The 95,581-nt window shown below is 63.3% G+C and carries 84 protein-coding genes and 1 riboswitch (1 of these 85 running past the window's edge); of the genes, 50 read left to right on the top strand and 34 right to left on the bottom strand.

Annotated features, from left to right (window positions below; translation table 11 throughout):
- Nucleotides 1–928 precede the first annotated feature (928 nt).
- Entirely contained in the window at nucleotides 929–1,675 is a 747-nt protein-coding gene (locus ACF8FB_RS08710) for an SDR family oxidoreductase (protein WP_392511214.1), read from the top strand.
- 7 nt (nucleotides 1,676–1,682) lie between these two features.
- Here the strand turns inward: ACF8FB_RS08710 and ACF8FB_RS08705 are convergent, their stop codons facing one another.
- The 5 genes from ACF8FB_RS08705 to ACF8FB_RS08685 all read right to left on the bottom strand — a co-directional run bounded on the left by ACF8FB_RS08705 (nucleotide 1,683) and on the right by ACF8FB_RS08685 (nucleotide 8,754).
- On the bottom strand, nucleotides 1,683–3,749 hold the full coding sequence (locus ACF8FB_RS08705; RefSeq protein WP_010954402.1) for a PAS domain-containing protein: 2,067 nt from the start codon (nucleotides 3,747–3,749) through the stop codon (nucleotides 1,683–1,685).
- Nucleotides 3,750–3,811: 62 nt separating this feature from the next.
- A complete protein-coding gene (locus ACF8FB_RS08700) occupies nucleotides 3,812–5,473 on the bottom strand; it encodes a PAS domain-containing protein (protein ID WP_392509764.1) in 1,662 nt (553 codons plus the stop codon).
- 57 nt (nucleotides 5,474–5,530) lie between these two features.
- Nucleotides 5,531–6,940, bottom strand: a complete 1,410-nt coding sequence (gene mapR / locus ACF8FB_RS08695) for a GntR family transcriptional regulator MpaR (RefSeq protein ID WP_392511213.1) — start codon at nucleotides 6,938–6,940, stop codon at nucleotides 5,531–5,533.
- 49 nt (nucleotides 6,941–6,989) lie between these two features.
- On the bottom strand, nucleotides 6,990–8,393 hold the full coding sequence (ccoG, locus tag ACF8FB_RS08690) for a cytochrome c oxidase accessory protein CcoG (protein WP_012052113.1): 1,404 nt from the start codon (nucleotides 8,391–8,393) through the stop codon (nucleotides 6,990–6,992).
- A 121-nt stretch (nucleotides 8,394–8,514) separates the two neighbouring features.
- A complete protein-coding gene (locus ACF8FB_RS08685; protein ID WP_003247835.1) occupies nucleotides 8,515–8,754 on the bottom strand; it encodes a DUF3203 family protein in 240 nt (79 codons plus the stop codon).
- Between the two features lie 169 nt (nucleotides 8,755–8,923).
- On the opposite strand from ACF8FB_RS08685, the gene ACF8FB_RS08680 reads away from it, so the two are divergent.
- Complete coding sequence (locus ACF8FB_RS08680) at nucleotides 8,924–9,442, top strand: MgtC/SapB family protein (protein WP_161775381.1); 519 nt, start codon at nucleotides 8,924–8,926, stop codon at nucleotides 9,440–9,442.
- A 532-nt stretch (nucleotides 9,443–9,974) separates the two neighbouring features.
- On the opposite strand, the gene ACF8FB_RS08675 is transcribed toward ACF8FB_RS08680, so the two are convergent.
- The 3 genes from ACF8FB_RS08675 to ACF8FB_RS08665 form a co-directional block, all read right to left on the bottom strand.
- Entirely contained in the window at nucleotides 9,975–10,874 is a 900-nt protein-coding gene (locus ACF8FB_RS08675; protein ID WP_003247838.1) for a hydroxymethylglutaryl-CoA lyase, read from the bottom strand.
- A gap of 19 nt (nucleotides 10,875–10,893) precedes the next feature.
- On the bottom strand, nucleotides 10,894–11,292 hold the full coding sequence (locus ACF8FB_RS08670) for a MerR family DNA-binding transcriptional regulator (protein ID WP_003247847.1): 399 nt from the start codon (nucleotides 11,290–11,292) through the stop codon (nucleotides 10,894–10,896).
- Nucleotides 11,293–11,373: 81 nt separating this feature from the next.
- Entirely contained in the window at nucleotides 11,374–12,252 is an 879-nt protein-coding gene (locus tag ACF8FB_RS08665; protein WP_392509762.1) for a helix-turn-helix domain-containing protein, read from the bottom strand.
- Nucleotides 12,253–12,424: 172 nt separating this feature from the next.
- Here ACF8FB_RS08665 and pobA point away from each other — a divergent pair, with 172 nt between their 5' ends.
- The 4 genes from pobA (at nucleotide 12,425) to ACF8FB_RS08645 (ending at nucleotide 17,885) form a co-directional block, all read left to right on the top strand.
- On the top strand, nucleotides 12,425–13,612 hold the full coding sequence (gene pobA / locus ACF8FB_RS08660) for a 4-hydroxybenzoate 3-monooxygenase (RefSeq protein ID WP_392509761.1): 1,188 nt from the start codon (nucleotides 12,425–12,427) through the stop codon (nucleotides 13,610–13,612).
- A gap of 309 nt (nucleotides 13,613–13,921) precedes the next feature.
- The gene (locus ACF8FB_RS08655) at nucleotides 13,922–14,962 is read left to right on the top strand and encodes a hypothetical protein (RefSeq protein ID WP_126404352.1); all 1,041 of its coding nucleotides are present in this window, start codon (nucleotides 13,922–13,924) and stop codon (nucleotides 14,960–14,962) included.
- Nucleotides 14,963–15,168: 206 nt separating this feature from the next.
- Nucleotides 15,169–16,959: a gamma-glutamyltransferase gene (ggt, locus tag ACF8FB_RS08650; protein WP_010954392.1), complete on the top strand. Its 1,791-nt coding sequence runs from the start codon at nucleotides 15,169–15,171 to the stop codon at nucleotides 16,957–16,959.
- Nucleotides 16,960–17,003: 44 nt separating this feature from the next.
- Nucleotides 17,004–17,885, top strand: a complete 882-nt coding sequence (locus tag ACF8FB_RS08645) for a LysR substrate-binding domain-containing protein (protein WP_010954391.1) — start codon at nucleotides 17,004–17,006, stop codon at nucleotides 17,883–17,885.
- Nucleotides 17,886–17,956: 71 nt separating this feature from the next.
- On the opposite strand, the gene ACF8FB_RS08640 is transcribed toward ACF8FB_RS08645, so the two are convergent.
- Entirely contained in the window at nucleotides 17,957–19,009 is a 1,053-nt protein-coding gene (locus tag ACF8FB_RS08640; RefSeq protein ID WP_392509759.1) for an ornithine cyclodeaminase, read from the bottom strand.
- Nucleotides 19,010–19,196: 187 nt separating this feature from the next.
- Here ACF8FB_RS08640 and ACF8FB_RS08635 point away from each other — a divergent pair, with 187 nt between their 5' ends.
- Nucleotides 19,197–19,619, top strand: a complete 423-nt coding sequence (locus tag ACF8FB_RS08635) for an Lrp/AsnC family transcriptional regulator (RefSeq protein WP_010954389.1) — start codon at nucleotides 19,197–19,199, stop codon at nucleotides 19,617–19,619.
- A gap of 82 nt (nucleotides 19,620–19,701) precedes the next feature.
- Here ACF8FB_RS08635 and ACF8FB_RS08630 read toward each other — a convergent pair whose 3' ends face one another.
- From ACF8FB_RS08630 to ACF8FB_RS08615, 4 genes are all read right to left on the bottom strand, one after another.
- Complete coding sequence (locus ACF8FB_RS08630; RefSeq protein ID WP_010954388.1) at nucleotides 19,702–20,301, bottom strand: START domain-containing protein; 600 nt, start codon at nucleotides 20,299–20,301, stop codon at nucleotides 19,702–19,704.
- An 89-nt stretch (nucleotides 20,302–20,390) separates the two neighbouring features.
- On the bottom strand, nucleotides 20,391–21,227 hold the full coding sequence (locus tag ACF8FB_RS08625) for a bifunctional allantoicase/(S)-ureidoglycine aminohydrolase (RefSeq protein ID WP_003247865.1): 837 nt from the start codon (nucleotides 21,225–21,227) through the stop codon (nucleotides 20,391–20,393).
- A gap of 133 nt (nucleotides 21,228–21,360) precedes the next feature.
- Nucleotides 21,361–22,725 carry an LLM class flavin-dependent oxidoreductase gene (locus ACF8FB_RS08620; protein ID WP_392511212.1) on the bottom strand — a complete coding sequence of 455 codons (1,365 nt, stop codon included), beginning with the start codon at nucleotides 22,723–22,725 and terminating at the stop codon, nucleotides 21,361–21,363.
- A 16-nt stretch (nucleotides 22,726–22,741) separates the two neighbouring features.
- Nucleotides 22,742–23,722 carry an aliphatic sulfonate ABC transporter substrate-binding protein gene (locus ACF8FB_RS08615; protein ID WP_020191881.1) on the bottom strand — a complete coding sequence of 327 codons (981 nt, stop codon included), beginning with the start codon at nucleotides 23,720–23,722 and terminating at the stop codon, nucleotides 22,742–22,744.
- A 278-nt stretch (nucleotides 23,723–24,000) separates the two neighbouring features.
- Between ACF8FB_RS08615 and ACF8FB_RS08610 the strand changes: the two genes are divergently transcribed.
- Nucleotides 24,001–24,684 carry a TetR/AcrR family transcriptional regulator gene (locus tag ACF8FB_RS08610; protein ID WP_392511211.1) on the top strand — a complete coding sequence of 228 codons (684 nt, stop codon included), beginning with the start codon at nucleotides 24,001–24,003 and terminating at the stop codon, nucleotides 24,682–24,684.
- A 38-nt stretch (nucleotides 24,685–24,722) separates the two neighbouring features.
- On the opposite strand, the gene ACF8FB_RS08605 is transcribed toward ACF8FB_RS08610, so the two are convergent.
- Nucleotides 24,723–25,730, bottom strand: coding sequence for a GlxA family transcriptional regulator (locus tag ACF8FB_RS08605; RefSeq protein ID WP_010954384.1), 1,008 nt, complete (start codon nucleotides 25,728–25,730; stop codon nucleotides 24,723–24,725).
- A 161-nt stretch (nucleotides 25,731–25,891) separates the two neighbouring features.
- Here ACF8FB_RS08605 and ACF8FB_RS08600 point away from each other — a divergent pair, with 161 nt between their 5' ends.
- Entirely contained in the window at nucleotides 25,892–26,362 is a 471-nt protein-coding gene (locus tag ACF8FB_RS08600; RefSeq protein ID WP_019751835.1) for a hypothetical protein, read from the top strand.
- 103 nt (nucleotides 26,363–26,465) lie between these two features.
- Entirely contained in the window at nucleotides 26,466–26,678 is a 213-nt protein-coding gene (locus ACF8FB_RS08595; protein ID WP_003247877.1) for a PLDc N-terminal domain-containing protein, read from the top strand.
- Nucleotides 26,679–26,722: 44 nt separating this feature from the next.
- On the opposite strand, the gene ACF8FB_RS08590 is transcribed toward ACF8FB_RS08595, so the two are convergent.
- Nucleotides 26,723–27,049, bottom strand: a complete 327-nt coding sequence (locus ACF8FB_RS08590; protein WP_019751834.1) for a hypothetical protein — start codon at nucleotides 27,047–27,049, stop codon at nucleotides 26,723–26,725.
- 188 nt (nucleotides 27,050–27,237) lie between these two features.
- Between ACF8FB_RS08590 and ACF8FB_RS08585 the strand changes: the two genes are divergently transcribed.
- Nucleotides 27,238–27,660 (top strand): RidA family protein, encoded by a 423-nt coding sequence (locus ACF8FB_RS08585; RefSeq protein WP_010954380.1) that lies wholly within the window; start codon nucleotides 27,238–27,240, stop codon nucleotides 27,658–27,660.
- A 149-nt stretch (nucleotides 27,661–27,809) separates the two neighbouring features.
- Nucleotides 27,810–28,682 carry a DMT family transporter gene (locus ACF8FB_RS08580; RefSeq protein WP_392509757.1) on the top strand — a complete coding sequence of 291 codons (873 nt, stop codon included), beginning with the start codon at nucleotides 27,810–27,812 and terminating at the stop codon, nucleotides 28,680–28,682.
- Here the strand turns inward: ACF8FB_RS08580 and ACF8FB_RS08575 are convergent.
- Both ACF8FB_RS08575 and ACF8FB_RS08570 read right to left on the bottom strand, forming a co-directional pair.
- On the bottom strand, nucleotides 28,679–29,398 hold the full coding sequence (locus ACF8FB_RS08575) for a TorF family putative porin (RefSeq protein WP_010954378.1): 720 nt from the start codon (nucleotides 29,396–29,398) through the stop codon (nucleotides 28,679–28,681). The two genes, ACF8FB_RS08580 and ACF8FB_RS08575, sit on opposite strands and share 4 nt — an antisense overlap.
- A gap of 81 nt (nucleotides 29,399–29,479) precedes the next feature.
- On the bottom strand, nucleotides 29,480–29,731 hold the full coding sequence (locus ACF8FB_RS08570; protein WP_064493377.1) for a hypothetical protein: 252 nt from the start codon (nucleotides 29,729–29,731) through the stop codon (nucleotides 29,480–29,482).
- Nucleotides 29,732–29,976: 245 nt separating this feature from the next.
- Here ACF8FB_RS08570 and ACF8FB_RS08565 point away from each other — a divergent pair, with 245 nt between their 5' ends.
- Both ACF8FB_RS08565 and ACF8FB_RS08560 read left to right on the top strand, forming a co-directional pair.
- Nucleotides 29,977–31,443: a DUF3300 domain-containing protein gene (locus tag ACF8FB_RS08565; protein ID WP_392511210.1), complete on the top strand. Its 1,467-nt coding sequence runs from the start codon at nucleotides 29,977–29,979 to the stop codon at nucleotides 31,441–31,443.
- Nucleotides 31,440–32,333 (top strand): DUF2950 domain-containing protein, encoded by an 894-nt coding sequence (locus ACF8FB_RS08560; protein ID WP_010954375.1) that lies wholly within the window; start codon nucleotides 31,440–31,442, stop codon nucleotides 32,331–32,333. Before ACF8FB_RS08565 ends, ACF8FB_RS08560 begins: the two co-directional genes overlap by 4 nt.
- A 60-nt stretch (nucleotides 32,334–32,393) precedes the next feature.
- On the opposite strand, the gene ACF8FB_RS08555 is transcribed toward ACF8FB_RS08560, so the two are convergent.
- From ACF8FB_RS08555 to ACF8FB_RS08545, 3 genes are all read right to left on the bottom strand, one after another.
- Nucleotides 32,394–33,350 (bottom strand): helix-turn-helix domain-containing protein, encoded by a 957-nt coding sequence (locus tag ACF8FB_RS08555; protein WP_010954374.1) that lies wholly within the window; start codon nucleotides 33,348–33,350, stop codon nucleotides 32,394–32,396.
- Nucleotides 33,351–33,498: 148 nt separating this feature from the next.
- Nucleotides 33,499–35,583 carry a hydantoinase/oxoprolinase family protein gene (locus tag ACF8FB_RS08550; protein WP_392511209.1) on the bottom strand — a complete coding sequence of 695 codons (2,085 nt, stop codon included), beginning with the start codon at nucleotides 35,581–35,583 and terminating at the stop codon, nucleotides 33,499–33,501.
- 13 nt (nucleotides 35,584–35,596) lie between these two features.
- Nucleotides 35,597–37,342 carry a hydantoinase B/oxoprolinase family protein gene (locus ACF8FB_RS08545; RefSeq protein ID WP_350297983.1) on the bottom strand — a complete coding sequence of 582 codons (1,746 nt, stop codon included), beginning with the start codon at nucleotides 37,340–37,342 and terminating at the stop codon, nucleotides 35,597–35,599.
- A gap of 290 nt (nucleotides 37,343–37,632) precedes the next feature.
- Here ACF8FB_RS08545 and ACF8FB_RS08540 point away from each other — a divergent pair, with 290 nt between their 5' ends.
- Entirely contained in the window at nucleotides 37,633–38,697 is a 1,065-nt protein-coding gene (locus tag ACF8FB_RS08540; protein WP_392511208.1) for an RHS repeat-associated core domain-containing protein, read from the top strand.
- Between the two features lie 81 nt (nucleotides 38,698–38,778).
- Here the strand turns inward: ACF8FB_RS08540 and ACF8FB_RS08535 are convergent, their stop codons facing one another.
- Entirely contained in the window at nucleotides 38,779–39,633 is an 855-nt protein-coding gene (locus ACF8FB_RS08535) for a LysR family transcriptional regulator (RefSeq protein WP_392511207.1), read from the bottom strand.
- 92 nt (nucleotides 39,634–39,725) lie between these two features.
- Here ACF8FB_RS08535 and ACF8FB_RS08530 point away from each other — a divergent pair, with 92 nt between their 5' ends.
- Complete coding sequence (locus ACF8FB_RS08530; protein ID WP_392509756.1) at nucleotides 39,726–40,154, top strand: multidrug/biocide efflux PACE transporter; 429 nt, start codon at nucleotides 39,726–39,728, stop codon at nucleotides 40,152–40,154.
- 189 nt (nucleotides 40,155–40,343) lie between these two features.
- Here the strand turns inward: ACF8FB_RS08530 and ACF8FB_RS08525 are convergent, their stop codons facing one another.
- From ACF8FB_RS08525 to ACF8FB_RS08515, 3 genes are all read right to left on the bottom strand, one after another.
- Nucleotides 40,344–41,363 carry a branched-chain amino acid aminotransferase gene (locus tag ACF8FB_RS08525; protein WP_003247906.1) on the bottom strand — a complete coding sequence of 340 codons (1,020 nt, stop codon included), beginning with the start codon at nucleotides 41,361–41,363 and terminating at the stop codon, nucleotides 40,344–40,346.
- Nucleotides 41,364–41,508: 145 nt separating this feature from the next.
- Entirely contained in the window at nucleotides 41,509–41,868 is a 360-nt protein-coding gene (locus ACF8FB_RS08520; RefSeq protein WP_010954368.1) for a hypothetical protein, read from the bottom strand.
- The gene (locus ACF8FB_RS08515) at nucleotides 41,865–42,242 is read right to left on the bottom strand and encodes a glyoxalase superfamily protein (RefSeq protein WP_350297981.1); all 378 of its coding nucleotides are present in this window, start codon (nucleotides 42,240–42,242) and stop codon (nucleotides 41,865–41,867) included. Before ACF8FB_RS08515 ends, ACF8FB_RS08520 begins: the two co-directional genes overlap by 4 nt.
- Nucleotides 42,243–42,342: 100 nt before the next feature.
- Nucleotides 42,343–42,549, top strand: a riboswitch (cobalamin riboswitch).
- A gap of 99 nt (nucleotides 42,550–42,648) precedes the next feature.
- Between ACF8FB_RS08515 and cobW the strand changes: the two genes are divergently transcribed.
- From cobW to ACF8FB_RS08495, 4 genes are all read left to right on the top strand, one after another.
- A complete protein-coding gene (gene cobW, locus ACF8FB_RS08510; RefSeq protein ID WP_003247913.1) occupies nucleotides 42,649–43,716 on the top strand; it encodes a cobalamin biosynthesis protein CobW in 1,068 nt (355 codons plus the stop codon).
- 3 nt (nucleotides 43,717–43,719) lie between these two features.
- Complete coding sequence (gene cobN, locus ACF8FB_RS08505; RefSeq protein ID WP_392511206.1) at nucleotides 43,720–47,481, top strand: cobaltochelatase subunit CobN; 3,762 nt, start codon at nucleotides 43,720–43,722, stop codon at nucleotides 47,479–47,481.
- Nucleotide 47,482: 1 nt separating this feature from the next.
- The gene (locus ACF8FB_RS08500) at nucleotides 47,483–48,496 is read left to right on the top strand and encodes an ATP-binding protein (RefSeq protein WP_392511205.1); all 1,014 of its coding nucleotides are present in this window, start codon (nucleotides 47,483–47,485) and stop codon (nucleotides 48,494–48,496) included.
- Between the two features lie 77 nt (nucleotides 48,497–48,573).
- Nucleotides 48,574–49,164 (top strand): VWA domain-containing protein, encoded by a 591-nt coding sequence (locus ACF8FB_RS08495; RefSeq protein WP_010954364.1) that lies wholly within the window; start codon nucleotides 48,574–48,576, stop codon nucleotides 49,162–49,164.
- Between the two features lie 106 nt (nucleotides 49,165–49,270).
- Here the strand turns inward: ACF8FB_RS08495 and ACF8FB_RS08490 are convergent, their stop codons facing one another.
- Complete coding sequence (locus ACF8FB_RS08490; RefSeq protein ID WP_003247923.1) at nucleotides 49,271–49,537, bottom strand: hypothetical protein; 267 nt, start codon at nucleotides 49,535–49,537, stop codon at nucleotides 49,271–49,273.
- A 341-nt stretch (nucleotides 49,538–49,878) separates the two neighbouring features.
- On the opposite strand from ACF8FB_RS08490, the gene ACF8FB_RS08485 reads away from it, so the two are divergent.
- On the top strand, nucleotides 49,879–51,204 hold the full coding sequence (locus ACF8FB_RS08485; RefSeq protein WP_019437001.1) for a sigma-54 dependent transcriptional regulator: 1,326 nt from the start codon (nucleotides 49,879–49,881) through the stop codon (nucleotides 51,202–51,204).
- A gap of 193 nt (nucleotides 51,205–51,397) precedes the next feature.
- On the opposite strand, the gene ACF8FB_RS08480 is transcribed toward ACF8FB_RS08485, so the two are convergent.
- Both ACF8FB_RS08480 and ACF8FB_RS08475 read right to left on the bottom strand, forming a co-directional pair.
- Nucleotides 51,398–53,398 carry a U32 family peptidase gene (locus tag ACF8FB_RS08480; protein ID WP_004577525.1) on the bottom strand — a complete coding sequence of 667 codons (2,001 nt, stop codon included), beginning with the start codon at nucleotides 53,396–53,398 and terminating at the stop codon, nucleotides 51,398–51,400.
- 213 nt (nucleotides 53,399–53,611) lie between these two features.
- Nucleotides 53,612–53,992, bottom strand: coding sequence for a RidA family protein (locus ACF8FB_RS08475; RefSeq protein ID WP_004577524.1), 381 nt, complete (start codon nucleotides 53,990–53,992; stop codon nucleotides 53,612–53,614).
- A 136-nt stretch (nucleotides 53,993–54,128) separates the two neighbouring features.
- Between ACF8FB_RS08475 and ACF8FB_RS08470 the strand changes: the two genes are divergently transcribed.
- Entirely contained in the window at nucleotides 54,129–54,821 is a 693-nt protein-coding gene (locus tag ACF8FB_RS08470; protein ID WP_392511204.1) for a tRNA (adenine(22)-N(1))-methyltransferase, read from the top strand.
- 1 nt (nucleotide 54,822) lies between these two features.
- Here the strand turns inward: ACF8FB_RS08470 and ACF8FB_RS08465 are convergent, their stop codons facing one another.
- Nucleotides 54,823–55,083: a DUF2790 domain-containing protein gene (locus ACF8FB_RS08465; protein ID WP_010954357.1), complete on the bottom strand. Its 261-nt coding sequence runs from the start codon at nucleotides 55,081–55,083 to the stop codon at nucleotides 54,823–54,825.
- A 119-nt stretch (nucleotides 55,084–55,202) separates the two neighbouring features.
- On the opposite strand from ACF8FB_RS08465, the gene ACF8FB_RS08460 reads away from it, so the two are divergent.
- Nucleotides 55,203–56,135, top strand: a complete 933-nt coding sequence (locus ACF8FB_RS08460; protein WP_350297978.1) for a LysR family transcriptional regulator — start codon at nucleotides 55,203–55,205, stop codon at nucleotides 56,133–56,135.
- Nucleotides 56,136–56,251: 116 nt separating this feature from the next.
- On the opposite strand, the gene ACF8FB_RS08455 is transcribed toward ACF8FB_RS08460, so the two are convergent.
- Entirely contained in the window at nucleotides 56,252–57,403 is a 1,152-nt protein-coding gene (locus ACF8FB_RS08455) for an acyl-CoA dehydrogenase family protein (protein ID WP_010954355.1), read from the bottom strand.
- Between the two features lie 16 nt (nucleotides 57,404–57,419).
- Complete coding sequence (locus tag ACF8FB_RS08450; RefSeq protein WP_108190405.1) at nucleotides 57,420–58,493, bottom strand: enoyl-CoA hydratase/isomerase family protein; 1,074 nt, start codon at nucleotides 58,491–58,493, stop codon at nucleotides 57,420–57,422.
- 328 nt (nucleotides 58,494–58,821) lie between these two features.
- Between ACF8FB_RS08450 and mnxG the strand changes: the two genes are divergently transcribed.
- The 19 genes from mnxG to ACF8FB_RS08355 all read left to right on the top strand — a co-directional run bounded on the left by mnxG (nucleotide 58,822) and on the right by ACF8FB_RS08355 (nucleotide 80,228).
- Entirely contained in the window at nucleotides 58,822–64,665 is a 5,844-nt protein-coding gene (mnxG, locus tag ACF8FB_RS08445; protein WP_392511203.1) for a manganese-oxidizing multicopper oxidase MnxG, read from the top strand.
- An 18-nt stretch (nucleotides 64,666–64,683) separates the two neighbouring features.
- On the top strand, nucleotides 64,684–66,660 hold the full coding sequence (locus ACF8FB_RS08440) for a cytochrome D1 domain-containing protein (protein ID WP_350297975.1): 1,977 nt from the start codon (nucleotides 64,684–64,686) through the stop codon (nucleotides 66,658–66,660).
- A complete protein-coding gene (locus tag ACF8FB_RS08435; protein ID WP_392509750.1) occupies nucleotides 66,657–67,313 on the top strand; it encodes an SCO family protein in 657 nt (218 codons plus the stop codon). Before ACF8FB_RS08440 ends, ACF8FB_RS08435 begins: the two co-directional genes overlap by 4 nt.
- Nucleotides 67,310–67,975 carry an SCO family protein gene (locus tag ACF8FB_RS08430; RefSeq protein WP_392511202.1) on the top strand — a complete coding sequence of 222 codons (666 nt, stop codon included), beginning with the start codon at nucleotides 67,310–67,312 and terminating at the stop codon, nucleotides 67,973–67,975. Before ACF8FB_RS08435 ends, ACF8FB_RS08430 begins: the two co-directional genes overlap by 4 nt.
- Before the next feature lie 194 nt (nucleotides 67,976–68,169).
- A complete protein-coding gene (locus ACF8FB_RS08425) occupies nucleotides 68,170–69,660 on the top strand; it encodes an ABC transporter substrate-binding protein (protein WP_061405662.1) in 1,491 nt (496 codons plus the stop codon).
- Between the two features lie 12 nt (nucleotides 69,661–69,672).
- Nucleotides 69,673–70,314 (top strand): SurA N-terminal domain-containing protein, encoded by a 642-nt coding sequence (locus tag ACF8FB_RS08420; protein WP_010954348.1) that lies wholly within the window; start codon nucleotides 69,673–69,675, stop codon nucleotides 70,312–70,314.
- 249 nt (nucleotides 70,315–70,563) lie between these two features.
- Nucleotides 70,564–71,097: a response regulator gene (locus ACF8FB_RS08415; protein ID WP_019437656.1), complete on the top strand. Its 534-nt coding sequence runs from the start codon at nucleotides 70,564–70,566 to the stop codon at nucleotides 71,095–71,097.
- Between the two features lie 183 nt (nucleotides 71,098–71,280).
- Nucleotides 71,281–72,954 (top strand): GspE/PulE family protein, encoded by a 1,674-nt coding sequence (locus tag ACF8FB_RS08410; RefSeq protein WP_350297970.1) that lies wholly within the window; start codon nucleotides 71,281–71,283, stop codon nucleotides 72,952–72,954.
- Nucleotides 72,938–73,717 carry a hypothetical protein gene (locus ACF8FB_RS08405; RefSeq protein WP_392511201.1) on the top strand — a complete coding sequence of 260 codons (780 nt, stop codon included), beginning with the start codon at nucleotides 72,938–72,940 and terminating at the stop codon, nucleotides 73,715–73,717. Before ACF8FB_RS08410 ends, ACF8FB_RS08405 begins: the two co-directional genes overlap by 17 nt.
- 1 nt (nucleotide 73,718) lies before the next feature.
- Entirely contained in the window at nucleotides 73,719–74,261 is a 543-nt protein-coding gene (locus tag ACF8FB_RS08400) for a pilus assembly protein (protein WP_392511200.1), read from the top strand.
- Nucleotides 74,248–74,811 carry a type 4a pilus biogenesis protein PilO gene (gene pilO, locus ACF8FB_RS08395; protein ID WP_010954343.1) on the top strand — a complete coding sequence of 188 codons (564 nt, stop codon included), beginning with the start codon at nucleotides 74,248–74,250 and terminating at the stop codon, nucleotides 74,809–74,811. Before ACF8FB_RS08400 ends, pilO begins: the two co-directional genes overlap by 14 nt.
- Nucleotides 74,811–75,317 (top strand): hypothetical protein, encoded by a 507-nt coding sequence (locus ACF8FB_RS08390; protein WP_049587706.1) that lies wholly within the window; start codon nucleotides 74,811–74,813, stop codon nucleotides 75,315–75,317. Before pilO ends, ACF8FB_RS08390 begins: the two co-directional genes overlap by 1 nt.
- On the top strand, nucleotides 75,314–77,179 hold the full coding sequence (locus tag ACF8FB_RS08385) for a secretin N-terminal domain-containing protein (RefSeq protein ID WP_392511199.1): 1,866 nt from the start codon (nucleotides 75,314–75,316) through the stop codon (nucleotides 77,177–77,179). The genes ACF8FB_RS08390 and ACF8FB_RS08385 overlap by 4 nt, the downstream gene beginning before the upstream one ends.
- On the top strand, nucleotides 77,176–77,655 hold the full coding sequence (locus tag ACF8FB_RS08380) for a type II secretion system protein (RefSeq protein WP_010954340.1): 480 nt from the start codon (nucleotides 77,176–77,178) through the stop codon (nucleotides 77,653–77,655). The genes ACF8FB_RS08385 and ACF8FB_RS08380 overlap by 4 nt, the downstream gene beginning before the upstream one ends.
- Nucleotides 77,656–77,660: 5 nt before the next feature.
- Nucleotides 77,661–78,035: a type II secretion system protein gene (locus ACF8FB_RS08375; RefSeq protein ID WP_003247965.1), complete on the top strand. Its 375-nt coding sequence runs from the start codon at nucleotides 77,661–77,663 to the stop codon at nucleotides 78,033–78,035.
- Nucleotides 78,010–78,537, top strand: coding sequence for a type II secretion system protein (locus ACF8FB_RS08370; RefSeq protein ID WP_020191115.1), 528 nt, complete (start codon nucleotides 78,010–78,012; stop codon nucleotides 78,535–78,537). The genes ACF8FB_RS08375 and ACF8FB_RS08370 overlap by 26 nt, the downstream gene beginning before the upstream one ends.
- On the top strand, nucleotides 78,534–78,935 hold the full coding sequence (gene csgE, locus ACF8FB_RS08365; protein ID WP_010954337.1) for a curli production assembly/transport protein CsgE: 402 nt from the start codon (nucleotides 78,534–78,536) through the stop codon (nucleotides 78,933–78,935). Before ACF8FB_RS08370 ends, csgE begins: the two co-directional genes overlap by 4 nt.
- Nucleotides 78,932–79,345 carry a curli assembly protein CsgF gene (locus tag ACF8FB_RS08360; protein WP_003247970.1) on the top strand — a complete coding sequence of 138 codons (414 nt, stop codon included), beginning with the start codon at nucleotides 78,932–78,934 and terminating at the stop codon, nucleotides 79,343–79,345. Before csgE ends, ACF8FB_RS08360 begins: the two co-directional genes overlap by 4 nt.
- Nucleotides 79,346–79,379: 34 nt before the next feature.
- A complete protein-coding gene (locus ACF8FB_RS08355) occupies nucleotides 79,380–80,228 on the top strand; it encodes a CsgG/HfaB family protein (RefSeq protein WP_010954336.1) in 849 nt (282 codons plus the stop codon).
- Between the two features lie 181 nt (nucleotides 80,229–80,409).
- On the opposite strand, the gene ACF8FB_RS08350 is transcribed toward ACF8FB_RS08355, so the two are convergent.
- Entirely contained in the window at nucleotides 80,410–81,207 is a 798-nt protein-coding gene (locus ACF8FB_RS08350; protein ID WP_392511198.1) for an RHS repeat-associated core domain-containing protein, read from the bottom strand.
- Nucleotides 81,208–81,504: 297 nt separating this feature from the next.
- On the opposite strand from ACF8FB_RS08350, the gene ACF8FB_RS08345 reads away from it, so the two are divergent.
- From ACF8FB_RS08345 to ACF8FB_RS08325, 5 genes are all read left to right on the top strand, one after another.
- Nucleotides 81,505–81,735 carry a hypothetical protein gene (locus ACF8FB_RS08345; RefSeq protein WP_049587726.1) on the top strand — a complete coding sequence of 77 codons (231 nt, stop codon included), beginning with the start codon at nucleotides 81,505–81,507 and terminating at the stop codon, nucleotides 81,733–81,735.
- 277 nt (nucleotides 81,736–82,012) lie between these two features.
- Nucleotides 82,013–83,923 (top strand): sigma-54-dependent Fis family transcriptional regulator, encoded by a 1,911-nt coding sequence (locus ACF8FB_RS08340; protein ID WP_392511197.1) that lies wholly within the window; start codon nucleotides 82,013–82,015, stop codon nucleotides 83,921–83,923.
- Nucleotide 83,924: 1 nt separating this feature from the next.
- Nucleotides 83,925–85,658 carry an ABC transporter ATP-binding protein gene (locus ACF8FB_RS08335; protein WP_392511196.1) on the top strand — a complete coding sequence of 578 codons (1,734 nt, stop codon included), beginning with the start codon at nucleotides 83,925–83,927 and terminating at the stop codon, nucleotides 85,656–85,658.
- Nucleotides 85,648–86,325: a S8 family serine peptidase gene (locus ACF8FB_RS08330; protein WP_049587702.1), complete on the top strand. Its 678-nt coding sequence runs from the start codon at nucleotides 85,648–85,650 to the stop codon at nucleotides 86,323–86,325. Before ACF8FB_RS08335 ends, ACF8FB_RS08330 begins: the two co-directional genes overlap by 11 nt.
- Nucleotides 86,318–87,631 (top strand): NAD(P)/FAD-dependent oxidoreductase, encoded by a 1,314-nt coding sequence (locus tag ACF8FB_RS08325; protein WP_392509745.1) that lies wholly within the window; start codon nucleotides 86,318–86,320, stop codon nucleotides 87,629–87,631. The genes ACF8FB_RS08330 and ACF8FB_RS08325 overlap by 8 nt, the downstream gene beginning before the upstream one ends.
- A gap of 57 nt (nucleotides 87,632–87,688) precedes the next feature.
- Here ACF8FB_RS08325 and ACF8FB_RS08320 read toward each other — a convergent pair whose 3' ends face one another.
- The 3 genes from ACF8FB_RS08320 to ACF8FB_RS08310 all read right to left on the bottom strand — a co-directional run bounded on the left by ACF8FB_RS08320 (nucleotide 87,689) and on the right by ACF8FB_RS08310 (nucleotide 91,979).
- Complete coding sequence (locus ACF8FB_RS08320) at nucleotides 87,689–88,645, bottom strand: RHS repeat-associated core domain-containing protein (RefSeq protein WP_060544951.1); 957 nt, start codon at nucleotides 88,643–88,645, stop codon at nucleotides 87,689–87,691.
- A gap of 387 nt (nucleotides 88,646–89,032) precedes the next feature.
- Entirely contained in the window at nucleotides 89,033–90,346 is a 1,314-nt protein-coding gene (locus ACF8FB_RS08315) for a hypothetical protein (protein WP_392511195.1), read from the bottom strand.
- Nucleotides 90,347–90,485: 139 nt separating this feature from the next.
- Nucleotides 90,486–91,979 (bottom strand): aldehyde dehydrogenase family protein, encoded by a 1,494-nt coding sequence (locus ACF8FB_RS08310; RefSeq protein ID WP_392511194.1) that lies wholly within the window; start codon nucleotides 91,977–91,979, stop codon nucleotides 90,486–90,488.
- Between the two features lie 403 nt (nucleotides 91,980–92,382).
- Here ACF8FB_RS08310 and peaA point away from each other — a divergent pair, with 403 nt between their 5' ends.
- The 3 genes in view from peaA to qhpC are tightly spaced (at most 48 nt apart) and all read left to right on the top strand, a layout consistent with a single transcriptional unit that may run on beyond the window.
- Nucleotides 92,383–93,948: a quinohemoprotein amine dehydrogenase subunit alpha gene (gene peaA, locus ACF8FB_RS08305; RefSeq protein ID WP_392511193.1), complete on the top strand. Its 1,566-nt coding sequence runs from the start codon at nucleotides 92,383–92,385 to the stop codon at nucleotides 93,946–93,948.
- A 48-nt stretch (nucleotides 93,949–93,996) separates the two neighbouring features.
- Nucleotides 93,997–95,427, top strand: a complete 1,431-nt coding sequence (peaB, locus tag ACF8FB_RS08300) for a quinohemoprotein amine dehydrogenase maturation protein (protein ID WP_010954326.1) — start codon at nucleotides 93,997–93,999, stop codon at nucleotides 95,425–95,427.
- 1 nt (nucleotide 95,428) lies between these two features.
- Nucleotides 95,429–95,581: the beginning of a quinohemoprotein amine dehydrogenase subunit gamma gene (gene qhpC, locus ACF8FB_RS08295; protein WP_392511192.1), read on the top strand. Its footprint extends 171 nt past the window's final position; only the first 153 of its 324 coding nucleotides appear in the window; the start codon lies at nucleotides 95,429–95,431; its stop codon lies beyond the right edge, outside the window.

Below are 95,581 nucleotides of genomic sequence, written 5' to 3'. Positions count from 1 at the left end.
GCCAGATCAACAGCCACATCAACAGCAGAGTTGATCTAAACACAAGGCAAGATCTCGATGCCCTCGCCCTCGCCCTCGCCCTCGCCCTCGCCCTCGCCCTCGCCCTCGCCCTCGCCCTCGCCCTCGCCCTCGCTTCGGCTTTTGATTTTGCTTCTAAGCGCGCGATAGCCCAGGCGCCGCGGATTGCGACTTCAGGAGGCCGAGCGCAGGCCTTGCGGAGGGAGGTGACGGGCATGGATGCCCGTCAAGCGCTGAGGCCCCATGGATGGGGCCTTCGGCGCGGTCCTGCCGGGAGCAAGCCCGGAGCGAGGGAACCCCGGAGCGTAGCGCAGGGGCCGGATGATAGGAGCGCAGCGTTTTTTGGTTACTTTTTGTCGCGTTTGACAAAAAGTGACCCGCCGTAAGGGCGGAAGGGTGACTATGCGCCACCTGCGTGAATGAATACCTACTCGATGTGAATGCCCACATCCAAGAAGCAAGAAGCAAGAAGCAAGATGCGAACTCGTCTGTTTTGACTCAGCGAACAGTCCATTCGCGATGGCGACGCTGACTCACCTTTTCGCCCTTACGGCGAGTCACTTTTTGTCAAACGCGACAAAAAGTAACCAAAAAACGCTGCGCTCCCATCATCCGGCCCCTGCGCTGCGCTCCGGGGTTCCCTCACTCCGGCCTTGCTCCCGGCAGGACCGCGCCGAAGGCCCCATCCTGGGGCCTCAGCGCTTGACGGGCATCCATGCCCGTCACCTGCCTCCGCAAGGCCTGCGTTCGGCCTCCTGAAGTCGCGAAGATCAAGATCAAGATCAAGATCAAAAGCCAGATCAAAAGCCACATCAACAGCAGAGGGTTGGCTGTGCTGATGTTCGTCATTCCAACGCAGCGCGATTTCGCCTATTGTCGATGCTCCCTTCCCCAAACCATTGGCAAACCCATGGAGAACGTCATTGTCATCACCGGCGGCAGCCGCGGTATCGGCGCCGCCACTGCGCTGCTGGCCGCCCGCCAGGGCTACCGCATCTGCATCAACTATCACGCCGATGACCAGGCCGCCGAAACCATCCTCAGCCAGGTCCGCGCCCTGGGCGTCGAAGCCATCGCGGTGCGCGCCGACGTCAGCGTCGAAGATGAAATCATCCAGCTGTTCCTGCGCGTCGACGACGAGCTCGGCCCGGTCACCGCACTGGTCAACAACGCCGGCACCATCGGCCAGCAGAGCAGGGTCGAGGACATGTCCGAGTTCCGGCTGCTGAACGTCATGAAGACCAACGTCGTCGGCCCCATGCTCTGCGCCAAGCACGCCCTGCTGCGCATGGCGCGCCGGCATGGCGGGCAAGGCGGGGCCATCGTCAACGTATCATCGGTAGCCGCACGCCTGGGTTCGCCCAACGAATATGTCGACTATGCCGCCTCCAAGGGCGCGCTCGACACCTTCACCATCGGCCTGGCCAAAGAAGTGGCAGGCGAGGGCGTGCGCGTCAATGGCGTACGACCAGGCTATATCCATACCGGTTTCCATGCGCTTTCGGGTGACCCGGACCGCGTCAGCAAGCTCGAACCTGGCTTGCCCATGGGCCGAGGGGGGCGTCCCGAGGAAGTGGCCGAGGCCATCCTCTGGTTGCTTTCGGACAAAGCCTCCTATGCCACCGGCAGCTTCATCGACCTGGGCGGCGGGCGCTGAGCGCCCGTCAAGGTTCCAGCAGCTCGCGAACCCGCTCTGCCAGTGCTTCCAGTTCGAACGGCTTGGTCAACACCAACGTACCTTGCAGCGGTTGGCCGTCGCTGAACGCCGCACTCTCATCGTAGCCGGTGATCAACAGCACCTTGAGGTCCGGGTAGCGCTCACGGAAACGTTCAGCTACCTGGCGGCCATTCAGGCCGCCAGGCAGGCCGACATCGCTCAGCAGCAAGTCTGGCCGTTCGCCGCTTTGCAGGTGGGTGAGGGCAGACGGACCGTTCTCGAAGGCGTCCACCCGATAGCCCAGCTCTTCCAACACTTCGCCAATCACCAGGCGCAAGGCCGTCTGGTCTTCAACCAACAGAATGCGTTTTGCAGCCTCGCTGCTTCTTTGCAAGAGCGTGCGCGGAGGTTTGCTGATTGGCGCCTGGGCTTGCTCGTGGTGGCGGGGTAACAGCAGCTCGATGCGGGTACCCTCGCCAGGCACCGACAGCACCCGTAATTGCCCACCCGACTGCCGCACGAAGCCATAGGTCATGGACAGACCCAGGCCGGTACCCTGGCCCATCGGCTTGGTGGTGAAGAACGGCTCGACTGCGCGCTCGACAACTTCAGCCGACATGCCGCTACCGTTGTCGACGATGCTCAGCCGCACGAACTCGCTGGCCGGCAGTTCCAGTGCCACGGCCTGCTCGTCGTCAAGCAGCAGGTTGTCGCCGATGATCTCGATCACACCACCGGCAGGCATGGCATCGCGCGCGTTGATGCATAAGTTGAGCAAGGCGCTTTCCAGTTGGGGAGGGTCGATGAAGGTCGGCCACAGCTGGCTGGCAAAGCGGCTGCTCAGGGTAATCGCCGGGCCGATGGTGCGGCGCAGCAGGTCTTCCATGCCGGCCACCAAGGTGGCCACTTGCGTGGAGCAGGGTTGCAGGGTCTGCTGGCGGGAGAACGCCAGCAGCCGGTGCACCAGCGAAGAGGCCCGCTGCGCCGCGCTGCTGGACAGCTCCAGCAAGGGCGCCAGGGCGTCGAAGCGTGACTGGTCCAGGCGTTGCCGCATCAACTCCTGGGCGCCCAGGATGCCGCCCAGCAAATTGTTGAAGTCGTGGGCAATGCCGCCACTGAGCTGGCCTACGGCCTCCATCTTCTGTGCCTGGCGCAGCGCCGCTTCGGCCTTGGCCAAGCGTTCCTGCTCCTGCACACGCTCACTGATGTCATAGGCGAACAGAAACGCGCCCTGTACCTCGCCTTTGGGGTCGCGCAAGGCATTGAAGCGCAACTCATAATGACGCACCGCGGGGGGCTTGCCGAAGGTGCCGATCTCGATGAACTGCTCGCCTGCCAGGGCGCGCTGCCACATCGGCAGAATAGGCGTCTGGCCGGCGGTGCCATCCTCGAACAACCCGGGCAGGTAGTCGCCGATTTCGGGTGTCCTCCCGTATAGCAGGTGGAAGTCATGCCTGGCCTGGCGATTGACCGCCAGCCAGCGCAGGTCCTTGTCGACCACATGCACATTGACCACACTATGATCGACCAGCTCGGCAAACAAGCGGCGCTCCGCCAGTGCGGCATTCACCCGTTGCTCGAGCTCTTCGTTCAGGCGCTGCAGGGCCTGCTCTGCACGCCGGCGTTCGGTGACATCCTTGAACAGCACCGCTACCTGGCGTTTCTCGGCAGGTTCTATGCGAAAAGTGGTCACCGACAGCACGTGGCCCGTGGCAATCAGTTCCTGCTCGAAGTGCAGCGGTTCGCCGGTGCGAAGCACCGCGCCATAGCGGGCCACCCAGTCATCCGCCTCATCGGGTACCATCTCGCGCAGTTTTTGCCCGACCACGTTGGGGATGCCGGCGTGTTTGGCATAGGCTGCGTTGGCCAGCACGTGCACGTAGTCACTCAGGGGGCCATGGGGGCCATCGAAGAACTCGATGATGCAGAAGCCTTCGTCCATGGTGTCGAACAGTGAGCGATAGAAGTCCTGGTCGTGCGCCTGGAGGCTTGCAAGCCGTTGCTCCAGCAGTGTGTTCTGTCGCTGGAGGTCTTCGACTTGTTGGCGCAGTGAGTTCAGATCACGAGAAGGCATGCCTGCGTCCGGCCAATGAAAAGTCCTGACTTTAACGTGTTCACCTGCAGGCGAATAGCCACTCAGGGTGACTGGGCGGTGCTCCCCAGCAGCCGTTCAAGCGCCTGGGCAAGTGCTTGCAGATCGAAGGGCTTGGCCAGCAGTTCGGTGCGCCGGTGGGGCCGCGCATTTGCCGTACTGTGCGCAAGGTCATAGCCTGTGATCAGCAGCACCGCGGCATGTGGTGCAATACCTCGACAGGCGTCCGCGAGTTGGTAGCCATCGATACCCCCTGGCAGGCCGACATCGGTGATCAGCAAGTCCGGCGCAGGGGCTTCCTGCAAGGCCTTGTATGCCTGGCGGCCATCTTCGAATGCCTGAACTTCATGGCCCTGGTCTAGCAATACCTCCAGCATGACCAGGCGCAGGGCCGGCTCGTCTTCCACCAGCATCACCTTGCACACGCGCTGCTGAAGCGAGGCCGCAGGCGCAGGCCCCTCGACGTGGGGGCTGGGTGAAGCGGCGGCGATGCTTTCATCGCAGGGGAGATACAGGTTGATGGCCGTACCCTGGCCAAGCGTGCTATCGATGACCAGCTGGCCACCGGATTGCCGCACAAAGCCGTAGACCATGGACAGCCCAAGGCCAGTGCCCTGGCCGAGCGGCTTGGTGGTGAAGAAGGGCTCAAGGGCGCGCTGCATCACTGCTTTGGACATGCCCATGCCGGTGTCTTCAACGCGGATACGCAGAAACCGGCCAGCGGCCAGGCCCAGTTGCCTGGCTTCGGCGCCTTGCACTTCGACATTGGCGCAACCGATGCTCAAGGTGCCGCCAAGCGGCATGGCGTCACGGGCGTTGATGCACAGGTTGAGCAGCGCGTTTTCCAGTTGCTGTGCGTCTATTCGGATAGGCCAGAGTCCGGCATGCGTCTGGTCGTGGTAGTCGACATAGGGGCCGGTGGAGCTGCTGATCAGGTCGTTCATGCCGGCCACCAGTTGCTGCACATCGACCCGTTGCGGGACCAGCGTCTGCTGCCGTGAGAATGCCAGCAAGCGCTGCACCAAGGCTGCGGCGCGTTGGGCATTGTGCCGGCTGAGTTCAAGCAGCTGTGTGGTGTCCGCCAGGCGTTGCTGCACCAGATGTTGCCCGGCCAGTTCCAGCGCGCCAAGGATGCTGGCCAGCAGGTTGTTGAAATCATGGGCAATCCCGCCGGTCAACTGACCGACCGCCTCCATCTTCTGCGCCTGGCGCAGTGCTTCTTCGGCCTGCTGCAGGCGTTCCTGTTCGGTCACGCGCTGCGTGATGTCATAGGCGAACAGGTAGCCGCCCTGAATTCGCTGCTGAGCATCGAGCCACGGGTGGTAGCGAATTTCGTAGTGGCGTGGTGCGTCGTCCAGCCCGAAGGTGACGGTGTCGATGAACGCTTCCCCTGCCAGTATGCGCGGCCATATCGGGGCCAGGCGGCCCATGATGTCGGGTTGATCGGTCAGGAACTGGGGTACGTAGTCGCCAACCTGCGGCACGAAGCCTCGGTAACGTTCGAAGGTTTCGCGCGCCGTGCGGTTGATGGCCAACAGGCGCATGCTGCGGTCGGCCGCAAACACGTTGGCCACGCTGTTGTCGAGCAGTTCTCCAAGCAGCCTGTCATGCGCCTGAACGTTGTCTTCGCGCGCTGCCAGGCGTGCTTCCAGTTCTGCGACGCGCGCCTGCAATCGGGCAAAGGACGCAAGCGTATCTGGCTGCATGACGAGGGCCTGATGATCGAAACCAGCAACTATAGTCGCCGCTCGGGCCCCTCGCTATCAGAACGAGCGAATGATCCGCCCGAGGGTTTCCATGGCCTGTTCGGCGCCGTCATGCCAGGGGCTGCCGTAGTTCAGGCGGATGCAATTGCCAAAGCGTCGGGTGGGCGAAAAGATCGGCCCAGGGGCGATGCTGATGCCTTGGGCCAGGGCCATGTGGAACAGCTTGAGGGCGTCCATCTGCTCGGGCAGTTCCAGCCACAGGAAGTAGCCGCCGGAAGGCTGGCTGACCCGTGTCTGCGCCGGGAAGTGGCGGGCGATGGCTGCCAGCATGTTGGCCTGCTGGCCCTCCAGCGCGTAGCGCAGCTTGCGCAGGTGGCGGTCGTAGCCGCCGTGTTGCAGGTAGTCGGCGATGGCCGCCTGGGCCGGCATGGAGGCACACAGGGAGGTCATCAGTTTCAACCGCTCGATCTTCTGCGCAAAGCGCCCGGCGGCCACCCAGCCAATGCGATAGCCCGGTGCCAGGCTTTTGGCGAACGAGCCGCAGTGCATGACCAGGCCCTGGGTGTCGAAGGCCTTGGCGGGTTTGGGCGCCTGTTGCGAGTAGTACAGCTCGGCGTACACGTCGTCTTCGATCAACGGCACCTGATGGCGTGCCAGCAACTCCACCAGGGCCTGTTTCTTGGCCTCCGGCATGCTTGCACCTACCGGGTTCTGGAAGTTGGTCATGCACCACACGGCCCTTACCGGGTGCTTTTCCAGGGTCTGCGCCAGCACCCCCAGGTCCATGCCCTCGCGGGGGTGCACGGGGATTTCCACGGCCTTGAGCTTGAGCCGCTCCAGCACCTGCAGGCAGGCATAGAAGGCCGGGGCCTCGATGGCGACCAGGTCGCCCGGCTGGGTCACGGCCTGCAGGCACAGGTTCAGGGCCTCCAGTGCGCCGTTGGTGATCAGCAGCTCTTCCATCGGCAGCATCAGCCCACCGACCATGTAGCGCAGGGCGATCTGCCGGCGCAGCTGCGGGTTGCCGGGGGACAGATCGGTCACCACCATGCGCGGGTCCATGCTGCGGCTGGCACTGGCCAGTGAGCGCGACAGGCGCTGCAGCGGGAACAGCTCAGGGCTGGGAAAGGCTGAGCCGAAGGCAATGGTGTTGGGGTCCTTGATCGAGTCGAGGATCGAAAATACCAAGGCGCTGACGTCGACATCGGTAGACTCGCTCACCGGCTGCAGCGCCTGCGGCTCGCTGAACTGGCGCGGAACGTGGGCGTTGACGAAATACCCGGAGCGCGGCCGGGCGCGGATCAGCCCGCGCCGTTCCAGCAGGTAATAGGCCTGGAACACAGTAGACGGGCTGACCCCGTGGGTCTGGCTGGCGTAGCGCACGGACGGCACGCGCTGGCCGGGGCCCAGCACCCCGGAGCGGATCAGTTCGGCAATGTCATCGGCGAAGCGTTCGTAGCGTTTCATTCTGGCCTTCTGTCCAGCCTGGCAGGCAAGGTGGCGTGAGTGTAAGGGATCAGCGGTTCATGGGGGCGACGAAGCGACTGTGCGCCACGCTGCGGATAGCGGGGTCGTCACGCTCGCTGATTTCAAAGCTCAGCGTCTGCGAGCTGCTGGTCGGGCGCTCGGCGAGCATCGCCACCGACACCGGCAGTTCGCTCATTTCGCCAGCAGGGATGACCAGTGCGCTACTGCCCTGCAGGGTGAAACCGTCAGCGTCCAGCAGGCGCAATTGATAGTGCTGGGTACGTTCGGTCTTGTTGATGACCTTGAGCAGGTAAATGTTCTCGATCTGGCCTTGGGCGTTTTCACGGAACAGGCCGCGGTCCTTGATCACATCCAGCGATACCATCGGGCGCATCTGCAGGGCCACCACCAGTGCCCCGATCATGACCAGCAGTGCGGCAGCGTAGCCCAACAGGCGCGGGCGCAGCCAGTGCGTAGTACCGCCTTGCAGGCTGTGCTCGGACTTGTAGCCAATCAGGCCGCGGGCGTAACCCATCTTGTCCATTACCCCATCACAGGCGTCGATGCACGCGGCACAGCCGATGCAAGCCATCTGCAAGCCATCACGGATGTCGATGCCGGTGGGGCACACCTGCACGCACAGGGTGCAATCGATGCAGTCGCCCAGTCCCTGGGCACCGACATCACTGCCTTTCTTGCGCGGACCACGGGCTTCGCCACGACGCGGGTCGTAGGCGACCGCCAGGGTGTCCTTGTCGAACATCACGCTCTGGAAGCGCGCATACGGGCACATGTGCAGGCACACCGCTTCACGCAGCAGGCCGGCATTGATGTAGGTAGCGGCCGTGAAGAACAGCACCCAGAACAGTGCCACACCGCCCAGTTGCAAGGTGAGCAATTCTGCGGCCAGTGGCCGGATCGGGGTGAAGTAGCCGACGAAGGTCAGCCCCGTGAGCACGCCAATGGCCAACCACAGGCTATGTTTGAGCGTGCGACGGGCCAGTTTGTTCAGGCTCCAGGGCGCCGCGGCCAGCTTGATGCGCTGGTTGCGGTCCCCCTCGGTAACCTTTTCGCACCACATGAATAGCCAGGTCCAGGTGCTTTGTGGGCAACTGTAACCGCACCAGACGCGCCCGGCGTAGACGGTGATGGCGAACAGGCCAAAGGCACAGATGATCAGCAGCGCCGACAGCAGGATGAAGTCCTGTGGCCAGAAGGTGGCGCCGAAGATGTGGAACTTGCTGTTTCCCAGGTCCCACAGTACGGCCTGGCGGCCGTTCCAGTTCAGCCAGGCCGTGCCGAAGAACAGCACGAACAGGGCGCCGGCAAAGCCGATGCGCAGGTTACGGTAAAGCCCGGTAAAGCTGCGGGTCTGGATGCCGCTGTCGGTGCGTCGCGCTTGGATGCTGGCTGGGGCGGTGGCGATCTCTGTAAAAGGGATTCTATCGTTCATGGTTCGGTGCTCATCAGGCCTCGATCAGGCATGAGCACTATGGCGCTGAAGCTGTTATCAGCACAGGTTCAGATTTTACGATAAAAACCATATCAGATTTGCCGCATGGCCCCGCCAAGCCTCATATCACCGAGCCTGGCGCGCTGGCCTTCAGATGCCTGCGGCTATCCACCGCACCCGCCACGGTCAGTGCATCGGCCTCGGTTTCGGTAATGGGCACGCGTTGGCCGGCCAGTATGGCCACCGACATACGCAACTGTTCGTCGGTGATGATCTCGATATCCGGGCCTTCGCCCTCGATGCGCAGGCCTTCGCCGATCAGTGTGCAGCGGCGGGTGGTTTCGTCGATTTCAATGGGCATGGTGGGGTCCTCCCAGGGTGATTACAGGGTGGACCGCGGTCAGGGGCCAGTTGCTGCATCAGCAAGCTGAGCGGCACTTTGCAGTACGTGTGGCGGTCAACCATGCAGAGGGCAGGCCTGCTGACGTGGCGGGCGGATTCATGAAGCTCAAGCAGGGGAAACAACTGCGATGGATGTCATCTGGCAAGCAATCCAGGCGGAATTCGCCGATGTCACCGATGAGCGCGAGGTCACGCAAATCCTTGTGCGCTTGCTGATGGCTGCTGTGCTCGGCGCAGTACTGGGCTTCGAGCGCGAACACAAGGGCAAGTCTGCCGGGGTGCGTACCCACATGCTGGTGTCGCTGGGGGCCGCCCTGTTCGTACTGTCGCCCAGTATGGCGGGGGCTGATGAACAGGCACTCAGTCGGGTGATCCAGGGCATCGTTGCCGGTATCGGTTTTCTCGGTGCGGGTACCATTCTGAAGGGTAACGGCCAGGACACCAGCCATGTGAAGGGCCTGACGACCGCTGCCGGGCTATGGATGACGGCTGCCATTGGCACGGCCGCTGGCATGGGGCGCGAAGCCACGGCGCTGATCAGCACGGTACTGGCCCTGCTGGTACTGGGCACGATGCCGTTGCTGGTGGAGAAGGTCGAAGGGCAGGATGAGGAGAAGCAGAAGGAGGAAGAGGGCAGGAAGCACTGAGGGGAGCCGAAGCTCCCCTCAAAGCGTTGTTGCCTGCTCTTTTTTTATTATTGGGACCGGCCTTTTGTTGTTTTTGTCGGCTTGTCCTGGTGTTGCGGGCGACCCCCATGCGGGGTCAAGAGCAAACGTATTTTTTTGAGCGCTGACCTGCTTTCATCATTGCTGATCCGAACCTGGCTGCCGCTACCTTGAGGTAGTTTTATTGTTCTGTGCCAGACCGCGGGGCGAACCCCTGAAAAGCGTGTCGACTCCAAAAAAATCTGCTTGCTACGCCTCTGCCGTGTTGTTCTTGTTATGTCAGAGCCGTTACCTGTTGTTTTTATTGGGTATCGCGTTTTTTTTGTTCTTGTACCAAAGATATAGCAGGGTGCGTGCCAACTTTTAAAAACCCTTTAAAATCAATGACTTAAGAATTTTGGTTGACATCGCCCAGCCTGAAATTCTGCCGATTTGTTTCCCTGTTACCCGATTTTTTGCTGTGAAATGTGCGGGAGGTAACACTTCACCCACACCAATGTGACACCGGTGTGACCTATTGTGCGCTGCACGCCCGTGCTACCCGCGACCCGTTGTCGCGGCCCAGCACGCCGCTGATGCGCTGGCCGGCGGCTATCAGCCGGCCCAGGTCGATGCCGGTTTCAATGCCAAGCCCCTGCAGCAGGTACACAACGTCTTCACTGGCGATATTGCCGGTAGCACCCTTGGCGTAAGGGCAGCCGCCCAGCCCGGCTACCGAGCTGTCGAATACGCTGATGCCCTCGAGCAGGCTGGCATAGACGTTAGCCAAGGCCTGGCCGTAAGTGTCATGGAAGTGTCCGGCCAACTGCTCGCGCGGTACCTGGGCCGACACCACCTCGAACAGGCGTCGGGTGTCGCCTGCGGTGCCGGTGCCAATGGTGTCACCCAGCGAGACCTCGTAGCAGCCCATGTCGTGCAGGGCGCGGGCCACCGGGGCCACCTGCTCGGCGCTGACCTTGCCCTCGTAAGGGCAGCCAAGCACACATGACACATACCCGCGCACGCGTACGCCGTGGCTGCGCGCAGCGTCCATGATGGGTTCGAAGCGCTTGAGGCTTTCGCTGATCGAGCAATTGATGTTGCGTTGCGAGAACGCTTCGGAGGCGGCAGCGAACACCGCTACTTCCTTGACCCCGGCAGCGAGGGCGTCCTCGAAACCGCGCAGGTTCGGCGCCAGGGCGGCATACGTCACACCGGGGCGCTGCTGGATGCCGGCGAATACCTCGGCAGAGCCGGCCATCTGTGGCACCCACTTGGGAGACACGAAACTGCCCACTTCTATATAGGCCAGGCCCGCTTCGGTAAGGTCGTTGACCAGGCGTACCTTGTCGGCGACGCTGATGGGCTGGGCTTCGTTCTGCAGGCCGTCGCGGGGGCCGACTTCGACCAGACGGACGTGTTTGGGCAAGGACATGGCGGGTTTCCTGTGGCGTTCAGCGGTTGTCTTTGTTGTTCAGGGTGGCGGCCAGGGCTTGTTCGCAGCGCTCCTGGGCGGTGTCCAGTTCCAGTTGCATCTGGTGGATGTCCAGCATCTGCTGCTCCAGCTGGGCGCGGCGCTCGGCAATCTTCGCCAGCATGCTGTTGAGCTGTTTGAGGTTGCCGCTGGTGGGGTCGTACAGTTCGATCAGTTCGCGGCACTCGGCCAGGGAAAAGCCGATGCGTTTGCCACGCAGGATGAGCTTCAAGCTGACCTTGTCGCGCGGTGAATAGATGCGTTCCAGGCCACGACGCTCAGGGCTGAGCAGGCCCTGTTCTTCGTAGAAGCGGATAGCGCGGGTGGTGATGTCCAGTTCGCGGGACAGGTCGGAGATGCTGTAGGTCTGAGTGCTCATGCTCATGCTCGGGCTCGGCGTGGGGTATGCGGATATCCTGAGGGCAGGTTGACGTATACGTCAAGAAGAGGCCGCCAAGGATTATTCCGACAACCCTGATCTGCGATACGCATTGGGCGTTTGCCCACTCAAGCGCTTGAACCACCGGGCGAAGTAGGTCGGGTCGGTAAACCCCAGGCTGTCCGACAACTGCCCGATGCTCATCCGCGTGTAAATAAGGTTGCGTCGCGCCTCCAGCAACAACCGCTGGTGCACCACCTGCAACGCTGTCTGGCCACTCAGCGCCCGGCACAGCTGGTTCAGTTGCAAGCTCGGAACATTCAGCCGCGCGGCAAACGCTTCAACCGACAGATGCTCGCGGTAATGCGCTTCGACCAGGCGCAAGTATTGCCCCAACAACAGCCGGTCACGTTCATCACGGTTACGCGGTGCCTGCCCTTGCTGCTGACGGCGGCTGATCCACACCATCAGCGCGGTCACCAACGCTTCGAGCATCGCGGCGCGTGCCGGGGCACTGCCCTGGTACTCCTGCTGCAAGGTGTCGATCAGGCTGCGCAGGTGCACGCGGTCATGGCCCAACGGATAGCACGCAGGTTGTGCCAGCACCGTCAGTGGCGCGCCCAGGCGCTGTTCCAGGTTCGCTACAAGGGCAGTACCAAAGGTCAGGACATAGCCCTGGATATCGGCGCTGAAGCGAAAGCCATGCACGGTCATCGGTGGCACGACCTGGATCGCCGCTTCGCCGATGGCACTGCGCACCCCCTCGATCTCCACCTGGGCCTGGCCACGCTGTACATACAGCAGCTGGAACAGCTCGGCATGCTGGTGCGGCTTGATCTCCCAGTGATGCAGGCGGCTGCGTGCCGGGATCGACTCGCAGTGCAGCAGGTCGGTGCCGGGCCAGGCCTGATTTTCGCCATACAGCTTGAACAACGGGACGCCGGGGAGGGTGGATTTCATCTGGGTTGGCCTGTCCGTTAATCGAACGCTTTTCGTAAAAGTGCAGGTTTTTTATGGAATAGCACACTTAAACGGCGTTTTCTGCCAGTAAAAATGCAAGGGCAAACCCTAACAGCAGATGCCGCCCCGCTGCCAGTCCCGGGCCGGTATCGTCCGAACAGAGACAACAACAATGAAAACTCAGGTTGCAATTATTGGTGCAGGTCCGTCTGGCCTGCTGCTGGGCCAGCTGCTGCACAAGGCCGGTATCGATAACATCATCGTCGAACGCCAGACCGCCGAGTACGTACTAGGCCGCATCCGCGCCGGGGTGCTGGAGCAAGGCACGGTCGACCTGCTGCGCGAGGCCGGTGTGGCCGAGCGCATGGACCGTGAAGGCCTGGTGCACGAGGGGGTCGAACTGCTGGTTGGCGGGCGCCGCCAGCGTCTGGATCTCAAAGCCCTGACCGGCGGCAAGACGGTGATGGTCTACGGCCAGACCGAGGTCACCCGTGACCTGATGCAGGCCCGTGAAGCCAGTGGTGCGCCGATCATTTATTCAGCCGCCAACGTTCAGCCGCATGAATTGAAAGGCGAGAAGCCCTACCTGACGTTCGAAAAGGATGGCCGGGTGCAGCGGGTTGACTGCGACTATATCGCCGGCTGCGACGGCTTCCACGGCATCTCGCGGCAGAGCATCCCGGAGGGCGTGCTGAAGCAGTATGAACGGGTTTACCCGTTTGGCTGGCTGGGCCTGCTGTCGGACACACCGCCGGTCAATCACGAGCTGATCTACGCCCACCATGAGCGCGGTTTCGCGTTGTGTAGCCAACGCTCGCAAACACGCAGCCGCTACTACCTGCAGGTACCTTTGCAGGATCGGGTCGAGGAGTGGTCTGACGAGCGTTTCTGGGACGAACTGAAAGCCCGTTTGCCCGCCGAGGTAGCGGCGGACCTGGTCACAGGCCCCGCGTTGGAAAAAAGTATTGCGCCGCTGCGTAGCCTGGTGGTCGAACCCATGCAGTATGGTCACCTGTTCCTGGTGGGTGACGCTGCGCACATCGTCCCCCCTACGGGTGCCAAAGGCCTTAACCTGGCGGCCTCCGACGTCAACTACCTGTACCGCATTCTGGTCAAGGTGTACCACGAAGGGCGCGTCGACCTGCTTGCGCAATACTCGCCGCTGGCACTGCGCCGCGTGTGGAAGGGCGAGCGCTTCAGCTGGTTCATGACCCAACTGCTGCATGACTTCGGTAGCCACAAGGACGCCTGGGACCAGAAGATGCAGGAAGCTGACCGCGAGTACTTCCTGACCTCGCCGGCGGGCCTGGTGAACATTGCCGAGAACTATGTGGGGCTGCCGTTCGAGGAGGTTGCCTGAGGGCTGCGAGCTACGGGTCAGGCGTTTTTCACCAAACCTGGGTAGGACAGCCTTGTGTTGCGAAGAGGCCATCACTGGCGAAATGCTCTCCAGTTTGTCCGGACGCTTCGCAGTACAAGGCTGCTGTGCTCAGATTAAGCTTCGCGCTGAAAATGGAAGGCTGATTTTAAGCGTTGGCAACTGGCATATTTGTCAGTGGTGACGACGCCGCTATTTCGATACGGTGCAGAGGCCACCTCGGATAAATGCTTGCGGTAGAAGGTGGAGTGTCGATTGTCTTTTAACATGGAACGTAGAGAGGGCACCACGATGAGCGAACTCCCCACCACAAGTTTTTTGATCTTCCATGATCCACACGCGCCTTACCTGGTCGAGACACTTGATCCGAAGGAAGTGGCGCAGCTTGAAGCCGACCATGAGAAATCCAAAATAGACGACATTGAACAACTGAAAGCGCAATTTTTACAGATGGAACGGGAAAAAATGCTCCCCAAGGAGGATCAGGAGGCGCTTTACAACGCCAGACACGCCAAAGCAGATCTTACAGACCCTGTGAGTGAGTGGGGCCCGTGGGGCGAGTTGAGGAATGTATCTATTTCAAGTGTGCCTCATGACTTGGAGCCTGAGACACCAGAGTCTCCAGCTGAGGTGGAGGCGCTTCAAATCAAGATCGACGCTCTTGAGCGACAGGCCCGTCAATACGCGTTAGATCCAGCGATAGAATCTCGTTTGGACGAGGTCGTTCAAGCCGTCCAGGCCCTCAGCGCCGATGAAGATGATGCTCAGAAATACATTAGATATACTTTCCCCCGCGATGATGAAGCGTACTGGCGAAACTACGCTTTGTTGGTGCACAAAATTGTAAGTGCTAAATTTGAACTGCCGGATTTTCGGTATTCTCCCTCCTTAAGTCCCGACCGCTTCGTGTTAATCAGGCGCGACGGTACTTTGGGTATCAATATGGCCGATGAACTGAAAGCCCAGCCTTTACTAAAGTTCGAAGTGGTCGACGGTTGGTCCGCAGATGAAAGGTGGGGTGGTTATCTTCGCGTCTCAAGCTCAACTGAAAAGGGCAAGTACCTCTACACGAGAGACACATTGGATGAGGGCGCGTTTTTTAAGAATGACAGTCTAGATAACGATGACAGTGGGTGGGTAGAACTGACTAGCTCTGAAGGGGCCAAAATCACGTTTTGCAAAGTGGGAAACCATTACGAAATCTGGCAGAGCCTCAAGTCCGAAATCTTCGGGCCCACGACCCGGTGGTTGACCGTGGTTGACGGCCGGCTGAAATTTGTAATGGAGGGATCCTCAGCTAAGTGGAACATTGTGTCTACAGACGTAGACTAATCGTCGCCTATCGAACGCGGGGGCATGGGGTGCGGGTTGTGGCGCTTTTAGGATTGAGTGCCGTGTGGACGTTGCTCGATCTCAAGCACGCAGAACACCTGTTGATGTGCACTGCAGCCCCTTGGACGTTTTGCGCAAAGGCTTGAAGTCAGGTCCACTCCTGGCCCACAGTGCCCTGCTGAATAAAGAGAGGCAGGAAGCAAGCGATGAAGTTCTCTATCCCACTGATCAGAACGCTGTGCCTAATGGCCATCAGCGGCTCGGTCGGTGCCGACCAGGTATTGCCCACGCCACCGGAACTGGCCTCCGGCTACCGCAGCGGTTTGCAGCCGGTGCACGCCAGCCGGCACATGGTCGCCGCAGCCAACCCGCTGGCCAGTGAAGCGGGGCGGGCGATGTTGCGTGCCGGCGGCAGTGCGATTGACGCCGCCATCGCCATGCAGATGGTGCTGACACTGGTCGAGCCACAGTCCAGTGGGATCGGTGGCGGGGCGTTCATCCTGTACTGGGATGGCAAGCGCGTGCAGGCATTCGACGGGCGTGAGGCAGCACCTGCGGCGGTGACGGAAAAGCTGTTCCTGCAAGCCGATGGCACACCCATGCCGTTCCGGGTGGCGCAGATCGGTGGGCGGTCGGTGGGCGTGCCCGGGGTGCTGCGTGCCCTGAAGCAGGCCCACGAGCAGCACGGCAAGTTGCCCTGGCACGCCCTGTTCGCCCCGGCCATCGCCTTGGCACGCAACGGCTTCGCGGTTTCCGAGCGCCTGCACACACTACTGGCCGGGGACCCCTACATTGCCCGCTCACCCGCAATGGCCCGTTACTTCCTGGATGAACAGGGCAGGCCGCTGGCCGTGGGTACAATCCTGCGCAACCCTGAGTTGGCACAGACCTTGGAGCAGATCGCCGCACAGGGGCCCGAGGTGTTCTACAGCGGTGAAATTGCCGAAGCCATTGTCGCCAAGGTGCGTGGCCATGCCAATGCCGGGTATCTGTCGTTGCAGGACTTGCAGCAGTACCAGGCCAAGGAGCGCGAGCCGTTGTGCGGCCCCTACAAGGCCTGGCAGATCTGCGGCATGCCGCCACCCTCATCGGGTGGGGTGACCGTGCTACAGACCTTGGGCCTGCTCGACGCCGTGCAGCGCACCGCGCCGCAACGCGACCTGGCAGCGCTGCGACCGCTGGCCACCTCGTCCCCGGCCCGCCTGGAAGCCCCGCCGTTGGCCGTGCACCTGATCGCCGAGGCCGAGCGCCTGGCCTACGCCGATCGCGCTCAGTACCTGGCCGACAACGACTACGTGCCCGTCCCGGTCAAGGCCCTGACCGATTCTGCTTACCTGGCCAGCCGCGCGGCGCTGATCGGCGAGCACAGCATGAAGCGCGCCCGTCCGGGCCAGCCGCAAGGAGCGGACCTGGCGCTTGCGCCCGACCGCTCGCCACTGCGCATCTCCACCTCTCACCTCAGTGCGGTGGATGACAACGGCCAGGCCCTGGCCATGACCACCTCGGTGGAGGCCGCATTTGGCTCGCACCTGATGGTCAAGGGCTTCCTGCTCAACAATCAGCTGACCGACTTCTCGTTCATCCCCCACGAGCACGGCAAGCCGGTGGCCAATCGGGTGCAGCCGGGCAAACGGCCGCTGTCGGCCATGGCGCCGACGTTGGTGTTCTCGCGTGCCACGGGCGAGTTTGTCGCGAGCCTCGGTTCGCCGGGTGGTTCGCAGATCATCGGTTACGTGAACAAGGCGCTGGTCGGCCTGCTGGATTGGCGGCTCGACCCGCAGCAGGCCGCCGACCTGCCCAACTTCGGCAGCCGCAATGCCGGCACCGAAGTGGAAGCAGGGCTGAGCAGCCCGGCGCTGATCCGCCAGTTGGCAGCCTGGGGCCATGAGGTGACACCGATGACCATGACCAGCGGCATGCAGATCATCCAGCGCAGCGGCGAGGGTTGGTCAGGCGGTGCCGATCCCCGGCGGGAAGGAGTGGCCCTCGGTGACTAGCCGTGATAGAACGCAGACTTGCCATTCAGTAGTTGAATATCTAGATGTCTATCAGCGTGAAATCGAATAGGGCTCTGTTCGACCTCGACCTGCTGCGCGCCATTGTCGTGGTGGCAGACTGCGGCAGCTTCACCACCGCTGCCGCGCGGCTGCATTCGACCCAGTCGACGATCAGCCAGAAGGTGCGCCGCCTGGAAGACATGGTCGGCCACCGCTTGTTGGTGCGGGGCAACCGTGACGTACTGCCGACCGACGCCGGGCAGACCTTGCTCGGCTATGCCCGGCACATGCTGGCCCTGAACGATCAGATGCTTGAAGCCCTGGCCGGGGCGATGGTGGGCACCACGGTACGGCTTGGCGTGCCCGAGGACTTCGTGGGCGGGCGTACCACCAATGCACTGTCGGCATTCAGCCGGCTGCACCCACAGGTGAAGCTCGAAGTGACCAGTGGTTTGTGCCGTGACCTGAGCCAGGCCTATGACAATGGCGAACTTGACCTGGTGCTGCTCAAGCAGCGGCGCAACAGCCGTGAGGGCGTGGCCTGTTGGCCAGAGCGTCTGCAGTGGATCGACAGTGCGCGCACGCCCGCCTTCGAGCTGGACCCGATCCCGTTGGTCACCTTTCCGCCACGCGGCCTGTACCGCGAGGACATGATCAACGCCATCGAAGGCATGGGCCGGCGCTGGCGCATCAGCTTTACCAGCTCTAGCCTCAGTGGCATCCAGGCTGCGGTCGCCGATGGCATGGGTATCAGCCTGCTGCCGCCCAGGGCGGCCACCGGCGAGCACAGGGTGTTGGGGGCCGGGCAAGGGCTGCCGGAGGTCGACAGCTATGAGATCGTCATCGTGCACCGGCCGACGGCGGATGTGATGGTCAAGGCGCTGGCTGAGGTGATGACGCAGTTGCTGGCGGGCGGTGGGATCTGACGATCTGTGGTCGATGCGCTTGTACATGACCCAAAGCCCACACACACACTTTCGACCAACCCGATTCAATATCAGGCAACCCGTCGGATACGCCTTTTGCCAGCGCGGCCTCGGGTGTGGCTGAACAGGTCTTTCGGGTCGTCCTCCACCCACGGCACCAGGTCGATCTTGGTGCCCATCCCGCGCTTTTCGGCTTGCTGTAGTACGTACCGTAGTACGGTGTAGTCTTCGAGGGCGAAGCCCACCGAATCGAATACAGTGACCTGGCTGTCGTTTTGGCGGCCCTCGGTTTCTCCGCGCAGCACGCGCCACAGGTCGACCACCGGAAAGTCCGCCGGCAGCTGCTGGATCTCACCTTCGATACGGGTTTGTGGCTCGTACTCGACGAACACCCGCGCGTTGCGCAGCACATCGGCGTGCAGCTCGGTTTTGCCAGGGCAGTCACCACCCACGGCGTTCAGGTGCATACCGGGCTCCAGCATGTCGGGGGTAATGATGGTGGCGTAGGCCTTGTCGGCCGTTACCGTGGTGATGATGTCCACGCCTTTCACTGCCTCGGCTACCGAGCTGGCCCGGCGGATGGTCAAGCCGCTGTATTCCTTGAGGTTGGCGATAAGCTTGGCGGTGGCCAGCGGGTCGGTGTCGTAGGCGACGATTTCTTCGATGCCCAGGTGCTTGTGGAAGGCCAGGGCCTGGAATTCGCTTTGCGCGCCGTTGCCGATCAGCGCCATCTTGCGCGCGTTCGGGCGGGCCAGTGCCTGGGCTGCCATCAGCGAAGTCGCTGCGGTGCGCAGGGCGGTGGCGATGGTCAGTTCGGACAGCAGCACCGGGTAACCGGAGTCGACATCGGCCAGTACACCGAAGGCCATCACCGTATGCAGGTTGCGTGCAGTATTGGCCGGGTGGCCGTTGACGTATTTGAAGGCATAGCGGCTTTTGTCGGCGACCGGCATCAGTTCGATCACGCCCACTTCCGAGTGGCTGGCAACGCGCGCGGACTTGTCAAACGCCTGCCAGCGTTTGAAATCGTCCCGCAGGGCAGCGGCAAGCTCGCCAATAAACGGCGCTACGCCAATGTCATGCACCAAGTCCGACATGGTTGGAACATCAATGAAATACGTCATGCTCTTGCACCTTGTTATTGTGCGCTTGCCCAGCAGTGCGGGGTCAGCGCTTGAGATTATCGAAGTGAAGCCGCATGAACATTTTGATGACAGGTTGCGTCAATCGGAAGCAGGCAGGTTGTCAGTTTCGTCAGGCTTCTGGACAATCTGCCAACCCAACGTAGCAATCTGATTATTTGGCGGGCTTATGGACACGATCGATCGGGAACTGATTGCACTGTTGCGGGACAACGCACGTACCCCTGTGCTGACCCTGGCGAAGAAGCTGAAGGTGGCCAGGGCAACGGTGCACAACCGCATCACCCGGCTTGAAGAGCAGGGTGTGATCATCGGTTACACGGTACGTTTGCGCTCCGATGCGCTGGACCAGGGAGTGCGGGCAATCACCAGCATCGGCATCAGCGGCCACCATGCCGCAGAGGTCAAGCACGCGTTGCGCGGGCATCCCAATGTGGTGGCCATCCACACCACCAATGGCCGCTGGGACCTGATGGCAGAGTTGCGCGCCGACACCCTCGAAGCGTTCGACCGGGCGCTGAACGCCATCCGCTCGATCCCGCATATCGAGAACACCGAGACCAGCATCCTGCTTTCGACCTACAAGATGTGACCGCGGAGCCAGGCCTTTTGCCAGGTGTATTGCACAAAAAGCTGCCGGCCCTGCTGCAGTCGGTCTGCAGCCTGCCGGCACTTCAAGGTTGGCGCTCAGCCACCGCTCGCAACGTACGCAACGTCACCACCGGCGTATCCACCACAAACCGGTTGGCCAGCCACCCTGGCACATCCCCGGCAGGGGCGGCCTGCAACTGGTAGGTCACCTCGGTCACCCGGTCACCCAGTGGTTTCATCTGCCACACACCACTCAGGTGCTCTACCCGGATCAGGCCGTCAACCTTGGGGATCCTGTCGGGATCGGCGCTCAGGTGGCGTACCAGGGTACCGTCGATCAGGCGTTCGCTGGTCACTTTCAGCACGATGTCCCGCGGCCTCGCCGGCCATGGCAGCTGGGTGGTCAGGTACACCCAGGTGTTGTCACCCTCCACATCCAGCAGCCGCATCTGGTCACAGGCGTACAGCCACTTGCAGGCCACCCGCAGGTTATCCTGCAGGTCAGTGAGCGTGCGCACGCTGGCTTTCATGGTGCTGACACCACGAAACTGCTGGTAGGACGAGGCGCCTGCGCTGCTCACGTAAACGCGAATGCCTTCGCGGTCGTAGGCCAGGCGCCAGTCATCGGCGGCCAGGGCAGAGGTGCACAGCAGCAAGGCAGCGAGCAGCAGGCAGCGGTTCATGGCCGGTACCCTGCAAGGGTGGGTATTTCAGTATGCGCGGCAAACAGAAAGCCCGCCAGGTTGGCGGGCTTGCGGGCATCAGCCTGGGCTTAGCGCTTGGGGTTCAGCGTCAGGTGTACGTGACGGTTCACGTCCTTGTACAGCAGGTAGCTGAAGTTGCCTGGGCCGCCGGCGTAGCAGGCTTGCGGGCAGAAGGCGCGCAGCCACATGAAGTCGCCGGCTTCCACTTCGACCCAGTCCTGGTTCAGGCGGTACACTGCCTTGCCTTCCAGCACATACAGGCCGTGTTCCATCACGTGGGTTTCTGCGAACGGAATCACACCCCCCGGCTGGAAGGTGACGATGTTCACGTGCATGTCGTGGCGCATGTCGGCCATGTCGACAAAGCGGGTGGTTTTCCAGCGGCCTTCGGTGCCCGGCATTTCGATGACGGTGGCGTTGTCGCGGTGGGTGACGAAGGATTCCGGTACGTCCAGGCCTTCAACCTTCTGGTAGTGCTTGCGCAACCAATGGAAGGTGACGTTGGACTTGCTGTTGTTGCGCAGGCTCCACTCGGCGCCCGGGGCCAGGAAGGCGTAGCCGCCAGGTACCAGGGTGTGGTGTTTGCCTTCGACGGTGATGTCCAGTTCGCCTTCGACGATGAACACCACGGCTTCCGCATCGGCGTCCAGCTCAGGGCGCTCGCTGCCGCCTTCCGGGGCCAGTTCGACGATGTACTGGGAGAACGTTTCGGCAAAACCGGTCAGCGGGCGGGCGATGACCCACATGCGCATCTTGTCCCAAAAGGGCAGGTGGCTGGTGACGATGTCACGCATCACGCCTTTGGGGATGACGGCATAGGCTTCGGTGAACATGGCACGGTCAGTCAGCAGCTCGGTTTGAGCCGGGTGCCCACCGTGGGGGGCGAAGTACGAATGGTTCGACATGGACGATCTCGACTTGTTGTTCTCTCCCCATGCCTTGAACCGCACCGGCCGGTGCGGCGCAGGGGATGTGGCCACAGAATAGGGTCGAGTGCGTGCCATCCACAAATTAAATGTTGGAATACCCGGTATTTGATCACTGAATGCTGACCTGACGCCCAACGTGCCGTTCGGGCAGCTGGCCGCCGCGGCCGAACAGCTTGTGGCGCAAGGGGCCCTCGGTGTAGCTCAGCGGGTAGCGGCCGCGCCGTTGCAGCTCGGGCACCAGCAGGTCGACCACATTGGCCAGGTCGTCCGGTTGCACGGCGTAGGTCAGGTTGAAACCGTCGATGCCGGTATGGTCCAGCCAGGTTTCCAGCTGGTCGGCCACCTCGCTGGCAGCGCCGATCAGCACGGGGCCGCGACCGCCCAGGCCAACGAACTCGGCGGCTTCGCGTACGGTCCAGCGGCGAGTGGGGTCGGCGGCGGTAAAGGCTGCCAGGGCAGCACGGCCAGCATCGTTCTCGACGTACTCGATCGGTGCATCGGGGTCGAGGCCGGCGAAGTCGATACCGGTCCAGCCTGACAGCAGTGCCAGGGCAGCGTCCAGGTCGACATAGCGGCGATAGTCGTTAAAGCGGGCCTCGGCTTCTTTCCGCGTGGGGGCGACAATCAACAGCGCCTGGGCGTAGATCAGCACTTCGTCACGGCCACGCCCGGCCGCTTCGCAGGCCTGGCGGATGCCGTCGGCGTAGCGGCGCAGCACCGTCGGCGTCGGCCCGCTGATGAACACGCATTCGGCATGCCGTGCGGCAAACTGCTGGCCGCGTGCCGACGCACCGGCCTGGAACAACACCGGGGTGCGTTGCGGCGACGGCTGGCACAGGTGCATGCCGGGCACCTGGAAGTGCTCGCCCACATGGTTGATCGGGTGTACCCGCGAGGGTTCGATGTAGCGCCCGCTTTCACGCTCCAGCAGCACGGCGTCGTCGTCCCAGCTTTTCTCCCACAGCTTGTACAGCACCTGCAGGTATTCCTCGGCCAGGTCATAGCGTTGGTCGTGGCCCAGTTGACGCGCCAGGCCGAGGTTGCGCGCAGCGCTGTCCAGATACCCGGTGACGATGTTCCAGCCGACCCGGCCATTGCTCAGGTGGTCGAGCGTGGACATGCGCCGGGCGAAGGGGTAGGGGTGTTCGTAGGTCAGCGAAAAGGTGACACCGAAACCCAGGTGCTCGGTCACCCCGGCCATCGCCGGCACCAGCAGCAGCGGATCATTGACCGGCACCTGCACGCCACCGCGCAGGGCGGCTTGCGAGCTGCCTTGATAGACGTCGTAGATACCCAGCACATCGGCGATGAACAGGGCGTCGAACAGGCCGCGTTCGAGCAGGCGGGCCAGGTCGGTCCAGTAGCTCAGGCGGTTGAACGCCACACTGGTGTTGCGCGGATGGCGCCACAGCCCAGGGGACTGGTGGCTGGCAGCGTTCATGCTGAAGGCGTTGAAGCGGATCGGGCGAGGCATGGTCAGCGCGCTCCGTTCAAGGCAACACAGAGGCCGGGTAGACCGCTTCGGCCACCTGTAGCTTGCGTGGAATCAGGCCCAGGCCCTGGAAGGTGTCAGCCAGCTTCTGTTGTTCGGCAACGATCTGCGGGGTGATAGCGACGGCGTTGTAGTTGCGCCGTTCGCTGGCCACTTCCAGCACCTGGGTGCTGATCCCCAGCTGCGGTGCCAGCAGCGCGGCCACTTCGGCAGGCTTGGCGTTGGCCCACTGGCTGACCTTGCCCAGCTCGGCAAAGAAGGTTTTCAGCAGAGCACGGTGCTGGTCGGCAAAGCTGGCTGTGGACAGGTAGAAGGTGCGGTTGTTGGACAGGCCGCTGCCGTCGCGCAGGTTCTTCAGCCCTGGCTGGCTTTCTGCGGCGGCGAGGAACGGGTCCCAAAGGGTCACGGCCTGCACGCTGCCCGATTGCAGGGCGGCCACGGCATCGGCGGCATTGTTGACGTATGCGGGGGTAATGTCCTTGTAACTGAGCCCAGCCTGCTGCAGGGCTACGGCCAGCAGGTACTGGGCATTCCAGCCGCGGCCCGTGGCCACACGCTTGCCTTTCAGGTCCTGCACACTGGCCAGGTGGTCCTGCTCGCGCACGACCAGGCCGATGCCGCGTGGGTAGGGTTGTTCGGCAGCCAGGTAGACCACAGGCTTGCCTGCGGCCTGGGCGAACACCGAGGGGGCATCGGCTGCGTGGCCGAGGTCGATGGCGCCGGTGCTCAATGCCTCCAGTAGCTGGGGGCCGGCGGCGAACTCATGCCAGCTGACCTTCACACCTTGCGGTGCCAGGGCCTTCTCCAGGGCGCCGCTGCCTTTGAGGATGTTGATGCTGTTGAATTTCTGGTAGCCGATGCGCAGTGTCCTGGCGTCGTCGGCAATGGCTTCGGACCAAGGCAGCAGGGCGCTGGCGACGCTGGCCAGCAAGCCGCCGATCAGCAGGCGGCGTAGCGGGGAGAAAGCATGTTTGGGCATGGGCATTGCTCCTTGAATCGGGTGAGAGGCGATCTGCCCAGACTAAGGAGGTGGCGTTTGGCTTTCAATTTATATATTCCAGTTTGTTAGATTGTTTTGTTATTTTTATATCCTTTTGTTTGTATGGGCTTGGCGTCTATCGTTGCAGGAGCGGCCATGGGCCGCGAAAGGCTTGCCGATGGCCAAGGCATGATGGCTACCCGACCAACAGCGTGCTTCCCTGCATGGCCGCGCTAACGGATAATCCCGGCATTCCAATAAACAGCCTGTGAGTGGGTATGAGTGATTCCGTAGTCGGCCTCGGCCAGCCTGAAACCGAAGGGGTGCGCAAAACGCGCAAGAACAACCCTGAGAAAACACGCGAGGACATCCTCCAGGCCGCCATCAACGAGTTCGTTCAGCAAGGGCTGGCCGGCGCCCGCGTCGACGCCATCGCCGAACGCACCGCCACTTCCAAGCGCATGATCTACTACTACTTCGGCAGCAAGGAGCAGCTGTATTGCGAGTGCCTGGTGAAGTTGTACGGGGATATCCGCAAGACCGAACAGAGCCTGGACCTGGAGTCGTTACCGGCTGAGCAGGCGATCCGCCGGCTGGTGGAGTTCACCTTCGATCACCATGACCGCAACGTCGATTTCGTGCGCATCATCTGCACCGAAAACATCCACTATGGCGAGTACGTCAAGCAGTCGCCGGCCATTCGCGAAATGAGCAGCCTGGTGCTGGAGGCCTTGGGCAACACCCTGCGCCGTGGCGTTCAGGAAGGCGTGTTCCGCGCTGGCATCGAGGTCATCGACCTGCACATGCTGATGAGCTCGTTCTGCTTCTACCGAGTGTCGAACCGCCATACCTTTGGCGAGATCTTCCAGATCGAGCTGTCTGATGAGCAAATAAAGCTGCGCCACAAAGCCATGATCTGTGATGCGGTGTTGCGGTACATCCAGCTCGAGCCTCGTACCTGAGATTGCTCGAGCGCCTGGGCTGGCTCAAAGGGCCTCGGTCACTCGCCCAGCCGTTGCTCGCGCGACGGCGGGTAGCCGAAATACGCCGCATAGCACTTGCTGAAGTGCGACACCGAGACAAACCCGCAGGCCACCGCCACTTCCATCACCGACAGGTCGGAATACTGCAGCAGCCGGCGGCTCTTGGTGATGCGCAGCTCCATGTAATAGCGCCGGGGCGACGTGCCCAGCTGGGCCTGGAACAGGCGGTCGATCTGCCGCCGCGAGCGCCCGCTGTAGGCGGCCAACTGGTCGAGGCTGAGGGTTTCCTCGAGGTTGTTCTCCATCAGCTCGACAATGGTGCGCAGGTGCAGGCTCATGGACTTCTTCGCCCCAGGACCAACCTGGCGGTAGCGCGCACCGGAGAATGAAAGGATTTCCTCGACGCCTTCGGCCAGGCCATCACCATACAGCCGGCGTACCAGGCCCAGCATCAGCTCCATGGCGCCATTGGGGCTGGCGGCGCTGAGGCGGTCACGGTCGAGGGTAAAGCTGGCCGGGGTGATGCGGGTTTGCGGGCTGCGCTCCGACAGGCTGGCACGTTGCTCGGGGTGGATGCTGCAACCGTAGTCGTCCAGCACCCCGGCACGGCCAAGGAACCAGGCGCCGTTCCACAAGCCGCCCAAGGCCATGCCGTGGGCGGCGCAATCGTTTAGCAGGCGATCGAGTTCCGGGTACTTGAGTGGTGTGCGCAAGCCGCCGCAGACCACCAACAGGTCCAGTTCCTTCAGCGCCGCAGCGGACAGCTCGGTGGCCACCAGTTCCAGCCCCAGGTCGCTGAGCACCCGGTCGCCGTCCAGCGACAGCGGGGTGAACTGGAAGCTGTCGGCACGTAGCAGGTTGGCCGTGACCAGTACGTCCATGGCCACCGTGAAACTGGCCATCGAGAAGTGTTCGAGCAGGATGAAGTCGACCCGATAGGGCGCCTGGGCATTGGCGCCGCTTGTTTTGAGCCGTAGCATGTTGCTGGTGCTGGTCTTTTGGCTGAACTGGCGTGGCGTGGGCACTCTGAACTCCGCTTCCTGGCTGGCCCGCAGAGTGTGGACGGTGCCCGGAGGAAAGACAATCTCCCCGGTGGCTGTGTCGTATTACAGGTCGTGTTCAGGCAAACCAGCCTGTCCTGGTGCTTTACCGCTATGCTGACCTCCCGTCATTGAGGATGCGCCTGATGAGATATGCCGCTGTAGTGTTGCTCAGCCTGTTGCCGTTGCTGGCCAACGCCTTGGAGCAGGGCGACAAGCTCGCCCCGTTCACACTGCTCGACCAGTACGACCAGGCCTACAGCCTTGGTGCCGACACGCAGATTTTACTGGTGGCGCGCGATATGGACGGTGCCAAGCTGGTCAAGGCGGCACTGGCCGAGCAGCCCAAGGGCTACCTGGAAGCACGCGCCGCTGTATTCGTGGCCGACATTCAGCGCATGCCTGCGCTGATCAGCAAACTGTTCGCGGTCCCGGCCATGCGCGATTACAGCTACCGGGTGCTGCTCGACCGTGATGGGCGAGTGGCCAGCCGGTACCCCGGGCAGGAGGGCCAGGTGCAGTGGTTGCAACTGCAGCAGGGCGTGCTGGTCAGCCAGCGGGCGTTCACCGATGCAGCGGCGTTGAAGGCTGCACTGGAGAATGCACCACGGCAATGAGGCCCTATCGCCGCGCCTGCAAAGAGGCGCGGTGAGTCAAATCAATCTGAACCCTCAGCGCTTGCAGCAACCCAACCCAATACATGCCATTGGGAGAGCGCTCATGGAAATCGGTACGATCTGGATCATCATCGCGGCCTTGGTCATTCTGCTGGAGATCTGGGCCATCTGGCACATCATCGGCAGTGAACGGCGCGCCGAGCGCAAGATGCTGTGGATCGTCTTCGTGGTCTACGCACCCTTCCCCGGTTTGCTGTTCTGGGCCTGGCGCGGTCCGAGGGCGGTGAAGGGCAGGGCGGTGTTGCAGGAAAAATGACGGTTTGCGGCCTCGGGCGCGGGGGCGCCTGAGGCCGTCGAGGGTCATTTGGGCAGGATGTCGAAACGCATGGCAGGACCCAGCCCGTCCACCATCAGGCAGCCGTAGAACTTCACGGTGGACAGTACGCGCAGTTCCTTGAGCGCGTCATGGATGTAATCGCGGACCAGCTTTTCAGCCTCCCGCTTGCGGTCAGCGAGGGTGGTGCCATTGAGTGTGATCATGCCAAGCAGCGTGGTTTCAATGTGCTCGACGGTGTCCAGGCCGAGCTTTTCCCGCAGATGCAGACGTGCCTGTGCCGCATCGGTTTCATCGTACGCAGGGTTGTGCGGTTTGATGGTGTAGGCCAGCTGAAAATCAAATTTGCTCATTGGTTTTCCTTCTTGATTAAAGGCCTCCATGCCGGGCTTTGCAATCTAAGGCCTGACAGCCGCTGCGCAAACACACGCTTGGTTCCAACATGACGATGCCTTGTACGAAATGTCCTACTTCAGGCTTGACCTCGAGTTAACTTAAGGTCCGATACTCCGACGCTCTTCCAACCGAGCGAGGGCTTGTCGTGACCCCATCAAGCGCATTCCAGCTAAGCAACCCCGAAGGCCTCTACGACCCCAGTGGCAACGCCTACTCCCATGTCGCCGAAGTGCGCGCTGACAGCCGTCTGCTGTTCATCGCCGGTCAGGGAGGGGAGGATAGCCAGGGCCAGTTGTCACCTGTGTTCGCCGAACAGGCCCGGCAGGCGCTGGCCAACCTGGAGCGGGCCCTGGCGTCGAAAGGTGCCAGCCTGGCCCAGGTGTTCAAGCTGACCCTGCTGATTGTCGAGCACTCCGAAGCGCGCCTGCACCAATGGGTGGCTGAGGCCGACAGGGCCTGGGGAGCGCACATGAAACCGACCTGCACGCTGATACCGGTGCCCCGGCTGGCACTGGACGGCATGCTGGTGGAGATCGAAGCAGTAGCCGCCGTCTTGCTCAAAACCTGAAAAGCCGGCTCGGTCGCCCGTGGGCGCGGGTTTACCCGCGAACACCGGCGTAGCCGGTGCCATCCTCACGGTGGTTCTTCCTTGTATATCGGTGCCGGTCCTGACTAAATGCCGCTATAACAACAATCCCACTCAGAGGTGACCACACCATGAGTACAGGCACGACCACGCTTACTGACCGCAAGACCAGCGCCTGGCTTTGGCCTGCCCTTTTCAGTCTGGTGGCGTTTGCCGCCAACTCGGTGTTCTGCCGGCTGGCGCTGAAAGACGGGGCCATCGACCCGGTATCCTTCACCGCGGTACGCCTGGCCAGTGGAGCGCTGTTTCTGCTGTTGCTGATTCGCCTGCGCAGCCCGGTGCACACCATGGGCGGCAGTTGGTGGGGCGGCTTGGCCCTGTTCCTGTACGCGTTCCTGTTTTCTGCGGCTTACCTGCAACTGGGGGCAGGGGTGGGGGCGTTGTTGCTGTTCGGTGCCGTGCAGATCACTATGTTCGGCTTCGCGTGGTACAGGGGCGAACACATCACGGTACGCATGCTGCTGGGCATGCTGATTGCCTTTACCGGCCTACTGGTGCTGCTGTTGCCTGGCGTCTCGGCGCCGCCGTTGGCCAGTGCCTTGCTGATGGCCCTGTCCGGTGTGGCCTGGGGGGTGTATACGCTACTGGGCAAAGGCTCGCCCAGGCCGCTGGCCGACACTGCCGGCAATTTTGCCCGCAGCTTGCCGTGCCTTGTGCTGCTGCTACCGATGCTGTTGCTGGGTGCCGGCCCGCACCTCACGCCACTTGGCTTGTTGTATGCCTTGGGTTCCGGTGTGCTGGCTTCTGGCGCAGGCTATGCCGTTTGGTATGGCGTGGTCAGGCAGATCAGTGCGCAACAGGCGGCGACCCTGCAACTGAGTGTGCCGGTGATTGCCGCCCTGGGCGGGGTTGCCCTGATTGGCGAACCGGTGTCATTGCGCTTGTTGATCGCCTGTGTGGTGGTGTTGGGCGGCATTGCCCTGGCGCTGGCGCCGCGCCGTTAAAAAAAGCTGCGCTGGGCCTTGAATGTGACCACGCTGTCGCAATAGGTATTGATGCCCGAATAGGCATCGCAGCTCGCGCCACTGAGGCTGGAGTTGCTGTAGATCAGGTTCAGGTCGATGCCCAGCCAGGGCCGCGACAGCTCCAGCGACCAATCGGAAAAGGTATTCACCTGGCTGCCATCGCCAATGGTGAACGGCGTGCCCAGGCGGTGGTGGGCGAGCTTGACGGTGAAGTCGACGTCGAACATCGGCAGATGGCCGAAGTCGGCGAACAGCGTGCCCGTGCGGTTGTCGGGGTTGTCGCGCAGCGCCCCGCCGAAGCGGCTGCCCAGCACCGAGATCCCCCCATACAGGGCGTAGCTGTCGGGGCCTGCGATATTGGGCTGACTGTAATGGATCAACCCTACCTCGTAGCCCAGGCTGCTGTCGAAATGGTGCTTGTAGCCCAGGTAGCTGTCCAGGCGCAGGGTCGAGTTGGGGGTGACGCCCATGCTTGGGGCGTACTGGCCCAGGTACCAGCCATTGGGGTGGCTGAGGTCGAGCCCGCCATGGAATGCGCCAACGGCACTGGGTGAGATAAGCCCTTGCGCCATGCTGCGTGAGGGGGTGGTGCCGAGTGTGAAGTCGAAATCGCCCAGTTGGCGTTTCATCTGCTGGGCTTGCGACGCGGGGCTTAAAAGCAGCGCAGCACTCAGCAACAGAAGGGGCCTGATCATGGTCTCCGTCCTGGAAGGCTTGCGGTTGAGCGGTAGAGGATACCTGCGCAGGTGGAGGGAGGGAACCGCCGGTTAGCCCGTTCAGCCTTTGGTCGAAGGTTCAGCGTCGGCAGCTTCGGTCACGACAGGCAGGTTACCGGCACGCAGGATCACCCGCCGTTGCTGCTCGTAATTGTCCAGTGACAGGCCGCGGCGCTGCAAGGCTTCCAGTTGCAACTGGCGAGTTTCCTCGGCGGTGTACGGGCGCAGTTCAGGGTGGCTGGCACAGCCGCTGATCACGGCGATGGCAAAAGCGACAAGGGTGGCGGACAGCTGGCGGGCCAAGGTGTTCATCGGTTAGCTCCAGGGCAGTCTAGGAAGCAGCGTGGGGATGGCGCTAGGTTATGCGGCCACAGCGTTCGGTAGAAATTGCCCTGCTCGATAGTGACTATCGACGGTTCCAGCGAAGTCCACCTATAGACTCGAACGCATCAACCATCCCACCTTTGAAGCGCGAAAAGTTTGCGTCCCCTCGTCTGGTCAAAAGCACTGCCATTGCTACCCTTAACCCACGCGGTCTGACCTCATGGGGATAAGCGATGCGCATGCCATTGTTTGCTTTCCTGTCGGCACTGCTTTGCCTGAGCGCTGCCCCTGGCCTGGTGCAGGCCGCAGACGTGCCCGCGCCGGATCCGGCGCCTTCCGCTGCCACGCTCGTAGCCAAGGACCCGGTGTTCTCCCAGGAGCAACTGGACCAGATGCTGGCCCCCATTGCCTTGTACCCTGATCAGTTGCTGGCTCAGGTGCTGATGGCGTCAACCTACCCGGGGCAGGTCAATGAAGCCGTGACCTGGTCCAAGGCCAACCCCAAGGCCACCGGCGACGATGCAGTCAGGCAAGTGGCCAAGCAGCCCTGGGACCCTAGCGTACAGGCACTGGTGGCCTTCCCGCAGGTGCTGGCAACGCTTGGCCAGGACCCGGTCTGGGTGCAGCGCCTGGGCGATGCTTTCCTCGCCCAGCCCGATGATGTCATGGGCAGCGTGCAGCGTTTGCGCCACCAGGCGCAGGCCGCCGGCAATCTGCAGAGCAGCCAGTACCAGAATGTAACCGTGCAGACCGCACCTGCACCTGCGCCAGCCGCCAGCGGCAGCAGCACCCAAGGGGCAGCGGCCAGCAGCCCGCCCACCACCATCGTCATCGAGCCGGCCGACCCGCAAGTGGTGTATGTGCCCAGCTATAACCCGACCACCACCTATGGCACCTGGGCCTACCCGGCCTCGCCGCCGGTGTATTACCCGCCGCCGCCCATGTACTACCCCGGTTCCGCGCTGGTGGCCGGCCTGGCCTTCGGTACCGGCGTGGCGATTGTCGCCTCGTTGTGGGGCGATTGCGACTGGGACAACAATGACATCGACATTGACGTCAACCGCTACAACAACCTCAACGTCAACAACCGCATCACCAACAACCAGAACAAATGGCAGCACAATTCCGCCAACCGAGACGGTGTGCCATACCGCGACTCTCGCAGCCGTCAGCAGTATGGCCGCCAACTGGACGGTGCCACTCAGCGCACCGCGTTCCGCGGCGACGACGCCCAACGGGCCCAGGCCCGAGACAAAGCCAGGGCATCGATGGACCGCGCAGGTATCGAACGGCCGGCTACCAGTAACCGTCAGGCCCGCGAGCAAATGCGCGAGGCCAAGGCAGGCAGTCCCGACGGCAACCGCATGCTGTCCCGGGATGATGGCGCGCGGGCTACTGACCGTCGGCAGGAAACCCGCAATGACCAAGGCCGCCAGCAGAACGGCAACCTGGCCAATCAACGCCGGCAGGGCGACGGCCAGGTGCGGCAGCCGGCGCAGAGCCGTCCTGCCAATACGGCAGGCCGTGCCCGCAACAATGCCTTCGACGGTGTGCGCTCGCCGTCGCGCACCAGCGTGCAGGCCAACCGCGGCCGTACCAGCCAGTCGTTCGCTCAGCGGCCCGGTGCGTCGCGTGCCGCCGGGCACCCGATCTCCCGGCCCAGTGCGCCCGCGCGTCGCGGCGCAGGAGGCCGTCGATGAAGCGCCCAACACTCGCTGCATTGCTGCTGACGGCAGGTCTGGCCTGGTCGTTCGTGGCCGCTGCCCAGCAAGCCTTCCCAACGCCGGAGAAGGCCGTGGAAGCCTTTGTCGCGGCGCTGGGCCAGGAAAAACCTGATGAAGCCCGCCTGGCCCAGTTGCTGGGCGATGACTGGCGCACCTACATACCGCGCGGTGGTGTGCAACGCAGCGATGTGGATACCTTTCTCGAGCAGTATCGCGCACAGCACAGCATCGACATGTCAGGCGAGGGCAAGGCCATCCTGGCGGTGGGCGCCGGTCACTGGACCTTGCCCATACCGCTGACCAGAACCAGCCAGGGCTGGCGCTTCGACCTCAAGGCGGGCAGTGCCGAAATCCGCGCCCGTCGTATCGGGCGCAACGAGCTGGGTGTTCTGCAGTCGCTGTTGGCCTATCACGATGCGCAAATGGACTACGCGACCCAGGACCATAACGGCAATGGTGCGCTGGAGTACGCACAGAAGATTTTCAGCGAGCCGGGCAAGCATGACGGGCTGTATTGGGATGACGATGGCGACGGTGACGTCAGCCCGTTGGGCCCGCTGTTCGGCCAGGATGTGGTCGGTGACGCCTGGTATGGCTACCACTTCCGCATCCTGGATGCACAGGGCCCATCCGCCCCGGGCGGTGCCTACAGCTACCTGATCGGCAACCAGATGAGCCGTGGCTTCGCCATGGTCGCCTGGCCGGCCAAGTACGACGACACCGGGGTGATGAGCTTCATGATCAGCCATGACGGCCAAGTGTTCGAGAAAGACCTCGGGCCGCATGGCGACAGGCTGGCGAAGGAGATGAAACGCTTCGACCCGGATGACAGCTGGAAAGTGGTGGATGTGGCGGCGGGGGATTGAGCCCGCACAGCCAACGCAGCTGCGGCCCCTGTGCAAGCGGGCACGTTTCCGTAGCTTTTATCAGTGCGTACGCGTAGCCCGCACTTCGCTCGCCGTGCACCCATACTGCTGGCGAAACGCGCGGGTGAATTGCGCCTGGTCGGCAAAACCCCAGCGAAATGCCAGTTCGCCGATGGCCAGGTGGCAATGCGGGTCGCGCAGTTGCCGGTGCACGGCCTCCAGGCGTTGAAGGCGTACCCACTCATTAAGGGTGTAGGGCGTGATCGCGAACAGCTTGTGCAGATAACGCAGCGACAGCCCACAGGCGCCGGCGATGGTTTGTGGCGACAGCTCGGGGTCACCCAGGTTTTGCTGCACGTACTGCTCGACCCGCGTCAGGTGCAGGGTGCTGAGGTTGCTGCCTTCGCTGCCCAGCACGCGCTCATCCTGCTGCAAGGCCAGCAGCAGGGTGGCGGAGGCCTGTTCCAGCAGTAAATGCCGGGCTGCCGGGGGGCTGGTGTCGAAATGGCGGGCACACAGGTCGAGTTGCTCGACGAAGATGCGCCCCAGGCCCTGACGGGCGTCGAAGCAATGCCGGGTATAGCGCTTGTGCCCCAGCAGGTTGGCTTTGAGCGCACGCTCGGGCAGCTTGAGCACCCACAAGTCGTTCTGCGTGCCGTAGTGGAAGCGGTAGGGTGCATCGCCGCGCTCGACGATGAAACCGCCCGGGCTGCAACTGATCTGGTGGCCGTCCTGTTCAAAGTGCACCTCGCTGCCATGCGGCACGGTCACCAGGTAGAACGCTTCATGGTCCTGGCCGATGTGCGCTTTGCTGCGTGAGTAACCCAGCTGGCTGGACCGCAGGCGCGACAGGCTGAGCGGCGTGCTCGGCGTACTCCAGCGCTGCAGGTGGCCATCGAACGGCTGTCCGGCAGCAAATTCAAGGCTCAATGGGAAATAGGTGTCACTGATGGCTTCGGCCCAGCGTACCTGGCGCTCTGGCTGTGGCCAGCCGTGGGTCGAGAGTTCTGTGGGCATGGTGGGTCCTTTTTCAAAGAGGGCAGCATTGAAAAAAGGAACTGCAGGCAAGCTACTCAAGCAGCTCTTGTTATTGTACGAACCGCCCGGCAGCGCAAAACTGCCGGGCGGTTATCAGGCCCATGATCGGCGCGCGCCGACCGCAAGATCAACCCCCGCGTGTCACCCGGTAGGTGGCCGAAGGCTCCAGGCGAGCCTGCCAGCCGGGTGGCAGGACAATATTGGTGGTGTCTTCCTCGATCACACAGGGGCCATGCACGGTCTGCCCAGGCAACAGGTGGTTGCCGTTGAACACCGGTGTGGGCTGCCATTCACCGTCGGCACTGAACAGCATCGGGCGGACGGATTGCGCGGTGGGGGCGGGGGGCTCGGCCGGCCCCTGCAGCTCGGGTTGCGGCGGGCGTGGCAGGTGGCCGATCACCGAGCACTCCAGGTTCACCAGCTCCACCGGGCTGGCGGGTTCGCTGTACGAGTACAGGGTCTGGTGCCGGCTGTGGAAGCGGCTGATCAGCGCGGCCAGCCCTGCCTCGTCCAGGCTGTGCTGCTGCAGGTCCACACTGCACTCATGAATCTGCCCCAGGTAGCGCATCTCCAGGGTGTAGTGGCAACTGCTGGCCTGGTCGCCAAAGCCGTCTTCGCGCAGGTTGGCAAGGCCTTGCTGACGTAGTTCGGCGAGGGCCTGGTTGAGTTGCGCCAGGTCGACGTGCCCGGCGTCCAGGCGCATCGACAGGCTGGTGAGCTGGTCGTAGCGCACGTCGGACAGGATCTGGCCGAACGCACACAAGCCCGAGGCCACCTTGGGGATCAGCACGGTGTGCATGCCAATTTCTTCGGCCAGGCGCACCACGTGCATGCCCGCCGCACCGCCCGCGCCGATCAGGGCGAAGTCACGCGGGTCGTGACCGCGCTCGATCGATACGCGGCGGATGCCGTTGACCATGTTCAGGTTGACCAGGGTAGTGATGCCGAATGCCGCGCGTTCCACACTGATGCCCAGCGGTTCGGCGATCTTGCTCCGGATGGCGTCCAGCGCGGCCTGGCGGTTCAGGCGGATACTGCCGCCCAGCAGTGCGCCGTCGGGCAGGTAGCCAAGAGCCAGGTTGGCGTCGGTGACCGTGGGTTCGCGGCCACCCTTGCCGTAGCACACCGGCCCAGGCATGGCGCCGGCGCTGCGCGGTCCGACCTGGAGCATGCCAAACTCGTCCAGATGGGCGATGGAGCCACCGCCGGCACCCAGGGTCTCCACCTGGATCATCGGCACGCCGATGCGCTGGCGCAGGAAGTCCACGTCCTTGCTGAAGTTGGTGCGTCCGGCGTTGGTCAGGGTGATGTCGAACGAGGTGCCGCCCATGTCCACGGTAATGACGTTGTCGATACCGAACGGCCTCGCTACCGCCAACCCGGCTTGTGGTGCCGAGGCCGGACCGGAGTTGATCGCGTTGACGGCGCGCTCACGCATCAGGTGCCCGGGCGCCAACCCGCCATTGGACTGGAAGTAGCGTACTGGCTGCTGTGCGCCAAGTTCCTGGAACAGGCTGTCGATGCGCGCCACGTAACGTGCCATTACCGGGCTGAGGTAGGCGTTGACCACGGTGGTGGAGGTGCGGGTGTATTCGCGGATCTGCGGGAACACCTCGCAGCCGGTGCAGACGAACACTTCCGGCAGGGCAGCCCGTACCAGTTCGGCGGCCCGCTGTTCGTGGCTGGGGTTGCGCACCGACCACAGGAAGGAAATGGCCACGGCCTGCACGCCTTCGGCACGGAAGTAGTCGATGGCGGCATGGATGGCGGCTTCGTCCAGCGGGCTGTGCTCACGGCCATCGCCAAGGATTCGGCCACCGATCGGGCGGCGCAGGTGGCGTGGGGCAAGCATGTGTGCCGGCGGGTAGTGGGCGTCGTAGCGGTGTCCTTCTTCCTTGTGCCCCAGGCGGATTTCCAGGCTGTCCTCGTGCCCCTCGGTGCACAGCAGGCCCACCTTGACCCCGGTGCGCTCGATCAGCGCGTTGAGGGCCACGGTGGTGCCGTTGATGCACAGGTCACAGTTGGCGATCAGTTCGGCCGGGCTACGCCCGGTGGCGTCGGCGATCTGTGCCAGGCCGGCGCGAATGGCCAGGGTGCCGTCCTGGGGCGTGGACGGGGCCTTGAACAGCTGCACGCCGCCGTCGCGATCGGCCAGGATGAAATCGGTGAAAGTGCCGCCGGCGTCTACGCCCAGGCGATATTGGTTACGCATGCGTGTTCTCCGGTTAGCGTGGGGCGCGGGCGAGGCGGGTGGCTGTTTCGTTCAGTTGGCCATCGGCATCGAGGACCACGCCATATTCCAGGGCTGCGCCTTGTGGCGAGACCAGGCCGTTGCGCACGTCCTCCAGTACTGCTGCGACCCGACGGCGAAGTGGGTCGCCGTAGCCACCACCCCCTGGGTTGATGTTGATGATGCGTTCGCCGGGCTGCAGGGTGAGCATGGGGTTCTGCGTGTAGTGGTCTTCGCGGCCATCGGCATGGCGATGGATCAGCCGGCCCAGTTTGGGCTCGAGCAGGGCATTGCGAGCCCCGGCGGCACCGGCGGTGGGCAACTGGCGGCCCTCGCCGAAGCCGACCACGGTCATGGCGTGGTCCAGCGGTTCGATCTCCAGGCGGGTGCCCGAACCACCGCGCAATTCACCGGCGCCACCACTGTCAGCCATCAGGCTGTAGCGGTGGATCAGCACCGGATACGCGTGTTCGAGCAGCTCGATATCACCGCTCATCAGCGCCCCGAAGCAGCACAGCGGGCCGCAGGCGTGCCAGCCATCCATCACCTTGTTGGCACCGGCTCCGGAAATGATCGAGGCCAGCACCATCGTCACGTACTCGCTATTGCCGTTGCGCGGGTCGCGGCCGGCAATGTTGATGCCGCTGGTATGCCCCCAGGAGGCCGTTACCCGCTGTGGCGAGGCCTGTTCCAGCGCAGTGCGCACGGCATCGGCGAGGGTTTCCATCGGCGTGGTGGTGCAATTGACGTGGGGCGCGGGTTCCTCGGCATTGCACAGCGTACCCCTGGGGCCGACATCGACCGTTACGCAGCGATACAGGCCTTCGTTGTAAGGCGGCGCCACCTGGGCGAACATCATCAGCCCCAGGTACACCCCGGATACCGAGTTGCCCTCATAGGAATTGATGAAGTACGGCACCTGCGGCGGGCTTTCGATGCGCACATGGGCCTGGTCGCCACGGATCTGCACATGGGCGGTGATGGCCAGTTCACCCAGGCCGTGGCCGGCATCTTCGAGCACGGCGGTGCCGCTGTAGTCACCATCCGGCACATCGCGCAACAGCGCCCGCATGTGTCGGTCGGCCATGTTCTTCAGTTCGGCGATGCAGGCACGCACCTGTGCCACGCCGTATTTGTCCAGCAGCTCCAGCAAGTGCCGCTCGCCGACCTTGCAGGCGCCATACTGGGCATTGAGGTCACCTTCCTGATAAGGGCGGGCGCGCATGTTGGTGAGCATGAAGTTGATCACGTCCTCACGACGCTTGCCCTTTTCCCACAGCTTGACCGGTGGAATGCGCAGGCCCTCGGCGTAGATCTCCTTGGCATCGGGGTTGTAACCCGCCGGCACCGGGCCGCCGATGTCGGTCAGGTGGCCCTTGCAAACGGTCCAGAACACCAGCTCGTCCTGGTAATACACCGGTTTGTACATGCAGCAGTCGAGAATATGGCTGCCCTTGTAGGCGGGGTCGTTGTGGTAGATCACGTCGCCTTCGGCGATGTCGTCGCCGAAGAACTCGGCCACGCACTTCATGGCCGGGATCAGCGAGCCCAGGTGGATGGGAATGTCCTGGCCCTGCAGGATCATTTCCGGCAAGTGGTCGAACAGCGAGTTGGAATAGTCGTGGGCGAGGTTGAACACACTGGAGCGCCCGGTCTTTTCCAGGGTCAGGGTCATTTCGCGTTGCGCTGTCTCCAGCGCACCCCGGACAACCGCAAGGGTGATCGGATCTACTGTCTGCATAGGTCACCAACGTTTGTTCTTGTGCTTTAGGTGCGTGCCGCGGCGGGGCGGCGCGTGGTGACAGGCTAAGGGGCGGGGTGGGGGGAAGGCTTGTCGCTGGGTGTACCGGTTGTTGTGTCTGGGCGCACTCTTGGGGTTGAGCTGCAAACCTGGGCGTAAAGCAGCCCCGGCTATCGTGCAGGAAAATTGATCTTGAGCCGTTTCGACACGGCAGTGACCTATCATTTTTAGCAGTTGCTCAATCTGCTTCAGTGCGTAAACCTTCGAATTGAACAGACCGGAGCCAGAACATGACCAACTCGATGAACACAATGCGCTTTTTCATGCAGCACGAAAGGGTTCATGTCGCGTTGTCCGACAGTATTGCCGTGGTGTACCTGAGAGCTCAATCATGTGCTCTGGCAGAAACCAGGTTAACGAAAGAAACAACCCAGTCAGCGTTACTGGCTGCGGACTTAGGGGACTCAGTGGTACGAGTGAACACTCAGGCGCAGACAGAGTCGGTTACCTACAATGTGTATGGCTTACACAGCCACGGTGAGATTCCTCCGCAGCGTCCTGCATTCAATGGGCACTTGCTGGTGAGTCACCTGTATTTACTCGGTAATGGCTACCGTGCCTATAATTCTGTCTTGATGCGCTTTCAGAGTCCAGACAGCCTAAGTCCCTTTACTGTGGGTGGTTTGAACTGTTACGCCTTCTGTACGGATGATCCGATCAATTACGCTGATCCCAGTGGGCATGGCCGCATATTGAGGTCGCCCAGCCCCACGGGGAGAATGTCGCCTGGCTGGAGTGCCGCTGGTGGGAATCGGAGAAGGCTGTCGTCAGCGAGCGAAGAAAGCATAGTGCTTGAGGTACTGAATAGCCAACCTGGCTGGAGTGCCGCTGGTGGAAAGCGGAGAAGACTGTCGTCAGCGAGCGAAGAAAGAATAGTGCAGGAGGCACTGAATAGCCAACCGGGTTGGACTACCCCTGGCTCCCCCGTACAAAGCGGCCAGGCATCAAACTCTGCTCAAGGTCTGCAGGTGGCTGGTGCAAGTTCTGCTGTTTCACGGGGCGCGCAATCAGCGGTGCCAGCAGTAGGCGTACTGGGAGATCCGAGTGAATACCGACGTCTGCCTATGGATGCCGGTGATGTTGCCATACTCGAAAAATATAACTATGAAGCAACTAGGCGCATCTCGGGTTTTGATGTTGATACATCTAGAGAAGTGCGCGCCATTGCAATAGATGTTTTGGCTAACGGCGGGAATTTGCATAGCACTCTTATGAATAGCCCATGGTTCTTCAGTCGCAAGGAGGTCCAAAATGTCCGGCGTGGTTTAATGAAAGTCCTTGAAAATCGGAAATGAAGATGAAGGCTGGCCGTCAAAATTAAACTATCTTGTTTGTTGGGGAGGAATTATACCTTCGGCAAAGCGGCTGCACGAAGCCTACTCCCCCAGCATCTGCCGCACCAGCCATTGCCCCGCCGGCCCAAGCGCCCGCCGGCTTGACCACGCCACATCCATATCCACCCGGCGCGGGTAACCCGCTATCTGCAATTCCACCAGTTCGTTGCCAAACCGCGCCACCAGCGCCCTGGGCAGTTCGGCCCAGCCAAACCCGCGCACGGCAAATTCCAGCAGGGTGAGGTAATCCGGTGCCGACCAGGCTTGGCCGCGGCCGCGGTGCAGGCTGGGGGCGTAGGTCTTGATGTACAGCTGCCGCGCGTTTTCCAGATGCTGCGCCTGTACCTGCGCCAAGCTCGCCAGCGGATGCTCGCTGGCGACATACACGCCGAACTCTGCCTGCTCCGGCAAGCGCGCCACGGCCACGTCGGCGGGGTAGCCGGGCTGTGTGGCAAGGATGCCGACATGGGCCAGGCCCTGCTGGATCATCTCGATTACATCAGCGTCCTCCGCCGGGCCGCAGCGTAGCTCGGTATGGGGGTAGTGCTGGGCGAAACGAGTCATCACCGCCCCCTGGAACGTTACGCTGTAGCTGTCCGACATCACCACAGATACCAGCGCCTCGACATTTTGCGCCAGTCGCACTGCCAGCGCATCGAGCTGGGCGCTGGCCTCGAGAATTGCTTCGACATGGCTCAGCACCTGCCTGCCCGCCTCATTGAGCGTGGGGTGGCGGCCATTGCGGTCAAACAGCGGGCAGCCGATATCGGCCTCGAAATTGGCGATGGCGATGCTGACAGTGGACTGGCTTTTGCGCAGCTTGCGCGCCGCCGCAGAAAAAGAACCGAGTGAGGCGGCTTCGGTAAAGGCGACCAGAGCTTCGGGAGAGTAACGCATGGTATTGATAAAACCGATGGTAGCTATGTCGCGAGTATCAGTTCTATCAAAGAAAATGGGAAGCACGACTCCCGCAATGGATGGAATTTGCAATGAAAAACGTGTCTTTCACCGAACGCCTGGTCCACGCCGTTGGCTATGAAGTTTTTGCGGTACTGCTGTGTGCGCCGCTGCTGTCCTGGATCATGGGCAAGTCGTTGGCAACAGCGGGCGCGCTGGCGGTGACCCTGTCGGTGATCGCCATGCTGTGGAACATGGTCTACAACGTACTGGTCGATCGCTGGGTGCAAACCGAACGCATCAACTGGAAGGCCAGTACGCGTTTCGTGCACGGTCTTGGCTTCGAAGCCGGCCTGGTGGTGTGGTGCCTGCCGGTGGCGGCTTGGATGCTGGAGATTTCGCTGCTGCAGGCATTCATGGTGGAGCTGGGCTTCTTCGTGATCATCCTGCCCTACACCGTGGTCTACAACTGGGCGTTCGACAAAGCCCGGCACCTGCTGGTGCAGCGGCGTGTGGCATGATTCTGTCACCCGGCGCGGGCTTGCCCGCTAATGCGGCTGCACTGACAACGGTGATCTCCCAGGCATTATTGGCTGGCGGGTGTGGCCTATTCGCGGGTAAACCCGCTCCTACGAGGGGGCCGTGTAAACACATGAAAAAACGGGGCATGCCATTGCTGGCATGCCCCGTTTTCATACAGCTGATGCGTCTCAGGCGACCTTGACGATCCAGCCTGCCGGTGCCTCTACATCGCCGCTCTGGATACCGGTCAGCTCGTTGTAGAGCTTTTGGGTAACCGGGCCGACCTTTTCCAGATCGTGGAACACGTGCAGCTTGCCGTTGTACTCGATGCCGCCGATCGGGGTGATCACGGCTGCGGTGCCGCAGGCACCGGCTTCGACGAAGCGGTCCAGCTTGCTGATCTCGACATCGCCTTCGATCACGGTCAGGCCCAGACGCGATTGCGCCAGTTCCATCAGCGAGAGGCGGGTGATGCCGGGCAGTACCGAGGCCGATTTCGGGGTGACGAACTCATTGTTGGCGGTGATGCCGAAGAAGTTGGCCGAACCGACTTCCTCGATCTTGGTGTGGGTCAGCGGGTCGAGGTAGATGGCGTCGGCGAAGTTGGCCTTCTTCGCTTCAGCGCCCGGCTGCAGGCTGGCAGCGTAGTTGCCACCGACCTTGGCCGCGCCGGTGCCCTGCGGGGCAGCACGGTCGAAGCTGGAAATCTGGAAGTTGTGCGGCTTCATGCCGCCCTTGAAATACGAACCAACCGGAATGGCGAACACCGAGAAGATGAACTCGGGGGCGGTGCGCACGCCAATGTTGTCGCCGGTGCCGATCACGAACGGGCGCAGGTACAGGGCGCCTTTGCCGTGCGGTGGCACGAACTTTTCGTTGGCCTTGACCACTTGCTTGCACGCTTCGATGAACACATCGGTCGGCACGTGCGGCATCAGCAGGCGTGCGCAGCTGCGCTGCATGCGGGCCGCGTTCTGGTCCGGGCGGAACAGGTTGATCGAGCCGTCCTTGCAACGGTAGGCCTTCAGGCCTTCGAAGCACTGCTGGCCGTAGTGCAGGGCCGTGGAGCCTTCACTGATGTGCAGTACGTTGTCTTCGGTCAGGGTGCCCTTGTCCCACTCGCCATTGCGCCATACGGACAGGTAGCGTTTGTCGGTCTTGATGTAGTCGAAACCCAGCTTGTCCCAATTAATGCTTTCGTTGCTCATGACACCCTCATTGTCTTGCAAGTGCCCGATCGCTCGGGCTGCTGTTATATGCGCACCATGCCACCTTAATACATCCTTGGCGGATCGGGAACGGCCAGTCACGAATTGATAGGGTGCGAAGCGATACTATCGTCAAACCGCAGGGTCAATGCCCCTGCAGGCGTTTTCCCCAGTCCCCGCCATGCACCCGTGCACAGGCCTCTTCGCTGTCATAGCGTACATGCCAAGCGGGATGGTCCAGCTGTATTCCGGCGTGGTCCAATGCCTGGCAGGTCAGTGCCAGCATACGTGCCTTTGCGTCGCCCGCCACTGCAGCGGCTTTATCGGCCTCTTGCTCGAATACCCAGGTAATACGCAGGCTGCCCGGAAAGTCCTCGGGGTCGAGGCGATGGGTAAGCCAACTGAAGCCGACAATCTCCGCCTTGGCGGTTTCGCAGGCATCGGTCAGGCACGCGACCAACTCCCGCTCCAGGCGGCCCATTTCGCGTTTGCCCAATGCCTTCACGGGTTGGCCTCGTCATCGATCTGTTGGCAAAAGCGCAGGCGGTTGCCGAACGGGTCCCACACCTGCATCTGCAGGCCCCAATCCATGCGCTCGGCCTCAGGCCGGGCGAAACCGTACTGTTTACCCTGCAATTCACGCTCCAGCGCGTGCAGGTCGTCGAGGCGGGCGAACACGGTCGAGCCAGGGCAGGCATCGCCATGGTGCTCTGAAAGGTGCAGGATCAGGCCATCACGGTGGATCTGCATGTACAACGGCAAGTCCGGGCTGAAGCGGTGCTCCCAGTCCAGGCTGAAACCCAGGAAATCGAGGTAGAACTCCTTGGCCTTGTCGATCGAGAATATGCGCAGGACAGGTATGGCGGGGGCGAGGGGCATGGTGCGTCCTTGACCGTGGATAAGGCGCCACTGTAACGCACTTGCGCCCAGCGTTGTCGACCGGCCCCGCAGCAATGGTTGACCACCCGCCAGCCACTGCGTAGCCTTGCCACTTCGAGGTTCTTCGGCCTGGCCGAAGCTAAGACGGGAACGCGGTACAAGCCGCGGCTGCCCCCGCAACTGTAAGCACCGACAACGGATCGACACAGCCACTGCGCCAACGCGCGGGAAGGCGTCATCCCGCCAGCCCGAACGGGGACATGGAACGGTGCAAGCCAGGAGACCTGCCTCGTCACGTTTTCGACTTTCAACCGGGCGGGGTGATCCGGTGGCGAACAAGCCCGGCCGGCCTGGCCCGCGGCTGTCGTCCTGCATGCCCGCGCCACACTGCCAAGGGCAATGCGACATGAAAACACTGGCCAAGCTCCCCGTCACCATCGTCACCGGCTTCCTCGGCTCGGGCAAGACCACCTTGCTGCGCCACATGCTCGACAACGCTCAGGGGCGCCGCATTGCGGTCATCGTCAACGAATTCGGCGAACTGGGCATCGATGGCGAAATCCTCAAGCAGTGCAGCATCGGTTGCACCGAGGAAGAAGCCAGCGGCCGTGTGTACGAGCTGGCCAACGGCTGCCTGTGCTGCACCGTGCAGGAAGAATTCTTCCCGGTGATGCGCGAGCTGGTAGCCCGCCGTGGCGACCTCGACCACATCCTCATCGAAACCAGCGGCCTGGCCCTGCCCAAGCCATTGGTACAAGCGTTCCAGTGGCCGGAAATCCGCAACGCCTGCACCGTCGATGCGGTCATTACCGTGGTCGACAGCCCGGCCGTGGCCGCTGGCACCTTTGCCGCCTACCCGGACCAGGTCGATGCCCAGCGCAAGCTCGACCCTAACCTGGACCATGAATCGCCCCTGCACGAGCTGTTCGCTGACCAGCTGGCCAGCGCCGACCTGGTGGTGTTGAACAAGGCCGACCTGATCGACGCCGAAGGCCTGGCCAAGGTGCGTGCCGAGGTGGCCGAAGAACTGCCGCCGGCGGTGAAAGTGATCGAGGCCAGCAGCGGCAAGCTGCCACTGGAGGTGCTGCTGGGCGTGGGTGCCGAGTCCGAGGCGCATATCGATGGCCGCCGAACCCACCACGATTCGCACCACGATGGCGACGATCATGACGATCATGACCACGACGCTTTCGACTCCATCTCCATCGACCTGCCTGAAGCCGACGAAAGCCTGCTGCTCGATGCATTGACCCAGTTGGTGGTGGAGTTCGGTATCCTGCGCGCCAAAGGCTTCGCCGCCATCCCGGGCAAGCCGATGCGGCTGCTGGTACAAGGCGTGGGCACCCGTTTCGACAAGCACTTCGACCGCGCCTGGCGCGCCGACGAGCCGCGCATCACCCGCCTGGTGCTGATCGGCCAGGACCTCGATGCTGCCCAGCTGGAGGCGCGCCTGCGCCAGGCGCTGGGCGCCTGACCCATGCACCTGCTGCGGACTCAGCCCGGTGGTTTCGTACCGGATGACAGCATTGCCGACCTCGGCCAGACACCCGCCGAGCTGGTGATTCTCTGCAGCGGCGATTCACACCTGGCCTTGCTCGCCGACACCGCAGAGCAATTGCCCGAAGACTTTCCCAGCCTGCGTCTGGCCAACCCGATGCAGGTGCAGAACCATGCCTCGGTCGACCTGTATGTCGACCAGGTGCTGCGCCACGCCAAGGTCATCCTGGTGTCGCTGCACGGTGGCGTTGGCTACTGGCGCTACGGCGTCGAACAACTGGTCGAGCTGGCCGCCCGTGGCGTGCAGCTGATTCTGGTGCCGGGCGATGACCGCCCGGACCCGGAGCTGACCAGCCTGGGCAACGTCCGCGGTGAGCAGGCCGAGCGGCTTTGGCATTACCTGCGCCAGGGCGGCAAGGCCAACGCCATCAACCTGTTCAACTGCCTGGCCAGCCAATGGCTGGGCCGCGACTATGCCTGGGACGAGCCGCAGCCTTTGCCGCGCACGGCGGTCTATCACCCCGCCAAGGGCAGCGCGACACTCGAGGACTGGTACCCACACTGGCACCCCGAGCAGCCAGTGGCACCGCTGCTGTTCTACCGTTCGCACCTGCAAGCGGCCAATACCGCCTTCATCGACGTGTTCTGCCAGCGCCTGCAGGCTGCCGGCCTGAACCCGTTGCCGATCGCCGTGGCCAGCCTCAAGGAAAGCGCCTGCCTGGAACAGGTCGAAGCCTGGCTGGACGAGGTCGGCGCCGAAGTGCTGGTCAATACCACCGGTTTCGCCTTGTCCAGCCCCGAGCGCCCCAACCTGCGCCCGTTTCGCCGCGACATCCCGGTGCTGCAGGCCATCTGTGCGCAGGACAACCAGCCTGGCTGGGAAGCCAGCGAGCAGGGCCTGGGCGCGCGCGACCTGGCCATGCACATTGCATTGCCGGAGCTGGACGGGCGCATTATCACGCGCCCGGTCAGCTTCAAGGACATGGCCTGGCGCAGCGAGCGCAGCCAGTCCGACGTTGTCTGCTACCGCGCCCACCCCGAGCGCATGGACTTTGTCGCCGAGCTGGCCCGCCGCTGGGTCGAGCTGGCCCGCCTGCCCAATGCCCAGAAGCGTGTGGCCCTGGTGCTGGCCAACTACCCGACTCGCGATGGCCGCATTGGCAATGGCGTCGGCCTGGACACGCCCGCCGCCGCACTCAACATCCTCAAGGCGCTGCAGGCCGAAGGCTATCCGCTGGCCGAGTTGCCGGGCAGCGGTACGCAACTGATCCACCAGCTGCTCGGTGGCGTGACCAACGACCTCGACCATCTCGACCAGCGTCCCTGTGCCCAGAGCCTGAGCCTGGCCGATTACCAGGTGGCCTTCGAGCGCCTGCCGCAGGCCAACCGCCAGGCAGTACTGGAACGCTGGGGGCCGCCCGAACAGGACCCGATGTTCCGCAGCGGCCGGCTGATGGTTGCCGGCCTGCGCTTTGGCTTGACCTTCGTCGGTATCCAGCCGGCGCGGGGCTATCAGGTCGACCCTAGCGCGGTGTATCACGACCCTGACCTGGTGCCACCGCATGGCTACCTGGCATTTCACTTCTGGCTGCGTCACGCATTTGCCGCCGATGCGGTGATCCACGTTGGCAAGCATGGCAATCTCGAATGGCTGCCGGGCAAAGGCGTCGGGCTGTCGGCGCAGTGCTGGCCGGACGCGCTGCTGGGTCCGCTGCCGAACATCTACCCGTTCATCGTCAACGACCCGGGCGAGGGTGCCCAGGCCAAGCGCCGCACCCAGGCGGTGATCATTGACCACCTGATGCCGCCGCTGACCCGTGCCGAAACCTATGGCCCGCTGCGCCACCTGGAACAACTGGCCGACGAGTTCTATGAAGCGCAGTTGCTCGACCCTCGACGTGCCCGCGAGTTGCAGCGTGACATCCTCGAGCTGGTCAAGGCCAACCACATCGACCGTGAATTGCAACTGGAAGGGCAACTGGACGATGCGGCACTATGGCTGCCACGTCTGGATACCTACCTGTGCGACCTGAAGGAGTCGCAAATTCGCGATGGCCTGCACGTGTTTGGTCAGTCACCTGAAGGGCGGCTACGCCTGGATACGCTGCTGGCGTTGTTGCGGGTCGAGCGTGGCGACGGTCGTGGGGGTAATGCCAGCCTGCTGCGGGCTTTGGCCAAAGCACTGGTGCCGGGCTGGGACCCGCTCGACTGCGACCTTGGGCAGCCGTGGCAGGGCATACGCCCTGAACAGCTGCAGGCCATGAGCAATGAACCTTGGCGCACCTGTGGCGACACCCGCGAGCGCCTTGAGCTGCTGGCACTGCAGGTGATCGGGCAGGCATTGGAGGGCACGGCACAGTTACCCGACCTGAGTGAGTGGCAACCGGTGCACGCTGTAGTGCAGGCCCTGCGTGAAGCGGTCGCACCCAGCCTGGACGCCTGCGGCACGGCGGAAATGCATGGCCTGCTGGCGGCACTGGCCGGGCGCTTCGTGCCCGCCGGCCCCAGTGGTGCGCCTAGCCGAGGGCGCCTCGATGTGCTGCCCACTGGCCGCAACTTCTATACCGTGGATGTGCGCAACCTGCCCACCACCACAGCCTGGCGCCTGGGCTTCGCCTCGGCCAGCCTGATCCTCGAGCGCCATCTGCAGGACCACGGCGATCATTTGCGTCAGCTCGGCCTGTCGGTGTGGGGCACGGCGACCATGCGCACCGGCGGCGACGACATCGCGCAGGCCATGGCGCTGATGGGCGTGCGGCCTGTCTGGGCCACCGGCAGCCAGCGCGTCGACGACTTCGAAATCTTGCCGTTGAGCCTGCTCGACCGCCCCAGGGTGGACGTGACCTTGCGCGTTTCCGGCTTCTTCCGCGATGCCTTCGGTAACCTGATCCGCCTGTTCGACGCCGCCGTGCAGGCCGTGGCCGCGCTGGACGAACCTGACGACCTCAACCCCCTGGCTGCCCGCGTGCGCAGCGAGCGGGCCGCGCTGCAGGCTCAAGGCGTGGATGCCGAGCAGGCCGTACGCCAGGCTGGCTGGCGGGTGTTCGGTGCCAAACCGGGCGCTTACGGTGCCGGGGTGCAGAACGCCATCGACGGGCGTTTGTGGCACAGCCGCGACGACCTGGCAGAGGTCTACCTCAACCACGGCGGCTATGCCTACGGCGGCAGCGACGACGGCACCCCGGCCCGCACCCAGTTCGCCCAGCGCCTGGCCAAGGTGCAGGCGGTGCTGCAGAACCAGGACAACCACGAGCACGACCTGCTCGATTCCAACGATTACTACCAGTTCCAGGGCGGCATGCTGGCGGCCTCGGAAACCCTGTCCGGGGCGGTGGTGGCCAGCTACCATGGCGACCACAGCCAGGCCGACCGACCGCGCATCCGTACCCTCAAGGAAGAGCTGAACCGGGTGATCCGCGCGCGCGCGCTCAATCCCAAGTGGATCGACGGGGTCAAGCGTCACGGCTACAAGGGTGCCTTCGAGATGGCCGCGACAGTCGACAACCTGTTCGCCTTCGACGCCACCACGCACCTGATCGACGACCATCATTACCAGGGGCTGGCCGATGCCTATGTGCTCGACCCGGCGACCCGCGATTTCATGCGCGAGCACAACCCCGAGGCCCTGCGCGACCTCACCGAGCGCCTGCTGGAGGCCCAGCAGCGCGGCTTGTGGCAGGCGCCGGGCGACTACCGCGAAGCCCTTGAGGACCAACTGCTCGATGGCGAGGAACAGGCTTGAAATGAGTGAACCCGTACAATTTCCGCTGGCGGCCGTGGTCGGTGCAGACGACCTCAAGCTGGCGCTGTGCCTGACCGCTATCGACCCCAGGATCGGTGGTGTGTTGATCGAAGGGCCGCGTGGCATGGCCAAGAGCACCCTGGCCCGTGGCCTGGCCGACCTGCTTGGCGAAGGCCCGTTCGTCACCTTGCCATTGGGCGCCAGTGAAGAGCGGCTGGTCGGCACCCTCGACCTGGATGCCGCGCTGGGGCAGGGCAAGGCGCAGTTTTCCCCGGGCGTGCTGGCCCAGGCCGACGGCGGTGTGCTGTATGTCGATGAGGTCAACCTGCTGCCCGACACCTTGGTCGATCTGTTGCTTGACGTGGCTGCCAGCGGCACAAACCGCGTCGAGCGTGACGGTATCTCGCACCGGCACAGCGCCCGCTTCGTACTGATCGGCACCATGAACCCGGAAGAGGGCGAACTGCGCCCGCAGTTGCTCGACCGGTTTGGCCTGAACGTGGCGCTGGAGGGCTTGCCGGAGCCCGAGGCCCGGCAGCAGATCATTCGCCGCCGCCTGGCCTTCGACAGTGACCCTCAGGCGTTCTGCGCACACTGGGCCCAGGCCCAGGCGCAACTGCGCGAGCGCTGCCAGGCGGCGCGCCAGGCCCTGGCCGACATTGCCCTGGATGACCAGGCGCTGGCCTGGATTACCGAGCGCTGCTACGCCGCCGGCGTGGACGGCCTGCGCGCCGACCTGGTGTGGCTGCGCGCTGCGCGCGCCCACTGTGCCTGGCGGGGGGCTGCAGCTATCGAAGAAGTGGATGTCGAGGCGGTGGCCGAATTCGCCTTGCGCCATCGCCGCCGTATGACGCCCCAGGCCAACCCGCCGTCGGCGCCACAGCCGCCTGACCAGCAGCCTGGTGCCGGCAACCCGGGCGAACAGGGTGGGCAGGGCGACTGGGGGGCATTACCGGCACAGCCGGTGGCCAGCGGCGCCCGCCGTGAGGTGCCAAACTGGGCAAAAAAGCCCTGAGCATCCCCCAGCCACCAGCCAAAGGGGCGGATGCCAGAGCGGGCATAGGCAAGCAGAACGGTACCCGCCGTGGCCTCGTGCGAAATGCGGCGGCCGGCCGGGTAGCCTGGCTGCCGACCTTGCTCAAAGGACGGCCACGCCAGCGACAGGACCTGTGCTGGCAGCAGCGCCAAGGCAGGCCTGCTGAGTTGTGGCTGGTGATCGTCGATGCCTCGGCTTCAACCCGGCGCCATCAGGCGCTGGCGCAGACCAAAGGGCTGCTGGCGGCGTTGTTCGACCAAGCCTATCGACAACGCGCCCGCCTGGCCCTGCTGACTGCCAGCGGGCGCACACCACAGTGGCAGCGCCACGGGCTGAAGGCATCCGCTGCCTTGCAACCCTGGCTGCAGGCCTTGGGAGCAGGTGGGGGCACGCCGCTGATCGCCGCACTGGAACAGGCGCGGCACTGGCTACAGGCGCGGCAGCGAGCCCATCCGCAAGAGGCCTTGCGTTGCCTGGTGTTCACCGACGGTCGCCTGCAGCACAGCAATACCGTGCAGCCGATGCCGTGCGCCACGTTGTTGGTCGATATGGAACTGGCGCCCGTGCGCCTGGGACGCGCGCAGCGTCTGGCAGAACAATTGCAGGCTGATTACCAGCACTTGCAACAATTCAGGGTGATGGATTGAACTGGCAGGTTGCGACACTTTGTCGCAATTGGGAAAGTTGCCACAACAGCAACAGAGAAGTTGTACAAGTGCGTGACCATGCACGCACTTGTTGTGCTGGTCGATATTACTTCGGCATCGACCACGGTTGCAGGTCGTAGCCCTTTTCACACAATTCGGCGCGCACTTCTTCGATCAGGCTGGCCCACTGGGCCGGGTCGGAGTAGATGCGCGACGACACTTGCTTGGCGCCGATGCGGGTGCTGGTCCGGTCGATCACTGCCAGGCTCAGTTCACCAGTACCGTTGGGTGCATCCCAGGCTACGCACTGGAAAGGTTCGAAGGCGTGGTCGGCAATCAGCAGTGCTTCGTTGACACGGAGCGGGGCATTCATGGTTCGGTCTCTCTATGGTCCCAAACATCGAAGTGAAGTCCGCGTTGCTTCAAAGTCGCCTCATTGATCGCGAAGTGCAGCGCGGGGTTATGTCTACTGATGCTCGTTGTTCGTGGGTAAGTCACACATTGGCTGTAAATTTTTTTTCAGGGTCGACACTGTTCTTGCCTGCGCCGCCATGTGATGTCGATAAAGTGCGAAAATTCCCGTGGCGGTTTGTAAAAAAATGATTCGGCAGACAGACGGTACTGGGCACCGTCAACTTCGTTGCTACTGTTAAACGGGCGCCACAACTTGCTGTTTTATTTCAAAAAACCAAAAACTGGCGCCAAGGATCGGTCATGCAGCAGCCTGCCGCTCAACGCCGTTTGCTTATCGTCGACCCCTGCGACGATTGTCACCGCTTGTTACCTGGCCTGCGCAACGCAGGGTGGGATGTGGACAGCTGTATGCTCGGGGCCGCGTTGGACCACACGTGCGATGTCGGGTTATTGCGTTTGCAGGCTTCGCACCTGAGGCACCCGGACGCGGTCAAGGACATGATCAAGCGCAGCAACACCGAATGGATTGCCGTGCTCAGCGCCGACCAGCTGCGCATGCCGGCGTTCGGTGATTTTGTGTGTGAGTGGTTTTTCGACTTCCATACCCTGCCGTTCGACGTCTCCCGCGTGCAGGTAACCCTGGGCCGGGCCTTCGGCATGGCGCGCTTGCGCGGCAAGGGGGCCGTCAAGGTCGATGAGACGACCCATGAGTTGCTCGGCGAAAGCCGGCCTATCCGCGAGTTGCGCAAGTTGCTGGGTAAACTGGCACCCACCGAATCGCCGGTGCTGATCCGCGGTGAGAGCGGCACCGGCAAAGAACTGGTGGCGCGCACCCTGCACCGCCAGTCGCAACGCAGCGAGCAGCCGTTCATCGCGATCAACTGCGGGGCGATCCCCGAGCACTTGATCCAGTCCGAACTGTTCGGCCATGAGAAGGGCGCCTTTACCGGTGCTCACCAGCGCAAGACCGGGCGTATCGAAGCGGCCGATGGCGGCACATTGTTTCTTGATGAAATCGGCGACCTGCCGTTGGAATTGCAGGCCAACTTGCTGCGTTTCTTGCAGGAGAAGCACATCGAGCGGGTGGGTGGCAGCCAGCCCATACCGGTGGATGTACGGGTGCTGGCGGCCACCCATGTGGACCTTGAGCGGGCCATCGAGCAAGGGCGTTTCCGCGAAGACCTGTATTACCGCCTGAACGTCTTGCAGGTGGTGACCGCGCCGTTGCGCGACCGGCATGGTGACCTGTCGATGCTGGCCAACCATTTTGCCCATTTCTACAGCGTGGAGACCGGGCGTCGGCCACGGTCGTTCAGCGACCATGCCCTGGCGGCGATGGGGCGGCATGACTGGCCGGGCAATGTGCGCGAACTGGCCAACCGCGTGCGCCGGGGGTTGGTGTTGGCTGAAGGGCGGCAGATCGAGGCGCAAGACCTGGGGTTGCAGCTGCTCGACCCGGAACAACAACCGCTGGGCACGCTGGAAGAATACAAGCAGCGCGCCGAGCGCCAGGCACTGTGCGATGTGCTCAACCGGCACAGCGACAACCTGAGCGTGGCGGCCAAGGTGCTGGGCATTTCTCGGCCGACGTTCTATCGGTTGTTGCACAAGCACCAGATACGCTGAGCGGCGCTCTCAAAGGGAAACCACAAGCCCCTGTAGGAGCGGGTTTACCCGCGAAAGAGCCGGGCCTGCTAGCCAATGTCCACCTGCCGTTCACCATTGTCGCGGCTACCGTATTCGCGGGTAAACCCGCTCCTACACCTGATCGGGGTGGACACACATCGGTTTAGCGGCCAAGAGGCCCTGCCCGGCGAACTCAGTGCGGTCCGCGTGGGATGGTCTTGAGCAAGTCTTCGGGGCTGATATGCCCCACCACCTGGGCCACCGCGCTGCCCGGGGTCGGCAGGTCGATGATGTGGCTCTTCATCTTGCCGATCACATGCATCTCGCACGGCTTGCAGTCAAACTTCAGGGTCAGTACTTCGTCACCCTGAATCAGCTGCATCGGTGCCACCTTGGTACGCACGCCGGTCACGCCCTTGGCCTGCTTGGGGCACAGGTTGAAGGAGAAGCGCAGGCAGTGCTTGGTGATCATCACCGGCACTTCGCCGTGTTCTTCATGCGCTTCATAGGCCGCATCGATCAGTTGCACACCGTGGCGGTGGTAGAAGTCGCGGGCCTTCTGGTTGTATACGTTGGCCAGGAACGACAGGTGCGACTCGGGGTACACCGGCGGTGGCGTGGTCTCGGCCTTGCGCCCGCCACGCGGATGCGCCTGCACGCGTGCTGCAGTCAGTGCCTCGATGGCTTCGCGGCGCAGGGCCTTGAGCTGCGAGTTGGGAATGAAGTACGCCTGTGGGGCATCCAGTTCGATACGGTCGGCGTGGTACAGGGTGGTGCCCAGCTGGCCGAGCAGGTCGTGCAACTGCTCCAGTGCCTGCTGCGGCTTGTTGGCTACGCCGAATGGGCCGTCCAGGGCCACCTGCACGCTCACGCCTTCTTCACTGCTGAGGGTAAGCATCAAGCGCTGCTCGCGCAGGACCGCGTGCCACTCCACGCCGACCCGGCGTTCGGAGGAGGTGCGTTGCAGGGCCTGTTGCCAGTTGTGGTCGAGGTTGCGCGACAGCGGGTGGTTGGGCCGCAGCTTGTGCAGGCCTTCGGGCATTTCGTTGGGCTCGACGCGATAGCGGTAGCGCTTCTGGCCGTCTTCTTCGAATTCGCCACGCGGTTCGGCGATGTTGGCGCGGAAGCCCACCACTTCGCGCTTGACCAGCACATTGAGGCCGTCGCCGTTGGTCAGCGGTACGTCGGTGACCACTTGCATGTCACGCTTGCCGACCTTTTCCACTACGCCCACCGGCAGGCCGGTGAAGGTTGGCGAGTCGAAGGCGCCGATATCGACCTTGCGGTCGGTCACGAAGTAGTCGGTGCTGCCGCGGTGGAAGGTTTTATCCGGGTCGGGCAGGAAGAAGTGTTGGGTACGGCCACTGGACGCGCGGGCGTACTGAGGGCGGTCTTCAAGGATGGCATCGAGCTCTTTGCGGTAATGGGCGGTGATGTTCTTCACATAGCCCATGTCCTTGTAGCGGCCCTCGATCTTGAACGAGCGCACGCCGGCATCGACCAGGTCAGCCAGGTTGGCGGTCTGGTTGTTGTCCTTCATCGACAGCAGGTGTTTCTCGAACGCAACCACGCGGCCCTGGTCATCTTTCAGCGTGTAGGGCAGGCGGCAGGCTTGCGAGCAATCACCACGGTTGGCGCTGCGGCCGGTCTGCGCATGGGAAATGTTGCATTGGCCAGAGAACGCCACGCACAGCGCGCCGTGGATGAAGAACTCGATGGCGGCATCGGTTTCGGCGGCGATGGCGCGGATTTGCTGCAGGTTCAGCTCCCGCGCCAGTACCAGTTGCGAGAACCCGGCCTGGTCGAGGAACTTGGCCCGTTCCAGGGTGCGGATGTCGGTCTGGGTGCTGGCATGCAGCTCGATTGGCGGGATGTCCAGCTCCATCACCCCAAGGTCCTGCACGATCAGCGCGTCAACGCCGGCATCGTACAGCTGGTGAATCAGCTTGCGCGCCGGTTCCAGCTCGTTGTCGTGCAGGATGGTGTTGATGGTGGTGAACACGCGTGCATGGTAGCGATGGGCGAACTCGACCAGCTCGGCGATATCGCTGACTTCGTTGCAGGCGTTATGGCGCGCGCCGAAGCTCGGGCCGCCGATATAGATGGCGTCAGCGCCGTGCAGGATCGCTTCACGGGCGATGGCCACGTCACGGGCAGGGCTGAGCAGTTCCAGGTGATTCTTTGGAAGGGACATGTCGTTATATTTTCGGGCTGTCACGGTTTAGGCGGGCATTGTAGCGGTGAAACGGGCTGGCGGCATCATTGGGGTGCCGAGAGGTGCGGGATTGGCTGCGGGTACGCGCAACTGTGGGAGCGGCCTAGCGTCGCGAAAGGGCCGCAGAGCGGCCCCGGCGATTTTGCGACCAATCAGCGATGTCGGGGCGCGGCGCCCCCCCACAAGCGCAGCTCAGCGCTTGGCAGCCATCGCCGTCACTTCCACACGCATGCCTTCAAAGGCCAGTGAAGCCACACCCACCGCCGCACGCACCGGCCAGGGCTTGCTGAAGAAGCGCTGGTACACCTCGTTGAACGCCGCGCGGTCGGCCATGTCGGTCAGGTAGATGGTCAGGTGCAGCACGCGGTCCATACCGCTACCGGCCTTTTCCAGGGCCACTTTCAGCGCCTGCAGGGTGCATTCGCTCTGCTCGACGATGCCGCCCAGTTCCAGGCTGCCGTCGGCGTGAGTCGGGATTTGTGTGGTGACCAGCACGCCGTTGTACTCGGCAACGTCCGAGGAAATCGACTCGGCGTCCGGGTCCGGGGTGTAGATGATGTCTGCATGTGCCATGGTGTGTCTGCCTTGCAACGGAAGGAAAACGGCAAGCCTACGCGAGCACACCAGCCCGGTCGAGGGTGCCTCGGCGTTTGAAATGCGCGGCGTTCGCCGTCAGAATCGCGGGCGATTGCAAAACCAGAGGTTTACGTTGAACGAACAGACTTTGTCCAGGCGCCTGGAGCGCGTGGCCGCCCATGTACCGCAGGGGGCGCGCCTGGCCGACATTGGCTCGGACCACGGCTACCTGCCGGTGGCCTTGATGCTGCGTGGCGTACTCGAGGCCGCTGTAGCGGGTGAAGTGGCACAGACGCCGTTCGCCTCGGCCCAGCGCAATGTGCGCAGAAACGGCCTGCAAGAGCAGGTAACCGTGCGCCTGGCCGATGGGCTGGCAGCGGTCGAGCCGCAAGACCGTATCTCGGTGGTGAGCATCTGCGGGATGGGCGGGGACACCATGTGCGAGATCCTCGAGGCTGGCAAGCAGCGCCTTGGCGGCGTCACGCGCCTGGTACTGCAACCCAATGGCGGTGAGCGCGAACTGCGCCAGTGGCTGGCGGGCAATGGCTACCAGATTGTCAGCGAAGAGCTGCTGCGGGAGAACCGCTTCGACTACGAAATCATCGTCGCCGAGCCGGGCAGGGGGGTGTATAGCGCTGAACAGCTGTACTTCGGCCCCGTGTTGATGCAGGAAAAAAGCGAGGCGTTTGTAGTCAAGTGGCGGCGCATGCTGCGGCAGAAGCAGCAGACCCTGGCCAATTTCCAGCGGGCCCGCGATGCGGTGCCTCAGGCGAAGATCGACTATTTCAATCAGCAAGTGGGCTGGATCACCCAGGTGCTGGCCTGACTCACTGCTGCGAGCAGTTGCCCATTTCCCGGTAGTCGATTTCGCGCTTCTGGCCCTGATGGTCGACGTACACCATGTGCGCGGTGCCCACTTGGCAGTCAGCGGCGTTGCTGGCTGGCGTGATGGAGATGACCTTGGCCACGTCCAGCGGCATGCCGTATTCATATTGGCTGCTGACTGGCTGGTTATTGCCTGCATCGGCAAAAGCACCGAACGAGGCGAAGGCAGCGGTAATGGCAAGGACGGCGATCGAGCGTTTCATGACAGGCTCCTTTTTTAATGGATGGCTAATGATCTATTCATTGGTCATCCACAATAAATGGGCTAAACCGTGATAGATTCCTGCCTTTAATGCAGGAATAAAACAAGGAGCACCCCTTCATGGACATGCTGCATGCCATGCGTACCTTCACCCGGGTGGTGGAATGTGGCAGCTTCGCTGCAGCTGCCAATGCTCTGGATATTTCTGCAGCGCAGGTTTCGCGCATCGTCGCCGAGCTGGAGAACCAGCTGCAGACCCGCCTGCTGCACCGCACCACCCGGCGCCTGCGCATGAGCGAGGCGGGTGAGCGGTTTCTGGAGCGTGCGCGGCAGATCATGCTGCTGACCGAAGAAGCCGTGGGCGAGGCGCGAGGGGCGCACCTTACGCCTCGCGGCCATCTGCGTTTGCACTGCCCGCACGGCATGGGGCTGTTGCTGATGCCGCTGGTGGCCGGCTACAACATGCTTTACCCGGAAGTGGTGATCGAGCTGACGCTGTCGCAGCGCAACCCCGACCCGCTGGCCGAAGGGCATGACGTGGTGATCACCGTGGACGGTGCGCTGCCGGATTCGCAACTGATCGCTGTGCCGCTGGGCAATATTTTCAGCATCCCCTGCGCGGCCCCCGGCTACCTGGACACCCACGGTGTACCGGAGCGCCCCGAAGACTTGCACGGCCATCGCTGCCTGCGCATGGCTTACCCGATGTACGAAGGCGACTGGGTGTTCCCGCAAGGGGTTGACCAGTGCGTGATCGCGCCAAACGACAGTTTCTCTACCAACGTCGCCGACGCCATGCTGGTGGCCAGCGAGCTGGGCATGGGCATTGGCCTGCTGCCGTTCTACACCGCCAGCGAGGCGATCGAGCAGGGGCGCTTGCGCCGGTTGTTGGCACCGTATCGGTTGAGGGAGAGTGCGCTGTATGCGATGTATCCGTCACGCCACTACCTGGACGCCAAGGTGCGCACCTGGATCGACTACCTCAAGGAGCAGTTGCCGGCGCTGTTCGAGGGGCATGCCAGGGTGGTGGATGATGCGCGGTATTGGCGCTGAGGCGAGAAGTTTGCCGCGGTGACATTCCTGTGGGAGCGGGCGCGCCCGCGAACACCGGCAAAGCCGGTGCCCTCCACCGCGTCGCCCGCTCCCCCAAAAACCGCGTTGCCTTTGCGTTACAGCGGATAGTTTTTCAATTCCCGCGCAATCAGCATCCGCTGGATCTCGCTCGACCCTTCATAGATCTGGGTAATCCGCGCATCCCGGTAGTAGCGCTCCACCGGGTAATCTTCCAGATAACCGTACCCACCATGCACCTGGATTGCCATCGAGCACACCCGCTCGGCCATTTCCGAAGCGAACAGCTTGGCCTGTGACGCTTCCGACAGGCACGGCTTGCCGGCGCTGCGCAGGCGGGCGGCATGCAGGATCAGCAAACGTGCGGCGTTCACCTGCACCTGCATGTCGGCCAGCAGGTTGGCAATGCTCTGGTGTTCGTTGATCGGCTTGCCAAACTGTATGCGGTCACGCGAGTAGACCAGCGCCGCTTCGAATGCGGCACGGGCGATGCCCAAGGCCTGGGCGGCAATGCCGATACGGCCGCCTTCGAGGTTGGACAGGGCAATGGCCAGGCCCTTGCCACGCTCACCGAGGATATTGGCGGCAGGAATGCGGCAGTTGTCGAAGGTGACCGCGCAGGTGTCGGAGGCGCGAATGCCCATCTTGTGTTCGCTGCGGTCAACCTTGAACCCAGGGTTGTCGGTGGGCACCAGGAACGCCGACAGGCCTTTCTTGCCCAGCTCCGGGTCGGTCACTGCGAAGACGATCGCCAGGCCGGCACGGCGGGCATTGCTGACGAACTGCTTGGCACCGTTGATGACCCACTGGCCATCCACCAGCTCGGCGCGGGTGCGCAGGTTGTGCGCCTCGGAGCCGGCCTGTGGCTCGGTCAGGCAGAAGCAGCCAATCACCTCGCCGCTGGCCAGGCGAGGCAGCCACTGCTGTTGCTGTTCGGCGGTGCCGTAGGCCAGCAGCGGGCCGCAACCTACCGAGTTGTGGATGCTCATCATCGCCCCGGTGGCGCCGCAGCCGGCGGAGATCTCTTCCACGGCCAGGGCATAGGCGACATAGTCGGTGTAGCTGCCGCCGAAGTCCTCGGGCACCACCATGCCCAACAGGCCCAGTTCGCCCATCTTGCGCACCACGCCATCATCGATCCAGCCGGCCTTTTCCCAGGCCTGGGCATGGGGTGCGATTTCGCCGCGGGCAAAGTCCCGGGCCATGTCGCGGATCATGATCTGTTCTTCGCTCAGTTCGAGGTCTTGCATCTGTGTACTCCCGGGCTCACAGGCCTTCGAAGAATTGTTCGACCCGCTGGCTTTGCAGCGCGGCCAGGGTCGGCGGGTTCCAGCGGGGCTGCTTGTCCTTGTCGATGATCAGGGCACGCACGCCTTCGATGATGTCGCCGTGCTGGAACCACTGGCGGTCCAGGTGCAGTTCCATGGCAAAGCAGTCGTCAATGCCCAGCTCGCGCCCCCGGCGCAGCATCTCCAGCGTAACCGCCATGGCCAGAGGCGAGCGGGTTTCCAGCTGATCGGCGGTGGCCACCGCCCAGGCGTGGCTGTCGCCAAGGCTCACCGCACGCAGTTGCTCGACGATGGCTGGCAGGTCGGGCAGGGCGAAGAAGTGGTCGATGGCCGGGCGCAGCTTTTCCAGTGGCGCGTCATCCAGTACCTGGGTACCGAGCCTGGCCAGCAGGTTTTGCAGGTCCTTGAGCGGGTGGTCGCTGAAGTCGAGCTGGTCGAGGCCCTGGTCGAGGGCGGCGAGCTGGTCGCTGGCCAGGTACCAGTCGGCCAGGCCGCAATACAAGGCGTCGGCCGCCTGGATCTGGGCACCGCTGACACCCAGGTAGATGCCGAGCTCGCCGGGGATGCGCGAGAGGAAGTAGCTGCCGCCCACGTCCGGGAAGTAGCCGATGCCGACCTCGGGCATGCCCAGCCGGCTGCGCTCGGTGACCACGCGCAGGTCGCAGCCCTGGGCAAGGCCCATGCCGCCACCGAGGGTGAAGCCGTCCATCACCACCAGTATCGGCTTGCGGTAGCGGTGGATGACCAGGTCGAGGGCGTACTCTTCGACGAAAAAGGTTTCATGCAGCGTGTCGCCGGCCTTGAAGCTGTCGTACAGCGAGCGGATATCGCCACCGGCACAGAACCCCTTGGGGCCTTCGCCGCGCAGGACCACGGCGCGTACCTGCGGGTTGTCGGCCCATTGGTCCAGGTGCTGACGCAGGCTGCGCACCATGTCCAGGGTCAGGGCATTGAGACCGGCTGGGCGGTTCAGGGTCAGGTGGCCGATCTGGTTGCGGACCTCGGCCAGTACATGGTCGGTTGCTGCCGGGGTATGAGCGTGTGCAGTCATTGCGTTCTCCCTGCTTTGTTATTGATTTTCCAAGTGAAGTCTGGAGTTCGCTGGAGGATCGCAGGATCCTGGCATGCGAATTTGCCTTGCACAATCGACAATTGTGCAAGGGTACCGTGCGTTTTTACCTTGTGTGAGGCCAGCGCGCGCTTGTGAAGCTGCCTTTGCCCCCACGGGATTCCGTCCCCCGATTCGGGGGAACCTGCTGGGGGATCCTCCCCAATCCGTTGCGGTTGATCGTACAAGTTATTGATTAATATTGAACTTTTCTTCTGGCACACACCTTGCTCCAGCTCCCCGCAGAGATCCTGTGTCCCGGAGGTGCAGCATGTCGACGCCGCTCAAAGGCCCCATCCTGTCATCACTTGTACTGGCCTTGCTTGGCTGGGAAGCAACCAGCGAGGCGGCTGTGCAGTGCCAGCGCACCCTGGTCGCCAACGTGGTGGCACTGGACCAGCCACTGATGTTCAACCGCCTTGGCGCGCAAAACGCCAACGGCATGATGTTTGCCCTCCGTGAGGACGTGGTGGACGACAAGCAGGTCCCCCTCAGCAAGGGCGGGGCCGCGGTACCGGGCAAGGTCACCCTGCGCCCGGACAAGCGCCCGCGGCCTATCGTGCTGCGCGTGGCGGCCGGTGACTGCCTGACGGTCAACCTGACCAACCTGCTGGATTACAAGGCGAACCCCAACAAGCACGGTATCGAGGCTGAAGAGCCCGAGGGTGAGGAAGAGGGGCCGGAGGTTGAAAACGAAGGCGGCGAGGGCTTTGTCGCCGACGAGCAGGTGGCCGAGCGCATGGTCGGCTTCCAGGTCAACGGGATGCAGGCGGTGAACAGCATTGCCGATATTTCCGCCTATACCGGGCGTAACGGCAACTTCTTCGTCAGCCCCGGCAGCACCCGCAGCTACACCTTGTATGCCGAGCGCGAAGGGGCCTTCGCCGCCACCAGCAAAGCCGCTACGTTCGGCGGCGAGGGCACGGCGGGCAACGTCTCCAACGGCCTGTTCGGCCAGGTGGTGGTCGTGCCCAAACTGGGCCGTACCTACCGCAACACCCTCACTGAAGAAGAAATGCGCCTGGCCACCACGGGTCGAACCGCCACCGGCCAGCCCGTGATCGATTACGAAGCCCGTTATCCGCAGGTCGAACCGTGGATCGCCGAAGGCAAGGCCGGCAAACCGATCATTGCCATGGTCAACGGCAACGAGATCATCAGCAGCGAAACCGATGCCATCGTCATGGGCCCCAACCCCGACGGCAGCTTCCCAAAATCCACTTACCCGCTGGAAAGCGCGGGCAAACGCAACCCGGCGCTGCCCAACCGACTGGAAGCGTTCCGTGATTTCGCCTCGCAGTTCGCCGACGAGGTTGCCGGTACCCAGGCCTTCCCTGGCTACTGGGCCGACCCTGTGATGGGCCACGTGCTGGAGCCGGCGCGCGATTCGTTCATGATCAATTACGGCTCTGGTGGCATGGGTGCCGAAGTGGTGGCCAACCGCTTGGGGGTGGGCCCGATGCACGACTGCCTGTCGTGTGCTTATGAAGAGTTCTTCCTCAGCGCCCACACAGTCGGCGACATAGGCACCCTGGTGGATGTACCGGCCAACGTCGGCCTGGAACACATCCGTCCGGGCGAGGTGCCACCGGCCAGCGCCGTCGGGGTCAAGGCCAGCATGGCTCTTTACCCTTCAGAGCCTGCTAATGTGCACCACAGCTATATCGGTGACTTCACCAAGTTCCGCAACACCCACAACGGGCACGAGCAGCACATCTTCCACTTGCACGGCCACCAGTGGCTGTTCAACCCCAATGACGACAACTCCGACTACATCGATGCCCAAGGCATCGGCGCCGGTGTCGGCTACACCTACGAAATCGCCAACGGTGGTTCGGGCAACCGCAACCGCGTTGCCGGCGATGCCATTTACCACTGTCACTTCTACCCGCACTTCGCCCAGGGCATGTGGGCCATGTGGCGAGTACATGACGTGTTCGAGGAAGGCACGCGGCTGGAGGTGAGCGGGCAGGGCGAGAATGGCTTCCACAGTACCCCGTTCGCCCTGCGTAGCGGTAAGCCGGCCGCTGGCGCCCGGGCCCTGCCCGATGGCGAGATCGTTGCCGGTACGCCGATTCCGGCCATCGTGCCGTTGCCCGGCAAGGCCATGGCGCCCATGCCCGGCAAAGTCGTGGTCGTGCCCAAGCTCTCCGAAGCGTTGGTTGCCGCCAACGATGATGACCACGAAGACGAGGGTGATGACGACCACGCCAGCGAGGCGCCCGTGCGCAAGGCCGTGGGCTCGCTGGCACTGGTCGACCGCACCGAGGCCAACCGCAACGCCGACGGCACGCTGAAAAACCCAGGCTACCCGTTCTGGATCGGTGGCATGGAAAGCAGCGTGGGCAACCGCCCGCCAACCCCGCCCCTGGACATGCTCGACCCGGCCCTGGCCCGGCAACTGAAAGACAGTGGTAAAGCCCTGTGGGCCAACCTGGATGCGAACCAGGTCGATGGCTGGGACGGCGGCCTTGGCCGCCATGCACTGGACGGTGTGTCCGCCGGTGGCGTGGCGGAGACCACCACCACCAAACTGGACTTCACCAAGGTCGTGCACAAGGCCAAGCCCATTTACCTGCCGGAAGAGGGCACCGATGTCGAGCAGGCCGCCATGCAGTTCCACGCCATGGCTGAACACCCCAGCTATGCATTGATCCCCGGCAGCCAGCCGGTGGCCAAGGCGTTCCGCACCAACGGCGCGTTGCCGACTGCAGGTGCGCCGTACTACGAGCCATGCATGGATGACCGTGGAAAACGCCTGACCCAGTCTTCCGGGGTTGGGGAGTTCAACAGTGGAGAGAGCCTGACGGGCGTGAACTTCCGTGGCGCCTCGGCCTTCACTGCCGACCGCCCACGCATCTACAAAGGGGCCAACATCCAGTTCGACGCGGTGTACAACAAAGTGGGCTACCACTTCCCGCAGGCACGCATCATTGCCCTGTGGGAAGACGCCTGGCCGGTCATTACCAAGCAGCGCCCGCCAGAGCCGCTGGTGATGCGCATGAACACCTTCGACTGCGCGATGTACCAGCACACCAACCTGATCCCGAACATCTATGAGATGGACGATTACCAGGTGCGCACCCCGACCGACGTGATCGGCCAGCACATCCACCTGCCCAAGTGGGACCTGACCGCCGCCGACGGCTCGGCCAACGGCTGGAACTACGAAGACGGCATACTTTCGCCCGGTAGCGTGGTCGAGCGCGTAGAGGCCATTCGTAATTACAATGGCTGCATTGAAGGGGACAGCCGCGAAGGCACCGCAGCCTGCCCGAAAGCCAGGCAGCACCCGTACTTCGGCCGCTTTGGTCGCGCCGACTGGCTGGGCGCACGTACCGCGATGCAGCGCTGGTTCGCAGACCCGCTGGTGAACGTGCATAACGTCGACCGCGGCCTGGGTACCATCTTCACCCATGACCACCTTGGCCCATCGACTCACCAGCAACTGGGCCTGTATGCCACCGTGCTGGCCGAACCGGCCGGCTCCACCTGGTACCACGCCGAAACCGGCGAGCAGCTGTACAACCCGGCCACGCGCCAGGACGGCGGCCCGACCTCGTGGCAGGCGGTGATCCAGACCGGCGACCACGATGGCGACGGCAAGAACGACAGCTACCGCGAGTTCTTCCTGGAGTACAGTGACTTCCAGCATGCCTATGAAGCCGGGGTGTACGTAGGCGCAGGGCCGGACGGCATTCCCAATGCCCAGTCGTACCCGGCCACAGCCGACAGCTTCCGTTACGCCATCAACCCGCCCGTGCGCGGCAAGGCGTCGAACCTGCTCGAAGCCATCGTCGAGAAACGCGGCGGTCTCAACCCGGGCTGCCCAAGCCGGCCATGCCCGCAGGCGATCTCGGTGGATGACCCGGGGATGTTCGTCGTCAACTACCGCAACGAGCCGCTGGCCCTGCGCGTGTATGACCCGAACAAGGTCGGCCCGGACGGCAAGCGTGGCATGCAGGCCGACGGCCTGGCCGGCGACCTCAGCTATGCCCTGCAAACCCGTACCGACCGCGCCATCCCGGCGATGAACCTGTCGCCATCGGCGATTACCTCGGCAGTCGGCCCTACCGGCGGCACTACGCTGTTCCCGCCGCATATCAACACGGCTGGCGCCGAGCCGGGCGACCCGTTCACCCCGTTGCTGCGCACCTATTCCGGTGACAACGTGCGCCTGCGCATGCACGCCGGTGGCCATGAAGAGGAGCACAACGTCACCCTGCACGGCGTGAAATGGCTGCAGAACGGTTCTGGCTTCGGCAACAGCTCCAACTCGGGCTGGAAGTCGTCGCAAATGATCGGCATCTCCGAGCAGTTAGGCTTCATGGCGCCGGTGTCGATGATCTCCAGTTCGGCAGCCACCAACGGCGACTACCTGTACTCGCTGGACGCGGCCCTGGAGGGCTATTGGAACGGTATCTGGGGCATCATGCGCAACTACACCGCGCAGCGTGCCGACCTGTTCCCGCTGCCCAACAACCCACAGCCGGTGGCCATGCGCAACACCGTGAACTTCAATGGCATCTGCCCGAAAACCACGGCCAACCCGAACGGCATCGGTACCCGCACCACGGTCAAGCGCAGCTACGAGATCGTCGCAGCGCTGGCCAACGACATCCTCGAAAACCGTAACGGCGTCAGCATCAACGACCCGGCGGGCGTCGGCCAGCATGTCGGTGGCGCGCTCAAGGCCAACGGCGGCACCCTGGTGTTCAACAGCCGTAGAACCGCCATCCCGCTGGTGAGCGGGGTAGACCCCGAAGATGGGGAGCCTTTCACCATCGGTGGCCACAGTGCGCCGCTGCATGACCCGACCGCGATCCTGTACGTGCGCAAGGCTGACCTCGATGCCACCACCGGCAAGCTCAAGGCGGGTGTCCCGGTAGAGCCGCTGGTACTGCGCGCCAATGCCGGCGACTGCATCAGCATCACCCTGGAGAACCGCTTGCCACTGGTGATGCCAGACCTGCCGAGCACTGCAGTGATGCACAACGTGGTCAAGCGTGACCGCTTCGACAGCGAAGGCTCCACCGCCTTTGCCAACAACCTGATGCGGCCGTCCAGCCACGTGGGCCTGCATGCGCAACTGCTGGCCTACGACATCACCAAGTCAGACGGTGCCAACGTTGGCCTGAACCCGGTGCAGACCGTGCCACCACGTGCCGGCACCAGCGGCGCTTACCCGACCAAGGAGTACCAGTACTACGCCGGCCACCTGGAGCGTGAAGGCAAACCGGTGTCGCAGCTGGGCCGCACAGTGGACAACATAAACACCACGCCTATCGAGTTCGGCGGCCTCAACCTGACCCCGTCAGACTTCATCAAGCAGCCGCAAAAAGGCCTGGTGGGCGCCATGAGCATCCTGCCGCAAACCGCCACCTGGACCGAGGATACTGCTACCCGTACCCAGGCCACGGTGAAGGTCAGCGGCCAGCCGGACTACCGCGACTTCGTCACGGTGTGGCAGCGCGCACTGAACATGCGCTGGGCCGATGGTCGTCCGGTAGAAGGCATCAATACCGAAGGCAACGGCGCTGCCGGTGATCCGCAAGACAACGGCAACATGGCGGTCAACTACAAGACCGAACCGTTGTGGCTGCGCTTCGGCATGGCGCCCGACTCGCCATTCGGCCGCGCCAATGGCCTGGGCTTTGGTGATGTACCCAACGCCCACATGGCCTACGCCAACGCCCTGGTCGGTGGTGACCCGCAAACCCCGGTGCTGTACGCCAAGCCTGGCCAACCGGTGCGCAACCATATCGTGATGCCCAGTGGTGGCAGCCGCGGCATGGTCTACCAGCTGGACGGGCACGTATGGCCACTGCACAACTACCAGGCCGAGAAGAGCGATGCGGACGGTTACCCGATTAGCCTGCCTGGTATCGGTTCGGTGCGCTTTGGCTACAACCCGATGGCCATGTACATCGGTGCGCAGGAAAGCGTACTGCCAGCGGCTCACTTCAGCTTCATGCTGCCGAGTGCCGGCGGTGCCAACGCGGTGGCGGGTGACTACCTGTTCCGCGACTACGCCGCCTACGGCAACCTCTCGGGGCTGTGGGGGATCTTGCGGGTGACCAACGAAGCGCCGCCGGCAACGGCCCCGGCGCAGTGACGGAAGGGGAACGCGAGCATGAACAAAAAGACTCGCCCTGCTTACTTGGGGGTAGTGCTGGGGGTAGCGCTGATCGGCCTGGGCGTGGCGTACGAAAAGCTATGGTGCGACCCGCGCGAGCTGTTGCAGGAACGGGGCGGCTCGCAGGCCTTGCACCGGCTCAGCCGGGACGGCGTGAACGTGGAGTTCGAGGCCCGGCCATTAGCCGGCGGCGAACTGAAGGAGGGCGGCTTCGCCAACATCCGCTTCAAACTCAGCGACCAGACCAGTGGCCAACCGCTGTCGGGCATGGCCCCGGGGGCGTGGATCGACCCGGCACAGTCGGCCCCGGCCGGGGACCGCGAGCAGAGCTGCAAGGCGCGGGTGGCGCTGTTTCTCAAGAGCAGCATCGGGGCCCGGCCGCTGCTCGACCTGAACAGCTACTTCTTGCTGATGCTGAACAATGACGCCAGCCTGACAGTGATCGACCCGACGGTGTCGGTGGGGGGCGTGACCAGCACCATGGCGCGCATCGAGCTGCCAGGGCGGCCCATGGACTGGGCGGCCACCAGCGACGACAAGCAGGTTTTCGTGTCGATACCCGAGCGGGGCAAGGTCTCGGTGATCGATACCGAAACCTTCACCCGCGTGGCCGACCTGGACGCCGGCGACCAGCCGCTGCGCGTGGCCCTGCAGCCGGACCAGCATCGGCTGTGGGTTGGCAACAACAGCAGCGACCCGGCCAAAGGTGGGGTAACAGTGATCGACGTGCCGGGGCGCAGCGCCATGAAGCACTTCAACACCGGTACCGGGCACCACGAAATCGCCTTCAGCGCCGACTCGCGCTATGCCTACGTCAGCAATCGCGACAGCGGCACCCTGAGCGTCATCGACATCCCGGAAATGCGCCTGGCCAAGACCATCAAGGTGGGCCCGCACCCGCTGTCGGTCAGCTATTCGGCGCTGTCCCAGGCCGTGTACGTGGTCGATGGCGAGGAGGGCAGCGTACGGGTGTTCGATGCCCGCAGCCATCAGTTGCGCCACACGGTCCAGGCTGAACAGGGCCTGGGGCCGATGCGCTTCAGCCATGATGGCCGCTACGGCATCGTGCTCAATACCCTTGAGAACCAGGCACTGGTCATCGACGCCAGTACCGACAAGCTGATCCACCACATCCCGGTGGCGGCCGAACCGTACCAGCTGACGTTCACCAAAGGCTATGCCTATGTGCGTGGCCTGGCCTCGCCGAAAGTGAGCATGATCAATCTGGCCAGCCTGGGCGAGGGGCGTTCGCCCATCGTGCAAGGCTTCGAGGCTGGCCCCGCAGCACCGCGCCAGGCCGGTGACCTGCCACTGGCCCAGGGGCTGTCGGTATCGCGTGATGACAATTCGGTGTTCGTGGTCAACCCGGTGGACAACACCACCTACTTCTATGCCGAAGGCATGAATGCACCGATGTCCGGCTACAACAACCGCGGTCACCAGGCCCGCGCCGCCATCGTCGTTGATCGCAGCCTGCGCGAAGTGGCCCCCGGGGTGTATGGCTCGACAGTGAAGCTGCCCGCCGCCGGCAAGTTCGACGTTGCATTCCTGCTCAACCAGCCGCAAATCATTCACTGCTTCAGCACCGAGGTGGCCGCAGGGGCCAGTGCCAGCGAACGCAAAGGTGCGCGTGCCGAGTTCATCGGCCTCGACCAGCCGCTGCCGCAGCACAGCGACTTCACCGCGCGGGTGCGTATTGTCGGTGACGACGGGCAGCCGCGCCTGGGCCTGAACGACCTGAGCCTGCGCTACTTCCTGGCGCCATCGTCGATGCCGCGCAACCTTCGGTTGCAAGAGGTGGGCGAGGGGGTCTACCAGGCGGCGCTGAACTTGCCTGAGGCCGGCGCCTGGTACCTGCATGTGCAGTCGCCCTCGTTGGGGCGCAAGTTTGCCGAAGAAAACTACACCAGCCTGCGCGTTCTGCCGGCTGCTGCAACCAACGCTTCCCAGACTGACGTGAGGAATGTGCGATGAACGCCAAGCCTGCTTGCACACTGTTGGCCCTGAGCCTGGCATTCGCCAGCCACCTGGCCATGGCCCACGCCGGTCACGAGCATGACGGCCATGCCGGGCAGCCCCCGGCGGCGCACCAGGAAAAGACCAGTGTGCGTTTTGCCGATGTGTCGCTGCTGAACCAGGACGGCATGCCGGTACGCCTGGAGAAAGACCTGGTGGGTGACCATCTGGTGGTCATGGGCTTCATTTACACCAGCTGCACCACGGTATGCCCGGTGGTGTCGTCGATCATGGGCAAGGTCCAGCAGCAGCTGGGCGGCCGGGTAGGCGAGGAGGTTCGCCTGGTGTCGATCAGTGTCGACCCTCAGCGTGACGACGCCAAGCGCCTGCAAAACTATGCCAAGGCATTCCAGAAAGGGCCGGGCTGGAGCTGGCTGACCGGTACCCCGTACGCCATCACCGAAACCCTGAAGGGGCTGGGCAGCTTCAACGCCGATCTCAGCCAGCACCCGCCGCTGATACTGGTGGGTGACGGGCGTAGCGGGCACTGGACGCGTTACTACGGCTTCACCGACCCGGGCGTATTGATCGAAGAAATCAACCGCCTCAGTGCGCGCCGGGTACATGCCAAGAGCACCGCCATTGCCGACCATCACGAGGTGCAACCATGAGCACTGCAACCTCCCACCGCGCTGGCATGCGCGCATTCGACTGGCTGGTACTGGGTGGCTGCCTGTGGATCCTCACGTCGGTGGCGTTCGCCCACGAAGGCCATGCGCCGCAAGCCCCCGAGCCGCAGCCAGCACCGCAGGCGATGGCCAGTGGTGGCGGTACCCGCGACGCCAAGACCTGGTTCACCGACACCGTGCTGAAGGACCAGAATGGCCGCGAGCTGCGCTTTTACAGTGACGTGCTCAAGGACAAGGTGGTGATGCTCAACGTGATCTTCACCCATTGCACCGATGCCTGCCCGTTGATCACCCGCAAGCTGCGCGAGGTGCGCGAGGCCATGGGGTCAGCCCTGGCCGCCCAGGTGACCTTCGTGTCGATCAGCAGTGACCCGCTGAACGACACCCCCGAGGCGCTGAAGGCGTTCGCCGCCAAGCAGGGGGTGGATGGGCCGAACTGGTTGTTCCTGACCGGTGACAAGGCCAATGTCGACCTGGTGCTTGGCCGTATAGGGCAGTTCCTGCCGAGTCCCGAGCAGCATTCGACGCAGCTGATTGCCGGTGATGTTGCAGGTAAACGCTGGAGCAAGATTCGCCCGGATGCACCGCCAGCGGCGATTGCCCAGCGCATGCAGCTGTTGACCCAGCCGCTGGCAGGTCGGTGAGTATCATGGGCCGCCTGGTGAGTTGGCCTCTGTGGCATCCGCTGTTGTGGGAGCGGCCTTGCGTCGCGAAAGGAGCGCGCAGCGCTCCCCTCTTTCTGCGCTTGAGCTGCCACTGCCGGGGCTGCTGCGCAGCCCTTTCGCGACGCAAGGCCGCTCCCACAGGGCTTGCGATATGGCTTACCTGCGTGCTTGGCATGGCAACTTCGACCTCAGCCCTGGCCCTGGACCTGACCGACCACGAACAAGCAGGCAAACGCCTTTACCGCGAGGGCGTCTCCAGTAGCGACGCTCAATTGCAAGCCCGGGTCGGCGCCAGCGATATCACAGTCCCCGCCAGCGTGCTGCCCTGCGCCAGTTGCCATGGCAACGACGGCCGTGGCCGTGCCGAAGGCGGTGTGCGCCCCCCCGGCCTCGACTGGCAACGCCTGGCACTCGGTCAGGGCCCGCGCGAGGCCAACGGCCGCCGCTATCCGGCCTACACCGACAGCAGCCTGGCGCGGGCCATCCAGCAGGGCATCGACCCGGCTGGCAATCGCCTCGACCCGGCCATGCCACGCTTCGAACTGACCTTGGCCGACCAGCGCAACCTCACCGCCTATCTCAAACGCTTGGCCGATGAACGCGACCCTGGTGTGGAGGAGGGCGTGCTGCGCCTTGGCACGCTGCTGCCCGCGAGCGGTCCGCTGGCCGAAGCCGGGCAGGTGGTGCGTGCCGTGCTGGAAGACGGCGTGGGTCAACTCAACCAGCAAGGCGGCATTCACGGGCGGCGCCTGGAACTGGTCGTACTAGACCCAGGTTCCGACCCGGTCAGTGCCGAACGCGCCTTGCAACAGTTGCTCGAGCAAAAGCGGGTGTTCGCCCTGATCGCGCCATTGGCGCCCATGCTCGACCAGCGCCTGACGACCTTGCTGGCGCCACAGAACGTGCCGATGGTCGGCAGCACCCCGCGCAGCGGCGGCAGCGCACAGGTCTTCGACCCGCTACCCGGCTTGCCCGAGCAATTGCTGAGCCTGGCAGAGCACGCCCGTGTGGCGCTGGGCCTAGCCCCGGATGAGTTACGTGTGGTGTATGCCGGTAACGAACACGCCGCGTTGGCCGAGCAGGTGCGCGAGCGTTTACGACAGCAGGGCTGGGCGCCACCCGCTATCCAGGCGTTCGACGGCCAGGCGGTGGACGGGCAGGGCATCGTCTTCCTTGGCCGCGCCCAGGCCTTTGCCGAGTTGGCGGCGGCGTTGCAGGTGGCCGGCCGCGAGCCCTACCTGTTCGCTGCTTCCAGTCAGGTAGCCGGCGCTGTGGCGCGCTTGCCGGCGCAGTGGTCGCAGCGGCTGTTTCTGGCCTACCCCTACGTGCCTGAGGACTGGACCGAGCAAGGCCTGGCTGCGCTCGCCGGGCTGCAGCAGCGCCAGGGCCTGGATCCGCGCCAGGCGTCATTGCAGGTCAATACGTTATGCGCGTTGCGCCTGCTGAGCGAAGCGCTGAAGCAGATTGGACGGGATGCCAGCCGCGAGCAACTGATTGCTGCGCTCGAAGGCCTGCACGATGTGCCCACCGGCCTGACCCCGGCACTGGGCTTTGGCCCTGGTCGCCGCCAGGGCATGGCAGGTGCCCATGTGGTGGCGGTGGCCCTGCCCGGGCCACGCTTTACTTCGGTCAGCCCCTACCGGCCAGTGCCGGCCAGCCCTTGAGCGGAGGTTGTCATGCGGATCGTGTGGTTGTGCCTGTTGCTGGTGCTGACCAGCGTGAGCTGGGCCGATGTGCCGGCGGCGCGGGTCAATGGTGTCGAGATCGGGTTGATGCGCCTGGAGCGCTACTTCAGCGAGTACCTGGACGCCCAGGGTAGGGCGGTGACCAGCATCCGCAACCCAGGCCTGTATAAACGCCTGCGCGACCAAGCGTTGGACGAGCTGATCGACAAGGAGCTGTTGTGGCAGGAAGCGCAACGCCAAGGTATTGCTGTCAGCGATGAGCAAGTGTCGGCGCAGGTTGGCGAGATCGAAGCGGCATTTGGCAGCCCGGCGTTATTCGAAAGGCGACTGGCAGAGGCGGGCTTCGACAGGGCGCAGTACACTGAATACACCCGGCATGAGATGGCGGCCCAGCAAGTGTACGCCCTGCTCAGCGCAGTCGACGCGCCGAGCGAGGGCGAAGTGGAGGCATTTTTTGATGCCAACCAGGACAGACTGCAAGGAGCGCAGAACCAAAGTGATAATCCATTGGTCATACGCGAACACGGCCTGGCCTTGGCTCGGGCAACGCTCATCGGGCAGCGGGAGGCGCAGGCGCGCCAATCCGTGCGCCAACGTTTGCGCGAGTCCGCTAAAGTGGAAATCGCCGACTGAGGCCGTTGAGGGCGCTTCCCCCAATGCTGGGGAATTAAGGTTTGGCAATATGCCATCATTTTCCCCGCTTGTGGGGAACGGGTTGGGTGTGCCTGTTCAGCGTCTGTCAGTTGCTGGCCGGTACCTTAGTAAAATCAGTGGTTTACAGTGGTGCAACATGACTATTCACGCCTGGCACGAAGCCTGCTCAAGTCTCTACAAGGGCGTACTTCGCAGACCGGGGAACCGGGCAGTATTTGGGAGTCGACCTTGGTGAACAGAGTATTGGTAGTCGATGACGAACAGACTCTTGCGCAAAACCTGCAAGCGTATCTGCAGGCGCAAGGCCTGGAAGTTCATGTTGCCCACGACGGTGCCAGTGGTATCGAACAGGCTGAAAGCCTGGCACCGCAAGTAGTTGTGCTGGATTACCGCCTGCCCGACATGGAAGGTTTTCAGGTTCTGGAGGCTGTACGCAAGAACAGGCAATGCCACTTCGTGCTGATCACCGCCCACCCCACCGTCGAGGTGCGTGAGCGGGCCGCCGAACTCGGAGTGAGTCACGTCCTGTTCAAGCCGTTCCCACTGATGGAGCTGGCGCGTGCGATCTTCGACCTGCTGGGCATCGAGCGCCGGCGCAGGGCCACGGACAACCCGGCCGAAGGGTTCGTCGAACGACGCCAGAACAGGAACGAATCGTTCCCCCTGCAGTTGTACGATGGAAGCTGGGTGTTGGCCGACCGCCGCCGTAACGGCGCCAAGCCACCAGGGCCCGACGACGATCAACTGCTCACAGGGGAATAGCGGCGCCCGCACCCCTGGCCGAGCCAGCCTGCGACGCGCCCCTGAGCGGAGTCGCAGGCCATGCCAGAAGCATTCGATGCAACCCCGGAATCTGCAAAGCCTGCACCGACGTCTTCGCGGGCATGCCCGCTCCCACAGGATGTATGCAGCCCACAGACCTGTGATGTACCTGTGGGAGCGGGCATGCCCGCGAAGAACCCAGCAAAAATTTCCGCCTACCCCCGCGACCTGCTGGCCCAGGCCCGTCTGCAAGCCACTGACGAGCGCCTGCTCGACTGCCTGGAACGCCTGGCCTGCGACACCCCCGACACCTTCACCCGGCGCCTGGGCCTGACCCTGCATTACCCGGTACTCGACAGCCGCAGCCTGCTGGCCAGCACCCCACGCTTCGACAAGGTGGCCTTGGCCCAGTGCATCAAGCGCGAATGTGTACTGATCGAGCAAGGCGGCCAGTTGCTGGGCGTGTTCGCCGACCCCTTCGACCCCGCTCGCCTGGCCTGGATCGACGACGTACTGCAAGGCGCGCCGCTTTACCTGGCCCACGCCGCCGACCTGGCCACCTTCCTGGCCCGTCATGAAGAAAGCTTCCACGCAGTCGATGCCCTTGACCACGACGCCGAAGCCAGCAGCGAGGGAGACCCGCTGCAACGCCTGTCGCTGGCCAGTATCAGCGAAGACCAGAGCCGCGTGGTCAAACTGGTCAACTCCACCCTGTACGACGCCCTCAAGCTGCACGCCAGCGACATCCACCTGGGCATGACTGGCCAGGGCCTGACCATCAAGTACCGCATCGACGGCGTGCTCAACGGTGCCGGCAAGGCCAGTGGCAGCGCCTTCGCCGACCAGGTGATCTCGCGCATCAAGGTCATGGCCGAGCTGGACATCGGCGAAAAACGCGTGCCCCAGGACGGCCGCTTCAAGGTGGCCGTGGGCGACCGGCAAATCGACTTTCGGGTGTCGATCATGCCTAGCATCTTCGGTGAAGATGCCGTGCTGCGGGTGCTCGACAAGCAGGACTTGTCCGACCGGGTCAGCGGCGTGCAGCTGCAAGCCTTGGGCTTTGCCGACGAGACCTTGCGCGCCCTGCGCCGGTTGGCGGCAGAACCCTACGGCATGATCCTGGTTACCGGCCCTACAGGCAGCGGCAAGACCACCACCCTGTACGCCATGATCAGCGAGATCAACCATGGTGTGGACAAGATCATCACCATCGAGGACCCGGTCGAGTATCAATTGCCCGGCGTGTTGCAGATCCCGGTCAACGAGAAGAAGGGCCTGACCTTCGCCCGCGGCCTGCGCTCGATTCTGCGTCACGACCCGGACAAGATCCTGGTCGGCGAAATCCGTGACCCCGACACGGCCCAGATTGCCGTGCAATCGGCGCTCACCGGCCACCTGGTGTTCACCACCATCCACGCCAACAACGTGTTCGACGTGATTGGCCGCTTCAGCCAGATGCAGGTCGACCCCTACAGCTTCGTTTCCGCGCTCAATGCGGTACTGGCCCAGCGCCTGATTCGCCTGGCCTGCCCGCACTGCGCCACGCCCTGCGAACACGATGACGACACCCTGTATGGCTCAGGCTTGACCCGCGAGGGGGTGGCCGGCTGGACGTTCGTCCGCGTCAAGGGCTGCGGCCACTGCCGTGGCAGTGGTTACCGCGGCCGCAGTGCCATTGCCGAACTGCTGCACCTGGATGATGACCTGCGGCAAATGATCGTGGAGCGCCGCCCGCTGGCGCAGATCAAGACGCTTGCCTGCCAGCGCGGCCTGCGCCTGCTGCGGGCCTCGGCTCTGGACCTGGTCCGCGATGGCCGCACCACCCTTGAGGAGATCAACCGTGTCACATTCATCTGACCGTTACTGCGCCGTATTGGGCGCCGAGGGTGTCGGCCTGGGTCGCTGCCACAAGAACCACCACCAATGGCTGGGCAGCCGCGCATTCAGCAGCGACGCCACCCAACCGACCTGGGATGCTGCTGTTGACGGGCTGGCCGCACTGCTGGCCGAGCATGCGGTACGTGGCGCCCAGTTGCGGGTGCTGCTGTCGGCCCGCTACAGCCGCTTCTGCCTGGTGCCCTGGAGTGACGCCATCGGTCACCCTCGCGAGCTGGACGCCTATGCCCGCGCTTGCTTCGAAAACCTCTACGGGCAGCCGTTGGACGACTGGCGCATCGTGCTGTCACCGGAGCCTGCCGGTGCCGCCCGCATCGCCACGGCGCTGCCCGAAGCCTTGCTGCAGCGGCTGCAGGCACTGGGCCGGGAAAGCCGCCTGAGCCTGCGTTCGGTGCAGCCATACCTGATGGCTGCATACAACCGTTGCTGGTCACAGCTGGAGCAGGGTGACTTTCTGTTCGTGCTGGCCGAGCCGCGCCGCAGTGTATTGCTGCTGGCCGCCGGCGGTGCCTGGCAGCAAGTGCTGGCGCAAGGCTGCGCTGACAGCGACCAGGCCCTGCAAGCACTGATCGAGCGTACCTGTGAGCTGTACGGCGAGCACCTGCCGCGGGTGTACCTGCATGCCCCGGGCCGCTGCGACGTGCCGCAACTGGCGGCCGTGCAATTGTGCCAGCCGGCCAGCGAAGCCGACCCGCTGTGCGCCATGTGGCGGGCGGTGGCCTGACATGCGCCGCCTCGACCTGGAATTCCAGCCACGGCGCAGCGGACCGTTGGTTTGGTCGCTGCTCGCCCTTGCCTGCGCCATGGTCGCCGGCCTGGGGCTGCTGCAGCAACGCTTGCAGACCGAGCAAGTGGCGCTGGAAGCCAACGTCCATAGCCTGGAACTGCAACTGGGCCGCCGCCCGGCCATCGCACAACCCAAGAACAGCGCTGCCAGCCGGGAGCAGGCTGAGCGCCTGGCACAAATGCGCAGTGTGTCGCAGCAACTGCAACGTCCTTGGCAGCAACTGTTCGCCATGCTTGAAGCCATGCCGCAGGACGACGTCGCGCTGCTCGGCCTGACGCCGGATGCGCGCAAGGGCCAGGTGCGCATTGCCGCCGAGGCACGCAACCTCGAAGCGATGCTGCAGTACCACCAGCGGCTGGAAGCCAGCGATGAGCTCAGCGACGTATCGCTGCTCAACCACGAGGTACTCGCTGCGCGGCCCGAGCACCCGGTGCGCTTCACCCTCACCGCCACCTGGGAGACCGGCCATGCGCGCCCTTGAATCGTTCAGCAGCCTGATCCTCCAGGAGCGCCTGCGCGTTGTCGGCCCGGTAGGCCTGGCTGCCGTAGCCGTAGGCCTGCTCGCCATTGGCGTGGGGTGTGCCGGCGTGCTGCCGCAATGGCAAAGCGTACGCGAACTGCGTGTCACCGAAGCGCAGGCCAGCGAACAGGTAGGGCGTGTCAAGCGGGGTGAGCTGAAGATTGCGGTCCAGCCCGAGCAGCAGGCCCTCGACAGCCTGCGCCAGCAACTGCCCGGTCAGCCCCAGGCCAGCGAGTTGATCGAGCGTCTGTACCGTCTGGCCAGCGCCGAGCGCATCAGCTTGGCCCGCGGTGAATACGCGTTGGGTATCGACCCCAAGACCCAGCTGGCCCGCTACCAGATCGTGCTGCCAGTGCGCGGCAGCTACCCGCAGATTCGCGGCTTTATCAAGGGCCTGCTCAAGCAACTGCCGACGCTGGTGCTGGAAGACCTTGAGCTGCAACGCAAGCGCATCGGCGACAGCGAGCTCAATGCCCGCCTGCGCATGACCCTTTATCTGTCGAGGTCGTGATGAACACACAACGTGCAGTCATCTGGGCCGGCTTCCTCGGCGTGAGCGCGGCGCTGGCCTGGGCACCGGACCATTGGTTTGGCCAGGACGATGGCGTCGCGGCCTTCGCGGGTAAGCCCGCTCCTACAACAGAAAGCGCTGCGTCCATTGTAGGCGCGAGCTTGCCCGCGAAAGGGCCGGAACAGGCCTCCCGCGACCTGTTCCCAACCCAGCAATGGACCCAACCCAAAACCCTGGCCACGGTCACCGAACAACCCGTGATGACCGCACCTGTCGTCGCCGCGGCCCCGACGGCCCCGGAACTGCCTTTCCAGTTCATCGGCCGCATGGGTGACCGCGACGACCTGCAGGTCTTCCTGCAGAGCGGCGAAAAACTCTACGTCGTGCGCCAAGGCGACGTGATCGAAGACACCTATCGCCTCGATCGGGTATCGGCCAACGAGCTGAACCTGGTCTACCTGCCTTTGCACCAGTCGCAGACCTTGTCTGTCGGGAGCGCACCATGAAGTCGTCAAAGCTGTGCAAGCCTGCTCCGTTTCTGCTCGTGGCGCTGTGCGTGGCCATTGCCGGTTGCGGCTCCAGTGCGGTTCGCCAGGACAGCGACCAGCTGATGAAAGAGGGCCAGTACGAGGCCGGCATCGCTCGCCTGGAAGAGGCCCTGCGCGACGATCCGCGTGATACAGAGCTGAATATCGCCCTGGCCCACAGCCGCCAGGCGGCGGTCGAGGCCCTGATTGGCCAGGCCGACAGCGACCGCGTCCGCCATGACTTCGCCAATGCCCGGATGGGCTACGGCCGGGTGCTCACCCTGGAGCCGAACAACCGCCGCGCCCAGGAAGGCATTCGCCAGCTGGAGCTGATCCGCACCCTGGACGAACGCGTAGCGCTTGGCCAGGCGGCGCTGCGTCAGGGCGACCTGTTCGGTGCCGAACGCTACATGCGCGAAGTCTTGCGTCTGGACCCGCAGAACCAGAAGGGCATGACCCTGCGCAGCGACATCGAAAACGTGCAGGCACGCACCGCGCAGCCGTACCCGCAATTGCGCAGCAAGCTGGAGCGGCCGGTCACCCTGGAGTTTCGCGATGCCAACCTGAAGACCATCTTCGAAGTGCTGTCGCAGGTGGCCGGCATCAACTTCATCTTCGACAAGGACCTGCGCCCGGACATGAAAGCCACCATCTTCGTGCGCGAGGTGCGCATCGAGGACGCGATAGCGCTGCTGCTGGAACAAAACCAGCTGCGCCAGAAGATCGTCAACGACAACACCGTCATGGTCTACCCCGATTCGCCGCAGAAGACCAAGGACTACCAGGAACTGGTCATGCGCACGTTCTACTTGACCAGCATCGACGCCAACACCGCGTTGAACATGGTCAAGACCATGCTCAAGACCCGCGACGTGTTCGTTGACGAGCGCCTCAACACCCTGACCATGCGCGACACTTCGGACGCGGTGCGCATGGCCGAGAAGCTGCTGCAGTCGCAGGACCAGTCCAACCCCGAGGTGGTGCTGGAAGTGGAGGTGATGGAGGTGGCCACCTCGCGCATCCTCGACCTTGGCCTGCAATGGCCCAACACCTTCGGCGTGCTGAGCGACGATGGCAACCCGGTCAGCGTGCTCGACCAGCTCAAGGGCATCAACTCCAGCCGCATCAGCATTGCGCCTGCGCCGCAGGCCAAGATCAACGCCCAGGACAAGGACATCAACACCCTGGCCAGCCCGGTGATCCGCGTCAGCAACCGCGAGCAGGCGCGCATCCACATCGGCCAGCGGGTACCGATCATCAGCGCCACCTCGGTGCCGTCGACCCAAGGGCCGGTCATTACCGAGAGCGTCACCTACCTGGACGTCGGCCTGAAGCTAGAAGTGCAGCCCACCGTGCACCTGAACAACGAAGTGGCGATCAAGGTGGCGCTGGAGGTCAGCAACGCCACCCCGCTGGAGGCCACCCGCCAGGGCACCATCCCGGTCCAGGTCGACACCCGCAACGCGCAGACCAGCCTGCGCCTGCACGACGGCGAAACCCAGGTGCTGGCCGGCCTGGTGCGCAACGACCACAACGCCAGTGGCAACAAGATTCCCGGCCTTGGCGACATCCCGGGCCTGGGCCGGCTGTTCGGCAGCAACAAGGACGACATGAGCAAGAGTGAGCTGGTGCTGGCGATCACCCCGCGCATCGTGCGTAACCTGCCGTACCAGAGCCCGTCGGACATGGAGTTTTCCACGGGCACCGAGTCGGCCATGCAGGTGCGCCAAATGGCGCCACTGCCGCCGATGGACGTGCCTGGTAATGCGCCGACCACTGAAGAACCGGTCGTGGACAGCCAGATGGCGGTCGCCCCGGTCAACGGGAGCCCCCGGCCATGAGCGCCCGGCGTCGCATGCAAGGCTTCAGCCTGATCGAGGTGGTGCTGACCCTGGCACTGCTCGGCTTGCTCGCCAGCATGGCCGCGCCGCTGACCGAAACGGTGGTACGCCGCGGCAAGGAGCAGCAACTGCGCGAGGCGCTGTACCAGATTCGCGACGCCATCGATGCCTACAAGCGGGCCTTCGACGCCGGCTACATCGAGAAGCGCGTCGATAGCAGTGGCTACCCGCCGAACCTGCAGGTGCTGGTAGAGGGCGTGCGCGATGTGCGCAGTGCCAAGGGCGCCAAGTTCTACTTCCTGCGGCGTATCCCGCACGACCCGCTGGTGGCGGCAAAGGATGAAGACGAAGGCGGCTGGGGCCTGCGCGCCTACGACAGCAGCCCCGACAACCCGCGCGAGGGCGAAGACGTGTTCGACGTGTATTCCAGGGCCCGCGGCAAAGGCCTGAACAATATCCCTTACGGGCAATGGTGACAGCCATGAAACGCAGCAAAGGCTTCACCCTGATCGAACTGCTGGTGGTGATGGCGATCATCGCCACGCTGATGACCATCGCCATGCCGCGCTACTTCAACAGCCTGGAAAGCTCGCGCGAGGCCACCCTGCGTCAGAGCCTGGCAGTGCTGCGCGAGGCGCTGGACCACTACTACGGTGATACCGGCCACTACCCCGATTCGCTGGAACAACTGGTGGAACAACGTTACCTGCGCAATACACCGGTCGACCCGATCACCGAGCGCAGCGATGCCTGGCAGCTGGTGCCGCCGCCCGAGGGTGTGGCGGGCGGCGTGGCCGACATCAAGAGCGGTGCCACAGGGAGGGCGCGTGATGGCAGCCTCTTCGCTGAATGGTAAGGCCAACGGCGGCTTTACATACCTGGGGGTGCTGCTGCTGATTGCGGTCAGCAGCGTGGCCCTGGCGGCCACCGGCACGATCTGGGCGAGCGCCGCCCAGCGCGACCGCGAACGCCAGTTGCTGTGGGTCGGCAGCCAGTATGCCCAAGCCTTGCGCAGCTACTACCGCGCCTCGCCAGGGCTGGCCCAGTACCCCCAGGATCTGGCCGACCTGCTACAGGACAACCGCTACCCGCAGGCCAAACGGCACATTCGCAGGCTTTACCCTGACCCGATCAGCAACAGCCACGAATGGGGCCTGCTGCGCTCGATCGACGGCCGTATCACCGGGGTGTACAGCCGCTCGGACGCCACCCCTTTCAAGCGCAGTGGCTTCAGCGCCGAATGGAGCGGGTTCGAGGGGATGGAGCACTACAGCGACTGGCAGTTCGTCGCCGAGCAGGCCTTTACCGAAAGTGCACGCGGTGTGCAGACGAATGCAGGCCCGGGAGACACGCCATGAAGCGCCTGGCTGCGCTGTGCCTGGGCCTGCTGCTGATGGCAGGGGTGACCACCTGCGCCAGGGCGGGTGCTGAAGACGAGATGCAGGGCTTTATCGTCGACAACACCATCTCGCACATCGGCCACGACTTTTACTACTACTTCGCCGACCGCCTGCGTGCCACCAGCCGTCTGGACTTCAACCTGGTGGTACGCGAACGCCCCGATGCCCGCTGGGGCAGCCTGGTGACGGTGGAGTTCGAGCGTGAAGTGGTGTACCGCCGCTTCCTGCCACCGAACACCACCGAGCTCAAAGACGAGGCCGTCGCCGCCGCCGACCTGGTCAAGCAGCAGATCATTCAACGCAAGCTGCAACGCCTGCTACAGGACACCACCGACTTGGAGAGGGACGAGCTATGAACCACCGCATTCCACGTTGCATTGCCGCCTGCCTGCTGGCCAGCGCCTGTGCTGCCCAGGCCACCGAGCTGGTGTACACCCCGGTCAACCCGGCCTTTGGCGGCAACCCGTTGAACGGCACCTGGCTGCTGAACAACGCCCAGGCGCAGAACGACTACGACGACCCGGACCTCAAGGACCGTGCCTCGGCCTTTACCGGCACCACGGCCCTTGAGCGCTTCAGCAACCAGCTGGAGTCGCGGATGTTGTCGCAGTTGCTGGACAACATCAGCAACGGCAACACCGGCAGCATGGCGACCGATGCGTTTCTCATCGACGTCATCGACGATTCCGGGGCCTTGAGCATCAAGGTCACCGATCGTGCCACAGGAGAAATTTCGATCATTGAGGTCAGCGGCCTGAACCCCTGAGAGGGAAGGGCTTTTATGTTGGGGAGAGAACACCATGAAACGTCTGCTGAGCACGCTGCTGATCCTCACCGCCCTGGGCCTGCAAGGTTGTGGCCTGCGCGAACCGATGCCCGCTGAACAGGACTCGGAAACCCCGACCCTGACCCCAAGGGCCTCGACCTACTACGACCTGATCAACATGCCACGCCCCAAAGGCCGGCTGATGGCCGTGGTGTACGGTTTCCGCGACCAGACCGGGCAGTACAAGCCCACCCCGGCCAGCTCGTTCTCCACCAGCGTCACCCAAGGTGCGGCCAGCATGTTGATGGACGCCCTGAGTGCCAGCGGCTGGTTCGTGGTGCTGGAGCGTGAAGGGCTGCAGAACCTGCTGACCGAGCGCAAGATCATCCGTGCATCGCAGAAAAAGCCGGATGTAGCGGAAAACATCATGGGCGAACTGCCCCCGTTGCAGGCCGCCAACCTGATGCTCGAAGGCGGCATCATCGCCTACGACACCAACGTGCGCAGCGGCGGCGAGGGCGCCCGCTACCTGGGCATCGACATCTCCCGCGAGTACCGGGTGGACCAGGTCACCGTCAACCTGCGCGCCGTGGACGTGCGCACCGGGCAAGTGCTGGCCAACGTGATGACCAGCAAGACCATCTACTCGGTGGGGCGCAGTGCCGGGGTGTTCAAGTTCATCGAGTTCAAGAAACTGCTGGAAGCCGAGGTGGGGTATACCACCAATGAACCGGCGCAGTTGTGCGTGCTGTCGGCGATCGAAGCGGCGGTGGGGCACTTGCTGGCGCAGGGGATCGAGCGGCGGTTGTGGCAGGTGGCGGGGGATCCAGCTGATGGCAAAGCCACGGTGGACAAGTTCTTGAGCCAGAATCAGCAGCCGTGATTGACTGTTAGGGAAGCTCTGATCAATTCAGCACAAGCCGCCTGACCTGTGCTGAATTTTCTTGAAAACATTGCGAATTTCAGGTTTCGGGCAACTTGATTGGAGTTTTCCTAAAGCATTTCGAGACTTTAGCTTATTCGATGCAGGCAATAGTATAAGCTACCGGCTAGGCGATCGGCTTTCATTGAGTTGGTGAGGTGTTGAAATGGGAAGAGTGCATGCTGTTTCTTAGTATTTTTACCTGCTCCTGATAGTTGCGCCCGTGAAGCGCACTTGGCCTGCTGATTAGAGTAGTGGAACCCACTGTAGGGGGCTCATATAGGTTACGGATCTCAAGCAATCCACGGTATAGTGGTATGATTTCAGGGTCTGTCGGTGGGGTGCCAAGAGATATCGCATTTCTAGCTTGGTCTCGTTGCTTTGAAGTCACTTTGTCGATGCCTGCTAATATTAAGCGGTCTCGGTGCTCCTTTATTACTAGATGGCTGAAATCTTTGCTTCTAGCCGAAATGAAAGCATCACGTGCCGACTCTCGGATCATGATATCTGTGTGTGGTCCCTTGAATATCTCGAGAGTCTCCATGGTATACAGGTTTGGCTTTTTGTTGTTTAATAGTTTTATGTAATCATCAAACATTAATTGGGATGACCGCAGGTTGGATGCTCTTAAATTTCCTGGCCTTGACGAAGGCGGTAATTTTTGCGCGGCCAGAATTTGTAGTGGCAGAACGCCGGAATGGCCACTTGGATCAACAAAGTTGATCGGATCTCCTTGGCAGTAGGCGTAGCTGTTGATGCCGCCTGATTGAAATGGACTTAAATTGTCCGGCGAACAAAAGCGCATCAAGCGCGGCTTGTATCCGCGCCGACCATTCCCGAGTAAATATCCATCGGATGTTTTATCGAACGGCTGATCGTTGAATGCGAGGGTTGAGTGGTTAGCCGCCATGTGCCAACCATAGGGGGTATAGCGTAGCATCGATCATTGCCCCTGGTTTATTTAATATTGTAGGTATATATAGATTAGTGAATAACGGGCCGCAATCGTTATTTTTAACAGTTGACATTTACTGTTGGGGTGTGTGGGCCCCCGGGTAAGTTTCGGCCATAACCCATTGAACTCGTGAAGCGCAATGCGTGCCCGCTATCCGATGCACGAATTGCCCACTCCAGTGAATCAAGGAGCGACACAATGACAAAAGGCTTACCTGATCCTCCTGTACGCGCCACCACGGCGGCCTCCAGTTTCTCCACCTGCGAATGCAGCCATCCACCGTTGTTCGCCGTTCGTTCCGGCGTGGATTACGAAGATGCGCTGGTGCACCTTTCCACGCTGCTGAAAGGGGCGTTTGCGACCAACCTCAAGGCGCTGGAACTGGCCAAGGGCACCTGCCGTGATCTGTTGTTGAGCAATGACCATGGGTTGGATTCGGCCAAGGCGGTGGTGGAGGCGTTGCTGGATGAGAGGCAGCAACTGGCTGGGCGGAAGGCGGCGTCGAGTGCCTGACGGGGCTTGGCTATTGGTGATATCGATCGATATCCCTGATTGACCTCGAGGGCCTCTTCGCGGGCTCGCCCGCTCCCACAGGTACAGCGCAGTCCTCAGGGTTGGTGCGAACCCTGGCAAGCCAGCTTCCACAGGGATTGCACCAGCTTCAAGTAACCTGGCCAGCTACACCCCAATCCATCCACTACCAGATGACGCCCAGCCATTTCTCCCGCACACTGCGGAAAATTCCCAAGCCCGTACCCCGTCACATTGCGGGGCACAGCCGGAGTAGAAAATGGCGCGACAACTTATAACAAACGCCCACGACTCGCTGCACGAATCCCGCGAGGCCCGCCTGAAGCTGGCCAGCGAAGGCGAACTACCGCTAGGGATGCTGCGCGACGAGATCGACGCCTCCTGGCGCCGCAGCCTGGGCCACGGCCTGGACTGCCTGCAGGGCGAACAGGTCGGCCTGGGCCTGGAACAGGGCCATGACCTGCGCCTGCTGCTGGAGCGCAACCGCCTGCTGATCGATGCCGTTACCCCCGAACTCGACTACCTGGTCGCGCGCCAGGGCAAGGCTGGCATCGTCATCCTCGGCGATGCCCAGGCCAACGTGCTGGCCATCGAAGGCCAGAAGCACGTGCTGCAACGCGAAGGCCTGCGCGATCTGCACCCGGGCAGTTGCTGGAGCGAATCGCTGCGCGGCACCAATGCCATCGGCACGGCTGTGGTCGAAGGCCGGCCGACGCTGATCAACTGCGGCGAACATTACCTTGACCGCCTCAGCCCGTTCTCCTGTACTTCCGTGCCACTGCGCGACCCGCGCGGCGAGGTGATCGGCGTGCTCGACATCACCCGCGAAGGGGTGATGGCGCAACCGCAGGATAGCCTGTCGACCCTGATGCTGGCGGCGGGCAACATTGAAAGCCGCCTGTTTGGCCTGTGCCACCCGGACCAGTTGGTGCTGGCCTTCCACAGCCGCCCGCAGTACCTCAACAGTGCCTGGCACGGCCTGTTGGCCCTGAGCCTGGACGGCGAAGTGCTGGCTGCCAACGACAGTGCCTGCCAGCTGTTGCAGGTGCCGCGTCACGAACTGATTGGGCGGCGTAGCACCGACCTGCTGGGCGAACGTTCCCCGGCCTTTATCGCTCGCCTGTGGCAGGGCGGGGTCAGCAGCGTGCAGACCGCCAAGGGCGAGTTCTATTTCCGTGCCCTACAGCTGCCGCGCCATGGCCGGGTAACCCCCAGCACACCATCCAGCAAGCCGGCCTTGAGCAAACAGTCGCCTGCACTCGATGCTCTGGCCGGAGGTGATCAACGCCTGGCGCGCAACCTGCGCATGGCTCGCCAGGGGCTGGGCAATGGTTTGCCAGTGCTGCTGCTGGGCGAAACCGGTACCGGCAAGGAAGTGGTCGCTCGGGCCTTGCACCAGGCCAGCCCGCGTGCCGACAAACCGTTTGTGGCGGTCAACTGCGCGGCCATTCCCGAAGGGCTGATCGAGTCCGAGCTGTTCGGCTACCGTGAGGGCGCCTTCACCGGTTCGCGCCGGGGCGGCATGGTCGGGCGGCTGATGCAGGCCCATGGTGGCACGCTGTTCCTCGACGAAATCGGCGACATGCCGCTCGCCCTGCAAGCACGCCTGTTGCGGGTACTGCAGGAGCGCCGCGTAGCACCCTTGGGGGCGGGTGACGAGCAGGACATCGACGTGGCGCTGATCTGCGCCACCCACCGCGACCTCAAGCGCCTGGTGCAGGAGCAGCACTTCCGTGAAGACCTGTTCTACCGGGTCAACGGTGTGTCGCTGCGCCTGCCGGCCCTGCGTGAACGCGACGACCTGGCGGCGATCATCCAGGGCCTGCTGGACAAGGCCGATGCGCGTGGCGTAACCCTCGACCCGGCGTTGACCGCGTTGCTCGAAGGCTTCGACTGGCCCGGCAACATCCGTCAGCTGGAAATGGTGGTACGCACCGCGCTGGCCATGCGCGAGGATGGCGAGCAGGTGCTGACCCTTGATCACCTTACTGACTGCCTGCTGGACGAACTGGCCAGCAGCGCAGCGCCCTCCGGCAGCCTCAAGGACAGTGAACTGGAACAGATCCGCGGTGCTCTGGCGCGCCACCAGGGCAACGTCTCGGCCGCCGCCGCGGCACTGGGTATCAGCCGGGCGACGCTGTACCGCAAGCTCAAGCAGTTGCGCGGCTGACGTGGGCGGCCTGTTCGCAAGGCTGGTGGATTCCAGCGACCCTGTACTCATGCGCCAGGCGTTGGCCTGGCTGTATGGTTTCGTGCGCCCCCATCGGCGTGCCATCGGCCTGTTGCTCAGCTTGTCGCTGGGTGCATCGCTGCTGGCGCTGGCGCAACCCTGGCTGGTCAAGACCCTGATCGATGAGGGGCTGCTGGCCAAGGATTACCAAACGCTTTGGCACATGGCGGCAATCATGATCGGCGCGGGCCTGCTGGGCACTGTGCTGGCTGGGGTCAACCGCTACCTGCATACGCGCTTGTCGGGGCGCATCCTGTTTGCCCTGCGTGACGACCTTTACCGCCATCTGCAGCAATTGTCACCGACCTTTTACGGGCGGCGGCGTATCGGCGACATTCTTTCGCGGCTGGATGGCGATGTGGCAGAGATCCAGCGCTTTGCCGTGGACTCGCTGTTCTCGGCGGTGTCGGCGCTGATCGGCCTGGTGGGCGCGGTGACGTTGATGCTGATGCTGTCGTGGCAGTTGTCGCTGTTGCTGGCGCTGCTGGTGCCGATCGAAGTGCTGTGGCTGCGCTGGATGCGGCGCAAGGTGGAGCGCGAAGTGCGCAACTTGCGTGAGCGCTCGGCGGATGTGTCGTCTTTCCTGGTCGAGACCCTGCCGGCGATGAAGTTCATTCAGGCGGCCGGCCAGCAAGGCCGGGAAGCAGGGCGCCTGGACCAGCTTGGGCAAGGTTACATGCGTCAGCTGCTGAAGGTGCAGGTGACCGAATTCTTCACCCAGGCCATCCCCGGCACGCTCACCTCGTGGTGCCGCGCCTGTGCGTTCCTGGTCGGTGGCTGGTGGGTGATCCAGGGTACCTGGCAGTTGGGCGCGTTGATCGCCTTTTCTACTTACATGGGCATGGCCGTGGGGCCGGTGCAGAGCCTGTTGGGCTTGTACGTGGCGGTGCAGCGCATGGCTGTCAGCCTGGGAAGGGTGATGGAATTGAAGCAGGAAGCGGTAGCAGTACATCAGACCGCCAACCCGCAGCCCATCCCCGATGGCCCCGGCGAGTTGCGCCTGGAGGCGCTGAGCTTTGCCCATGAGGGGCGTCAGGGTGCGGTACTGAACAACGTGCAGGTGAGCATCCCGGGTGGCGTGAAAGTCGCCATCAGCGGTGCCTCCGGGGTGGGCAAGTCAACCCTGATCGACCTGCTTCAGCGCTTCTACGACCCGGACGCCGGGCGCATCCTGCTGGACGGCGTCGACCTGCGCGACCTTGACCTGGCTGCGCTGCGCAGGCGAATCGCCGTGGTCAGCCAGGACATCGTGCTGTTCCGTGGCACCCTGGCGCAGAACCTGGCTTATGGCGTGCCCGAGGCCAGCCGTGATGAACTGGAACGGGTAGTGCGCCTGGCGCGGCTGGACAGCCTGGTCGACAGCCTGCCGTTGGGCCTGGATGGCTTGCTGGGCGAGCGCGGCCAGCAGTTGTCCGGGGGCCAGAAACAACGCATCGCCATTGCTCGTGCAGTGTTGCAGGCCCCGGCGATTCTGGTGCTGGACGAGGCCACTTCGGCGGTGGATGAGGCCACCGAACGTGAAGTGATCGCGGCCATCGACCAGCTGTTCGCCGGCCGCACGCGCATCCTGATCAGCCACCGGGCTTCGACCCTGGCCGATGCCGACCTGCAGCTGCAACTGCATGACGGCCAGTTGCAGGTACTGGCGCAGGAGGTGATCAAACATGGGCACTGACGTGCGCGTTGGCATCATCGACAGCGGCTGCTCGCCGGAGCAGGCCAACGGCTTGCTGGACGCCCGCCGTTTCTGGCTGGAAGACGGCCAGTTGCGCGAAGGTGAAATGCTCCCCGACCAACTTGGGCACGGCAGTGCGGTGCTCGCCAGCTTGCAACACCAGGCCGGTCCTGTGTCGGTGCTGGTGGCCCAGGTGTTCAGTGCCCAGGCCAGCACCAGTGCGTTGCAGGTGGCTGCCGCATTGCTGTGGCTGGTGGAGTCGGGAGCCACGCTGGTCAACCTCAGCCTGGGCTTGCAGCAGGACCGGCCCGTGCTGCACCAGGCCTGTGCCGAGGCTTTGGCCGCAGGTGTGCTGTTGTGTGCATCCAGCCCGGCGCAGGGTGGGCCGGTGTTCCCGGCCAGCTACCCAGGCGTCATTCGGGTCACCGGCGATGCCCGCTGTGCACCGGGCCAGTGGTCGTGGCTGGGTACGCGACAGGCGGATTTTGGCGCTTACGTGGGCGCGGGTGAGCGGGCGGGTGCGAGCCTGGGTTGTGCGGCGTTGAGCGGGAAGATTGCCGCCTTGCTGCGTGATGCCCAGGGGATGGACCGCCAGCAGGTGCATGACTGGTTGCGTGAGCATGCGGCCTTCAAAGGGCCCGAGCGACGAGGAGCCCGCCATGGCTGAGCTGCGCATCGTGGTGCTGGGCGCCGGCCCTGCGGGTGCCGCCACGGCCATTGGCTTGCGGCGGCTGGGTTACTCCGTGACAGTGGTGTCGGAGTGGCGCCGTTTCGCGGCAGTTGAAGGCGTTTCGCAGCGGGTGCTGGAGGGCTTGCGTCATGCAGGCCTTGGCGGGGCCTTGAGCCAGGCGGCCATGCCGGCCACCCGCCAGGTGCACTGGAACGGCCAGCACCTGCAGATGAACCAGGAGTTTTTGCTCGACCGGCAACGTTTTGACCAAGCGCTGCGCGAAGACCTTCAGCGCGCAGGCGTGAGTGTGGTCGAGGGGCGGGTGCGTGAGGTCGTGCAGGGGGGCGGTCATCATGTGCGCCTGGACGATGGGCAGGTGCTGACCGCTGATTTCCTGGTCGAGGCCCGAGGCCGTCAGGCACCCCTGGCCGCAGACCGCCTGCGTGGGCCGGAAACGGTCAGCCTGCTCAATGTCTGGCAGGGTAGCCCCGGTGCGCCTGCGTCGGCGGTGGAGAGCCTGGAAGATGGCTGGGCGTGGATGGCACGGCTGGAAGATGGCCGCTGTTACTGGCAAGTCACCCAGGAGGCTGCCGGGCTGCCGGGGAAAGCTGGGTTGGCAGCTTACTGCGTGACGTTGCGGGGCCGCAGCGCGTTGGTCGCCGAACTGTTCGACGATCAGGCATTGATACCGGCACAGGTGCATGCACGCAGCAGTACCGCCATTCTGGCGGGTGAATGTGTCGGGCAGGACTGGATCCGGGTGGGGGATGCCGCCATGGCCGTTGACCCGCTGTCGGGCAACGGGATTTTTCAGTCGCTCTCTTCGGCATTGCAGGCGCCTGTGGTGATCAATACGTTGCTGCGCAGGCCTGAGCGGGCCGAGCTGGCGCGGCAGTTTCACCAGCAGCGGGTCGAGCAGCTGTTCTTGCGTTTTGCCCGCATTGGCCGGGATTTCTATGCCCAGGAACAAAGCCGGGTGGGGCAACCGTTCTGGGCCCGGCGCCAGGGTTGGCCGGATGCGCAACCCCTGCATGAGGCGCCTGATTGGCAAGCGGTGCGGGTTGAGCGGCGGCCTGTACTGCGTGATGGGCTGGTGGATGCGGCCGAGGTGGTGGTGACAGCGGATCAGCCGTTGGGGGTGTGGCATTTGCAGGGGGTGGAACTGGCGCCGGTGGTGCGACAAATACGCAGTGGGCGGCCTGTTGAGGCGGTATTGTCGGGGCTTGCGGGTGAACAGCAGAGGAGCGTGCGGCGGTGGCTAAGGGAGCAGGGGTTGGCTTGGTTTGAGACCAGGAGGCGGTAAATCAGCCCTACTGGACACCGCACTTGAGGTCTGGGTCATGGGGGGGCACGTTCACTCTTACAGCCGTCTGATGTTATTGCTTAATGAGTAATTATCCCTGGGATGAAGAGCTAAGGCCTCCGTATTGCCTGGAGAAATTGTCACCGGATGGTAGAGAAATTTCTTATGGTTTTCTGAGCCTGGCTTGAAAGTGTTGGACTCGACAATTTCGATTGCATAGCGGTCAGGGGTATACACCTCACGGACGTGTACGGGGCCCTGATATCCCGTCACAGATGATTGAGTCTTGTTCATGAGTTGTTCCATCATCGAAAGTCCACCGCCATGAGGACGGTTTGCAGAGTAACAGGAGATTAGATGGATGGGTTGTTGGGAAGCATCGATGCCCAGCTCATCGTTGAGGGCCGCTAGCATCTTGGTACCCGATATCAGGTTACCCCGACTCATCTGAATTTTTCCTGGTGCTCCATGCCCGTAGATGTTCAAGACGAGCCCGGTGGGACTTGACAAGTCCGAGGTCCAGAAAACTGCAAGATCATCCAACCTCGCAGCCCAGCCTTCATAGCTAAAGGCTATTTTTCCGATACCGATGGGTTGATGCCCAGAAGGGTCTCGTAAGTTTATGGGGTCGCCCAACACGTAGGTATAGGCATTAATTCCACCCCGATCGAATGGAGCATCATGATCGGGACTTTGGAATCGCATAATAACCGGATTGTATAGCCTGTAGCCGTTGCCCAGAAGATAATTTCCCGTAAGTGTATCGCGGTATTCTCCTTTGAATCCGAAATGGATGGGGTTTTTCAGTCCGTCATGGCCATAAGGGGAATAGGCGATAGCTCTGCGTTCATGTTCAAAAACGGAGTTGGCCACGTCTGTTGGCATTAACGATGTACGCGGCAGCAAACCTGATTGCTGCAGTGCGAGCAGTTGCTCGCCCTGGCGAAAAGCTGTACGGGCAGTGGTTTTCTCGATGCAGCTATGTTGATGTGCGCCTTGATAAAAAAATCTCATGTCAATCTCCGGTTCTCTCAGAAAATCATCCATGGAAGATGAATGATGTGCAGCTTGAGAGACAAGAAGCTACTGGCAAAATTGACAGGGTCTATGGAGGCATTGCCTGCTGAAGCTCAGACCCCACTCGTTCGTGGCTCGATCAATACATTCACCCGTTGATTGTCGATTGTTAAATTGCTACCTACATTGCCCGAAGATCTTAAAGTCTGGACGCGACAGGGCGGACCACGAGCGTATTAACCAATGTATGGGGGGCTTCCTCGCGGTGTGCCGGTCAGGTACTGCAGGATGAAAAGTATGAGCAAAAAATCGGCGAGCCATTACGCTTGAACGCCTGGTTTGGCAGATGTGCTGATGGGCCGCAAAGCGGCCCGGGATTTCTAATCAGAAAAAGGTCCCGACAATCAACTGCAGGTAAGTCCCGGTATCCCGCCCACCCAGCTGCGTACCGCCATTGGCCGCACTGCGCTCCGGTTTGTAGAACCCCACCACCGGGCTGATCAGCAGGTGGTCGTTGACCATCCATTCCACATACAGGTCCAACTCGCGCCCGCCAAGGTTGCCCTGGTCGGTGTCCAGCGTGTCGAAGTCGAAGTACAGCGCGCCGACGGTCAGGTTGTCCCGTGGCTTGCCCTTCAGCGCTACATGGTGCACCTGGCTGTTCTTGTTGAACGGCCCGGCATAGTTGGCTGCCACTTCACCCTGGAACCAGGTTCCGTAGCCCCGGCTCAGGCCATAGAACAGCGGGTCGAAGCCTTCGGAGAAGCGGCTGTAGCGGTAGGTGGCGGTGGGTGACCAGGGCAGTTGGGAGAAGGTCCAGTTGCCCTCCAGGTACCAGGCATTCTCGCGCCCGTCGGTCTTGTCCTGAGTCACGTACTCGGCGGCCAGCTCCAGGTCTTTGACGCCCAGGTTGCCGCGCCCGCGCAGGCTGGCGGTGTCCATGCCGTCGCGGTGTTCCAGGCCCATGATCTGCGCGTAGCGCTGGTCCACGTCGAGGCCGCGGATCCAGCTCAGGCCGACGGTGCCGGTATCGGCGACGTGCTCCAGGTTGGCTACCGCCAGGGAAGTGTCGGCCTGGTAATGGTTGTCGGACTTCAACCACATCAGGTCACCGCGCCAGCCCTGGTTGCCGCCCAGGCGCAGCACGGCGGTGCGGTCGAAGGCCTTGCGCGCGGCCAGGTAGTAGGCACCGCCGCGGTCGAAGTTGGCCCCCAGGTCGACCTTGCCCAGGTTGACCGGGTCACCCTGAATCAGGAAACCATCACCCAGGGTGACGACCTGGCGGCCACCGGAAATGTCCACGCCATCTTCACCCAGCGCCGGGAACAGGTTGGCCGAGCGCCAGCCCAGGTACAGGTCTTCGATGGCGGTGCGGCGTTCGTCACCCAGGGTCAGGCCGGCGGCGTCGCCATCGCCCCAGGTGGCGGAACTGAGCAGGCTGAAGGCGCCGTAGAGGGTGCCGCTATTGGCCAGGGTCTGGCTGCCGCTGAGGCCGTATTTTACGTAGCCTTCCTGCCAGGCGGTGCTGCCGGGTTGGCGGTTGCCAGCCTGGTTGAAGCTTTCGTCGCTGTGGAAGACGCCGAACAGGGCTTCGAGGTCGGCGTTGAGGGTGGTGCCATCGTGGTTGTACAGCTCGTAGGCTTGGCTGGCGGGGGCGGTTAACAGCAGGGCCAATGTGCAGGCGAGTGTGTGCCTCATGGGGTTGCTCCATGGTTTTTATTGTTGTTTTTTTGTTGCCTGTGCCGGCCTCTTCGCGGGTGAACCCGCTCCTACAGGGCATGTGATACCTGGTGTAGGAGCGGGTTTACCCGCGAAGAGGCCGGTACAGGAAAAAGGATCAGAGCTTGATCAACACCGATTTCAGCTCCGTGTAATGCTCGATGGCCGCTGAACCCATCTCACGACCAACGCCAGACATCTTGTAGCCACCAAACGGCAGCGCCGGGTCCAGCGCGCTGTGGCAGTTGACCCACACCGAGCCGGACTTGATGCGCGGGATCATGCGGTGCACGGCGGCCAGGTCGTTGGACCAGATGCTTGCACCCAGGCCATAGGGGTTGTCGTTGGCCATGCCGATCACTTCGTCGATGTCATCGAATGGCATCGCCACCAGCACCGGCCCGAAGATTTCTTCCTGCACCAGGCGGTGACGCTGGTCCACATCGACAATCACCGTCGGCTTGACGAAGTAACCAGGCCCGAAACCTTCACCCCCGCAGGCGATGGTGGCGCCCAGTTCGCGGCCTAGCTCGATGTAGCCGGTGACGCGGTCCTGCTGCTTGGCTGAAATCAGCGGGCCCATCTGCACCGCCGGGTCCAGCCCGTTGCCCAGCTTCATGGCATTGGCAATCCCGGCGATGTCGGCCACCACATTGTCGAAGTGCTTGCGGTGCACATACAGCCGCGAGCCTGCGCAGCACACCTGGCCCTGGTTGAAGAAGATGGCCGTGGCCGCACCGGCTGCGGCTTCCTGCAGGTTGGCGTCGGGCATGACGATGGTCGGCGACTTGCCGCCCAGTTCCAGGGTGACGCGGGTCATGTTGTCCATGGCCGCCTTGCCGATCAGCTTGCCGACCTCGGTGGAGCCGGTGAAGGTCAGTTTGTCTACGCCGGGGTGGCGGCTGAGCGCGGCGCCGGCGTTCAGGCCGGTACCGGTAACCACGTTGAACACGCCGGCCGGGTAGCCGGCCTCGTCGACCAGCTCGGCCAGCTTGAGCACGCTCAGTGGGGTTTCATCGGCAGGCTTGAGCACCACGGTGCAGCCGGTGGCCAGTGCCGGGCCGAGCTTCCAGCAGGCCAGCAGCAGTGGGAAGTTCCAGGCAACGATGGCGCCAACCACGCCCACTGCCTCGCGACGCACGAAGCCGTGGAACTGGTCGTTGGGCATCAGCGGCATGGACGCTTCGACGGTGCTACCCTCGATCTTGGTGGCCCAGCCCGCCATATAGCGCAGGAAGTCGATGGCCAGTTGCACGTCCATCACCTGGGCCACGGCGGCGCTCTTGCCATTGTTCAGGCATTCCAGTTCGGCCAGCTGGCGCGCATCGCGCTCCATCAGGTCGGCCAGGCGCCACAGCAGGTTCTGCCGCTCGCGAGGGCGCATGCGGCTCCAGGGCGAGTCGTCGAAGGCCTGGCGCGCAGCGCGCACGGCGCGGTCGACATCTTCGGCCTCGGCGGCCGGCACTTCACCCAGCACCTCACCGGTGGCCGGGTTGCGGAACGACAGGGTGCGACCGCTGGCGGCGTCCTGCCAGTAGGCACCGATGCGCATCTTCAGCTTGCGTTCGAGAAAGGCGCGGGTGGCGGGCAGGATGGGCAGTTCGGAAAGCATGGGGCTGTGCCTCTTGTCATTGGATGTGACGGGCACTGGCGCAATGGCCGTGCCAACCTGGGCAGATGGCGGCAAAGCGTTGTGGGCGTTGGGTTTTGCCTGAGCGCAAGGCTGTGATTGCCGGGTTGCGCTGTTGCACATTGAGACGCTGTGAGACGGTGGTGAAACAGTGCCTGTTCGGCCTCTTCGCGGGCCCTGTCTCAACATGAAACACCCTGTCGCGAAATGGCACGCTGCAAATGGCCATCCCGGCTCCTGGCCAAGCCCCGAAAACCGCTTAACAGGTTGAAAGGAAACGCTTTTACCCTAACTGGCACAGTTCCTGTATCACAACCGTCACATGCACACCTGCTGTACCAAAGCGTGCGAAAACGATAAGAACAACAACCGTGGAGGTCTGACCTTGAAGACGACTCGACTCCGGCGGCATGCGGGCAAACTGGCGCTGGTCGCCGCCGCGCTGCTGAGCACCCAGGCCATGGCGGCCGAGCAGGGCCCGAGCCTGTTGCAGAACAAGTGCATGGGGTGCCATATCCCCGAAGGCAACGACACCTATAGCCGCATCAGCCACCAGCGCAAGACACCGGAAGGCTGGCTGATGAGCATCGCCCGCATGCAGGTGATGCATGGCCTTCAGATCAGCGACGACGATCGTCGCACGCTGGTCAAATACCTGGCCGACAAACAGGGCCTGGCGCCCAGCGAAACCGATGGCGTGCGCTACGCCATGGAGCGTCGGCTCAATACTGTCGAGCACTTCGACACCCAGCTCAGCGAGACCTGTGGCCGTTGCCACTCGGGTGCCCGTGTCGCCTTGCAACGGCGCCCGGCCAAGGAGTGGGAACACCTGGTCCACTTCCACCTTGGCCAATGGCCGTCCCTTGAATACCAGGCCCAGGCGCGTGACCGCGACTGGCTGCCGATCGCCCTGCAGCAAGTGGTGCCGGACCTTGCCAAGCGCTTCCCGATGGATAGCGCGGCCTGGGACGAATGGCAGAAGGCCAAACCCAAGGCGGACGTACTGCCGGGGAAGTGGGCATTCAGCGGCCATATGCTGGCCAAGGGCGATGTACGTGGGGTGATGAGCGTCACGGCCGGAGAGGGCGATACCTTCAAGGTCGAGGTCAAGGGCGCTTACGCCGACGGTACACCGTTCAACGGCAGCGGCTCGGCCATCCTGTACAACGGTTATGAATGGCGGGGCAATGTGAAGGTTGGCGATGCCAACCTGCGCCAGGTGTTCGCCGCGCTGGATGGCGAGATGAAAGGCCGTATGTTCGAAGCCGATCACGATGAGCGCGGCCTGGATTTCAGCGCCGTAAAAGAAGGCAAGGCGCAGTTGCTGGCGGTACAACCGGCGTTCATCAAGGCTGGAGGCGAAAGCGAAATCACCCTGGTTGGCAGCGGCCTGACTGGCAAGCCGGAACTGGGTGCCGGGGTGGAAGTGACCGACGTGCTGGAGCAGACCCCGACCCTGGTAAGGGTCAAGGCCCGCGCCGCGTCCGATGCCAGGCCAGGGCTGCGCGAGGTGGCGGTAGGTGCGCTCAAGGGCGTGAACCTGGCGGTTTACGACAAGGTCGACGAAGTGAAGGTCGTGCCGGCGTTCTCCATCGCGCGCATTGGCGAGAACGGTGCCTCCGTGCCGAAAGTGCAGGGGCGTTTCGAGGCCGAAGCCTGGGGCAAGGATGCCAATGGCCAGCCGCTGCGTATCGGCTACCTGCCGGCCAGCTGGAAGGTCGAGCCGTTCAACGAGCGTGCTGTCGAGGATGAAGACGTCAAGTTCGCCGGGCAGATGCAGGCCGACGGTGTGTTCGTGCCAGGCGGTGCCGGGCCCAACCCTGAGCGCAAGATGATGACCAACAACGCCGGTAACCTGAAGGTCATCGCCACGCTGGCCGACGGTGGCCAGACCGGCGAAGGGCACATGATCGTCACCGTACAGCGCTGGAACAACCCGCCGCTGCCGTAACGGCAGGCTGCAACGGTTTTCCAACGGATCGATTATCGGGAGGTCGCCATGGGCGTACTACTGAACCTGGTCGAACGCAACCTGCACGAAGTACAGGTTGATGCCGACCGCATGCTGTTCCATATCCCCAGCAGTTCGCTGTTCACCGCTGACGCGGTGACCGGCGGCATCATCGACACCTTGCGCCAGCAAGGCTGCTCGGCCGAGGAGCTGATGCAGCGCCTTGGCCAGCAGTTTGCCGGCGAGGATATCCAGGACACCCTGCGCGAACTGATCGCGCTGGAACTGGTCAGCGACGGCTCGCCGCTGACCCCGGAAATCGCCCTCAGGCAAGTCGAGCGCACCGCGCTCAACACCGTGGTGCTCAACGTCAACACCGGTTGCAACCTCAGCTGCACCTATTGCTACAAGGAAGACCTGGACAAGCCTTCCGCCGGCAAGAAGATGAGTACCACCACCGCCGAAGCCTCGGTGGAGATGCTGCTCAAGGAATCACCCAACGAGCAGCGCTACAGCGTGGTGTTCTTCGGTGGCGAACCGCTGTCCAACCGGCCGTTGATCGAGCACATGGTGGCTTACTGCGAGCGGCGGTTCGCCGAGGCGGGCAAGCAGGTGGAGTTCATCATGACCACCAACGCTACCTTGCTGACCGAAGAAATCATCGATTGGCTCAACGCCCACCGCTTTGGCCTGTCGATCAGCATCGATGGCCCCAAGACCGTGCACGACCGCAACCGTATCACCGTGGGCGGGCAGGGCACCTATGACGTGGTGCGGCGCAAGGCCGACCTGCTGCTGTCGCGCTACACCAGCCGGCCGGTGGGGGCGCGGGTCACGCTGACCCGTGGCATTACCGACGTTGAAACCATCTGGAACCACCTGTTCAACGAAATGGGTTTCGCCGAGGTCGGCTTTGCCCCGGTTACCTCTGGCGACATGGCCGACTTCAACCTCACTGGCGAAGAGCTGGTGCAGGTCTTCGCCAACATGAAGGCACTCGGCCGGCGCTACCTGGAGGCGGCACTGGAGCACCGCAACATCGGCTTCTCCAACCTGCACCAGTTGATCACCGACATCCACGAAGGCCACAAGAAGGCCCTGCCGTGTGGCGCCGGGTTGAAGATGCTGGCGGTGGACCACGAAGGTGAGCTGAACCTGTGCCACCGCTTCACCGGCTCCAGCCTGCCCACCTTCGGTAACGTGCACCAGGGCGTGAAGCAGGCGCAGCTCAACGACTTCCTGTCGCAGCGCCTGGACCGCAGCAACACCGGCTGTGAAAGCTGCCGTATTCGCAACCTGTGCTCCGGCGGCTGCTACCACGAAAGCTATGCGCGCTACGGCGACCCGCAGCACCCGACTTACCACTACTGCGAACTGATGCGCGACTGGGTGGACTTCGGCATTGAAGTCTACAGCCGCATCATGGCCGTCAACCCGGCCTTCATCGATCGCTACATCACCCCGCGGAAGGCGCATTGACATGAAGCACTTGAAGCCCCTGAACAACAAGGCGCGCATCCTGGAGCAGGCCGCCGCCGAAGACCGTGTCGAAGAAGTGCTGGCAATGAGCGCGGTGGCAGGCTGCACGGCCACTACCGACCCGGGCTGGGAGGTGGACGCCTTTGGCGGCGTG

It is taken from the genome of Pseudomonas sp. yb_2 (genome assembly GCF_043103905.1).
Classification (GTDB): Bacteria; Pseudomonadota; Gammaproteobacteria; order Pseudomonadales; family Pseudomonadaceae; genus Aquipseudomonas; species Aquipseudomonas alloputida.
Note: the sequence above shows the minus strand (reverse complement) of the source record. Positions and strands in the feature narration are given on the sequence as shown.

Coding starts and splice junctions, on each gene's coding strand:
- ACF8FB_RS08465 (WP_010954357.1), bottom strand. CDS start 55,083: ATGAAACGCTCGATCGCCGTCCTTGCCATTACCGCTGCCTTCGCCTCG.
- ACF8FB_RS08540 (WP_392511208.1), top strand. CDS start 37,633: ATGACCAACTCGATGAACACAATGCGCTTTTTCATGCAGCACGAAAGG.
- ACF8FB_RS08625 (WP_003247865.1), bottom strand. CDS start 21,227: ATGTCGAACCATTCGTACTTCGCCCCCCACGGTGGGCACCCGGCTCAA.
- ACF8FB_RS08310 (WP_392511194.1), bottom strand. CDS start 91,979: ATGCTTTCCGAACTGCCCATCCTGCCCGCCACCCGCGCCTTTCTCGAA.
- ACF8FB_RS08330 (WP_049587702.1), top strand. CDS start 85,648: ATGGGCACTGACGTGCGCGTTGGCATCATCGACAGCGGCTGCTCGCCG.
- ACF8FB_RS08390 (WP_049587706.1), top strand. CDS start 74,811: ATGAACACACAACGTGCAGTCATCTGGGCCGGCTTCCTCGGCGTGAGC.
- ACF8FB_RS08635 (WP_010954389.1), top strand. CDS start 19,197: ATGGACACGATCGATCGGGAACTGATTGCACTGTTGCGGGACAACGCA.
- ACF8FB_RS08545 (WP_350297983.1), bottom strand. CDS start 37,342: ATGCAGACAGTAGATCCGATCACCCTTGCGGTTGTCCGGGGTGCGCTG.
- ACF8FB_RS08340 (WP_392511197.1), top strand. CDS start 82,013: ATGGCGCGACAACTTATAACAAACGCCCACGACTCGCTGCACGAATCC.
- ACF8FB_RS08485 (WP_019437001.1), top strand. CDS start 49,879: ATGCAGCAGCCTGCCGCTCAACGCCGTTTGCTTATCGTCGACCCCTGC.
- ACF8FB_RS08680 (WP_161775381.1), top strand. CDS start 8,924: ATGGATGTCATCTGGCAAGCAATCCAGGCGGAATTCGCCGATGTCACC.
- ACF8FB_RS08590 (WP_019751834.1), bottom strand. CDS start 27,049: ATGAGCAAATTTGATTTTCAGCTGGCCTACACCATCAAACCGCACAAC.
- ACF8FB_RS08535 (WP_392511207.1), bottom strand. CDS start 39,633: ATGCGTTACTCTCCCGAAGCTCTGGTCGCCTTTACCGAAGCCGCCTCA.
- ACF8FB_RS08570 (WP_064493377.1), bottom strand. CDS start 29,731: ATGAACACCTTGGCCCGCCAGCTGTCCGCCACCCTTGTCGCTTTTGCC.
- mapR (WP_392511213.1), bottom strand. CDS start 6,940: ATGAAACGCTACGAACGCTTCGCCGATGACATTGCCGAACTGATCCGC.
- ACF8FB_RS08325 (WP_392509745.1), top strand. CDS start 86,318: ATGGCTGAGCTGCGCATCGTGGTGCTGGGCGCCGGCCCTGCGGGTGCC.
- peaB (WP_010954326.1), top strand. CDS start 93,997: ATGGGCGTACTACTGAACCTGGTCGAACGCAACCTGCACGAAGTACAG.
- ACF8FB_RS08425 (WP_061405662.1), top strand. CDS start 68,170: ATGGCAACTTCGACCTCAGCCCTGGCCCTGGACCTGACCGACCACGAA.
- ACF8FB_RS08525 (WP_003247906.1), bottom strand. CDS start 41,363: ATGAGCAACGAAAGCATTAATTGGGACAAGCTGGGTTTCGACTACATC.
- ACF8FB_RS08630 (WP_010954388.1), bottom strand. CDS start 20,301: ATGAACCGCTGCCTGCTGCTCGCTGCCTTGCTGCTGTGCACCTCTGCC.
- ACF8FB_RS08530 (WP_392509756.1), top strand. CDS start 39,726: ATGAAAAACGTGTCTTTCACCGAACGCCTGGTCCACGCCGTTGGCTAT.
- ACF8FB_RS08700 (WP_392509764.1), bottom strand. CDS start 5,473: ATGCAGCCAGATACGCTTGCGTCCTTTGCCCGATTGCAGGCGCGCGTC.
- ACF8FB_RS08410 (WP_350297970.1), top strand. CDS start 71,281: ATGCCCGCGAAGAACCCAGCAAAAATTTCCGCCTACCCCCGCGACCTG.
- ACF8FB_RS08440 (WP_350297975.1), top strand. CDS start 64,684: ATGAACAAAAAGACTCGCCCTGCTTACTTGGGGGTAGTGCTGGGGGTA.
- ACF8FB_RS08615 (WP_020191881.1), bottom strand. CDS start 23,722: ATGCCCAAACATGCTTTCTCCCCGCTACGCCGCCTGCTGATCGGCGGC.
- ACF8FB_RS08655 (WP_126404352.1), top strand. CDS start 13,922: ATGAGCGAACTCCCCACCACAAGTTTTTTGATCTTCCATGATCCACAC.
- ACF8FB_RS08315 (WP_392511195.1), bottom strand. CDS start 90,346: ATGAGGCACACACTCGCCTGCACATTGGCCCTGCTGTTAACCGCCCCC.
- ACF8FB_RS08565 (WP_392511210.1), top strand. CDS start 29,977: ATGCGCATGCCATTGTTTGCTTTCCTGTCGGCACTGCTTTGCCTGAGC.
- ACF8FB_RS08420 (WP_010954348.1), top strand. CDS start 69,673: ATGCGGATCGTGTGGTTGTGCCTGTTGCTGGTGCTGACCAGCGTGAGC.
- ACF8FB_RS08550 (WP_392511209.1), bottom strand. CDS start 35,583: ATGCGTAACCAATATCGCCTGGGCGTAGACGCCGGCGGCACTTTCACC.
- ACF8FB_RS08685 (WP_003247835.1), bottom strand. CDS start 8,754: ATGCCCATTGAAATCGACGAAACCACCCGCCGCTGCACACTGATCGGC.
- ACF8FB_RS08360 (WP_003247970.1), top strand. CDS start 78,932: ATGAACCACCGCATTCCACGTTGCATTGCCGCCTGCCTGCTGGCCAGC.
- cobN (WP_392511206.1), top strand. CDS start 43,720: ATGCACCTGCTGCGGACTCAGCCCGGTGGTTTCGTACCGGATGACAGC.
- ACF8FB_RS08640 (WP_392509759.1), bottom strand. CDS start 19,009: ATGACGTATTTCATTGATGTTCCAACCATGTCGGACTTGGTGCATGAC.
- ccoG (WP_012052113.1), bottom strand. CDS start 8,393: ATGAACGATAGAATCCCTTTTACAGAGATCGCCACCGCCCCAGCCAGC.
- ACF8FB_RS08480 (WP_004577525.1), bottom strand. CDS start 53,398: ATGTCCCTTCCAAAGAATCACCTGGAACTGCTCAGCCCTGCCCGTGAC.
- ACF8FB_RS08600 (WP_019751835.1), top strand. CDS start 25,892: ATGAGATATGCCGCTGTAGTGTTGCTCAGCCTGTTGCCGTTGCTGGCC.
- ACF8FB_RS08555 (WP_010954374.1), bottom strand. CDS start 33,350: ATGCCCACAGAACTCTCGACCCACGGCTGGCCACAGCCAGAGCGCCAG.
- ACF8FB_RS08435 (WP_392509750.1), top strand. CDS start 66,657: ATGAACGCCAAGCCTGCTTGCACACTGTTGGCCCTGAGCCTGGCATTC.
- ACF8FB_RS08610 (WP_392511211.1), top strand. CDS start 24,001: ATGAGTGATTCCGTAGTCGGCCTCGGCCAGCCTGAAACCGAAGGGGTG.
- pobA (WP_392509761.1), top strand. CDS start 12,425: ATGAAAACTCAGGTTGCAATTATTGGTGCAGGTCCGTCTGGCCTGCTG.
- ACF8FB_RS08370 (WP_020191115.1), top strand. CDS start 78,010: ATGGCAGCCTCTTCGCTGAATGGTAAGGCCAACGGCGGCTTTACATAC.
- ACF8FB_RS08350 (WP_392511198.1), bottom strand. CDS start 81,207: ATGCTACGCTATACCCCCTATGGTTGGCACATGGCGGCTAACCACTCA.
- ACF8FB_RS08450 (WP_108190405.1), bottom strand. CDS start 58,493: ATGACTGCACACGCTCATACCCCGGCAGCAACCGACCATGTACTGGCC.
- ACF8FB_RS08320 (WP_060544951.1), bottom strand. CDS start 88,645: ATGAGATTTTTTTATCAAGGCGCACATCAACATAGCTGCATCGAGAAA.
- ACF8FB_RS08560 (WP_010954375.1), top strand. CDS start 31,440: ATGAAGCGCCCAACACTCGCTGCATTGCTGCTGACGGCAGGTCTGGCC.
- ACF8FB_RS08665 (WP_392509762.1), bottom strand. CDS start 12,252: ATGAAATCCACCCTCCCCGGCGTCCCGTTGTTCAAGCTGTATGGCGAA.
- cobW (WP_003247913.1), top strand. CDS start 42,649: ATGAAAACACTGGCCAAGCTCCCCGTCACCATCGTCACCGGCTTCCTC.
- ACF8FB_RS08675 (WP_003247838.1), bottom strand. CDS start 10,874: ATGTCCTTGCCCAAACACGTCCGTCTGGTCGAAGTCGGCCCCCGCGAC.
- ACF8FB_RS08455 (WP_010954355.1), bottom strand. CDS start 57,403: ATGCAAGACCTCGAACTGAGCGAAGAACAGATCATGATCCGCGACATG.
- ACF8FB_RS08375 (WP_003247965.1), top strand. CDS start 77,661: ATGAAACGCAGCAAAGGCTTCACCCTGATCGAACTGCTGGTGGTGATG.
- ACF8FB_RS08515 (WP_350297981.1), bottom strand. CDS start 42,242: ATGCCCCTCGCCCCCGCCATACCTGTCCTGCGCATATTCTCGATCGAC.
- ACF8FB_RS08670 (WP_003247847.1), bottom strand. CDS start 11,292: ATGAGCACTCAGACCTACAGCATCTCCGACCTGTCCCGCGAACTGGAC.
- ACF8FB_RS08705 (WP_010954402.1), bottom strand. CDS start 3,749: ATGCCTTCTCGTGATCTGAACTCACTGCGCCAACAAGTCGAAGACCTC.
- ACF8FB_RS08710 (WP_392511214.1), top strand. CDS start 929: ATGGAGAACGTCATTGTCATCACCGGCGGCAGCCGCGGTATCGGCGCC.
- pilO (WP_010954343.1), top strand. CDS start 74,248: ATGCGCGCCCTTGAATCGTTCAGCAGCCTGATCCTCCAGGAGCGCCTG.
- ACF8FB_RS08385 (WP_392511199.1), top strand. CDS start 75,314: ATGAAGTCGTCAAAGCTGTGCAAGCCTGCTCCGTTTCTGCTCGTGGCG.
- ggt (WP_010954392.1), top strand. CDS start 15,169: ATGAAGTTCTCTATCCCACTGATCAGAACGCTGTGCCTAATGGCCATC.
- csgE (WP_010954337.1), top strand. CDS start 78,534: ATGAAGCGCCTGGCTGCGCTGTGCCTGGGCCTGCTGCTGATGGCAGGG.
- mnxG (WP_392511203.1), top strand. CDS start 58,822: ATGTCGACGCCGCTCAAAGGCCCCATCCTGTCATCACTTGTACTGGCC.
- ACF8FB_RS08500 (WP_392511205.1), top strand. CDS start 47,483: ATGAGTGAACCCGTACAATTTCCGCTGGCGGCCGTGGTCGGTGCAGAC.
- ACF8FB_RS08475 (WP_004577524.1), bottom strand. CDS start 53,992: ATGGCACATGCAGACATCATCTACACCCCGGACCCGGACGCCGAGTCG.
- ACF8FB_RS08575 (WP_010954378.1), bottom strand. CDS start 29,398: ATGATCAGGCCCCTTCTGTTGCTGAGTGCTGCGCTGCTTTTAAGCCCC.
- ACF8FB_RS08595 (WP_003247877.1), top strand. CDS start 26,466: ATGGAAATCGGTACGATCTGGATCATCATCGCGGCCTTGGTCATTCTG.
- ACF8FB_RS08620 (WP_392511212.1), bottom strand. CDS start 22,725: ATGCCTCGCCCGATCCGCTTCAACGCCTTCAGCATGAACGCTGCCAGC.
- ACF8FB_RS08490 (WP_003247923.1), bottom strand. CDS start 49,537: ATGAATGCCCCGCTCCGTGTCAACGAAGCACTGCTGATTGCCGACCAC.
- ACF8FB_RS08430 (WP_392511202.1), top strand. CDS start 67,310: ATGAGCACTGCAACCTCCCACCGCGCTGGCATGCGCGCATTCGACTGG.
- ACF8FB_RS08460 (WP_350297978.1), top strand. CDS start 55,203: ATGGACATGCTGCATGCCATGCGTACCTTCACCCGGGTGGTGGAATGT.
- ACF8FB_RS08645 (WP_010954391.1), top strand. CDS start 17,004: ATGTCTATCAGCGTGAAATCGAATAGGGCTCTGTTCGACCTCGACCTG.
- ACF8FB_RS08400 (WP_392511200.1), top strand. CDS start 73,719: ATGCGCCGCCTCGACCTGGAATTCCAGCCACGGCGCAGCGGACCGTTG.
- ACF8FB_RS08580 (WP_392509757.1), top strand. CDS start 27,810: ATGAGTACAGGCACGACCACGCTTACTGACCGCAAGACCAGCGCCTGG.
- ACF8FB_RS08355 (WP_010954336.1), top strand. CDS start 79,380: ATGAAACGTCTGCTGAGCACGCTGCTGATCCTCACCGCCCTGGGCCTG.
- ACF8FB_RS08380 (WP_010954340.1), top strand. CDS start 77,176: ATGAGCGCCCGGCGTCGCATGCAAGGCTTCAGCCTGATCGAGGTGGTG.